Source organism: Sedimentisphaera cyanobacteriorum, assembly GCF_001997385.1.
GTDB classification, from domain to species: Bacteria; Planctomycetota; Phycisphaerae; order Sedimentisphaerales; family Sedimentisphaeraceae; genus Sedimentisphaera; species Sedimentisphaera cyanobacteriorum.
In genome coordinates this window covers 1,787,816-1,903,158 of the sequence record NZ_CP019633.1, presented here as the reverse complement: position 1 = coordinate 1,903,158, position 115,343 = coordinate 1,787,816, and the positions used below count along the sequence as shown (strand labels likewise).

The window sequence follows — 115,343 nt, the reverse complement described above, 5'->3', positions numbered from 1 at the left end:
CAATCTTTTCTGCAAACGCACCAGAGCATGAGGAAAAAAGAATTAAAAATAGTATCCATACTCTGCATTTACCTGTTCTCATCTGAAAATACCTCAATTTTTTAATAATAAATATGTTTTTTTACTGAAACCGCTTCTGCTAAATCATTTCTGTGCTGCAATCTTAGCGGCAGGAATTGATTTTTATTTGCTTTACATATTATTCTATACCTGCAAGGCGGGATATTACGAAAAAAAATGAAAAGTTTTAAAAAACACAAAAAAAACATTGACAGATAGGAGTTTCTCCTATATAGTTCTTACTAAGATTAAGGTCAGCAGAAAAACTTATGAAATCTACTGAAGAAAAAGTCCAAAAATTTATAGATTTGTGCAGGAAAAACGGGCTTAGGGTAACCCCGCAGCGTGTTGCAGTTTACAAGGTGCTTGCTGAAACAAATTCCCACCCTTCAGCTGAAATGGTGCACAGGGAAGTAAGAAAAGAGCACCCGGGGATTTCACTGGATACGGTAAACAGAACTCTGCTCACTTTCAAAGAGATTGGAGCGGCGTTCATAGTTGAAGGCAGCGGCGATGTTCGCAGGTTTGATGCTGGGCTCGATAAGCACCAGCACATGAAATGCGTTATATGCAAAAAGATATTCGATTATCATTATGAGCCGTTTGATGATATAGAGACGCCTGAAAATATGCCGGAAGGCTTTAAAATACTGAAAAAATCGGTATATATTGAAGGCTGCTGCAAAGAATGTTTAAAAAAAATTGAAAAAGAATAAAATGGGTAATCAGACTATTTTAGCATAACTAAACTTACATAGGAGAATTATATGGAACTTAAGGGAAGTAAAACCGAAGCTAATCTTCTAAAGGCGTTTGCAGGTGAATCACAGGCAAGAAACCGCTACACATATTTTGCCGAGAAGGCAAGAGAAGAAGGCTATGAACAGATTGCAGATATTTTCGAGCAAACAGCAAACCATGAAAAAGAGCATGCCAAGAGGCTGTTCAGATTTATGGAAGGAAGAGAAGTAGAGATTACCGCCGCTTACCCGGCAGGCAAAGTTGGCACTACTGTAGAGAATCTTCAGGAAGGCTTCGAGGGGGAGAACTACGAAGTAACAACGATGTATCCGAATTTTGCAGATGAAGCCGACAAAGAAGGCTTTAAGGATATTGCAAGGCTTTTCAGGAACATCGCAAAGGCTGAGATGCACCACCGCCAGAGATACACCAACCTCAAGAAAAACCTTGAAGAAGGTAAAGTTTTTTCGAGAGAAGGCAGCTGCATCTGGATGTGCATTAACTGCGGATACCTTCACGAGGGCAAAGAAGCACCCAGCATCTGCCCCACTTGCAGGTATCCAAAGGCATACTTCCAGCTAAAGCCTGAAAATTACTAAAATCTGCACAGTATTAAGCGCCGAAGACTTTGCACTTCGGCGCTTCTAATAAACTTTGAATTATGCCGCCAAGACTGTAAAATCAGTTATTAACAGCGAAGTATTAAAACACAGGGATTGGAGAGTATATGACGGAAATAAAAAACAACATATATTACGTGGGAGCAAAAGACTGGGACAGGAAATTCTTTGATGAACTTGTTCCTCTCACCGAAGGGACTACTTACAACTCCTACTTCATCAAAGGCAGCGAAAAGAATGCACTTATAGACAGCGTTGACCCGGAAAAATTTGATACGCTTTTATCCAATCTGGAGCGGCTGGGCGTTGAAAAGATCGATTACCTTGTAAGCCTGCATTGCGAGCAGGACCATTCCGGCTGCATTCCTGTGATACTTCAGGAATTTCCCGAATGCAGGGTGGTTACGAATGAAAAGAACTTTAAGCTGCTTCAGGAACACCTCCACATCAGCCCCGAACAGATAAAAGTTGTAGAGGAATGGGACACTCTGAGCCTTGGGGACAAGACGCTTCAGTTTTTCTTTATCCCGTGGGTGCACTGGCCTGAGACTATGGCTGCATACCTGCAGGAAGACAAAGTTCTCTTCCCGTGCGATATGTTCGGGTCTCATTATGCCACGAGCGAGATGTTTGCCAAATCAGATGCCTATCAGCTTGAGCTTATCAAAAGCTACTACGCTGAGATTATGATGCCCTACAAGAAGGTGATCGTTAAGAATCTCGAAAAGATCGACCAGCTCGATATCGATATGATAGCCGCAAGCCACGGACCGATATACGACGACCCCCAGTTTCCGATAAACGCATATAAGGACTGGGTGAGCGATAAGGTTACAAATCACGTGGTGATTCCGTATATATCAATGCACCACAGCACTCGGATTATGGTGGAGCATCTGCTTGATGAGCTTACCGAAAGAAATATCCTCGCAACGCCTTACAATCTGGTCGGCTGTGATATAAGCCAGCTTGCCTCATCTCTTGTTGACAGCGCAACAGTAGTGCTTGCAGGGCCTCAGATTCTCGCTGGCCCGCATCCTGCCCTTGCCAACGCTGCCTTTCTTTCAAATATGCTCAAGCCTAAAACGAAATACGTTTCAATTATGGGCAGCTACGGGTGGGGCGGCAAGATGGTTGAAAAGCTTCAGGCAATGATTCCGAACATAAAGGCTGAACTAATCGAACCATTGATGATAAAAGGTATGCCGCGAGAAGATGATTTGCGGCTTATAAACGAATTTGCAGACAAAATACTTGAAAAACACAGATCAGAAGGGCTGGTTTAAGTTAAGCCGGCTCTAATCAGAGCTGTAACTTTATTTTAGGAGTAACAAAAATGGCTAAGAGACAACAGATTTATTTTTGCCCTGTATGCAGCAATGTAGTAGAGGTTTACTGCGGAGCCGACGGCGAGCTTTACTGCTGCGGCGCTCCTATGAGACTTCTTGAAGGAAACACAACCGATGCTGCAACAGAAAAGCATGTTCCAGTAATTGAAAAGACCACAGACGGCTACAAGGTATCCGTGGGCAGCGTACTTCATCCAATGGCGCAGGAGCATTATATAATGTGGATTGAGCTTGTTGCAGACGGCTTCAGCTACGTAAAATTCCTCAACCCGGGCGATGAACCGATTGCAGAATTCAAAGTTGACGCTGAAAAGATAACAGCACGCGAATACTGCAACAAACACGGACTTTGGAAGGCAGAGCAATGATAAAAGACAAGGTAAACAAGGCGATTAACTCTCAGATTAACGCCGAGCTCTATTCTTCCTACCTGTATCTGGCTATGAGCGCTTGGTTTGCTGATAACGGTATGCCCGGCGCCGCCAACTGGACAAAGATTCAGGCGCAGGAAGAGCTTACCCACGCGGACAAGTTCTTTGAATACGTGCTTGAGAGGGGCGGAAAGATTGAGCTTGATCAAATTGACAAGCCCGAAGGAAGCTGGGACAGCCCTATAGAGGTTTTCGAGGCAGTACTTGCCCATGAGCAGAAGGTAACGTCTTTGATCAATGATCTGATGGATGTTGCTATAAGCGAAAACGACCATGCCTCTAAGATATTCCTCAACTGGTTTGTTGAAGAGCAGGTTGAAGAAGAGGCGAGCGTTCAGGATATCATAGACAAAGCCAAAATGGCCTGCGAAACAAAGGGCGGGCTTTTTATGATAGACAAAGAGCTTGGCCAGAGGGTGTTTAATCCAGCACCTTCAGAATAATAACCTTTCGGGAGAAAAGCCTATGAACGCTTTAGAAGTATTGGAAGTAGCCAAGACGATGGAAACAGACGGGATTGAGTTTTACTCAAGAGCCGCTGAATCCGCCGACAGCAAGACTGCTGCTAAGCTGCTTGAGGAACTTGCCGGCTGGGAAAAGAACCATTTCGAGCATTTCGAAAAGCTCCAGGAAGCAGTTAAGCAGGCAGACACCTTCAATCCCGACAACGAGGCAATGAAGTATCTTGACTATTTCGTAAAGTATGCGGTATTCTCCCCTGATAAGGATCTCGCACGAAAGGCACGTTCCCTTGATACGAGCGGGGTTTTGAGCTATGCTATAGGGATGGAGAAGGATTCAGTCTGCTACTATCTCGGCGTGAAGGCATCGCTGAAAACAGAGCAGGCAAAGGAAACTGTAGAAGAGATTATCAACGAAGAGATGAGTCATATAACGATTCTCAGCGAAGAATTGAGCAAGGTTTAGGAGAAATGCTATGCAAAAGTATGAATGCGATGTATGCGGCTACATTTACGACCCAGCTGTAGGCGACCCCGACAGCGGTATTGAGCCGGGAACATCATTCGACAATCTCCCCGACGACTGGGTTTGCCCGGAATGCGGGGTGGGCAAAGATGAATTCAGCCCTGTAGAATAACATTCACGCCGGCAGGCAGAAGCTTGCCGGCTTTTTTTTGGGTTTTTCAGTATAAAAACTGTTTATGCGTTTCATCCTGCCCGAATCATAAACTTTTAATCTTGCCGCTTCATAAAATGAGCTTAGAATATTTTCGGTGAGTCTTAAAGCTGAAAGTTTTTTACGTTTAAAGGAGCGGATGAGATGTCTGAAAACGGTTTGCTGTATTTCTATATTATGGACGGGAAGGGCTCGGCCCGGCAAGGCAGCCGGCAGGACATGGATAATTGGCTCCCCGAACAAGGTCCCTGCTGGATACATCTTGACTATACAGAAGCTGATTCTGCAAGGTGGCTCGCTGAAAAGAGCGGCCTTGATGAAACAACAGTATCAGCGTTATTGTCTGAAGAGAGCCGGCCGAGGGTTTCGATGATAGATAACGCAGCACTGATTGCCCTGAGAGGCGTTAATTTGAGCCCAAACTCTGAGCCCGAAGATATGGTAGCGATCAGGCTTTGGGCAGATGAGAATCGAATTATCAGCACGCGAAAAAGAAAACTGCTCTCTGAGAATGATATCATACAATCTTTCAATGATAAAAACGGCCCGAAAACTACAGGAGAATTCATAAGCGATCTGGCAGAGCGGCTGATTGAAAGAATTGAAGACACTGTGCAAAACATAGAAGACCGCCTGGATGAGCTTGAAGAGCTGCTTATTTCCGAGGGAAGTTATGACTTGCGAACTCAGCTTTCAGAAATAAGAAGAGAGGCGATATTGCTAAAAAGATATCTGCCCCCCCCCAAAGAGAGGCAATGTTTAAGCTTCAGACAGACCGCTTCAGCTGGCTGAGCGATGAGGACAGTAGGCAGCTTAGAGAAACTAACGACAAACTTATCAGATATAATGAAGACCTCGATTCCATCAGAGACCGTGCAGCAGTAGCCCAGGAACAGCTCTCGGGCAAACTCTCAGAACAGCTGAATTCCAGAATGTATGTTCTTTCACTTGCTGCAGCTATTTTTCTGCCGTTAAGTTTTCTTACGGGGCTGTTAGGTATAAACGTAGGCGGTATCCCAGGCGCTGAAGATGAATCCGCTTTTTGGTTTTTTTTATTGATATTGGCCGCCGCTGTGATTATACAAATAATAATCTTCAAGAATAAAAAGTGGTTATAGGTTTGGGAGCTTCGCTAAAAACTTACGACGGTTTAGAAAAATAACATCAGCATTCGTAAGCGATGCGAGCCGGCGGGGAGTATATTCTGCCCTTCGTGGATGTTACGTGTTTCATTCACCGCAAATCACACGAAGGGTTTGAAAGACTATTTGGCAGTTAGCGGAAATCGGGGCGAAGCTATGCGTTAGTCGCTGGCTTTTTATTCTCTGCTATCTTCCGGTATCTGATTTTCGTATGAATGTTCCTTTTCGAACATCCTTGCGATTCTCAGCATCTTAGCCTCTTGGAAAGTATCTGTGATAATCTGCATGCCGAGAGGCATATTGTTTTCGTCGAATCCGCACGGAATGCTCACTCCCGGCACGCCAGCAAGATTAGCCGAGATTGTATAGATATCCTCGAGGTACATCTGGATGGGGTCGTCTGATTTTTCGCCGAATTTGAACGCCCCCGACGGCGAGGTGGGCGTGAGCAGGCAGTCGCAGTCTTTGAATATGTATTTGAAGTCCTGCCGGATGAGATTTCGCACCTTTAGAGCTTTGAGGTAGTATGCGTCGTAGTAGCCGCTGGAGAGGGCGTATGTTCCGAGCATAATCCGCCTTTTAACCTCCGCCCCGAAGCCCTCATCTCTGGATTTCGTGTACACATCCATATAGTTTTCGGGCTTTTCGCTGCGGTATCCGTAGCGAACGCCGTCGAAGCGGGCGAGGTTTGCCGAGGCCTCAGCCGTAGCAACGATGTAATACGTGGCAACGGCATAATCCGAATGCGGCATCTTCACTTCCCGAATTTCTGCGCCTTTAGAGCGGTAAAATTCCACAGCCTTCCCAATCGCCTCTTTCACTGCCTCTCCGGCCTTTTCGATAAACTCCGGCACAACAGCAATCTTGAGCCCTTCAAGCGGCTTGTCTATATCCTTCGTGAAATCGGTTTTCGGTGCGAGTTCTTCGCTGAGGCTTGTACTGTCTTTGGGGTCGTGGCCTGTGATTACGTTCATAAGCAGGGCGGCGTCTTGAGTGTTTCTTGCAAGAGGGCCGATCTGATCGAGGCTTGAGCCGAACGCTACAAGTCCATAACGAGAAACCCGGCCGTAGGTTGGCTTGAGGCCTACCACCCCGCAGAAGCTTGCCGGCTGGCGGATTGAACCGCCGGTATCCGAGCCCAGAGCCCCGTAGCACAGCCCCGCTGAAACGGCCGCTGCGCTGCCTCCGCTGCTTCCGCCCGGAACGCGGCTGCTGTCCCACGGGTTGGCGGTTTTACCGAGGCCTGCATTTTCCGTGCTTGAGCCCATTGCGAATTCATCGAGATTGAGCTTGCCTATTATAACTGCATCCTCTGCGAGGAGCTTTTCAACCACTGTGGCGTTGTACGGCGCTTCGAAATTTTCGAGTATCTTGGAAGAGCAGGTGGTTTTGCCCCAGACCGTGGTCATATTGTCTTTGATTGCTATCGGAACGCCTGCCAATGCTCCGCATTTCTCGCCGGCCTTTATTCGCTTGTCTATTTTTTCCGCTTTTGCAAGGCAATGCTCTGCGAACAGCTCTAAATACGCCCCTAACTTATCGTTCTTGGCTTCTATTTCGGCAAGCAAAGCTTTGGTAACCTCAAGGCTGGTTAGCTCTTGAGCCGCTATTTTATCACGAATCTCAGTTAGTGTTTTTTTTGTTAAGTCCATAAATTTTCCTTATTGTGCCGGCCGCAAGTGGCAAGCAGCAAGTGGCAAGCGGCAAGCAGCAAGTGGCGAGCAGTAAGTGGCCATTGCTAACGGTTGTCGTTTAGTATTTTCTTTATTAAACTGCTTATCATTTTACCTATTGCATTAGATTCCGAAATAAAACTTTCAAAAGTATTATTATTTATGTAACCCAGCTCGTTGGCTATTTCAGCTTGAGCAGCGGCCGCCACTTGCCACTCGCCACTTGCCACTCGCCACTCGCCACTCGCCACTCGCCACTTGCCACTCGCCACTCGCCACTCGCCACTTGCCACTCGCCACTCGCCACTTGCTACTCTAAAACCTTCGGTACGCAGAAATGCTCCCCGTCGCTGTCGGGGGCGTTTTTCAGGGCTTGGTCTCTATCCAGCGTCTGGCCGGGCTCATCTGCCCTGAAAACATTTTTCACAGGAAGGCTGTGCGCGAGCGGTTCAACCGCTTCAGTATCAAGCTCTCCCAGCTTTTCTATATATGCAAGGATATCACTCAGCTGCGTTGCAAACCGGCTTACTTCCTCATCTGTGAGTTCGAGCCTTGCAAGCGCCGCAACCTCTCGTACCTGTTTCTCATTAATCATATCAGGCATATTATGCTCCATTTTAATGTAATAGACTAGTCCTGAGCGGATTTTGTCCGAAAATAAATAAGCACTTATTTTGCAGGCAATAAATTTTCTTTCAAGCAAAAATGCAAACAAAATCCCTGTTCGGGTGTTTATTCGGTTTTAATCCCCCCTTATTGCAGGCCTAACTTTTTTTGAATTTATCGCTAATAGTTTGCAAACATTATGATTCTACACTCACCAATAGTCTTTAGCCCAGCGCTGCGTTGGTGCTGGATAAAAGGCGAAAGTTGTTAAGCGTATTAAAACTTTTTTACTTTACTCAATTTTTTTTTGAAAGGGTTCCTATGAATCTTAAAAAAATCTCATTAGCACTTGCAGTTGCGGTTTTTGCTGCGGCAGGAACTGCAAATGCTGCTGAGGTGTTGGTAAGTTCCAATATCTCAACCTCTACTACATGGACGTCGGATAACGTCTATAATCTTCAGGATCAGGTTTTCGTTGAGCCGGGTGCAACTCTCACAATCGAACCGGGCACGCTCGTACAGAGCACATCAGGTTTGGGCGGAAGCCTTGCTGTATCACGCGGAGCTAAAATCTATGTAAACGGTACAGAAGATGCTCCAGTTATTATGACCTCTACTGATGACGACCTCAAGACCTACCGCGAAGGCTGTAATGAATGGGGCAACCTTACTCTGATGGGTAATGCTCTTATCTCTGCTTCGCACTACGGCGGAAATCCCGTAGGCGACAATACCAAGACCCCAACCGGCGACAACGAGAAGCTGATGGAAGGTCTTACAGACAACACCTACGGTATGTACGGCGGCAACGACGACAACGACAACTCAGGTTCAATAAGCTATCTCTCACTGCGTTACGGCGGTAAAGTGATCGGTCTTGCAAATGAGCTTAACGGTCTTTCACTCGGCGGTATCGGACGTGAAACAGACATCAGCCACGTTGAAGTTATCAACAACGTTGATGACGGTATCGAAATTTGGGGCGGAACTGTTTGCCTCAAGTACGTAAACATCTGGAACATCGGCGACGACAGCTTCGATATCGACCAGGGCTGGAGAGGCAAGGCTCAGTTCGGTCTTATCGTTCAGGGACACTCAATCGATGCAAGCCAGGGCTCAGGCGTTGGCGACAACTGCTTCGAGACAGACGGTGCTGAAGACTCAGATGCTCAGCCTGTAACAACTGCTTCAATCTACAATTTTACAGTAGTGGGCAACCCGGGCGACGGCGACGGCGGTACCACCTGGCGTGATAACGCCCGTATGCAGTATCGCAACTGCATCTTCATGGATCTCGGCGAAAAGCTCGTAAGATTCGATGACGACGACGGCGACGGTGCTAACGGCTACGGCTACAACGGCACGCTCTCCTGGGCAGACACATGGACAACAGACTACGACTACTCAACTTCAACTGCTATGCCTAACGCAGGCAGCTGGTCAGCAGGCGGATTCAACGATCCTTCCGTAATGTACACCGCACAGGTTGACGGCAAGCTCGCTGAGATCTCAGATTCAGTGTTCTTCCGCAATATGCACTCTGATGCTTACACAGAAGCAGATGCACGCGGCGTACGCGACGGCTCAAACAACAACGTAACTGCTGCTTACGTACCTTCTAACCCGGATCAGAATATGCCGATCCAGAAGCTCGTTCGCGGCGGCAAAGTTGTTAAAGGCGGCAAAGACGTTTATCCTGTAGAGTTTATCAACCCATGTGCAGCTAACGATGCCGCAGCAAGCGCTGGTACAGCTCCGGCAGACGGCTTCTTTGTTCCTGCTCAGTTCCGCGGCGGATTCAGCGAAGACAACAACTGGCTTGCCAACTGGTCTGCAATCGATCAGTACGGTATGACAGATACTTCAATGAATCAGCCAAGCGGCGATATCAACAATGACGGTATCGTTGACGTTGAAGACCTCTCTGCTGTTGGTGCAGGATGGCTTCAGGTTAAGTAATTAACCTTTCAATGACTGACAACAAATAATCAATATCTGGTGGCAGGGCTTTAATGCCCTGTCATCAGATTCTTTTACGGAAAAGGTATGACAGTAAGAAAAGCGAATAAAAAACTTTCAATGCTCGCAGCGGCCGGCGTTATGGCTTTAGCTGTTTTTTTTGCAGGCTGCGATAAACAAACGGCTGATAATCAGGCAGAAAATCAAGCGGCTGAAAGAAGCTCTGCTGAGATTACGAGAAAAGCTGAAACGAAAGCTGCTCTTGAAAATTCTCAAATTGAGGATTATCAGAACCAGCTTATGGAAATTGCCTTCCAAACGGCATCTATGATTCCTGTAAAGCCGCATATTAAAGACCGAAGCAAATCACAGCAGAAGGTTGTAAAAGCTTATATTGAGCTCGGTCAGATAAAAACTGCAGCAGAGCAGACCAAAAAAATTCTAAACTGGCGCAAGGGCGTATGCTTCGGGGAGCTGGCTTACTATTTTGCAGAAAATAACCAGAAAGGCAGAGCAAACGAGTTTATTGCCTTGGCTGAAGAAGTAATAGAAGAACCGAATCTTGAAGACTGGCGAAGAGACAGGGTTAAAGTGCGAATTGCTCAGGCGGAAACCCTTCTCGGGAATGATAGTCATAGCGAGCAGTTTGAAGAGAATCTCGTTGAGGCCGAAACAGGCAAAGTTGCTGCGACAAAGGCGGAGATTTGCAGTGAGCAAGAGTTTGATTCTCAGCTTGCCTCTATCGACGAAATGATAAAAACAGGCGTTTATGATATTGTGAAAAATGCCCTTTATGCATGCTTTGAACTGTACGAAAGGTTTTACGAGAACAGTTCAAGAAGGCAGATGCTGGAAGATAAGATTACCTCCTCTTGGAAGACCATACCGTACTTTATCAGGATTGATCTGCTTGTGAAGATGGCTGAGGCAAATATTGACGGAGGAAACACCGCAAAGGCAGTTGAGCTGATAGACAAGGCAAGGCAGATGATAACTTCAGGCAAGTGGCGTCTTGAGAATAGAATGCCTCTTACAGCGAAAGTGGCAGCTGCGCGATTCAAAGCCGGACAGAAAGAAAAGGCCGTTAAGGAAGCCGACGAAGAAATTGAGCTTTTCAAAGAGCAGAAAGAGAAAATAGTAGATATTTACCGCTCCGAAGCGCTTACGTCCATTGCAGAGGCCTGCGTTTCTATGGATCGCCGGGAAAAAGCGGCTGAAATTTATGCCATGGCTGTGAAGGAAGGGGCGGAAAATCCCAATTCCCGTCCTACTGCTATAGATCTCTGCGATGTGTGCTGCTCTATGGCAAAACATAAGGTTAATCCAAGCGAGAAACTGCTTGCTGAAATTAAGGAAGTTAAAGGGAGCCTGAGCGTTCCATGGTAATAAACAAATTTGCAGTTTTGCTGGTCATATTGGGCGTATCCTGCTGCATCTGCTCGGCGGAGCAGGCAGGCGGCATTAGAGGTTACGTTGAGGACAAAGATTTTGACGCGCCCGTAGCTGAGGCGCAGGTTCTGATTGCAGAAACCGGGGAGAAAACCAAAACCGCGGAAGAAGGCAACTATGTTTTCAGCGAGCTCAAGCCGGGAACATACACACTTATATTCTCGAAGCAGGGATATACACGTCAGGTAAAAACTGATGTTGCTGTTTCGCCGGGAAGAATGAGCGAGGTTAATGTTTCCCTTAGCGGCGATTTTACCGAGATGGAAGAATTCGTCGTTCAGGATTTAAGCTTCGGTGCAGGTACAGAGCTTGCCCTGCTTGATCTGCGTATGGAAGCACCTGCTCTTATGGATTCGGTCAGCTCTGAGCTGATGAGCCAGGCAGGAGCTAGCGATGCAGCAAGCGCGCTGAAGCTTGTTTCAGGTACAACTGTTCAGGACGGCAAGTATGCCGTTGTTCGCGGCCTGCCGGACAGATACGTAAATTCCCAGATGAACGGCGTGCGTCTTCCCACGGCTGATGCCGATAAGCGTGCAGTTCAGTTAGACCAGTTCCCCTCGGCTGTGATTGAGAGCATACAGGTAAGCAAAACATTCACCCCCGACCAGCAGGGAGATGCCTCTGGAGGGGCGGTTAATGTGGTGCTCAAAGGCATCCCTGAAGAAACATCTTTCAAGTTTGGCATAGGCTACGACTACAACTCAAACGTATTTAACGAAGATGATTTCCTCAGCTACGACGGCGGCGGACTGGACAGCTTGGGCAATCGAAGCATTTCTGTGCCTTCCATCGATTCGATGGATGATACTGTGGGAACTGCCACTGAGGATGCCCCGCAGGAATACAGCTTTTCACTCTCCGGCGGGGGCAAGCACGCCTTCGCTGAGGATGTGAAGATTGGCGGCTTCTTGAGCGCAAACTACAAACGAAGCGCAAGCTACAAACATGATATGATTGATGACAAGTACTGGGTAGAAGAGCCCGGGGAAGGTGTAACTCCCAGATACAACGACAAACGAGGCGGAGGCGGAGGCGGCCCGGGCACGGGACGCTTTGAAACTTCCCTTTTCGATGTTAAGCAAGCCTCCCAGCAGGTTCAGTGGAGCACGCTGGCAACATTAGGCCTCGAGATCGGAACCCATAAATTCAATGCACTTTATATGTACACTAAAACTGCTGAGGACTCAGCCACTGTCTCAGAAGATACCCGCGGCCGAGCCGGACTGCATCAGTTTTGGCCGGATGCTTACGGCCCCGAATTTGATAATTACGATCCATACGACGAGCACCATCCAGCAAATGATAAGGAATATCAGGACCACGCTGCTTACCAAAGACACCAGACCCTCGAATATACCGAGAGAACTACTGAGACTATTCAGTTTTCAGGCGATCATAAATTCGAAGATCTCAGCTGGGAGCTTACCGACTGGTTCAGTTTCAAGCCGGTAGAGCTCGATTGGGTTCTTTCAAGAAATACCGCTGCTATGCATCAGCCGGACAAGAGGATGTTTTCAGCAAGGTGGACAGCTCCATATTACGTTCCCTATCAGCCCCCTACGTTTTGGCCGAGTCCCTCGCCTGAAGTGCCTGCACACACCGAACCGGGCAGGTACGAACAGCTCAATCCTGCTGCAAATATGAATATGGGAAACTTCCAGAGAACATGGAAAGATATCATCGAAGAAAGCGATCAGTATTCTGCAAACATTAAGCTGCCCTTTGAGCAGTGGACTGAAGACGAGGGATATTTCAAGTTTGGAATATTCAATGATGATGTTACAAGGGACTACCAGCAGAATTCTTTCACCAACGACAGCACCTTCGTTGACAGCGACCCGGGTCTCAGCTGGGATGACTACTGGAGCGATTATTTTGATGAGCCGCTGAAGGTTTCCGGCGTTGATATAGATTTCATTGCAGACCAGCAGATATCGGCCTTCTACTATATGGCGGATGTGCCTTTGAATTCGCAGTTTAAGCTCAGAGGCGGGGCAAGGTTTGAAAGCACCGAGCTCTCCAGCCACATAACTGATGCCGGCCCTTCTGCACAGGTTTATATACCTCAAACAGGAGATATAAGCCAGTCTACAGACGGCGCAGAATTTTACTCACTCGCAAGGGCGGAATTCGAGCAGGATGATACGCTTCCTTCTTTCGGATTTGAGTATGCACCGTTTGAGAAGATAAAGGTGAGAGGTTCATATTCAGAAACTGTTGCAAGACAGACCTTCAAGGAGCTTGTCCCGATTACAAATCAGGACTATCTTGGCGGCGATATATTCATCGGTAATAAAGACCTTCAGATGAGTGCGCTTGAGAACTATGACCTTCGCTTCGATTACACGCCTTATGAAGGCGGATTAGTTTCTGCTACATATTTCCATAAGGATATCACCGACCCTATCGAGTATGTTCAGGGCTATGCCAATTTTACATATACTTATCCGGTGAATTATCCGGAAGGCGAAATTGATGGATTTGAATTTGAGATCAGGCATGAACTTGCGGAATTTTTTGAGGATATGGAAGGCGTATCTGTGGGGGCTAATGCAACTTTCATAAATTCCGAGGTAACCCTGCCTGACGATGAAGCTGCAAAGCTTGATACCCCAAATATTCAGGCACCTATGAAAACCCGCGATATGACCAATGCACCGGAATATTTGTACAACCTGTTCTTAACTTGGGACTTCAATGAATCTAAAACGCAGTTTGGACTGTTTTACACGGTAAGAGGCGATACTCTCGTTGCAGGTGCATCTCAGGCGGTGGGTAATTATCTGCCAAACGTTTATGAAAAAGAATACGGTACGCTGAATATGAGCCTCAAGCACAAACTCAACGATACTTGGAGTATGAACTTAAAGGCGAAAAATCTTCTCGACCCTGAGATTGAGAGTGTTTACAGATCGGATTACATCGACGGCGATGTTACAAAAACCTCTTACACAAAGGGGATTGATCTTTCAGTAAGTTTGAGCGCCCGTTTTTAAATAATCAGCTAACAAATTACTAATTTGCCGCTAATTATCCGCTGTTAAACTTCTCATACTATTGTGATGAAGCGGCTATAGAGGCGTTTGCGGGCAATCTGTCGAATAATAAACTAAAATCATTACGGCAAAGGTTTATAAAAAATGAAGTGTTCGAATAATAATTTTTCTGTGAGGCTCTCAAGAGCAGCGGTCTTTCTGGTTCTGCTCGGAGGTGCTGTTTTGCTTCTCTCAGCAGCCTCAGGCGAAGAAAATGCAAGCTCTGAAAAAATCGAGAACGCAAAAACCAAGATAGAGAAATGGGTTGAAACTAAGCGTTTAATATCACAGGAAAAGCGTGATTTCAAACTCAGCAGAGAAATGCTGAATGAAAGAATTGAGCTTTTAAAAAGCGAAATAGAAAGCCTCAAGCAGAAGGAAAAAGATGCTGAGCAAAGCATTGCCGAGGCTGATGAAAAACGCAATGAGATGATGCAGGAAAACGAAAAACTCAAAGAAGCCTCCTCATCTCTCTCTGATATGATAATAAAGCTTGAAAACAGATCTAAACGTTTGATAAAGCGTTTGCCGGCGCCGCTGAAGAGCAAGATCAAGCCCCTCAGCCAGAGATTGCCTGAAAACCCGGAAGAAACAGAAACTGCTATGTCTCAGCGTTTTCAGAACGTGGTTGGAATACTAAACGAAGTAGATAAATTCAACCGTGAGATTTCAGCCCACAGCGAGGTAAGAGAGCTCAAAGACGGCTCTTCCTTCGAAGTTGTAACGCTTTATGTGGGAATAAGCCATGCCTACTACGCAAGCTCCGACGGCACAGTCGCCGGCGTTGGTTATCCGGCAGAGGGAGAATGGGACTGGAGAGAGAAGAACGAAGCCGCTCAGGATATCCTTAATGCCGCTGCAATTCTCAGAAATGAGAAGGTTGCCTCGTTTGTCAAACTGCCAATTGAAATTCAGTAGTATTGGAATGAACGGAAATGAAATTAATAAATAAAATTATAGTTTTAGCTGTATTCGCAGCCTGCAGTGCCGGGTTTGCTCAGCAAACTGAGAAATCATTCTCTAAGGCTGCAGTGGCTGTTGATAAGAAGCTTGAAGAGAGCCTCAAAGAGCTAAATCAGCTTAGGGAAGAAGTAGCTGAGAAGAAAGTGCCTTTGAGCAAAAAGGTCAGCGAGCTGGAATCCGAGCTTATGCAGGCCAGAAGGGACTATCAGCAGACAACCAGAATGCTCGACAGCCGTACGCTGGACTTGAACAATCTCCGCTCTGAGATCAAATCCCGCAAAGAGGAAGCGGCATATCTTTCCAATCTTCTCAGCGAGTATGCGAGAAATTTCGAATCAAGGCTTCACATAGCCGAGATGCAGAAATACAAAGATACCTTGGAATCTGCCAAGCTCGCACCGGAAAACAGCAATCTTACCAAGAAAGAGGTTTACAAAGCTCAGGCTTCACTGATCGAAACTTCTCTTGAGAGAATTGAAGAGCTGATGGGCGGTTCTCACTTCAACGGCAAGGCTGTTGGCCAGAGCGGGCTGGTAAAGCCCGGAACATTTGTGATGACAGGCCCGGCAGCTATTTTCCGCTCCGGCGACGGCGAAGTCGTTGGCACGGTAACCCAGCAGCTCGGCTCGCTCGAGCCTTCTGTGAAATCTTTCGGCAATCCTGCAGACGCTCAGGCCGCTTCGCAGGTTATAACAACAAAGCAGGGTTATCTGCCTCTGGATACAACTCTCGGGAATGCCCACGTAATCGAAGAGACAAAGCAGACAGTCTGGGAGCATATCCAGAAGGGCGGGCCGGTTATGGTTCCGATTCTCGGTATGGCCGGGCTGGCTCTTCTTGTTGCGATATGGAAATGGGTATTTCTCAGCCTCGTACGCAAGCCGAGCAGGAAGAAATTCGATGAGCTGCTCGATGCGGTTTACAAGCAGGACAAAGAGCTTGCCCGAGTGAAGGCCGCACAGTTCAAAGGGCCTTTCGGCAGGATGTTTAATGAAGCCGTTGAGCACCTAAAGGAACCTGCAGAGCTAATTGAAGAGGTGATGTATGAAACAGTTCTCTCAAGCAGGCTCAAACTGCAAAGATTCCTGCCATTTATCTCGATATGTGCCGCCTCTGCTCCGCTCCTCGGTCTGCTCGGTACGGTAACCGGCATCATCAACACCTTCAAGCTGATTACAGTTTTCGGCTCGGGCGATGTTAAAACCCTCTCAGGCGGTATCTCAGAGGCGCTGATTACAACTGAATTCGGTTTGATTGTGGCTATCCCCTCGCTTCTGCTTCACGCTCTGCTATCGAGGAAGGCCAAGGGAATTATAGATGATATGGAGAAAAACGCAGTAGCTCTGGTGAATCAGGTGAGCAGGTCAAGATATGCCGGCGTTTCTGAAAAGCAGGCTCTGCAGGCAGCGGGGAATGAGCAATAATGCCTGAAGTTCTCAGAGAACATATAACTGCCTTGTCCGAACAAGCCGTCTCTATTTGGCTCAGCGGCGGCTGGAGCATGGTGGCTATTGCGTTCATTGCAATCGTTATGTTTTCGCTTTCTGTAAACGTGCAGCTTAAGCTTTCGGCCAAGGGCTTCAAAAAGGTTAAAGAAAAGGCCTGGCGGCATTGGATCAATCACCCCAAAAAACGGCAGGGACATATCGGCGAGATACTTGATTTTGTTGAATCGGCCAGTACGGTTGAAGAAATGAGAAGCTATTTTGAAGAGCTCCATTCCAGAGAAACGAAACCTTTCGTTCGAGATTTGAGGGTGATAAAGATCTGCGTAAGCGCCGCTCCGCTTCTCGGCCTTCTGGGAACTGTAACCGGTATGCTCTCCACTTTCGATGCACTTGCCAAGGGCTCAGGTGGAGATAAAACAATGGGTATGGTGGCTGAAGGAATTTCCGAGGCGCTTGTAACCACAGAGACAGGCCTGATTATCGCATTATCAGGGCTCTTGTTTTCATATATCATTACGCGCAAATTCGAGAGCTATAAGGCTTTCCTTGCACATATGGAAACTGTTTGCACCCAGAAGCTTCATAAGAAGAACCTAAAGAACTGATTAGATTCAGCTTTTATATATTAGTTTTAGAAAAGACAGTATAGCGAGGATAAAATGGGACGTTTTCGTCAAGTAAATTCAGATGAAGGCAGTGAACAGGGGATTGATATTTCTCCTCTTATGGACTGCGTATTCATCCTGCTGATTTTCTTCATCGTTACCACTACATTCGTTGAGGAAACCGGCGTGGAGGTTGATAAGCCTCAGGCCGCCTCATCAGTGAAGCTTGAGAAAAACAGCATACTTATTGCCCTCACCGATAAAGGCGAGGTGGTTTACGGCGGACGTGAGATAGGCATCAGCGGAGTTCAGCCTCTTGTTAAGCGGATGCTGCAGAAGGAAGATATCCCTGTGATCATACAAAGCGATGCAAATTCTCAGTCCGGTATGCTGGTTCGCATTATAGATGAGGCAAAGCTTGCCGGAGCGGAGAAGGTGAGCGTGGCAACAAGGAAAAGCCAGGGGTAAGAAGGCCAGCTTATGACCAAGAAGAAAAAAAATTCTCCTCTAAAAGCCTTCTTCAGGTTTGTCTTTGTGCTGCTTAGCGCATCGGCCATTACGCTGTTTTTCTTCCTGCTTCTGCCGATACTGCAAACGATAAGCAAGCCGCCGAAAACAGATATGGTGATTCAGGATGTGGGCGTGGCGAACGTGCCTCCTCCGCCTCCTCCACCCGAGGAAGAACCGCCCGAAGAGCCCGAAAAAGATGAACAGCCCCCAGAGCTGAACGAACAGAGCCAGCCTTTAGCTCTCGACCAGCTCGAGCTTGCATTGAATCCCGGCTTCAGCGGCGGGATTATGGCAGGGGATTTCTCAGTGAAGCTGAATACAGCCTCCGCAGGCGGGGAAGATGTTGATGCTCTTTTCTCTATATCAGACCTCGACCAGAAACCGAGACCTATATACAGGCCGAGCCCGAGAATGAACAGGGAGCTGAGAAAAAGAGCTCCGGGCAAGGTGTACATAATATTCATAGTTGATAAAAACGGCAGGGTTCAGAAGCCGAAGGTGCAGAAATCTACCGATCCGATATTTGAAAAGCCTGCCATGGAAGCTGTAAAGAAGTGGAAATTTGAACCGGGCAAAAGAAACGGCAGCCCGGTACGTTTCCGTATGCGTGTACCAATAACATTTCCGAAAGGATGATTGAAAAATATGAAGATTGAAATGCTGATAAACTCAAAATATTCAGAGCCGAAAGGCCTTATCCGCAAAGCATTCGCCCCGGCTCTGCTCCTGGCGTTCGTATGCTTGTTAATAACTCCCTCCCAAGGCAGTGAAAGTAATAAGATTAAGCTCAAACCTGAAAAGTCTGCCATGACAGAGCTGGATCTGAAAATCTGGAACGACCCGGAGTTCAAAGAGAGGTTTGCTGAGAGCTATATGGCCGAATCTGAGGTTGAACCAAGGGTTACAAAGTCTGAACGTGAGGTGATCATGGAGATTATGGATCTAATCTCCGATGACAAAATGAATAAGGCCGCAGAAATGCTCAAAGATGAAATCACCGAGGCATCGAGCGCCGTTTTTGATTTTACGCTTGCAAATATTCATTTCCAGAATGAAGAGCTCGAAAAGGCCATTAAGCCGTATAAAAACGCCGTCGAAAAATTCCCGCGTTTCCGCAGGGCCTGGAAGAATCTTGCTCTCATTCACTTCAGGATGAAAAATCACAAAAAGGCCGCTGAGGCATTCACAAAATATCTGGAGCTGGGCGGGAAAGATTCGATCTCATTCGGACTGCTCGGTTTCTGCTATTCATCGATGGGAAAAAGCGTTTCCGCTGAATCGGCATACAGAATGGCAATACTCCTGGACCCCGAAACCCTCGACTGGAAAATGGGGCTGGCAAGGAGCTTCTTCAGGCAGGAACGATTCGGAGCTGCTGCTGCTCTTTGCGGAAAACTTATAGAGAATAATCCCGGCCGCCCAGACCTCTGGCTGCTTCAGGCAAATGCCTATATCGGCCAGAACAAGCCTCTGGAGGCGGCAGAGGTGTTCGAATTTGTTGATCATCTCGGCGAATCCACTGCCGATACGCTCAATATGCTTGGCGATATATATGTAAATGAAAAGCTCTATGATATGGCCGCAAAAAGCTATGCGAGGGCTATGAAGAAGAATCCCGACGAAAATCTCGAAAGGGCAATCTACTCTGCTAAAGTGCTTTCGGCAAGGGCTGCAATGGACGAAACTAAGCAGCTCATTAAAGAGATCCAAAAGCTGTATGCAGATAAAATGAAAGATAAAACGAAAAAAGAACTCCTGAAGATTCAGGCCAGGATAGCAGTTGCTGAAGGCGAAGGCAAACAGGAGGTAGAGGTGCTTAAGAAGATTGTCGAGCTGGACCCGCTCGATGGAGAAGCCCTTATCCTGCTCGGCCAAAATTCAGCAAGAAATGGCAATGATGAGCAGGCAATATTCTACTTCGAACGTGCAGCAAAAATTGAAGGCTTTGAAGCCGACGCCAAACTCCGCCATGGTCAGCTGCTGGTGCGAAACGGGCAGTATAAAAAAGCACTGCCTCTGCTGAAAAGAGCTCAAACGCTTCAGCCGCAGGAAAATGTGCAGAAATACCTCGAGCAGGTGGAAAGAATCGCCAAGCAGAGATAACGCCAAGTGCTCCCGGAATAATTCTTATCCAATTATTGCAATGATTTAAAGCTCTGTTTCACAATGAAACCCGAGCCTCTCTTGCAGGCGCGGCACTGCGAAACAGAGGCCTGTCGATTTTACCGGTTATATTAAATCCAAAAATTGTCGCACACGTTTTTTCGAAAATTTTTCTTTAAACTATTTTTTATTTCAAAATGAATAAAAAATTTTTCAAGTAAACAATAGTCTTAATACTGTTAAATCTTACCTATTCCGAATCTGCTTGATTAAAGCCTTAAAGACTGTAATATATTTCAGGCTGAATACTTTTATATAGGAGAAAGCGTTTTGGAAATATCTCTACTTGCAATAACTCCAAACTCCCAGGAAATTATCGAAGAGGCGGGCAGAACCTGCTATCTGAGTTTTGATAAGATGGGCGCGAGCTCATCGGAAGATTTTATAAGAAAAATTGTAAGAGCAGGGCATGAGAGCGTTTTGGAACACGCCTCGGCCACCTTCCGCATAAGGGGCTGTTCAAGAGCGATGACCCATCAGCTCGTGAGGCACAGGATTATGTCATTCTCGCAGCAGTCTCAGAGGTATGTTGATGAAAACGCCTTTGATTATGTTGTCCCTGCGAGCCTCCCGGAAGAATACATCGAAGAATTTCGCAGCGATATGGAAGCCATAAACGCCATGTACGCAAAATGGCGGGAGCGGGGGCTGAAAAAAGAGGACGCAAGGTTTGTTCTGCCCAATGCGTGCTGTTCGGAGATTGTGGTAACGGGGAATTTCAGGCAGTGGAGACACGTTATCCAGCTTCGAATAAGCCCCAAGGCCCAGTGGGAGATAAGACAAGCCGCTGCATACATACTCAAAACGCTTTGTGAACAAGCTCCGGCCTGCTTTTCCGATTTGCAGGCGAACGACTGAAATAACATTCAAATTCGCAGTTAAAAAATCAAAACAAAATCACTTTACAAAAGAGAAGATTTCCTTCCGGCAAGCAGGCAGGATATAGAGGCCAGAGGCTGGGATGAGCCGGATATAATCATCGTTACCGGCGATGCATACGTAGATCATCCCGCGTTCGGAGCTGCTGTTATCGGCAGATGGCTTGAAAGCTTCGGCTTTAAGGTTGCTGTTTTATCTCAGCCCGGCTGGAAAAGCGCAGAAGACTTCAAAGCAATCGGCAGTCCCCGCCTGTTCTGGGCAGTTACTTCCGGCTCTATAGACAGCCGGCTCAACAGCTACACCTCTTTCGGACATAAACGCAAGAACGATGTTTATTCTCCCGCAGGGAAAATCGGCCGGCGGCCTGAAAAGCCGGTTCTCACATACTGCGCAAGAGCCAGAGAGGCCTGCAAGGATGCTGCCATCGTGATTGGCGGGCTCGAGGCCTCGCTTCGGCGGCTAACGCATTATGATTACGTTGAAGACAAAATAAAAAAGAGCATTCTAACAGATTCCAAGGCGGATATCCTTGTGCACGGTATGGGCGAACTGGCCGTTTGCGAAATCGCAGAAAAGCTAAGCGCCGGCTGCACAATAGACCAGCTTGCAGGCATTCCAGGCACAGCTTACAATCTGAGGAAAAACAGCCCTGCTCCGGAAAAGTTTTTTGAGCTTCCTTCCTGCCGGCAGATTTTGTCGGACAATAAGCTCTTTATGCAGGCTCATCTTGAATACCAGAAGCGGTGCTTCCCCGAAGGTGAAGCGGTTGTGCAGGATCAGGGCGCTGGAAGGATTGCGGTGATGCCGCCTTCAAGGCCGCTCAGCGAGGCCGAAATGGACAGGCTTTATTCGCTGCCATTCACCAGAGAGACTCACCCTGATTGCAGAAAGGAAGGTGAAGTGCCTGCATTGGAGTCCGTGAAGTTTTCCATAACCACCCACAGAGGCTGCTTTGGCGGCTGTTCATTCTGCTCGATATATTTCCATCAGGGCAAAGAGATTTCGTCGAGATCTGAAGGCAATATCATCAAAGAGCTTGAAAAGCTCTCAAAACGCAAAGACTTCAAAGGTACAATACAGGATATAGGCGGCCCTACAGCGAATATGTATGCAATGAAATGCCGAAAGCAGAAGATTTGCAGCAGACAGAGCTGCATCTATCCGAATATCTGCAAACATCTGGATTGCAGCTGCGAAAAACTGATCTCGCTGATGAAGTCTGTTTTGCGGTGGAAAAAGGCAGGAAGAGGCAGGAATGCCTTTGTTGCCTCAGGCGTTCGGTACGATCTGGCTGTTAAATCGGATGAGTATATGCGTATTCTCTGCAAGGAATTTGTAGGGGGGCATTTGAAGGTTGCTCCCGAGCATTTTTCAAATAACACACTCAAATATATGGGCAAACCCAGATTCGGCTTATTTGAGAAATTTGAGAATAAATTCAACGAAGAGAGCAGAAAGGCAGGCAAGGAGCAGTATTTAGTACCTTATTTCATCAGCTCCCATCCGGGCTGCACTAATGAGGATGCAGAAAAGCTTACTGAACACCTCGTTTCGAAGAATATTATGCCAAGGCAGGTGCAGGATTTTACTCCATCTCCTCTCTCGCTTTCAACTGCAATGTTTGTATCAGGTATCGATAAAAACTGTAATAAAATATTCACAGCGAAAGGCAGCTCTGCTAAAAAGCTTCAGTTTGCTCTTCTCAGATACTATGAGCCCAAACATTTCGGCATCATTTCAAAACACCTTTCCAGGAAGCGGAAATTCAGGCTTTTGGAGCAAATCAGGAAAAAAGCAGATTATCAAAAGAAAAGGAAAAGATAATGAACTGGTTAGAGATAGTTAAAGAGCTTAAAACGATATCTCAGGCGGGCAAGAAATTTGCTAAAGATAATTACGAGCTCCAGAGGCATAAGGATATAGAGAGAATAGCTGCTCAGATAGGCTCTGAATTTACTTCGAATACCCCAGAGCAGATCCTTGAGCTGTTTCAGAGCGATACAGGCTACCCAACTCCCAAGGTTGACAGCAGGGGGGTTATAATTGAAGACGGCAAGGTGCTGCTGGTTAAGGAAATCGAAGACGGCGGCTGGACTCTCCCCGGCGGGTGGTGTGAAAACGGAATGAAGCCCTCGGAGAATGTTGTTCGCGAGGTTTGGGAGGAATCAGGCTACCAAACTCAAACCGACCAGCTCCTCGCAGTGTTTGACAGAGACAGCCAGGGTCATTTCCCGCCTTATCCGTTCAATATTTACAAATTGTTTTTCCGGTGCAGGATAGTTGGCGGAAAGCCGAAGGCCAGCGAAGAAACTTCAGACGTGGCTTGGTTCAGCAAAGACCGGATCCCGCCTCTTTCTTCCCAGAGAACTACTGAAAAGCAGTTAAAGCTTTTCTTTGATATGGCTGAAAATAAAGACTGCAAGACCTATTTCGACTGATTCATAATCAATATATCAGCTATGCCCTTCACAAGAAACGCTCCGCCGGGGGCGGGGAAAACGTAAAATGTCTCGCCAAGCGGTATTGTGCCGTTCTGAATTACGTAAAGCGTATAGTATATCAGAGCGCAGATGAGCGTTATGCTCCCGCCTAAAATAGGCTTTGTCCAGCCAAGTACCATTCCGATTACAATTCCGATTGGAAAAAAGGCAAACATTAAAAGAGCCATTGCTGACATGCCTTCAAATCGAAGCCCTCTGTCAGCAGTGAGGGCTGTAATCAGTATAATAACTGCAACACTTGAAAGTCTTGCGGCTATTTCAAGAAAATCACGAAATTTTTCAGCTTTCGTTGCCATAAGCACCCGGTTTCAAATAACACTGTCAATCCCAAAAATCAAGTTTCCCGTTCTTGAAGTAAAATTTCCTCTCATTGAACAAGCCTTCTGTCCAAACCTCGAACATTTCACCTTCGTTGTTTTTAAATTCGGTGATATCTGTAGGTTTGCCTCGGCTCGCCCTGAACTGTTCCTTTGTCATTCCCTTTTTATAACCGCCCTGAAGGATCAGTTCTTTCATTTCTTTGCTGAGAAAATGAGATTTTACATAATCCATTCTTCTCTTATTCTGCTTTTTAAGGTATTCTGAAGAAGCATTCAGCTCGCGTTTTTCAAGCTGCTCTGTTTTGTGGTTGTAATGCTTCTGAATATATGCTTCTATCCTTTTTTTGTCCTCTTCTTCTACCGCCTTGCTGTGCAGATTCCACAGCTCCTGTTCGGTTTCTGCGTTATCCAGAGCTTTGCTGAGAGGGAGATCTTTGCTCCCTTGCTCAGTTACTACTGTGTACTGATTTTCGCAGCCAAAGATAAATAGGACTGCTGTGATTGCTATTAATGACCTTGTCATAATTAATACCTTCGCTAATCAGGACGTTATTATAAGTTTGAATATTTATATTTCAAGTTACTTATATTAAACATAAATTAGTTTTAATTTATTTGTGGAAAAAGCATCGCCTCTGAGAATTCCATCTGGAAATCTGTGTCAAGTGAGAGTTCTACGTGTTCAATCTCCCGGCAGTCTATTTCGAGCTTTTCTTTTGCCGTGCTGTCCAGCAGAATCCGTTTAACGCCTGCAAGAGCCGCATTCCCGATGCTGCTGATCCTTGAAGCGCAGCCCGTGGACTCGCAAGGCAGCAGTCCGGCTCTGCACGCATTTTCAACATTGAGAAACGCTCCGAATCCGCCTGCCAGCAAAACCTCATCCAGCTGAGAAAATTTAAGCCCGCACCGTTTCAGAAGTATGTTTATGCCCGCTCTTATCGCCCCTGCGGCAAGCTGGAATTCGCGTATATCCTTTTGAGTTATCGCAACGCGTTTTGAGCCGATTTCGCTCAGCACAAATTCCATCTGACCGTTATTATTTATCAGTCTTGATTTGATGCCTTCAGGAAGGGTTTCCGGCTTATCGGTGAAATGTCCCATCATATTGATAACCCCTGCTCTAAGCATACAGGCAATCGCGTCTATAAGCCCGCTGCCGCATATACCTTCAGGCTCTTCGCTGCCGATGCTGCTGAACTTTATATCTTCGCCCTCAAGAGTGCATTCATCAATTGCCCCTGTGTCTGCACGCATCCCGCACGATATCTTCGCCCCCTCAAGCGCAGGCCCTGCCGCAGTGGATGCCGCGGTGATATGCCCGTAATTGTTAAGCACAATCTCCCCGTTGGTACCTATATCAACAAGAAGCTGGAGCTTTTGCTTTTCGTTGTTTATATTCGCCGCTGCTATGCAGGCGGTGGTATCCCCGCCGAGAAAACCTCCAATTACTGGCATAAGGTAAACATCACCTTCAGAAAATAAGTTATTCAGGCCGATCTCTTTTGCCTTCACCAGAGTTCCTCTTCCGAGCACGTTTACAAACGGAATTTTTCCCAAATTTGAGCAGTTTATGCCCGCAAAGAGCTGGAGCATTGTGGTATTCCCAGCAGCAAACAGAGAGTATATCGTTTCAGGCCTTATCTCAGCTCTCCGGCAGAGCTGCAGGATCAGTTCGTCTATCTGCCTAACGATTACACCTGAAATTTCTCTAAGATTTTCGCTGCTTTGTGAGCTGTGGTTGATTCTGGAAAGCACATCTGCACCGTATCCGCCCTGAGCATTGCCCGCTGATACAGAATCAACCGATTCGCCCGTGCTCAGATTCACGAGCTCACCTGCAATCGTGGTAGTCCCGATATCAAAGCATACCGAATACAAATCCTGCGAACTGCTTTCTCTGTTTAGAGAAAGAATCTGCTTGTCCATCATTACTGCGCTGAATGAATCATCTTCGCTTGCTGTTATTTCTGCTAATTGTTTCAGGATTGTTAAATCATAGCCTGCCCCGGGGATCATCTCTTCCAGGAGCTCGGCATAGCTCTTATCGGAGCCGAGTTCGAGTTTCGAAAGCTTTACTTTTTTCACGAATAAAGCTGGCTGGATGTTTACATCCCCGTTGAGAATCCCCGCAGATAATATCTTTGAACCGCTCTTCTCCTGTTCTGTTTCAACTTCCAAATTACTTTCTGCAGCAGCCTTGCAGGCAAGCCTGAAGCCTTCCTCAAGTTCTTCGGAGCTGAGAAATTTCCTCTCTTCTTCAGTAATCTCAGTCTTGCCGGAGCGGACAAGAACTTTGCATTTTCCGCAAAGCCCCATACCCCCGCAGGGTGAATTGATGTAAACGCCCGCTTTCTTAGCTGCATCAAGGATTGTTTCGCCGCGGTTTATATGAACTCGGTGCCCGCGGTTTAAAAATTTGACATGAACCAGAGAATTGTTCATTTTAGTCTAACCTCATTTCTATGCTTAAATTGTGATAAAAGACATTAAGTATATTAACCAATTTAACTTGACAGTCAACCACAATTAAGAAGCTTCAAGGTCTAATCCATTTTTATTTTATGCACGAACACTAAAGCCTTATTCTCTGTTAATTTTGATAATGAAAACAGTAAAACATAAAATTCCCAAATATTCAAATCTATTCCCCAATTCTGAGAAGTTTTTCAGCAAGCGAATCAAGTGTAAACACTTGATTTTACTGCTTTTTTCCGCCTGAAGAATTTTTGCTGCATGATTCTTGTGAAATTATGATAAATTAGTCCTTACAGTGTTGTAGTGTAAGATATAGGGCTCTGTTAAAAACAGAATTTGCTGACGCTTGCGGTTGGCCTTAGCGCCTGCCAGCAAGCGCGGCTGGCCTTTTCATTTATATTTGGCTTATAGAGGACTTTTGCTTAAGGAGAGGATTGCCCCCAATATTCGCCATTAGGCTTGATATCTTCAAGCGTTTCTGGTTTTTTACTGCGGTTATAGCTTAATATGCCTTCGCTGTATTTCAGCTCCATACATTGCAGAAACATTATTCTCTGTTCGGGCGGGTTTGCTGAGTATTTTATGCTGTAATCTCGGTAGGGCTCTGTATGGTAAAAAGCCAGGCATCTGCCCCCGCTTACTATAAAGCTCGCATGTCTGCCTTTTGTATCATCGAATACTTTTCTGCTTGCTGCGTGCATAAAGCTGCCTGCATACTCCCAATCCCTGCAATTATCGCTGCTCCAGAGGTATGGGTCTGTACTTAGCCAGTATCGGTCCTGCCAGTAGAAGGGGTAGGGGGCTTCCTGATAGCCTATTCTTTTATGAACCGCCTGAGGACTGCCGCTGCTTACAGGCAGAAGGCTGTCTTTGTGCATTGAGAATTTCTTTTGGCGGTTGTTTATATCTCCGCCTGCAAGCCCTTTTTTCTCCCAGTGCAGAAGGTCGCTCGATTCTGCACGGAATATGCCGGAACGTTTTTTACCGTTTGCCGGCTTGTACATATTACGATAGTACATAATCCATTTCTCGCCCTTCTTCAGAAGGCCTGCATCTATCGCTCCATCATCCTGCAGAACCCAGTCCACAGAGGCGGATTTCCAGCCGTTCAGCAGATCCTCAGAAGGTGCGATGTAATGCTTTATACCGGACTTCCCGCTGCCCCAGAATCCATCAGTGCCTTCCTTAAAGGTAACGAACATATGGTATTCATCGCCGTCTTTTATTATCGCTGGAGCCCAGCAGGTGTAAGGGGCATTTTTGGTCCCGCCTTTGCCTTCGAGCTTGCAGTAGCCGAGAAACTCCCAGCTAACCAAATCTTCCGAAACTGCTACTCCCAGAGGGGTTCCTCCGTTCACGTCTTCCTTCAACACGCGCCGGCTGTTGTAAAAAATCCACCACTGCTGCGTGTATTCGTTCCAAACGATTTCCGGGTCTGCACTGCCGAAATTTCTTGTATCAACGTAAAGAGGAGCCGGGATTTGAACTGCTGATAATGTGCCGGCAAGCAGTAAAAAGGCGAATATCATTTTCTTGGATTCCATAAAATTTCCTACTTGAAAAAATAACTTTTCCCAAGTAGATATTTCAGAATCAGCCTTTTTACAATTTTTCTGATATTTTATATGTCAACGCCTCTGTCTTTGAGCTCCTTGGATTTCTTTATTGAGCATTCCTCGCAGCGGAATTCCGGAGCAGATTCAGATTTGTTGTAATTTTTCGCCTTTACCAGCCTGTAGCCGCGTGAGACCTTTCCGCAGTCTGCGCATTTGATATTCTCCTCCACCTGCCAAGATGCAGCAAGTTTGCGGGACTGGAAGATAAATTTATCAACCCAGAAAAATATAAGCCCGCCGATTAAATTCGATATTATCGTTGCAACGACAGTCCCTGTAGAAGCGAGAAAATAAAGGCAGCCGGCAAGAAGAGGCGAAGAGAGCTGCCAGCGCAGCAGATACAGGAAATAACGTTTAAAATTAACTTCAACTTTCATTAGTAGCTCCTTTCCTTTTCGAGCAGGCAAAAAATCCTGCTGTCTTTATAGAAAAATTGGGGTTTTGGTTAGAATCAGAACGAGCGATTGTAAGGGAATAACAGCTCATTGCAAGCTCATCTGAATAAGCATTTCTGTTTTAGGTTTAGCAATAATCCTCTGATTTCGGGGATTATTAGTAAGGGCTGCTTCCGGTAATCGAAAAGTAAACCTGCTCCTTTACTCTGTTGTTGTGATCTTTCACGATTATCTGCGATCTGAAAAGCTGATGCAGCTCGAAAATTAGTATCCCCCAAACCATATGAGCCCCAATCAGCTCGCCATGAAAAAGCATTATTATTCCCGCTGCAAATATCGCAATATTAAGCAGTCCAAGCACCCATTTTCCGAGGTAGAAGTGGTGCAGGCCGATGATTATTAGATAATTCAAAACAGCGTAAGTGTCGGGATCTTTTATCTTTCTGTTTGCCCTTTTGTAGAACTCATAACGATTATCGCTGCTGAGCTCGCCTATCCTTTTCCGCAGCATCTCTTCTTTCCGCAGCACTTCTTCTTTCTTGAGAATCCCCATAATTTTCAGCCCGCTCTTACCTGCCAAGCGTGATTATTATCGCCTCTCTTGTCCAGAAGAGCAGAAAACGCTTCTGTTCAACAATCTGAAACACTACCTGCCAGCCTTCTGCCGCCTCCATATTAAGACTCGATTCCATCTTGTCTGTAGGGATCCCTGATGCGCCGAGAAAAATTGTACCAAAACCGCTCTCAACAACCGTAATAACCTTATACTCTTTGTAATTCATTGTCTGTCCTTAAATAATTTATTATCACCAATGCAAAAATTTCTTAAGTGTTCATTATAATAGCTGTAGAAAAATTTTTGAATCTTTTTTTAGGCCGCAGGCAATACGATAGTGTAAAATCTTTTCGTATAATAGGCTTAAGGTTATTATCTGGGTTGGATCGGGGGAGAGCCAGCGTCCGAGGCCGGGCGAGTATGCACGGTTTGGCGTGAGGCAGATGTCTGCGGCGGGCTCGCTCTTCATCCCCGCAAAGCCAAACGGCATATCGGGCGTATCGTCGCCGGCATTGCCGTATGCATCATAGCGTACAGGGCTGATGTATGCTGGCGAGCCGGCCAAGCATACCACACTGCCCAGCGCGTCGGTGAGGGCATATTCCACCCCGCCCGAAGCATCGCAAACCGCAATCAGCTCAGCGAACCCATTGCCGTAAACGTATTCATCCCCGCCGGCGAGCGTTTCGCCAGAATCGGTCGTGGTAAACTCCTTCACGCAGCGGCCGAGCGTATCGTACAGGCAGTACGTTTCCACGCCGCCCTAGCTTGCCGCAACCCTGCGCCCCAACGCATCGTATTTGTATTCGATCATTTGTCCTCCCGAATCAACTGAGGCCAACGCACCTCCGGCGGAATATTCATACTTATTCCCGCAGTCGTAAATCATATTGCCTGCATTATCATACTGGATTTCGGAATCGCTTTCAAGAGAATTCAACTCGGCGATTTCTGAAACGAGAGGGTTTTAGCTGATTAGATTTTCAGCCACTGAGAAACGCTAAGAAGCACTAAGGGGATATTTTTAGACAGAATCTTTTTAGTTCAAGGCAATGATAAGGGGAAAGATTTTCTCCTGCAGCTGCCGCTAAATCTCCGCCTGCGGCGGACAGGCTCAATGTTTAACATCCCCCGTACTACAGCGGAGCGACGCAAGTCGCCCGCTAGGCATTCTTTTAGAAAAGATTTTTCGTTTACCGCCGGCTCTCCACGTTTCGCTATCCTAGCGGAGAGCTTGCGCTCCTCCGCTGTAAGACGCTGCATTATTAAGCAGCGAACCGCTGGTTCAGTCTGTAAATGCTTTGCGGTAAAAAAAACATAAAATCTGTGGATAATAAATTTCGCTGCGACATAAATCCGCGAGATCGTTTACCTGCCAAGCTTCTTTGATTAAATCAAAACCATATCCCCTTCGTGTGTTTCGCGGGCTTCGCGGTAAAACAAAAAAAATCTGCGTTATCTTAGTGTACCTGTGGATAGAAAACTTCGAACGGGTTAAATCTGAGAAGTCCGAACGGCATATAAAGTTTGGGATTTTGATAATAATGCCCGCAAACTTGTTTTCAGGTCAGAATTTATTATTCAACTGCTCCTGATATTTGTTATAATTGGGCTTTTATTTAGAAATTCAGTGTTCTTAAAGGGTTTAGAGAAATGGCAAAATCAAAAAAGGTAGTGCTCGCATACAGCGGCGGGCTTGATACAAGCGTAATTCTTCCTTGGCTCAAGGAAACATACGGCTATGAGGTGGTATGTTATGCCGCAGAGCTCGGGCAAGGCGATGAGCTGAAAAACATAAAGCAGAAGGCGATGAAAACAGGCGCAGCAGACTGCGTTGTTGATGATCTTCGCAAGACGTTTGTTGAAGATTACGTTTGGCCGATGCTCAAAAGCGGAGCGGTTTACGAGAAGGGCTATCTTCTCGGAACAAGCATTGCAAGGCCGCTGATTGCAAAGAGGCAGGTTGAGGTTGCCCATCAGTACGGAGCGGGCGCTGTTGCTCACGGGGCTACGGGCAAGGGAAATGATCAGGTGCGCTTCGAACTTACCTTTATGTCTCTTGATCCCTCGCTGGATATCGTTGCTCCTTGGAAAGACCCGAATTTCACGCTAACAAGCCGCGAAGCGGCAGTCGATTATGCCAAAAAGCGTGATATCCCGATAGACCAGACAAAACGCAAGATCTACTCCCGAGACAGAAACCTCTGGCACATAAGCCATGAAGGCGCAGATCTTGAGGATCCGTGGAACGAGCCGCAAAACAGTCTGTTTGTGATGTCGCGTCCGATATCAAAGACACCCGCCAAACCGGATTATGTAGAGATAGGCTTTGAAAACGGAATTCCGGTTAAGCTTGACGGGAAGGCTTTAAGCGGAGTAACGATGATCGAAAGGCTCAACGAGATCGGCGGGACGCACGGCGTTGGTCAGGTTGACCTCGTTGAAAACAGGCTCGTTGGGATGAAATCCAGAGGCGTTTATGAAACCCCGGGCGGGACTATCCTTATGAACGCCCATGAAGCCCTTGAAACGCTCACAATGGAACGTGAGACATACCACTACAAGAAGCAGGTTGCCTTGAAATATGCAGATATAGTTTACAACGGCCAGTGGTTCTGCCCGATACGTGAAGCACTCGATGCGTTTTTCGAGAGCACGCAAAAGGTAGTAAACGGTACTGTGCGCGTTAAGCTGTTCAAAGGACACGCAATCCCCGTGGGCATAAAGAGCCCGAACAGCCTCTACAGCGACGAGCTTGCAAGCTTTGAGATGGGAGCAGAATACAACTCAACAGATGCAACAGGATTCATCAGGCTCTTCGGCCTGCCGATGAAGGTAAACGGGGTTGTAAACCGCAAAGCAGCCAAGAGCTCAAAAAAGAAGACAGCCAAAAAAAGCTCAGCCAAGAAGAAATAGAAAAACTCACTCCCGCTGAGATTACGCAGCAGCTTTGATTGCGTGTTTCAGCGGGATTTTTCTTTATTGCAAAATCGCTGCCGAACAGCGTTTGCGGGGATTATGAAGCGGAAGATATTTATAAGTGCTATGGAGCCAAGTGCAGAGAAACACTGCGCCGAGCTTATTCAATCGGCGAAAGAGAAAGACAGCTCAATTGAGTTTGCGGGCTTCGGAGGCAGGAAGATGGCCTCAGCAGGCTGCGATATCCTTGAAGACACTGTCTCCCGGGCCGCGATGATATACAACGTACTAAGCCAGCTCGGATGCTACAAAAAGCTGATTAGCGAGGCCAAGCGGTATCTCCGGAGAAACAGAATCGGCCTTGTGGTTGTTTGCGATTCACCCGCCTTCAATTTTCACATAGCCAAGGCGGCCAAGAAGCTCGGGATTCCAGTGATGTTTTATGTTGCCCCGCAGCTCTGGGCATGGGCGCCTTGGAGGATAAGAAAGCTGAGAAAGTGCTGCGATAAGCTCTGCTGCATACTCCCGTTCGAAGAGAAATGGTTCAAGGCCAGAGGGGTGGATGCGGAATTCGTGGGCAATCCGCTATTCGATGAGCTGGATATACACCCGAGAGAAAACACCAAAAACTACGAAAATTTCACTCCGGAATCTGCCAGGATATGCCTTCTTCCAGGCTCGCGAAAAGCAGAAATAGAGAGCCTCTGGGAACCTATGCAGGAGATCGGCTTAAAGCTCAAACAGAAATTTCCAGAGGCAGAGTTTACCGCTGTGGGGAATAATCAGTCCCGAATCGATATGCTCAAAGCGAAGCAAATCAACGGCTTTGAGTGCAGATATGAGACTGATTCGGTAATAAGCACCTGCCTTAAAAGCGATCTCTGCATCTGCGCAAGCGGAAGCGCATCTCTCCAAGCCGCAGCTGCAGGCTGTCCGATGATAATTATGTATCAGTCCAGTCCGATGGTATGGAATCTTGCCGGCCGCTTTATAATTCGGCTCAAACACCTGTCTCTTCCAAATATTCTTGCGGGAAGGGGGCTTGTGCCCGAATTTATGCCTTATTTCAAATCCACCGAGCCAATTGCAGAGGCTGCCGAAAACTTGCTCGAAAACCCTGATAAATTAAAGGAAATAAGCACCGAGCTTACCAGCCTTACAAACCAGATGACAGAGATAGAATCCCGAAAGAAAACAGCGGAAATTATGCTCTCTATGCTGAATTAGCAATTATCAACGCTGTTTAGCTGAATACTGGTCTCCAAAAATTATTTAAAATTTCAAAGAAATGTGGAAATTAGACTTCCTTTATGCTATAGTATAAGAGAAAGGTTTTATAATTTAGGAGAATTACGAGATGAAAAAGAAAGCTTTTACTTTAATTGAACTGCTTGTAGTTATATCAATCATCGCTCTTTTGATGGCAGTTCTCATGCCTGCGCTTAGCAAAGCAAGAGAGCAGGCAAAAACGGTTCTGTGTCAATCACATCTAAGACAGTGGGGAACGATTTTCGGCCTCTACCTCGCAGACAACAACAATTCCTTTATGCCCGGAGATACAGGTTTATGGGTAGAACCGCTCCGCCCGTACTACGAGGACGGAGGGGAATCTATGCGTCTTTGCCCTACGGCAACGAAAACCGTGGATGAGGGCGGAAGAGGCTGCTTTGCAGCTTGGAGCGAAGATGTATCAGGCGAACCGGACGGCACATTCAAATCCAGCTTCGGAATCAACAACTGGCTCTACAATCTCAAACAGGTTGAGGGATACGATGGAGACGGTGATTTATGGGGCTTTGATGAAGAACACTGGGGCAAGGTTACAAGAGTAAGCCAGCCTCATAAAGTTCCAATGTTCGGAGACTGCTGGAGATGGGGAGGCCATCCAAAAGAGAATTACGGCCCTTGGCCAACCGCTCCTCGTGCTGTAGAAGGCGATCAGCGCAATAAGCTCGGAGGCGGGGATACAAGCATGGCGAGGTTCTGCATAGACCGCCATCAGGGCTCTATGAATATGGCTATGGTGGACGGACACGTTGAAAAACTCGGCCTTAAGAGCCTCTGGAACTTCGAATGGCATATGGGTTGGGACAAATCACGAATCTGGCCGAAACACAACGACTGGCCTGAGTGGATGAAAGATACCTCAGGCGAGGCGGATGTGCGTTAAATTCAAAAATAAAATAGATCACTTTTTGAAAGCTTAGAGCGATGAAAAAGAAAATTTCAGGATGCAGTAACTGCATTAATCGCCGTGATTTTATAGGCGGAAGCACTATGCTTCTGGGAGGGCTCTCATTGAATTCAAGCATCTTTCCGGCTTCTGCGTTTGCTCAGTCTCCAAATGCAATGACGGATTTTAATCCGCTCTTCAAAAAGAAGCTGCGGGTTCGCTTCGTAATATGCGGGCTGATTCACGATACCGCTCACGAAGGTCCGTGCCGGATAGGGAGCATGGAAAATCTCACCCGTGAAGCGGACATCAAAAAGCATCAGCAAAACCTGATACAAAGAAAAGAGTTGATCAGCTCGAGAAACTTCCCCGAAGAGGTAGAGCTTCTCCCCACGGTGGATTTCAAAATGCTGGTTAAAGAAAGAGACTGCCATTTTCGCTTCCCGGACAGCGAGATCAGCAAGGTTGCAGAGGACATAGAAAACACCGACCTGCTTGTTACCCTCGACGGGTTCAACGGACAGGTGGGGATATTCCTCGCCGAAAAATTCAACAAGCCCGTTGCCACAGTTACCTACTCCAACCCCGAACGGCTCAAAAACTGGGGCAGGGATATAGGCGGATGGCTCGTGGATATGAAAGCAGGCCTCCAGCACAAGGGGCTTGAAGGGTATCTCGCATACGACTGGGAAGACTTAGACCAGATCCTGAAGATGCTCTGGGTGAAAAAGGCTTTTTCGCAGAGCTCAGCGCTGGTTATCTCAGACCGCTACGGCAAAACGCCTCACGGGCTGGGAAGCGTTTTCTACCACTTCGACGACCTCAAAGAGATGTACGGGATGGGATGCGTACCGCTTTCTAATCAGGATGCTGTAGATCGAATGAAAGCTATCAAGAAAAACCCGGCCGAATCAAGGAAAGCAGATAAGCTTACAGAAGCTCTGATCTCAAAGGCAAATGCCCTGCACACAGATAAAAAGTTTGTCCGCAGCTCGGTAATTTACTATATGGCAATCAAATCGCTTATGGACGAAAACGACTGCAACTGCTTCGGCGTTGGCTGCAGGGAAGTGTGTCCGCTTGAAATAGCTGAAGACCATAAAATTACTCCCTGCCTTACGCATACACTGCTGAAAGATTCAGGCTATCCATCGGCATGCCAGCTCGATTTCAACGCAATGACAGCTATGATGGCTATGAGCTACCTCTCGAAAAAATCGGCATATATGGGCAACCCCGAATACTACAAAGAATATCAAGGTATGAAAAATATTCTTTCAGTATGGCACAGCGTGCCCGGGATGAAGATGAAGGGCTTTGAAAACGAGTCTCTCCCGTTTGAACTGCGCAATTTCACGGCTCAGGGCTTCGGGCCTACAATGAAATACAACTTCGGTAGAGACAAGGGCGAAACCGTAACCCTCGGCAGGTTCAATCCTTCATTCAACAGCCTGCTTGTTACAAAAGGGACTATCCAAAGCGGATACGGAATGCATCGAAGGGGATGCAGCCTTGGCGTGAATATTCAAGTGAAAGATATTGATGATGTATTCGAGAAAACCCAGGACTACGGCTCGCATCTTGTGATGGTTTACGGGGATTATACCCAGCAGCTCAAGAGGCTCGGGAAAATAATGAATTTCGGAGTAGTTCAGGCAGGCTGCTGAAAGCCTTATCATATGAACACACCACCGCTCGATAGGAACTGAAGCAATTTTCGCTCCTATTGGGCGGTTTTTTTGTCGTGCCGGTGGTGGTTGATCAGCCAGAGCAATGAATCTGTGCCCACCATCAGCAGGTTCAGGCAGTATGCGTAGAATGCGATGCTGTATGTGTCTGTAATTACTTTTCTGGAAACGCCGAGTATGTAGCCGGCGAATATCACGAGCAAAAACACAAAGCTTTTGCCTTTGGAGGTCCTGGAGGTGATGGATTTGTGTATTGATATCGGCCAAGCCACCCCGAAACAAATCACCATTCCCGCCTCAAGAAGCTCTATGAAGAACTGATTTTCCATTACTGCCTCGGTTGAATTTAATATTTTCTGATGAAAATTTTATCCTCTGGCAAATTCGAGACTGCTAATATATAGAAGTGAAAAGAATTTGCAAATGTAAGGCTTTGCATCTTTCAGAAAGCGATATGCTAAATCAATCCAACCCGCGGGTGATGTATTTTTGCCGATAGGCAAGCGGCGAGATACCCGTATAGCTTTTGAAGTACCTGCCAATATGCTCTATGCTGGAGAAGTTGAAGCAAAGGGCAATCTGATAAACAGGCAGGTCTGTGCTGAGAAGCATTTGCGAGATTTCAGTAATCCGAACGCGCTTTATCTCCTCGTAAACGCTCCTTCCGAGAAACTTATGAAACTTGCTGTAAAGGGCTCTCGGGGAAAGGGCTGCCTCCCTTGCCACATCGCTTACCTGAATCGGCTCTCTTGCGTTTTTGTGTATAAACTGCACCGCCGCAGCCACCTGCTCATCTTCAAGGGCAAATATATCTGAAGAACGCCTTCTTTCTATGTGCGTAGGACGCACTGTTACCGCCTGATTTTCAACTTCCTGCCCATCCATCATTCTGTCGAGAAGGGCAGCAGCCTTGAATCCCGCTTTCTTCGCATCAAGTGCGATGCTTGAGAGGTGCGGGTTCGAGAGGGTGCAGAGCAGGGTATCATTATCCACGCCCAAAACCGCAACCTCTTCAGGGATATTAATCCCTGTGATATTGCAGGATGTAATCACCTGATTTGCGCGGTCGTCGTTGCATGCCATAACAGCAGCAGGCTTTGGCAGAGAGCTCACCCACTTTGCTAAGCTTGAAAGCTCGCAAGCGGCGTAGTTTTGTTCCGGTATTTTGGGGCTTGAATAGATATTAACATCGAAACCCGCCTTCTCAATGGTCTCTTTGAAGAAAGCCTGCCTCTGTACAGACCAGTACATATCATCAAAGCCGCAGAAGCCGAAATTTTTGAATCCTCGGGACAGCATATCCTCTGCCGCCATTTTGCCCACAGCCTCATAATCGCTCACAATATTCGGCACATCCGGCATAAGATTATTATCATCGCATGCAACCGCCGGCAGACCAAGGCTCATAGCCGCCCGCGCTATCTTCGGGCTGGAAGGCCGCACAATCACCCCGTGGGCATTGAGAGATCTAATATGCTCAGGCAGCGCCTCGCCCTGCCCTGCTCTGTAGAAAGGCACTAATGATTCCCTGTAAAATGCCCAAGGGCCGTTCAACCTTGAATACTCAGACAGCCCGTCCAGAAGCTGCCGGGCATAAGTGCTCAGACCTTCTGTTAGGAGTATTACTTTTTTCATATTGCTTTTCTTCAGAGTTTCAATCAATGCTGATAAGTTTAAGCGAAGCTTGAGGCAAGTAAATCTTATTTTCCGAAAATGGTTATTTTTTTGAAGTTAATTGGCATTCATAGCGAACCGAAGATTCTATATAATCCGGTTTAAGCGTAAATATGTTCACAGAAAAGCATTTGTCGAATCAAAAGCAATTTTGTGGTGATTAAAGCTGTCAGAATTAACTGAAAGGAAAAACAAGATGAGCAAAACCGTCGATATTTACCTGCCTTTGGATGCCCGCCCTGTCTGCAATGAAACCATTTGGCCCGTGGCTGAGAAGCAGATAAATCAAATTTGCGAGGTGATAAAGAAAGCGGGCTGGGAGCCGAACATACTAAATCCAAAAGGCTTTGCTTCAAGCGTTTACGAAGGAATGCAAACCATTCAGAAATCCAGCGCAGAAAGGCTGATCGTTTTCTTTGCAGGCTGGACATACCCGGACTTTGTGGTATCCCCCCTCTGGCAGACATCTGAAAACTGCAGGAAGCTTCTGCTGGGAAGCCTGATACCCGATTTCCCCGGCGCTGTAGGGCTTATGGCCGCTGCTGCAGGCTGCTCGCAGGTGGGGATTGAGACAAGCAGATTCTTCGTGGAAAATTTCGAAGACCACGATTCATACTTTGAGGCAGTGAAAACATTCCTAGAAACGGGCAAATACGAATACCCCGAGCAAAAGAGCATCAATATACCTGTTGCTCAGGAGAACAGGGAGAATGCCGAAAAGGTTAGAGAGCAGCTCTCAGGAATGATTTACGGGGCAGTAGGCCCGCGTTCGATGGAGATGTGGAACAAGATCTCTGATGCGGATTTCCTTCAGTATTTCGGTATTGCCCGATTGGGCTTCGACGGGCTCAGGCTCGCAAAGATGGCAGAAAAAATCGATGAGAGCAAAGCCGAAAAGGCAATGCAGTTTCTCATAGACAACGGCATGGAATTCAAGCTGGGCAGCGATCCGGAGAAGGTTCTCACTAAGGATATGGTTATATTCCAGATGAAAGTTTATTATGCGCTTCTGGAGCTGAAGAAGGAATTCGGGCTTAATTTCATCGGCGTTCAAGACCAGCTCGACTGGATCCAGCATTACCCCGCCACCGACCTAACCCTCGGGATCCTCAACAACAAACTGCGTCCTGAAGGCGACGGGAACACTTTCGTTTCAGCCACCGAAGCAGATGACGGGGCTGCTGTAACAATGCAGGTTCTCAAACTGCTCTCAGGCGGGCAGCCGGTGGGCTTCAACGACCTTCGCTACTGGGACAGCAGGGAAGGGCTGTACTGGTTTGTTAATTCCGGCGCATTAGCTCCGCATTTCGCATACGGCAGCAATGAGTCTCTGGAAGGAGCTTGGAGCGAGAGGCAGACGCCGATGTATTTCAAGGCCGGCGGAGGAACATGCTCGGCAGCTGTGAAAAAGCCGGGCGTGGCAACTTGGGCTAGATTCAGCTACAGGAAAAACAAACTGTATCTCTGCGCGGGAAGAGGCGTTACCGATGTCCCAACGCATGACCAGTGGCTCAAACGCACGGAAAGATGCAACAGGGACTGGCCTCACTGGTATCTAAGGCTGTGCGCGAAAATCGAGCAGAACCTGAACAGCAATCATCCAATGGCGATATTTGGGGATTATCTGGCTGACCTGAAGGCATTGGCTGAACAGATGAATATCCCGTTTGAGTGCTGGGATTACTGCACTCCTTCCGAGATTGAATCATAAAAAGCGTAAAACTCCATAAAATAAAGGCATTCTGAACGGTTATTTAAATACTTCAGAATGCCTTTTTAATTTGAGCAAACTTATTTTTCAGGTTGCCTTGCGGACTACAATTCCCTGTTTGGATAGTTTTCAGTGCTCTTACGGGCTTTATTAATCAAAGCTCTGATTTTTTGAACAATCTCAGGGTGCTGTTTTGCTATATTAATTTTTTCACCCTTATCTTTTTTGAGATTATACAATTCCGGCGGCCTGCCGGTTTGAAAAACCCCTTTCCATTTTCCAGTTCTCAAGGCGGCTTTGTAGGTTTTCCGTACGTGGCCGTAATCCCAAAATAGATAGTCGTGTTCTTTTTGGGGCTTGCCCTTCAAAACAGGGAGAAAAGAAATTCCATCTATATTCCCAGGCGGTTTTAGTCCTGCAGTTTCGGCTAAAGTAGGGAGGATGTCCCAAAATGCTATTATGTGTTCGCTCTTTGTACCCGGCTTTATTACGCCCGGCCATTTTGCGATAAAAGGTACTCGAATACCACCCTCATAGAGATCTCTTTTTTTACCTCGGAAAGGGCCTTGGCTGTTAAAAAAGTCTATTGGTGCGCCGCCGTAAGGGCCGTTGTCGCTGGTAAATATTGCTAACGTGTTTGACTCAAGACCGTATTTTCTAAGCCGCTCAATTATTTTACCAACGTCTTTATCCATTCGTGTAATCATTGCTGCATAATTTTTCTGGATTTGAGTCCAGCCTTTTTCGCTGTACGGCTTATCATCGGGCACGATGAAATGTTCGGGTGTACCCGCTGGATAATCCGAAAAATGCGGGATAGTATAAGGCAGATAAAGGAAGAGCGGACTCTTATGTTTCCTGTCAATAAACTGAAGAGCTTTTTTGGTGAAAAGGTCGTGAGTGTAGAATCTATTCTCTCCGCCTCTGTTGCCCACCATTTTCCCTACTTCATTAACAATTTCCATTTCCTGAAGCAGCTTAACCTTGTCATTCTCCCAAAGATAGTCTGGGTAGTAAAAGTGCGCCTGGTCCTGATTCTTATGTCCGTAAAAATAATCAAATCCCTGATGCTCAGGCACGCCCCATGAACCGGGATTGCCGACTCCCCATTTGCCGACGCATCCGGTATAATATCCAGCCTGCTGCAATACTTCTGCTACGGTAACATCATCCGGACGCAGAAACACTCCATGCGGGAGATTGTCCCTGATGCGGTTATGACCGTTATGGAATCCCGTTAAAAGGCTGGAGCGTGAAGGTGCACATACGCTTGAACCGGCATAGGCCTGAGTGAAACGCATCCCTTCAGATGCGAGTTTGTCAATGTTAGGCGTTTTAATCTTTTCCTGACCATAACAGCCAAGTTCGCCGTACCCTAAGTCATCGGCCATAATAAAAACTATATTAGGCAGACTGCCCTCAGTGTTTCCAAAATAACTATTCGAAGCTGCTTGAGCATAACTGGAAAGCCCCTTTATTCCTGCACCTGCAAAAGCTGCTCCAGCAGCAGACTTGAGAAAAGTACGCCGATTTAATCCAGATCTGTTTTTGAATGATTTTTTGTGGTTCATTTTTAATCCTCTCAAATCAAAAATATTTTAATGCTGACCGTTTTCTCCAGCCGATTACTTTTTCAGGCGGTTATCGAGCCTTTCTTTCTCGCCCGGGACATCGCCGCCTATGGGCGAACCGAGCATAAGCTCCTGCCTTGTTTCCCAGCCGGCAAGTCTTGACATAAGCCGCAGCTTTATTTCCAAATGCTCAGGACTGTCCCAGAGGTTGTTCAGTTCGTGGGGGTCTTTGTGCATATCAAAGATCTGTCCATCAAACGGCTCCTCGCTGCCGCGGGGGTTGAGGTATGCAATGAGCTTGTATCTGGTTTCCCTTATCATCGTTACGTGTATTGGCGGGTCTGGATACTGCCCGTCAACCATAATCCCGGTATTGCGGAAAGTTGAGACGGCAAAATCACGCCACCTCTCCGCCTTCCCGTTGGCCAGAGCTGTGAGGTTGCCGGATTCGGGCATAGTGCTCTGGAGCTTATCGTTCATTATCCCTGCGGCGCTTAGCGAGGTGCAGGCGAGGTCCTGGAGCTGGGTAAGATCTCCTACCCGCTTGCCGGAGGGCATCTTCTTCGGCCAGCGCATTATCAGCGGAACTCGGATGCTCTGTTCGTAGAGGAAGGCGCCCTTGGCAAGGAGCCTGTGGTCTCCGAGCATATCGCCTCCGTCGGAGGTTACCACAACCATAGTGTTCTCGGCTATGCCCTTATCATCGATCGCATCCAAAACCCTGCCAACCTGCTCATCAAAGAATGCTATGGTAGCAAGGTAGTTCTTTTTCATTTCCCGAAGCTCTTCAAGGCTGAAATTATCAATACTGCCAAGCTGTGATTTATTTCTTTCATAGGCTATTGGGTCTGGCTCGTCTGAGCTCTTTTTCAGCATCGGGTCTTCGATTTTATCCTCATCAATAAGCTTTGCCATTTCCGGCGGATATCCCTCGTAGGGGTTGTGCGGATCGAAAACGCTCATTATGCCGAAAAACGGCTGCCCCTCTTTGTAATCGTTTATAAGGTCTATCGTATTGTCCGCTGCCCATTTTGTCATATGAAGCTCTCGCGGGATTCTGCTTATATCCCTGCCCTGTTTCCTGAGCTTCTCGGCAAAGGCGGGGTCTTTCTTTCTCAGCCATTTGGTGTATCCATTCAGTGGGCTGTCCTGATGGATATAAGGCTCGATGCACCATTTATAAATCTCGAAGCCGTCGTGCGGGTGCCTTTCTTTAGATTCCTTGAGCCGGCCGGAGGTGTGCATCTTGCCGAACATTGCGGTTTTGTAGCCGGCGCGGCGGAGGTATTCAGGGAACATAACCTCATCCTCCGGCAGGTTGTCGTAAAGGCGGTAGAGCCCGTGGCCGGGGACTGTTTTGCCCGTTAGCATACTAGCCCTGCTTGGCGTGCATATCGGATTGCTCACATAGCAGCGTTCAAACAGCGTGCCCTCCTTGGCAAGCCGGTCTATATTTGGCGTATGAACGGCCTTATTTCCCATGCACCCCAGAGCATCGAAACGCTGCTGGTCTGTCATCATAATGATTATGTTGGGCTTTTCGTCTGGGCTGAGGGTGCTCTGGATATTTATGCCTGAGAAATCAGAGCTCGCCTTGGATTTCAGAGACCCGAAAACAGCCGTCCCTGCTGCGGCATACAAAAAGCTTCTGCGGTCAAAATTAACGTCTGATTTTTTGTTTGACTGTTTCATTTTTAGTACTTTTAATTTAGATAAATAATTATTTTCAAGAGTCTTATAATCTTAATCTCAGTCAGGAAAAGTGCTATTCAATGCTACTGTACATCCATTCCGCAAAAAATAACATTAAATCATTTCCATCAACGACGCCGTTTTTATTAAGATCGGACTGCAAAGGCTCCCATTGGTAAAATTCCTGAAGCTCCGATACACTAAGAGGACGATTGTATATGCGAACATCGTCTATCATTCCACTCAAAAATCGCTCCCGCTGCAATACTTCTGCACCAATCCGTGTAGGACCGCTGAAGGCGTTAAGGCCATGAGATTGCGAGTTGACCCATGAACGAACCTCACCGTCTTCAAACAAATAAAAGCTCGCCTTATTCGGCTCAACAACCCATGCCAAATAAACCCATTTATTCAGCGGCAAAGTAATATCGCTGCCATAATTGCCCCTGTCCCACATATATCTCAAATGTCGATTGGAACCTGCCATCCAAAATCCCGTTCCGGTTCCGCGGTTAATGAAAAGGCCTGTAGGATCCTGCTGATGACCATCAAGGTACAGCCACATCGCAACAGTGGATGTATTGGTATATATGTCTGCGTGAGAGCCAATGTCCTGCAATTCTATTCGAGGGCCATTGTCGCCCGTCTGATCGATTGGACTAAACTTTACAGCTTTGCCTATAACACCGCTCTCGCGGGAATAATCATTATTTGGGGCAACAATCGTACCATCAGGACCACCCTCAATAGCATTTTTCACCGTGGTTCCGCTTTCCTCATCAAGCTTCCAGTAGCCGAATAAACCGCCAGTGGTAAACTTCCATACATCACCGGTTTGGATAAGATCTCCTTGCTCATCAAGGGCATCTACTCGCCAAAAATAAGAGTTTTTTGCTTTCAGAGGACTGGCAACCTGATATTCTAAATCTGCTGTAGTTTGTAAATGCTGCATTGTTTCCGTACTATCCCCCAAATAAACCCTGTACGAATTGGCGTTATTGATTTTATTCCACTTGAGTAACGGACTAATAGAGTTATTTTCTGAACTGTTGTTTGGTACTGGAGGCGGATCTGCGGGAGTTTCAAGCCATTCAAGATTATATTGATAATGCAAACCGCTGCTGATTAGATGAATTGTATCATCAGGGGTTTGGGTAGCTGCCAAGTAGCCTTTGGGTTCAGCCTGAGTAGCAGTTGCATTAAATGTTCCTGTATGGGCTTTTCCGTCATAGGTTCCTTTACCCGGCGTAATTAATTTTTGGGTTGGCCATGTACTTCCTTCGTCATACGATAAGGCAGCAAACATCCCGTAACCGGTAAATGAATCTCCGTTTGAGTCCAAAAACTCCATCCCGTCAGTTGGGTCGGTGAAGGAAACCAGCATAATCGGTCCTTTGTTCAACCGCATTAAAACAAGTCTTCGCCCGTAGCTAATATCAGGGAAGCAGCTTTCTTGATAAGTCCATGTTTCTCCTTCATCGTTTGAATAACTCTTAGTGATGTGGCCATTGATATCAAATCTGCCCTGCCCGCGTGCCATTGCCAATAATCGGCCATCAGTTAATCTTACCGTGTTAATATGAAAGCCTGCAACGAGCCCATCCGTACTTCCATGAGCTACTTTTGGCCTCGATTTGTTACTAATCTTGTCTAACCATGATTTACCTCTGTCTTGGCTTATAAAAACGCCGGAACCTGCTTCGTTTGCACTATGTCCAATCGGGGCATAATCAACCGAAAGAACAATCCTTTGGCCGCCGTTTTCTACAAAAGCACTGTCCATTGGTGTGTATTTATGCCTATTCTTTAAATCGCTGATGATTTTAGGGCTTGACCATGTCTTACCGCTGTCTTCACTGAAACTCATCATCATACTCTGGTCTCTGTGATGTCCAGAATCACCGATAGCATTAAAGAAATAAATTCGACCTAAACCGTCATTCAAAAGAGAGCTGCCAGTAGTATTGCGATCGGCGGGAGCGAAAAACAAGCGGGCTGTATCCCATTTATCTGCCCACTCTCCATTATTATAACGGAGCCGACTTGAAACAATAACCATTTCACGACCAATTTCACTGATTGTATTAAACCAAGCCGCAATCAAATCTCCATTGGGAGCCCATGTGATTGTTGGGCAATGATGATGCGGCAATTCAGACATTAAAGGGTGTTCGCTGTCCGGTTGAACAAAGGGGATAGGACCTGAAAAAAATGGTAATTCAGTAGATTCAGACCACTGAGCATTCTGTTGATCTGCCGAGGGATCGCTCATTTCAGGCAATACTGACTGTGCTGGATCAGTATCCGGCATTGGTGCCTGGACTACTCTAAAGCCAATTAACCAATGTTTGTCTTCGGGTAATGTCGCAGACCGATTTGCAGATCGCAAATATTTTAATGCTGTGTTGTGGCTCCCGCCTCGGGTAACCTTAAACATGCCGTCAGCTGGTCCAACTGGATCTAAGCAGCTATGGTTTGAATACTGACCATACCAGTCCGAAACCCATTCTTCAACATTACCATGCATCTCATGCAGGCCCCATGGATTAGGCGGCATAGTTCCAACTTGCAGAGAGACCTCCACTTTACCTTTGAGCTTTCTCAAATCACTGTCCTTATGGTTGCCCTGTCTTTCGACCCACTGGTTTCGATGATGAGCTTCAGGCAATTCGCTGCCTGTCCAATAGGCAGTTGAGGTTCCCGCTCTGCAGGCATATTCCCATTCAGCCTCTGTAGGCAAACGATAATTCTTTCCTTCTTTTTGACTGAGCCATTCACAAAAAGCTTCGGCCTCGTTCCAACTGACATACACAACCGCATCATTGTCTTCTGAAGAAACGCCGCGTAATCCGCGAAAAGTGGAATGTTCAGGGTCAAACTGTTCATACTGAGCATTTGTAACTTCAGTTGAAGCCATGTAGAAAGGTTGAGTGACAGTTACCTGATGAACCGGCTTTTCGTCCCATTGATCAGAAGGGATCAATGTTTCTCCCTCCGACCCACCCATTTCGAATTTACCAGCTTCAATCCGGAACATCTCCATTCCGAGTGAATTTGTAAAATCTGATGAATGAGCTTTCGAAGGCAAAGCTGCCCAGCAAAACATATTAATCAAAAACCAGTATAAAAGGTGTTTATACATGCTATTCCTTTTAATTATTATTGTAAGTGTTGACGTTTTTTTTTGTTAAAATCATTTTGATTTCAGTTTATGATAAATCTAAGCATTTGAGCTTCTTTATCAAATCTGTTTTGTCTAATATTAAAACAAGCCGCAACGGATATAACACTCATTGCGGCTTGTTGTTTAGTTAAGTAAGTTCATGCTCTCATGTAACAAATGAAATTAGTTTTTCATTTACGGGCAAGCTTCAACAGGGACAAGGTTGCACTGCAGCCACTGTAAAGCCATCACAGAAAAGTCATCCATGGTTACTATACAGTCGCCGTTCAAGTCCGCTGCGAGAGGAGGATCGCAAACCGGCGTAATAGTAGTGAAATTCCAAAGTTCGCCGGAATAGAGATTTGCTCCATCGTACTCATCGACAGCCCAGTAGTACTTTGTATTCCATTCTAAATCAGCGGGGTCAAAAGTGGCAGAGCTAAATTCTCCCTGATAGGCTGCCGCTTGCCGTTCATTTACTTCAGTTAAATCTGTGCTTAAGTAAACCTGATGTTCATAAGGACCACCCGGGGCAGGAGTCCAAGATAGATCCTGATCCGGAGCTACATCAACTGCGTCATTACTTGGCGTTGGATCGTATGCCTTTGGAGGAATTGTCTCAAAACTCCATACATTTCCTTGAATCGAGTTTGCATCGGTAACCGTATCAACTCTCCAGTAGTACTCCATATCCAAATCCAAATCAGATATAGGCCAACTTTCGGAGACAACACCAGTTGCAACAGGACTCTCTCCTGTGAAATCTGGATCAGTGCTTAAGTATACATCCTGTGAGACCATTCCAGTCCCTTGCATCCATTCCAAAGTCAAGTCGGTTGGAACATTTATTTCACCATTTAAGGGATTAGGGTATTTTGCAATGGAGCTTTGTTCGTAAACGTCCTGAACTTCAGATAGATTCAGTGGTCTGTTATATACACGAACTTCATCTATCAATCCCTTAAAAAATCGATCTCTGGGCAACACTTCTGCACCAATCCGTGTAGGACCGCTGAAGGCGTTAAGGCCATGAGATTGCGAGTTGACCCATGAACGAACCTCACCGTCTTCAAACAAATAAAAGCTCGCCTTATTCGGCTCAACAACCCATGCCAAATAAACCCATTTATTCAGCGGCAAAGTAATATCGCTGCCATAATTGCCCCCGTCCCACATATATCTCAAATGTCGATTGGAACCTGCCATCCAAAATCCCGTTCCGGTTCCGCGGTTAATGAAAAGGCCTGTAGGATCCTGCTGAGGTCCATCCAGATATAACCACATTCCAATAGTGGCTTTGTCTGTATTGATACCTGCATTGGAGCCAATGTCTTGCAGTTCTATTCGAGGACCATTGTCATTCGTCTGGTCGATTGGACTTAATCTCAAAGCTTTACCTAAAACGCCGGCTTCGCGAGAGTAATCATTATTCGGGGCAACAATCGTGCCGTCAACTCCTGTTGTAATAGCATTTTCCACGTTGGTTCCGCTATCCTTATCCAGTTTCCAGTAAGCGAATAAACTGCCAGTTGTAAACTGCCATACATCGCCTGTTTCAAGCAAGTTACCCTCACTGTCAAGCGTATCAATACGCCAGAAATATACACTGTCCTCATTGAGCGCATCAGTAATTTGATAGCTCTCCTCTGTTACATTGGATACGAAATTAAGATTTTGCGCCGAATCTCCAAAATAAATGTCATATGAGTCTGATAATGGATTACCACTCCACGTAAGCTGCGGATTTACTGAGTTGTTTTCTGAATTGTTTTCGGGTTTTGGATTTTCGGCCTTACCGGCTGTAGTAAATGTCCATACTTCACTGGTAACAACAGTAGCACCGCTAACTGTATCAACGCGCCAGAAATATTGAGTACCTACAGAGAGCGAACTGAGAGGCCAAGAGGTCTCGCTGATTGAAGTAGCAACCTGTGAAAGTGAGTTTGGGTCAGTTCCAAAATAAACATCATAAGTTGCTGAACTATTTGCAGACTGCCAATTTAATTCAGGGTCAGTAGCTACAGCTGTTGCTCCGTTAGCAGGATACGGGTCATAAGCAAATTCAGGGGAACCATAGGCTACGTCATACCAATAATCTCCAATACGCAATTCATCAACTTCTAAATTGACCTCAGCATTGGACCTGAATAAAACTGTGTCGTAAGTACCACCCAAATTAGCAGAATTCGACACGTCATATTCACTTTCAAGGGGTTCATTGATATCGACTGCTTCTGTATTTTCGTATATTTTCATGTAAATCTTATCATCTTCGGCAACTCTGGCCTCAATTTTGCAGACAATAAGATATGTTGAACCGGCAACTGCATCGAATTCAGCTTCCACGCAGCCTTCATCTTCAACGCATACTCTAAAATCGTTGCCGTGCCCGATTCCCATTTCGATAAAGGGCACACCAACACCATTCAGCTGAAAGCCGACATATCTATTACCATCTTTTCGAAGCAGGTAGCTGATATAATAATCCTTATCAACTCCTAAATCAATCTCGGCAGCGGAAGCCATTTGCCTGGAGCCTGTAATTTGCACAGACGAATATGCAACGACTCTATTTCCGAGTGTCGAAAATCCAGCATTCAGTGGATAATCCAAACTGCCACTGCCCAATCCGAAGCCGCTCGCAGACCAGCTTTCCAAGAGGCCTATGTCATTCCCGGATGACTGGCCGTCAATTGTGTCTCCGGCGTAGTCGTACCCGCAATACAAGTTAAGAGCCCCCATTACATTAGCTCCAACAGCTAACAACATAATAGTACATAATGTTACAAAACTTTTCATGATAACACCTTTCGCATAAAAACGACTTTTCATAAAAGCAAGTTGCTCAATTCGATGATGCAATATTAATATAGCCATACGCTGACTTATATCATTTATCATATTAAACTAAAACGTTTTTTTTTAATTTTCGGTACACCTTTCCGCCAATAACTGTATAATACAGAATGACTAATGAGAATTTTTACTGCGGCAGAAGGTGCGTTTTTTTCAAGCAAAACTATATATAACCTTAAAGATTAATCATGGAAAAAAATAAACAGGTAACAATAAGGCAGCTCTCGAAGAAGCTCGGGGTTTCAATTTCTACAATTTCCTCTGTGCTGAACAACAGGCAAGAGGAACGCAGGATATCTCCGGAAACAGTAAAGAGGGTTCAGCAGGCAGCCCGAGAGATCGGCTACCTTCCGAATATTTCAGCGAGAATGCTGCGGTCTTACAGCTCCAGCAGCTATCCAATCACCATAGCTGTTCTAACGTCTTTTCAGGCGCCTCTGCCGCTTATAAGCTCAGTTATTACTACTCTCCAGAGGGTGGGAAATGAAGCCGAATATAAGGATATAAACTTCAATGTAACTGTAGATATGTTCGAGGCAGGGCGGGTAAAGGAGCTTCCGGGCCTTCTGGACGGAACAAGATTCAATGCAGCCCTGATAGCTAATACAATACCCACAGACGATGAATTCCTTGCAGAAAACGTAATAAGCTCCCCTGTTGTGTTTATAGGCAGGGACATCCCTCACTACTCCTCAGTGAAAACAGTGGCTCATATGACAGGCCGTCAGGCGGCGGATATTCTTTATTCTTCAGGCAGCAGGAATCCAGTAATCCTGTACTCTAAAATCCTCACCCAAACCACCATAGCACGTATTGAAGGTTTCAGGGAGGATGCCGAGAAATTGAGCGGAAACAAGCCTGTTGAAATAGTAGCAGATGGTTTCACCGAAAAAAACGGGTACGAAGCAATGAAAAACTTCCTCGATTCAGGCGAAAAAATCGACGGGCTCTACACGATAACCGATTCGCTTGCTGTAGGTTCTTATCACGCTGTGAAGAAAAAAGGGCTTAAAATCCCTGACGATATAGCAGTAATAGGAACTGGTGATTCCTCTGTTTCCCCGTACATCGACCCTCCATTAAGCACATTCACCAGATCACAGTACAACCTTCACGAAGAAGCCGTAAGACTGCTTTTCAAGCAGCTCAATGGTAAAATTTCTATGCCCACTCAAGTAGTGGTTCCGGTTATGCCCGTGCTGAGAGAATCAACTAGAAGAGGCAGTATTGCCAACTTCGAAATAGATATATAAACCCGAAACTTGAATTGACCCGTAACTTTTTTTCTATAATTAGCAGAAAAAACCTTTTTCCTATTGACCTTTTGCTAAACATTGATTACAATTTAGCTTAATAAAAACGTTTTAGCAGACTAATGATAATTCAAGGAAAATTATGGAATTTACAAAAAACAAGCAGTTTAAGGGAATAATCCCGCCGTTGGTTACACCCATGGAAACTGAGGAGAAGCTCAATACTGAAAAGCTCAGTGCGATTATAGAGCATATAATTGCAGGCGGTGTGAACGGGATTTTTGTACTCGGTACTACAGGCGAGGCAGCGAGCCTTGGCATTAGTGTCAAAAAAGAGATTATCAGGCGCAGCTGCAGGTTTATAAATCAGCGGGTTCTGGTGCTTGCAGGCATAACAACCACCTGCCTGCCAGAAACGCTCGAGCTTGCCCGAGAGGCTGAACAGAACGGTGCGGATGCTGTTGTGGTTTGCTCGCCGTACTATTTCCCTATCACTCAAAACGAGCTTTACGAATATATTAAAAAGCTTCATTCGCAAATAAGCCTCCCGATTTTCCTCTATAATATGCCCAGCTGCACTAAGACAGTTTTTGAGGTGGAAACGCTGAGAAAGCTTGCAGAACTGCCTGGTATAACAGGCGTTAAAGACAGCTCGGCAGATATGGATTATTTCCGGCGGGTTACAGAGCTGAAGCAAATTCGCCCGGACTGGTCTGTGATGATAGGGCCTGAATTGCTGCTTGATGAGGCTGTCTCATTAGGAGCAGACGGCGGAATCACAGGCGGGGCTAACCTTTTCCCCGGGCTTTTCGCAAGGTTGTACCAGTCTTTAGTACTCAAAGACGAAGCGACATCTGAATACTGCAAAAGCCTTATAGGCCAAATGGCTGAAAACATTTATGAGCCCAGCTATATCTCTGGGCTAAAGTATGCCCTTTACGAAAAAGATCTGTGTCCGGATTTTGTAGCCAGCCCCCTTCAGCCGGCCGATGCATCACACCGGCAGCGGATAAAGAAGTTCATCTCTGAAAACAATGAAGAGCTAAGCAGTATCAGCTGCGATTATTCCGCACTTCACCAAAACAAATAGTTGCCTGTAATGGGCTGTAATGATTATAATGGCCTCAAAAATTAGTTTAACAGGAGACCAATAGGCTATGAAAGTTGAAACGTATTTCACCGCCGCAGACTGGGTGATTCTCGCTCTCTATTTTGTTCTCACTATGGGAATCGGCTTCTACTTCTACCGCAAAAGCCGATCAGTCGAAGGTTTTACCGCAGCGAGCAGGGCGCTTCCCGGCTGGGCATGCGGGCTGTCAATCTTCGCCACATACCTCAGCAGCATCAGCTTTCTCGGCCTGCCGGGCAAATCGTTCGGCGGAAACTGGAATCCGTTTGTATTTAGCCTATCTATTCCTGTGGCAACGTGGATAGCTGTGAAGTTTTTCCTGCCATACTACCGCAAGACGGGGGAAGTTTCAGCCTATGCCCACCTTGAGCACCGATTCGGCACTTGGGCAAGGATGTATGCGAGCTTCTTCTACGTCCTCACCCAGCTTGCGAGAATGGGTGTTGTGATGTATCTGATGGCTCTGCCTCTGAGCGTACTTCTCGGTAAAGATATAAGGCTTATCATACTTTTCACGGGGCTCTCTGTTACGGTTTATTCATTCGTTGGCGGAATCGCAGCGATTATCTGGGCAGATGCGCTTCAGGCTATTGTTCTGATGGTTGGTGCGATTGCCTGCTCGGTTATGATGCTTATGAATATGCCGGAAGGGCCAGGGCAGGTATTTGAGATAGCTGCGGCGAATGATAAATTCAGCCTCGGAAGCTTCGGCCCCTCGCTCACCAACGCAACTTTCTGGGTTGTACTGGTTTACGGCGTGGTGATAAACCTGCAGAATTTCGGAATCGACCAGAGCTATATCCAGCGCTACATCGCCTCTAAAAACACAAAAGAAGCGCGCAAGAGCATCTGGCTCGGAGGACTGCTTTACCTTCCCGTTTCGGCTGTATTCTTCTTTATCGGTACTCAGCTCTACGCCTACTACCAGACCCACCCTGAGTATATGCAGGAAGTTAGATATACTGTAGCAGAGCAGCAGCTTTTAAGAGAAAACGTTTCTGAAAACGACGCAGATTTTAAAGAGAGGCTTGAAGAACGAGCTGAAACTGTTACTGTTTCTGAAATGGGAGACAAGGTGTTTCCGCACTTCATCGGCAAGCAGCTCCCTGTTGGCGTAACGGGGCTTTTGATTGCCGCTATTTTTGCAGCAGCGATGAGTACTGTTTCAACGAGTCTGAACTCATCGGCAACCCTTATAACAACAGACTGGTATCAGCGATTTATAAATAAAAAACACACCGAAAGGCAGTCCATGCTTGCAATATACACCGCTACTATCCTCTGGGGACTCTTGGGGACTGGTACGGCGCTTCTGCTGGTGAACATAACCAGTGCGCTTGATGCGTGGTGGACGCTTGCAGGAATTTTCGGCGGCGGTATGCTCGGGCTCTTCCTGCTCGGGCTGATAAGCAGAAGGGCAAGCAGTCCAATCGCAGCTGCCTCAGTGATAATGGGGCTGATTGTTATAGCATATATGACATTATCTCCGAAGATTGGCGCTCTTCCAGACCACCTGAAAAGCCATCTTCATTCGTTTCTGATTCCTGTATTCGGAACAATGGTAATACTTGTAGCAGGGCTGCTGATAACGAAAATAGTGAAAAGAAGGACATAGATATGCAGCAGCTTATAAGCTATATAGCTCCCGGAGCACCGGCCACAAGACGCCCTGCGAAAGGAAATCTGCCTTGGCTGAGGCCGGAAATCGGCTTCACCCCGAAATGGTACCGTCAGTCGCTGGATATAGATTTCGGCGAGAAATGGCATACAGACCCGGACTACCGCGAGCAGACAGTAAATATGATGAAAGCGGAGATTGAGAAACGCTTCCCGAACTCCTCAATCGCAGCTATAGACCAGCCTGAAATGCAGCCGGATTTCCTGACTGGAACTTTCGGCGCATGCATTATCTCAGCCATGTTCGGAATACCTATTGTGTACTCCAGAGACAACTGGCCATGCACAAGCAAAGACTACCTCTCAGCAGACCAGATAGACAATCTCGAAGTTCCAAACTTGCAAAGCAGCGAGATCTTCCAGAACCTGCTCGGCCAGCTTGAAAAAATTAAATCCAAACACGGAATAATCAAGGGCTTCATAAACTGGCAGGGAGTGCTGAACAATGCCCAGAGGCTGCGAGGCGAAGAGCTCTTCCTCGACCTTTTCGATAAACCCGAAAGATGCAGACATCTGTTTGATGTGATACGCAAAACAATGCTCGAGGCAAGCACTGTCGTTCAGAAAATACAAAGCGAGAGCGGCTTTGAAAACAGCTTTTCCAATATAAGTAACTGCCTTGTAAATATGATCTCTCCTGAGCAGTACAGAGAATACCTGCTCGCTCAGGACATCAAAATTGCCGAAAGAGACAGCTGCTTCGGCCTGCACAACTGCGCTTGGAACGCAACGCCTTACCTCGAAGAATACGCAAAAATCCCGTACGTTGCATATATCGATATGGGCATCAACTCTGATTTACAGCTCGCTAAAAAGCTCTTTCCAAATGCAAGAAGATCTCTGATGTACACCCCAATGGACGTGAAAAACAAAGACATAAAGCAGATTCGTGAAGACCTTTTGAAAGCTGCCTCAGAGTACGGGCCCTGCGATATTGTCGCTGCGGATATTGAATCTGATACCGAGGATGAGAAAGTTGCTGAATTTATCAGGCTCTGCGATGAGATCTCCCGAAAATATGAGCAAACTGTTTCTGCGGGGTAAAAAATGAAAGCGTCTCTCTGCACAATTTTACTTGTAATTACAGCGTCCGCCTTTCCTATGGGCGATGTTAGCGTAAACAAAAATAGCGATATATCCGGAGCTGGCAAATCAATACAGCTCACAAATCAGCCGGAAAATCATTACATAAGTCCCTACGGCAGCTTTTCGCCGGACGGGGAGTGGATCGTTTACGATACACGGGCAGACGGGCCGCTTATGGGCTCAAATCCGTATATCGAAAAGGTAAACACGCAAACAGGAAAGATACAGAGGGTTTATGAAGTGCCCGGGCAGAATGAATACGGCCCGGGCTGCGGTACGCCTACTTATCACCCCTCTAAAGATCAGATTATATTCATCAGAGGAATAAAAAACGCCTCGAAATCACGCCCCTACGACTTCCACCGAAGGACGTGCGTTATGGCGGATGAAAGCAAAAGCTCGGGGAAGGGCGTCTATATGGACGCAAGGGATGTTTACCCGCCGTTTACGCCTGGAGCCCTTCGGGGAGGAACGCACGCCCATCAGTTCAGCGGCGACGGCGAATGGATCGGTTTTACATACAACGATGCCCTTATGGCCGAGCTCGAGGAGGAAACCGGCAGAAAGCTGAATCTTCGCTCGGTGGGCGTTATGAAAAGAGGCCTGCCTGTAGAGGTTTCAGGGCATACCCAGACAGAAAACCATTCCGGCAGATGCTTTTCCGTCCTCGCTGCTAAGGTTGTTCCCGACCCCGAGCCGGGCTCAAACCAGATCAGCAGGGCATTCAGCAATGCTTGGGTAGGCAGTAAGGGATACTTGAAAGCCAACGGTACATACCAGCGGGCACAGGCATATTTAGGAACACTAAAAACAGAAGCAGGCGAGGATTTGGTTGAGCTGTTCATCTCGGATATCCCTGAAAACATCCAAACATCAGGAAGACACGGGGCGATTGAAGGGACAAAGACAAAAATGCCGATGCCGCCTGAAGGAGCAGGGCAAAAACGGCTCACATATACGCAGAACCGGAAATACCCCGGCATTGTGCGGGACCCGCGACACTGGGTTCTATCCAGCTCAGACGGCAAATATATCGCATATCTGGCAAAAGATGATGATGCAGCAGTGCAGCTTTTTGCTGTTTCGCCGACAGAAGGCGAACCCATACAGCTGACAAAACACGATACCAGCGTGCAGGATACATTCTTCTGGAAACCCGGCAGCCATACGATAAGCTATGTATGCGATAACAGCGTATTTTCCGTGGCGATTGAAAACGGCTCTCCGTCTAGTCCGAAAAAACTTACAAAAAGATTCAGCACCCACCCGGTCAATCCCTGCTGGAGCAGGGACGGCAGCAAAATAGCCTTCAATCTGGATGTTTCTGAAGCCGGCGAAAAATACCGCCAAATCTTTCTTCTCAGCCTCAGCGAACAAGCAAGCGAATAAAAACTAAATCCTCTGCAAGAAAGCTTATAGAGATTGACTCGGTTATTTATTTTAGTATAATAAAATATACTAAATGGAAATGATTATGGATCAAGACAGAAAAACAGCAGAGATAAGCAAGGTTCTCGGCGTTGATACGCGGATAAAGATAATTCGCCTTCTCGGCCGGAGATGCCTTTGCGTAGGCGAGCTCGCTGAGGAGCTTGGTATCACGGCAGGAGCGGTTTCTCAGCACCTTCGAATATTGAGAGCGGCAGGCGCAGTGCACTCTGAGAAGCGCGGCTACTTCGTTGATTACTGCCTGAATGAAGATGTTCTTCGAAGCTGGAAGAGCCAAATTGATTCGCTATTCGAACCGGAGGCAGCATCAAAATGAAGCATAATATGGATTTTATGAAAGATATAGACCTCGAGACTGAGGCCAGAAAAGCCGCTCGAGAGATACTTGGCGTAAAGGAGGACTCCAGCAGCGAGCAGCTCAAAAAGGCATACCGCCAAGCTGCCTGCAAACACCACCCTGACCATAACCAGAGCAGCTCTGATTCGGACAAACAATTCCGCCTGATTAAATGCGCATACGACCTTCTGGCCTTCAATAAACAATGCTCTGAAATCTTTGAACAGATAGATCGTCCAAAAAGCGACGATAAAAACTGCAAATACAACCTCGATAACAGCTGGGGCAGATTTTTGTGGTGGCGTGATAAATTCTACGGCTCACCGGAACAGCACAAACACGAAGAAAAAGGCAAGAAGAAAAAAAGCGACCGGCCAAACTCGTGCATTTGAACTGCGATGAAGAATACAGGCCGCCCAGCCGGAGAGTAAAAGCATTAAAATATTGAAGAAAAAAATTGGAACAGCCCTTCGACAGTCTATTCAAGAGATACGATCAATGGTATGAAAGCCCCAAAGGCAAACGCATTTTCAAGGCCGAGCTGAAATGCCTGCAAAAACTTGCAGGCAGCCCTGAGGGCAGGTGGCTTGAAGTTGGAACAGGTACAGGGCGGTTTGCCGCTCGAATGGGGATAAATGAAGGGCTCGACCCGTCCAAGAAAATGCTTGAGCTCGCCTCTTCGAGAGGGATTAAAGCTTATCAGGGCTTCGCGGAAAACGCCCCCTTGCCCAGCGGGCAGTTCAGCGGGGTTATGCTCGCTTTCACGCTTTGCTTCATAGATTCCCCAAAAGATGCCCTCTCTGAATGCTGGAGACTGCTCGTCCCGGGCGGTAAGCTTCTAATCGGAATAATCTGCTCAGACAATCCCTGGGGAAGGGCATATCAGATAAAGAAAAGCGAAGGCCACCCAATCTATAAATATGCCCGCTTCCTGCCGCTTTCAGATACCATCGAAATAACAAAACAGGAGGGCTTTGAGCTGGAAAAATCCGCTTCCACGCTTTTCTGGAATCCCGAAGAGCTCCCTCAGGGCGAAATCGAAATAAGAAGCGGCCTTTACAAAGACGCAGGCTTCTCAGCAATGCTCTTTACCAAAACAGACCGTGGAGGTTAATACAGACTGCTTTTCAAATACGTTTTATTACCCGCGCAGGATTGCCGGCTGCAACCGTCGAGGGCGCTACGTCTTTAGTAACCACAGCCCCCGCACCAACTACACTGCACTTGCCTACTTTTACCCCCGGGCAGATAATCGCCCCGCCGCCGATCCAGGCATCATCGCCAATAGTGATTGGCTTGCCGAATTCCTGTTCATCCCTCCTCAGAGAAAAATCGAGGGGATGGGAGGCAGTGTACACCTGAACATTCGGAGCGAAAAGCACGTTCGAGCCAACTCGAATCTTCGCAACATCCAAAAAAACGCAGCCGTAATTGAAAAACACATTGTCCCCGAGCTCGATATTCTCCCCGTAATCGCAGTAGAAGGGGGGCTGGAGGAACAAATTCTCCCCCATACGCCCGAAAAGCTTCTCAGCAAGCTCGTAACGCTGGCCGGGCTTAATCTCGCTCACTGATTTATTCATCTCATCAAGCAGACTTCGCGCATAACTGCGAATTTTTCTCAGCTCCGGGTCCCCTGCATAATACAGCTCACCGGCCATCATTTTTTCGTATTCAGTCATAATTCCCCGCAAAAACAAACCTTTTGATGCTGATTTTAATCTTTTTCCTGCATAATTGCAATTACTGTGTTTGGGCCGGCTTTCGAAGGTGTACGAAAATTTTTTTTTGGCAAAATGCAAATCATCATTCTGCAATGCTTTGCAGAATTTATTACTGTCTATATTACCCTGAAACTCGCTAAAGATTTTTTGTCTGCGGGTTTTGTTGGCGAGTAGTGGCGAACCTGCGCGATCGCTCATCTCTCCAAAGCGAAAAAAATCTACATATTATAGCGGACTGGGCTGGGCAGCGCCTTCTAAGCTCGTAATTGCTGCTGCCATTCTGTGATGGGCGCCTGCTGTCCGCTTATTTCTCCGCCTGCGGCGGACGAAACAAGCGGATAGATTCGGCTTTAAAAAGCTTTTCCGGAAAATATTGTCGCATGCTTTCGAAGTATGGAGCAATACTATTTCACCTAATAGACAGGATAATTTACTATCCAGCTGGATCACTGGTTCTAAAACTCAAAGCCCCGAAGGCCACGAAGTACTTTATAGACCATTTCATTAAAATGGTTTAGATTTAACACAAATCTGTAAAATCAGCGAGAATCTGTAAATAAAATCTTCGCGGCCTACCAGAGCTCAGCGTCAAAATCAAACCCTAATACCAAGCCTCTTCAGCGAGCCACTGCTGTGAAAACATCATCAGATCTTCGGTGTTTACTATTCCGTCGTTATTGAAATCACAGCTGAGCGTGTGTTCGGGCTGATACATAAACGAGAGGTAGTCTTTGCCCCAGCTCCTCACTGGAGCACCGCTTACCGCCGTTGTTCGCAAATAGTAGGTTGTGTCGGCTTCAAGCAGAGCATCCGGAAAATCAAAATCGTACCCGCTGCAGTCGCCGGTGTTCCCGAAGTTGGCAGTAACCTCCGCGTATGTAATAACGTCATTGCCCTTTGAATCTGAGGTTATAGACACCTTAAAAGTTTCAGTGCCGCTGTCGTTGGTATTGTCGTCCAGGCAGGGCATATAGTAATGCGTTGCGATAGACTGCTGGTCTAGGGTAAATGGCATAAACTCAGAATAGCCGTTGTTCCAGTAAACTGTTCCGTTAGGCACGTCCACTAAAACCGAATCGTTTCTCACGGTTTTACCGGTGTAATAGAGCCGGTCAACCCCCCCACGAACGCACGGGTGCTCCGGATACAGTTTTTGTTCGCAGATAATATGTGCCAAAGTCCAGATCGATATCAGGAAAATCGAACGTGTAGGAATCGCAGTCCCCCGTATTGCCGAAATTTTCTGTTATCTGAGCCGAAGTGAGCATGTTTGACCCGCCGGAGTCTGAAGTTATCGCCACCTCATAGGTTTCAGTGCCGCTGTCGTTGGTGTTGTCGTCGAGGCATTTCATCACCACATACTCTGCGACTATGAAACTATCAACATCAAATGCGACCACATCGTAATCGCCGCTGCTCCAGTGTATTTGGCCGTTTGGAACATCAACTATGAGATTAGACTCATAATCCGCCCGAAGAAAACCTGCAGAACAAAAGAGCAGAATCAGCACTAATTTGAAATTTTTCATTTTCAACGCCTTTCCAATAAAAACTAATTGAATAACTCTTTAAGTTTCAAAGAAGCCCAAAGCAATCAATGAAACTCTAAACTTTTCTGATTTAAGGGGTTCTCAGCAAAAGATTAAGATAATACAGGCGGCTGAAAATCAAGCAGAAAAAACTTACAGTCTGCATTGTCAAACTCAAGAGTGTACCATAGACCATTTTAAACGCCGATTCAAGAAGTTTTAAAATATTTTGAAGCTTTTTTTTGTTTTCAATAAAGCTGAGTTGTTCTCTGTTTTGGTTCACCGATCTGGTTTTAGAATGCAGCCCCTTTAATCTGCTCTCTCAATTATGGAAGATTCTATATTGTGTTTCGCCAGTGCATAATACTGCTGGATTGAAGGTTTACCGGCTTTCAACAGCGGCATCTCTTGCAGGTGATTGTGTTTGCGCTGGGGACTGAGAAATTAAGTGTCTCCCGCCCCAGCTTATGGCGATGCTCCCAAGAGGAGCTGTTATCACGATGCTCATCGCAGCGGCAGCGAGGATAATCTCGCCCGGGGCGGTATTCATCCCGCCTGCCTTCATAGCAGCGAGCGGGGCAGCGCCTATTGCGGCCTGAACTGTAGCCTTGGGAAGATATGCGAGCGTTATAAAGAGCCTCTCGCGGGCGTTGAATCTGCTCTTAATCATACACAGCTGTACGGCAATGCTCCTTCCGAGAAGCCCGATAAATATCACCGCGACCCCCGATAATCCGGTCTTCAGGGCAACAGGCACATTAACCTCTGTGCCCACAAAGATGAAAAGAAGAAGCTGAGCAAATACCCACACCTTCCCGAGTTTGCTGGAGAGCTCGTGGGCGATATGCTCTCTTTTCTCGAGGATGATAAAGCCGGCGGCCATTATCGCAAGCAGAGAGGCAAACGGGAAGATTTCTTCAATCCATTTTTCGAGATTCAGGATAATTATCGAAAGCCCCAGCAGGATAAGCACGCGTTTTGTGGCTCTGGGATTGAATTTTTCAAAAAAACGGCATAGAAAAAAACCTATCCCCAGCCCCGCTGCTATCCCTGATACAATCGACACCGGCACGCCTGCAAGCTCTGATGCAATGCTCACATCGCTTCCGGCATACATACTTATAAACGCTCCGGCAAGAACAATCGCAACAGCATCATCGCATGATGCTCCGGCAAGAATAAGCGTTGGAGCGCCTTTGTCTTCTCCCTTGCGTTCTTCGATGAAGCTTATCATCAGCGGTACTACAACCGCTGGAGAAACAGCAGCAAGCACAGAGCCGAGCATTGCAGATTCCAGTAAAGTAAGCCCCAAAAGGTGCGGGGCAGCCAGAGTTACTGCGGACACCTCAAACAGGCACGGGATAAATGCCATCAGTCCTGCGCGAAGCCCAACCTGCGCAAGGGCCTGCCGGCTCATCTCAAGCCCTGCACGAAGCAGAATAACCACAAGCGCAATCATCCGCCAATCCGCTGAAACGGCGGCAGCAGCGGGGTTTACAGCATCGAGAAAATGCGGACCCATCACCACACCAAGAAGCAGCAGACCCACAAGACCCGGGATACGCGCAAAACGCATCAGCCAGTCAACGAGCAGCCCGAGGAGTATCAGCTCTGCAATACCTAAAGCCATAAGCCTTGATCCCTTTCAAGAGATAAAAAACAGCGAGAAAATATAAACCAAACAGGAAAATTATCAACGCCGATTTTAAAGCGTCTTTGCTTTCAAAAAGTCCGCTGATTTTTTCTTATTCATAAATATCTGCTGAAAAGGATTTACAGCTTGTCAAAATTGATATTTTCTCGGGGTGTTCACGGGCATACATGCAGGTTCATCTGTTTTTGCGTTCCGCATATTTTGCGGGTGCCTGTAAAGTTTTTCGTGCCGTATCTGCGGACGTTAATGAATGCGTTTTTTATATCGATATCGAGCCTGCCTTTGCTCTGTAGCTCGAAAACGCTTGCCTTTGGATTAAACACTTGCAGCCCGTCTATGAATACCTTCTTATGGTCTTCCCCGCTTTTCCACTGAAAAACAGGTTTCGCCCTGCCTCTGCCCCGGCTGCCAATAATCGTTACGTCTTTGATCCTGCTCACAGAATCCTGATATGTATTCCAGCCGAACTGAAACGGGACGCAGTTTTGAATCATCTTTATCGTTACGCCTGAAACCTCAATATCGAAATAGCATTTGATGGCATCATCGCCGGTTTCAAAATAGCAGTCTTTGATTGTCGAGCCGTGCCCGCCGGAGAAGCCGTCTGAGTGGTTTCCCCAGCCGCCGCGGTTGTCTATGAAGCTGCATTTCTCAGCGTGGCACTGATTCTTCCAGCCCCTGATGAAAAATGCGAACGGATTTACTGCCGTGAGATTGCGGACGCGCAGAACCCCTCCTCGATTCTGAAACTGTGAATACTCGTATGCCTTCAGGCCTCTGCTGTCTGCCCATTTCTGCTGGTCGGTGCCGTAAACGATGGATGTGTTTCTGTCTTCGCCTTCTATAGTGCAGTCGCTGCAGGTGTGGAATGCGCCGGTTACAATGCAGTTTTTCCCGATAACAATCCTTGAAACCTCTTTCGGGACATCCCAGAAATGGCTGCGGAGGTTCTCGCGATTGAGGTTTATCGTTCCGGAGGTAATAAATTTGAGCTCTGAGCTGTCTTCATTCCAAGCGGCCCCGCCTGAATAGGAAGAGATAAGCTCCTCCGGGGGCTGAGAGGCAAAAGCCAGAGTCGTGAGCAGGACAAACGGTAAACATCTTTTCAAACTCATAAATAACCCTCTTCAAATTAAACATTAGGCTTCTGCGAGTTGTATTCAAATATCCGCTGCATTCAGTTTTTTACATTTTTTTCAGAACGATGCTTGATATCCGCTGACTGGGCAGATTTAAGCCGCATCGAAGTTTTACCCACAAACTGCACTGATTCCGCAAATTTTAAGTGTGCTTAAATCTGTGTCATTAAATAATTTACAAAAACCATCGTTTCCTCCGATTCTTAGCGTTTTAAACCAATCTTATGCTCCAAAGTCCTGCAAAACCTATCTAAAACCTTTGTTTTTTTATAAAAATGCAGCGGACATTTAATCCGAGAGGCACGTGCAGTCCGAAACGGACGCCGCTTTTGTACGCAGGCTTTTTCGCAATCGCTGAAGGTAAAAAATTGTTGGCTTAAAAAGGGATGAAACATATAATAACCGCCGCGTCGATCGACTGTGGCAAGGTATTCAGTATTGAGCGAGCTGAAGTAATTCTTTTTAAATTCTGGACTTTATGACCACCTACGTTATTAGAAGAATCCTGCTTATGATTCCGACACTCATCGGAATTACTATTCTGGTATTTGCGATAAGCCGGCTTGCCCCGGGTGATCCGATTGCTATGCAGATGGGTCTGGATCAGGGTATTCAAAGCGGGCAAAATCAGGAGGCAAGGGAGGCTCAGCTCGAGCTTTACGGCCTCGATAAGCCCGAACCAGTTCAATACTTCATCTGGCTCAAGAATATCGTTCAGCTCAATTTCGGGCAGTCTTTCAAGCACCACCGCCCTGTTATAGACCTCATAGCGGAGCGATTGCCCATCACACTCACGCTCAACCTAACCGCCTTTACGATAATCTATCTGGTAGCCCTGCCTCTTGGAACGCTCTCAGCACTTCGCCACAACAGATTCACCGACAGGGCAATATCTGTCGTGCTGTTTATTCTGTGGTCTCTTCCGATAATGTGGGTTGGGCAGATGCTGATAGGCTATTTCTCCAATCCCGACTTCTTCAACTGGTTCCCCTCCTCGGGAATAAGCAGCAACAACTCCGATAAGATGTCCTTCCTCGTATGGCTCAAAGACCGCATCTGGCATCTGGTTCTGCCGGTGCTTTGCATCACCTTCAACGGCTTTACCTACCTTACCAAAATCGTCCGGGCGAGTATGCTCGATAATCTCAGGATGGACTACGTTCGAACTGCAAGGGCAAAGGGGCTTGCTGAGAAAACAGTAATCTTCCGCCATGCGTTCAGGAACAGCATAATACCGGTAATAACGGTTCTGGCAACTCTTCTGCCCGCTATGATAGCGGGGTCTGTAATTATAGAAAAGCTCTTTTCAATACCGGGGATGGGGCTTCTGGCGTTCGAAGCGATAACCACAAGGGACTATAATGTGGTGATGGCAGTGGCCACGATTTCGGGAGTGCTTAATCTCGCGGGGCTTCTTCTGGCCGATATATGTTATGCAATAGCTGACCCGAGGATATCTTACGACTGATGGCAAACGAAAGTATCAATCAAAAAAGGAACTGGGGAAAAACATTCGGACAGCTCACTTGGGAGCAGTTCCGGAAAAACAGGCTTAATATAGTTTGCCTCGGCTTTATTATTCTGCTGTTTGTGATAGCGGTTTTTGCTCCTTTTATAGCCAACAGCAAGCCTTACATTGCAATTATAGACGGGGAGATGAGCTTTCCGCTTTTCGCTGCCTTAGACAGCTCGGACTACAGCGTATTATTTGCGGCAGCCTGCTGCATAGGGCTTATTTTCAAGATCAAATCCAATACAAAAAAATACACGCCTTCTGTACGCGGCGAGATATTCTTAAGGCAGCTTATAATCACTGCCGGTATAATACTGGCTGGCGTAATATTTTTCAAAGCTGTTATTCCAGCGTACAACAGCACCGTAAATTACAAGCAGATTGTCAAGGAATCTGAAGAGAACTGGGCAGTATTCCCGCCAGTCCCATACAGCTATGCTGAGACAAGGCTGGAAGATAAGTATCAGCCGCCTTCGAAGAGGCACCTTCTCGGCACGGACGATGTGGGCTCGGATGTGCTTGCAAGGCTTATCCACGGCTCGAGGATCTCGCTGTCTGTGGGGTTTGTGGCTGTGGGGATATCCACAACCATAGGCGTTCTTATAGGTTCTGTTATCGGCTTTTTCGGCGGTATTGTGGATTTTATAGGGATGAGGTTTATAGAGATTATGATGGCGATCCCCGCCTTCTTTCTGATTCTCACGATTATAGCCTTCTTCGGTAAGAGCCTGTTCAATATAATGATAATTATCGGTATCACAAGCTGGACAGGCAACGCCAGATTTATCCGGGCAGAATTCCTCAAGCTCAGGAAGCAGGACTTCGTGGATGCGGCAAGGGCTCTGGGCCTTCCTACAAGCAGTATTATCTTCAAGCATATCCTGCCCAACGGTGTAGCTCCGGTTCTTGTGAACGCAACTTTCGGGATAGCTGGAGCAATTTTCATTGAGGCTGCTCTAAGCTTCCTTGGCTTCGGGATCGTCCCGCCAAAGCCGAGCTGGGGTCAGATGCTCAGCCTCGGCGTTAATTCTTCCGGCGAGTTTATATGGTGGATGACTCTCTTCCCCGGACTGGCCATAATATTCACCGTTATGGCATACAACCTCGTAGGCGAGGGTCTGCGTGATGCGATAGACCCGAAACTCAGGAAAGCCGCATAACCAAATCTGATTAACGTTAGCTTTTCAGCAATTCATTTTGATTGAATCATGGGCCGAAGATGATGATATCTGCCAGCGAGCCGGCGGTGATGAGGAAAACCTCGCAGTACACAAGCCTTATTGCTGCGGAGGGTTTGCGCCCTGTAGAGGCGATTGCAAGGAGAATTGCCCCCGCGGCAGAGGCGAGGTAAACCTCTCTGCACATACCTGCAAAATACGGGATAAGCGTTATCAATGATGCTGCGGGGATAATAAATCTCGCTGCACGTGTATATTTTTTCTCCCTGTACTGTAAATCTGCGCTGCTGAAGGTGCTGTCTCCTTTTACATCTCGGGCATCCTTGAGCAGCTCATAGCCCAGCGAGCTGAAGAAAAGCCAGACTGGGTGGATGTATAAAACGGCAAGGCGGGGAGTATGCACGGGTTCAGCGAGGGTAAATGCAAGCGGATAGAGCGATGTGGTGAGCCCGGCAGCAAGCAGAACCTTAAACACGCCTGCTGATTTGGATTTTGTGTCGTAGAGTATCAGCAGACCCGACAGCCCCGCGGCGGCGATTGAGAAAGCCGCTCCGCAGAAAAACGCAAACGCAAGACCTGCTGCAAATAAGCCTGCGCAGAAGATTATAGCCGTCTTTACATTCAAACTCCCGCTTGGGAGAACTCGGGAGGGCTTGTTTACAGCATCAATCCTTCTGTCACAAATGTCGTTGAGGCAGTATGCCGCAGAGATTATGCAGAAAAGCGAGGCGAAGGCGAGCAGCGTTTTCTCCAGTACACCTTCGAGCGACCCGCCCCTTAGATAGAGCATTATAACGATAAATCCGCCAGCAAGCGGAAGCGAATAATACAGCCGGATAAGCCTGAGAATACGGGAAGTCATTTTACTGCGATCCCCGAAAGGTATCGGTGGACAATCGGAATTTCGTCTTTGTATTTCTCTTCGATAAGCTCTGCGAATCTGCTGTAGATTTGATCTTTGTCTTCCGGTCTGCACGCGTATTCGAAGCCTGCTGCTGCGCCCGTGACGGTGAGCCTGTCGATGGCCTCTTTCCCCGAACGGGCATAGTATGTTTTGCTGCCCTGACTGCTGTAGATTTTTGTAAGGCCGGAAATTCTATAGAAAAGCCCAAGCATTCCCGGGCCGGTTAGAAACTTAAACCGCATTAGGTTTTCGAGCTTCTCGGGGCTCTCAGCGAAGGTGAGAAACGAGCAGGACATAATCTCCCGCAGGGAGAAGATGGAATTATCGATTACTGCGGCCTTCCCGCCCGGCTTGAGAACTCTGGCAATCTCCCTAATCACGGCGATCGGCTTGGAGTATCCAAGTCCCCAGCAGCAGGTGATAATATCGCAGCTTCCCTTCTCCTGCTGTTTGAGGAAGTCGAGCACGTCTGAATTAACGAACCTGCACAAATCCCCGCAGTTTTCTTCTGCCTTCTCGAGCATACCGCTGGAGGCATCCACCCCTGTTACCTCCCCGCTGCTGCATCTTGCAAGCAGCTCTGAGGCATAGCCTGTCCCGCAGGTTAGGTCTATACATTTGCTTCCGGTGGGCGGCGCAAGGCGGTTTATCAGCGATTCGGTGAGCCCGCGCATGTGGTTTGTCCAGCTTTGGTCGTAAGATGAGCTGATGCGGTCGTAGCTTTGGGTTACAAGGGTTTGACAGTCTGCGGGACGGGCGAAATAGAGCTTCAATATCCGCCCCAGCATATCAAAGTAATGTCTTTGTTTTTTATCACTCATAAAAATTGTTTCGGACGGCCAAATATGCATAACCCGACAGCTTATGCAGCAGTAAGTGATTATTTTATTACAACTTCTCTGCTGCCCTCGCGGATATTGCCGATTTTCCAAGCCTTTTCGCCGTTCTCGCTAAGAATTTCAACAGCCCTGTCAGCTTTCTGCGGGCTTAAAACCATAACAAAGCCGATACCCATATTGAACACACGGTACATCTCGCTTTCCTCCACAGGCCCGGTTTTCTGAAGGAACGGGAAGATATCGGGCTTATCCCAGCTGTTTCTCTCGATTACCGCCTTTGAGTTTTCCGGCAGAACTCTGGGTATATTGCCCGCAAGCCCGCCGCCGGTGATGTGCGCCATTGCCTTCACCTCGCTGACTGCAGCAAGCTCTTCCAGCACTGCAAGAACAGGCTTGACATATAGCTTTGTGGGCTCGAGAAGAACATCGCCGAGCTTCTTTGCCCCAAGCGAATCAATCCGGGAATCCAGCGTGAGCCTTGCCTTATTGAAGCAGATATTGCGCACAAGAGAATAGCCGTTGGAATGCACGCCTGAAGAGGATAGGCCGATTATAACATCGCCGGGCTCGGCGCTTTGGCCTTTCACAATTCGGTCTTTCTCCACAACCCCCACTGCAAACCCTGCCATATCGAAATCATCTTTGGCATATATCCCTGGCATTTCTGCTGTTTCCCCGCCAATGAGCGAGCATCCCGCCTCCCGGCAGGCAGAGGCTATCCCCTCCACCAGCACAGCCACCTTCTCAGGTTTGAGCTTGTCTGCTGCGAGGTAATCGAGGAAGAACAGCGGCTCAGCACCCAGAACAATCATATCATTAACGCTCATCGCCACAAGATCCTGCCCCACAGTATCGAACCTGCCCATATCTTTTGCCAGCAGAACCTTAGTGCCAACGCCGTCGGTACATGAAACGAGGACGGGATTTTTGTAGTTTTTGGCAAATTTCTCGCTGTCTTCAAGGCTGAAAAGCCCGGCAAAGCCTCCGTGCAAATCCATCACTCTCGGCCCGAACGTAGAGCCTACAGAGCCCTTAATCCGCTCTACCATCTCATCGTTGGCTTCAATATTCACGCCGGAAGATTCGTAGGTGAGATAGCCACTCATCGGACATCCTCAATCTGAAAAAGCATCTTATGGCTGCTGCCCATAGCATCTTTGCTTCTGGCGCGGTGAGTTGGAGCCTTGTAATTGCCTGTCCAGCAGGCTGTGCAGTAATTTTCAGGAGGCAGGTTTACGCAGCTGAGCAATCCATCAACGGAAAGATACCCGATGCTGTCTGCTTCGAGGTATCGGCAGAGCGCATCCATATCCATCCTGTTTGCCACGAGCTCCTCCTTTGAGGCAAAGTCAACTCCGTAGAAGCAGGGGAATTTCAGCGGCGGACAGCTAACGCGTATATGCACTTCCTTCGCCCCCGCAGCGCGCAGGTCTCTAACCTTTCCCCTTGTGGTAGTCCCTCGGACGATTGAATCATCCACCACTATCACCCGCTTGCCTTCTACCGCCTCTTTAATAACCGCAAGCTTCAGCCTCACTGCCAGATCGCGCATCTCCTGGGTTGGTGCGATAAAAGACCGCCCAATATAATGGCTTCTCACAAACCCCATATCAAACGGTATCCCGCTCTGATTGGCGTATCCAATCGCTGAGGCTGTCCCGGAATCTGGAATAGGAATCACAACATCCGCATCTGCGGGGTGCTCTATTGCGAGCTGGGCTCCGAAATTTTTCCTTGCAATATGCACATTCTCCCCGAAAACCCTGCTGTTCTGACGTGAGAAATACACGTGTTCGAAGATGCAGTGAGATGGCTTTACTGAGCCGGGTTCTATGAAAAATCTGCTTGAAAGCCCGTCATCACTTAGCGTAACGATCTCCCCGGGCTCCACATCCCGAACAAGCTTTCCGCCTATCGCATCAAACGCGCAGCTCTCGCTGGCCACGCACCAAGCCCCGTCCTGAGATTTGCCTATGCTCAAAGGCCTTATCCCGCGAGGGTCTCTGGCGGCTTCAATGCGGTCGGGGAAGAGGTATAAAACGCAAAAAGCCCCGTCGAGATGTCTCATAACGTGGGCTATTGTGTCTGTCTTGTTAATATGGGCGGGTTTGGCGAGCATATGAATGAGGATCTCAGTGTCCGAGGTGGTTTTGAATATGCTGCCTGTGGATTCGTATTCCTCGCGAAGGATGTCGGCGTTGGTTATGTTGCCGTTGTGAGCCACGGCCACCTCGCCTTGTGAATACGCCGCAACCATTGGCTGGGCATTATCACGCATGCTCGCTCCGGCTGTGGAATAGCGAACATGGCCTATCCCGCCGAAGGTCTCTTCGCTGAGCTTGGGGATAATATTCATAGACGACTTGCGAAAAACCTTAGATACAGTTCCCATGCCTGCGAAATGTTTGAGTGAACTGCGGTCTGTTGTAGTCATTCCGGCGGATTCCTGCCCCCTGTGCTGGAGGCTGTGAAGGCCGAAATATATTTTTTCTGCGGGGTTTCCAGTGTTCCAGATTCCGAAAACACCGCATTCTTCTCTCTTGTAGCTCATAAATATGTCTCAAAAGTATAATGAACTGAACCGTAACCCTGAGCTAACAGTTTACGAAAAATATGCTTTAAGTCAATCTGAACCCTCTGCGGGTGAGAGGTTAATTTGGCTTTTCGAAAGAAAAAATTTGGCGGGGCAAACAGCAATGTACAAGCAGGCGAAAACAAAAAAATTAAGCTAAGGTTCAAAAAATGTTAAAAATTTTTTAATTTTGGCTTGAAACCCTGATTTTAATATGCTATATTAATATCCAATGAGATTTGGAAGATTCATTATTTAGAGGCTATCCAAGTTGAGAAAAGTAAAAAAACCAGTAGAAGAAACCCGGTGAGCCAGGACGAAAGTTCCGGCGAGTCGGGTTTTTTCTTTGGTAAAACGGGACACGTATGAACGAAAAAGAAAAGTTAAATACAAACCGCTTCGGAGAATAAGGAGTATTATTCTTGAAGCGGTTTTTTTTGTGTTAATTAAAAAACATTATTCATTCACGGAGGTGAACTATGGATGCACTGGAACAGAAAGTAACCAAGACTCTTGAGAAGTCCGGATGGCGTACAGAAGTTAGAGACGGCGTAGATATGGTCGGCTATCGACCTCGGACTAAAAAGATGTTCTACGGCAACATGTTCCACCTCTGCCACGACCATGAGATTGATATGGTGCTGAAGCACGATTATTCTCACTAAGATAAGTCGTTGCAGTACTTTCCTTTTGTTTATCATATAAGGGCTGCATTATAGTTTGCAGCCCTTTTTCTTGAGATTTCAGGACTAATTTGCTTATGAGCCAATCATACTCATTTGCAGATTTTGGTCGGTATTTCATAATATATATTCGTTCGCCCTGCCTGATAATTACGCAAACGCCCCCCTATATTGGGCATAATTCAGCCCGCTCCGCTGTTTGCAATACCTGCCAGAGCAATTACCGCTTCAGGCATATCAGCAGGCTTGCCATTATTTCGCATTAACGGGTCTTACATCGATAAATTTACTTTGGAAGTGATCTGTTTTAAGTTGTAAGAAATCCCGCCAAGGTTTGCATGCCCCTTTGAGCGGTGAATAACTCATTGCTTTTTTTATAAACCGCGAAGCCCTCGAAACACACGAAGGGGATATGGTTTGATTTAATTTTTTATCCACAGATGGCACGGATGACACAGATTTTATTTGGATTATACCACGAAAAAACGATATTTTATTGGAATTAGTGAAGATTAGTGGCAAGTGGCGAGTGGCGAGTGGCAAAATCATAAGCGAAAAATCTTTTCTAAAAGAATGCCTAGCGGGTCCGCCACGGCGAACTCCGCTGTAGTACGGGGAATGTTAAACAGCGCAGATATTTTTATGAATGTAAAGCATTTCTGTAAAACAACTTACAAAAAATCCTTCGCGCCCCTTCGCTCCCTTCGTGGTTTAAGAAAATTACCCGCCGAAAAATCCTGTCAATCCTGTAAATCCCGTCAAAAAATTCTCCCCTCCGCTTCCTCCGATACCTCTGTGTAAAAACTTCAGCTCCCGCATTAGTGGAGAATATCAAATTGCGGGGCAGCTCTCTGGCCGGTGATGAGCAAAACAGCCTCAATTAAGAATAATTTAACCACCGATTTAAAAGGAATGTTAAACATTGAGCCTGTCCGCCGCAGGCGGAGAGGTATCGGAGTAATGCAGATAAATGTTCGTATCGTGAGTCCGTTGCGAAGTTTATTATCCACAGATGGCACTGATGGCACAGATTTTATTTGGATTATACCACGAAAAAACGATATTTTATTGGAATTAGTGAAGATTAGCGGCGAGCGGCAAGTGGCAAAATCATAAGCGAATAATCTTTTCTAAAAGAATGCATAGCGGGTCCGCCACGGCGAACTCCGCTGTAGTACGGGGGATGTTAAACATCTGAGTTAGCGGCAGCTGCAGGAGAAAAACTTTCCCCTTATCATTGCCTTGAACTTTAAAAATTCTGTCTAAAAATATCCCTTAATGCTTCTTGCCGCCGCTCAGTGGCTGAAATATCTCAGCGCTGCTCGTGGTTTAAACAAAGCATAAAAACATTATCTTATCGTCCCGCTTTCTGGAATCTGCCCGATTCGCTTATCCTTCTCCAGCCTACCGCTCCGGCAAATACTGCCGTGCTGAGAAGCACTATACATGCCCCTGAGGGCAGGTCGAACCAGTACGACACCAAAAAACCCAGAACCGTTGAGAGCATACCAAAGCAGCTTGCAGCAATGATTACGGTTTTGTGTCTGCTGCAGACCTGATATGCCGCCGCTGCTGGGTTGGTGATGAGGCTGAAAACCATAAGCCCGCCCACAATCTGCAGATTCACGGAAATTGTAACTCCGCAGATTGCGAGAAATATGCAGTAAACGAGGCGTTCGTGTATGCCTGTGGCCGCTGCGATTGACCGGCTGAAGAGCAGAACCTTCATTTCCTTGCCGAAAAGAAACGCAAATATCACAATCAGCACTGCCGCTGCGCATATCGCTGCAACAGAATCCTTCTGTACGAATAAAAGGCTTCCCCAGAGAAGCCCGAGCATCTCCGAGCGGCTGTTTTCCATAAGCCCCACGCCGAGGAAAGTGAGCCCGAGCAGGAATGAGAAGAGTATCGCAAGGCCTACGTTGGTATCAAGCCTTGATTTCTCCGGCGGTATCGCTGCCATGGATGTGGAAGCGAGCAGGGAAAATGCCATCGCTCCCAGTGCAGGGCTGATCTGAAAAATAAGGGCGAAGATTGTTCCCGCCATGGCGGCGTGCGAGATGCACGTTCCGATAAAAGGCATACGCATACCAACGATGTAAACGCCCAGAAAGCCCGTGCTCGCTCCTGCCACCGCTCCTGCAAATATCACCAAATAGAAGAATGAATCCAAGATTAGTCCTCCGCCTTGAAGCCCGGAAACTCGAAGAATCCATCCGCTTGCGAATCTGAAAGCCTCAGCCTGCGTCCGTAGGCCTTTTCGAACTCTTCTGAGGCGAGAACTTTCTCGGAAGAGCCCTGTCCGGCAAGCGCTCCTTCTCTGAGCAGAATGGTTTTATCGCTGTCTTGAGGGATTGCTGAGATCTCGTGAGATACCATAACCACCGTGATCCCAAGTGCCTTCTGCAAATCTTTTACGAGCCTTGATATTTCTTTTTTCCAGTAGAAATCCAGATTAGCCGAAGGCTCGTCGAGGATTAAAAGAGAGGGGTTTTGAGTGAGAGCCCTTGCTATCAGCACCTTCTGTTTCTCCCCGCCTGAAAGACTGCTGAACGGCTGGTTTTTGAGCTCTTTGATATGCAGTTTGCCGAGCCATTCATCCACGCAGGCCTGATCCTCGCTTTTGAGCCTTTCAAAGAGCCGCCTCGCGCTAACTCTGCCCATCGCGGCAACTTCGCCGGCAGTGAAGGGCAACTCAGAATTGTACTCCGCAGACTGCGGTATATAGCCGATCCTCTTCTGGAGGTTTGTTTTCTTCCACCATCCGAGACCGTATATATCCTGCCCGTCGAATGAAATCTTACCAGAGGCTGGCCTTTTGAGCCCCGCTGCAGCCTTGAGCAGGGTAGTTTTGCCGGCTCCGTTTGCTCCAATAATATTCACATACTCACCCGGGCAGATGCTGAGATTTATATCTTTGAGTATCTCCCTGCCTGAAGCCCTGATTGAGAGATTTGATATTTTCAGCTCAGCACCCAAAGCTATTGTCCGTCATTCATAAGAGAGCTGATATTTCGCTCGACAAGCTCGAAGTAAGTCTGGCAGGATTTTTCACCTTCTCCCGGACCGGGGAAGTTGCTGAAAACTTTCGGCCTTGCCTGAATTCTCTTTGCTATCGCCTCTGCGAGCTTTGTTCCTTCCTGCCTGTTTGCAATCACAAAATCAATCTGCTTTCCTTCTGCAGCTTTGAGGCATTCGTTTATCTGAGTGGGGGTTACTGTATCGCGGCCTGAGAATGAAGCTATTACCTCCAGCCCGAGCCACTCGCAGAAGGCCTTCTGGTGCTCTGAGCATATTACCTTTCTGCCTGCAAGACCGGCCTCTCTGAAGTTTTTAAGTGTATTCTCTGAGAACTGTTTGATTTTCTCTGTGATCTGTTTTTCCCTCAGCTCATACATATCTGCCGTTTCGGGACTGTCTTCCGCGAGGTGTCTGCAAAGCTGGGATATTATGTTTTCGTATGTTTTGGGCAGGCACATCCCGCCCGGGGCTTTGAGTTTTTTGAGCTTTAGCCCCCTTTGAGAAATCCTCTGCACCGAATCTTCTATATTACCCTGAAAATCGAACAGGAAAAGCAGCCTGCAGTTGAAAAGCTCCTTTACCTGCGAAGGTGAGATATCGAAATGCCCCGGGCACATCCCGGGCGGAACGAGATTAACTGTTGCTTCAGGATTCCCTGTGATATGCGAGAGAGCCGAAAAGATGTATGAATTAGCAGCGGCAAACTTCGCATCGCTCTTTTCCTTTTCTTTGTCTCCGCAGCCGGAGAGCAGGGCGGGAATAAACGCCGCAGCAATGATTGAAACAGCCGTTACTCTAATCCTTGAATGTGCCGATATGGTCATAGGGTTTGCCTCTTAGTTTCATTCGCACTATCATACCTTTTCTTTCTTTGCTGTCGTACCACACGCGCCTTGGCACGGGGCCGTTTTTTTCTTTTATCATCTCCCATTCATCAAATTCCGGCCCTTGGCTGTAAAGCACCCACGTAACAGGGGATGCGTTGGGGTTTGTGTATTTGATGTCGTTTTCCGGCCTGCTGCCCGGATTTTTTGCGGGGAATCCCTTAGGCACATAAAGGTATGATTTCTTCAAATCGCCCATATACCTGTCGTTCTGATAGAGCTCTCCTACAGCCTTGTATTTGTACGTATCCCCTTTGGTGTAGGGGTCTTCAATGCTGGCAGACATCCCGCTTTTTTCCTCGGGCGAAGGCAGATACCCTCCTTCAACCAGCTCTGGCGGGAGCTGATTGTCGTGCCAGCGGAGCGAGCAGTCTTCTCTGGTTGGAGGGTGTTTTCCCCCGTTGTCTTCTGTGTACATCTCAATGCAGATTCCAATCTGCCTGAGCTCAGCATTCACCCTCGCAACAGAAGCCTTCTCGCGAACAAGCGAGAGAGCTGGAAGCAATATCGATATCAGCAGTGCGATAATCGATATCACTACCAGAAGCTCTATCATTGTAAATCCCTTTGAGAGCCTTAATTTAGGCATCCCTTGCTCTTTCTTGTCTAAATAAGCCCGTTGTTGAGAGCCTTATACAATCCGGAAGCTGTTTTGAGCCAGTTCAAACTCAGCTCTGCGAAATCTTCCAAGTCCACTTTGAAATCGCCGTTGATATCCGAAGGCATATTGCCTCTGCCGGTATCCAGAGTGCCCAAAACTTCGCTGCTGCCGTGGTAATCTAATACGATAATCCTGTAGCCCTTTGTAGGGTCTGGAGGGAAGCCCGGAGCTTCCTGGTCGAACACGCCCACGATATCAATCTCTCCTTCAGGGCAGGGGTGGTTCTCGAAGCCTTTCCCGAGGCCGAGCTTTATTGGGATTGTAAGGCCGCTGCCGTTGGTGGCGGTCAGCTCTGCGCCGGGTGCCCAGTTCTCAGGGTCAGAGATCTGTACGTCTTCGAGCTTTACCAGTCTGGACTGATAATATTCCCCGCCTGTATTGCGTGTTTCGTCGAAAAGATCTGTGTTGTCAGGATTCTTTACGTCGCTGAGCTGAATCTTCTCTGGCTGCGGCAGTCCAACAGCCGGCTCTAAAAGCTCTACCGTAAAATCGAAAGCCTCGCCTATCTCGTGATTTTCATTGATGTTAAGTTTTCCAGCATAGAAAAGATACGTGCCTGTTACCCGAACCCTGTCTCCCGGGCGGAAGATATGGCCTGTCTGCGGGTCCCTGTTCAGCCGAGACAGCTCATCGAGCCACTGCTGATTTGTGTAGTTTTCATCGCCGGGGCCGTTGCCGTAGTTCTGTCCCATCCAGCAGGCCGTTCCAGCATGGTCGGAGCCTTCTCCCTGAATGTATATCTGCCATTGGCCGCCCATAAACCACTCCTGCACGGTGGAATTAGGATCGGGGTTCAGATATTCTTCAGGACTGTTCAATAGGATCCCCTCCACCGAAACCATCAGCGAGCCTGAATCATCAAAGAAGCTTGTCCCGTCTGGATGAACTGCCTGAAGCTGTTCGTGGCTTACAGGCTGGGGCGATGTACTTGCTGCGAAAAGAGCCGAACACGTGAGAACTGAAATGCAGATTAGCGATGACTTAACCATAAGATTCTCCCAAAAATAATATTTCCTTTTGACAAAGCGCATAAAAAAATCAAAATCGTAGCAACAGATACTCTAAACTATAAATTTTCATATTCAAGAAAAAACTAAAGGAAAAAATAATGGCCTCTGAACCTAAAGTAACTGATCTCCAGAAAGACGGAAAGTATCAGCCGATTCTCGAAGGCGCTCCACAAACCTGCGGCATGCGCTCGGGCAGGGTTCGGCTGGAAAAAGGAGAAACCTGCGGAGAGCACTCTACTAAATCGCACGAGGAAACGCTGGTTTTCCTTGCAGGCAGCGGGCAGGCCCTCCTCGGCGAAGATAGAAAACCTTATGAAGTGGGTGAGGGGAAAGTGTGCTATATCCCGCCTCATACGCTTCACGACATAAAAAACACAGGTAAGACGCCGCTGGTTTATATTTTCTGCGTTGCACCAGTTCAGGAAGAATTAGAGGATAAACAGTGAATATCGAGAGAATAGGCGTGTCTATAGAAGACCCGCTGCTGGAAAGATTTGACAAGTTTATAAAGAAATCAGGCGTAAAAAACAGGTCTGAAGCGGTTCGGGATCTTATAAGGCAGAAGCTCGCTGAAGAAAAGCTCTCCCGCGGGGATGAAGATGCTGTGGGCTGTATAACACTCATCTACGACCACCATAAATCAAGCCTCGCTCAGAAACTCACCGACCTCCAGCACCAGCATATAATGGAGGTAATCGCTTCAACCCACGTGCACCTTAGCCATTTAAGCTGTATGGAGGTTATTATAACCAAGGGAAAAGCAGAAAATATAAAGCTCCTGTCTGAACAGCTCGCTGCACTGAAGGGGGTGAAGCTGAGCAAATTTGTTATGATGCCCGAGGAAGACGCAGTTTAAGAGCAATTTAACGGTAGATTTCGACTAAAGCCTAACCCATTTAAGTTTTTAATTCTTGTAGAGATAAACCTACGCTATATTATTGAGCTTCATTATATTATACTAAATTCATTGAATATTTTCAGTAAAAAAGTAAAGTTAAAGCTGTTAGCTAATAAATATAGTTTTGAGAATTCGGAGAAAAACTTGTTCTATGAAAAGCAGATATAAAATAAGAGGCTTTTCATTAATTGAGCTGTTGGTTGTGATAGCAATATTGGCTCTATTAATTTCAGTATTAATCCCAGTTTTAGGTCGTGCAAGGGAATTGGCAAAACGAACTGTCTGTAAAAATTATCTTCACAATTTTGTTGTAATATGTTCTACATACGCAAACAATAATGATTCTTATTTGCCTTGTTTTTCAGCTCCTAACGGCCCAATCCTGCATGACTGGTCAGAAGATATGGTGTATTACCTGGAAGACAATTATTGTTTGGAGCATGAAGAGTTGTATTGCCCTTCTACAACACAGCGCAGAGTTTATAAATCTATGAATCGAGAAAGGGGCGAAGGCGAAGCTATTGTTGTAGGGTAGTATTACTGGGTGCCGAGACATATAGAAGTTTACAATAGCGATTTGCCGCCTCGTGAAAGTGAGTCGGTTTTTACTGTGGTTGATGAAAATGATTGCAGAGGTCCTTGTAAAACTTATGATAAGAGGGGCAAAACTAATCCTGTAATAACTGATCAAATCAGCTGCCGAATGAAATATTCCCCTTATGGAAATATCGGAAAGGATAAAAGTTACAATTTTTCTACATTTAACTCTCATTTATGGGGAGGCGTTCCAGAGCTGAGTAATCAGGCATTTATTGATGGACATGTTAAAGCCGTTGATGCTGAAAAATTAAAGGCAAGGCTGGAATATGGTTCAAGTCCTAACGGATGGTGGAAGTGGAGATAAAATAAAGAAAGGCAGAAAGAATAATGTCCAAATTGTATTACCTCATACCTAAACCCTTAAGGAAGCCGGCAGATAGGCTCAAAAAAAAGGTTTTGAATTTCGGTTTTAGTTGTTACTGTCCGATATGCAGATCTCATTTGAAAAGATTTATGCCATATTCTTCTTCAGAGAAAAAAATAGAGAGGGGGTTATTTGCCCGGTATGCAGCTCTTTTGAAAGGCATCGTTTTTTCTGGTTTCTTATGAAAGAAAAAACCGATTTGCTGAATTCTCAAAAGCAGAAAAAAATGCTTCATATTGCTCCAGAAAAATGTTTTACTGAAATTTTTTCTAATTTATCCCATATTGATTACCTTAGTGCAGATTTAAACAGTCCTGAGGCTATGGAGAAGATAGATATAACTGATATAAACTATCCTGACGAAAGTTTTGATGTTATTTACTCAAGCCACGTTTTAGAACACGTTCCGGATGATAAAAAAGCCCTTACTGAATTCTATAGAGTATTAAAACCGGGTGGCTGGATGCTGCTGTCAATACCAATCAATGAGAATTTAGAAGTAACAGATGCAGATTTAGAGCTTGATGACCCGCAGGAAAGAATTCGAAGATTTGGAAATGTGGATCACATGAGAGTTTATGGTATCGATTTTGAAGACAAACTTGAAATTTCTGGCTTTAATTTCGAAAAATACTATCCTGCAGATTTTGTGTCTCAAAAACTTATAAAAAAGTGTAATCTTCCAAGCCAGCCAGTATATATTTGCAAAAAGTAGTATAAAGCCATAAAGTCTAAAAATCTTGTTTTACTATATTTAAATGCCTTTTAAAGCAATAAGTACCCCCTGATTTTGTCTGTGATTCTTGACTTTTGATATTACGAGATTATCATTGTAAATCGTTAAATTTTGTTCTGATAGAACTGCATTGGAAATAACAGATGATTAACATAAAACTGCCTGACGGGAAGCTTATAGAGGCTGAATCAGGCTCCACGATATACGAGATAGTGGAAAAGATAGGCTCAGGGTTGGCCAAAGCGGCTGTTGCAGCAGAGGTGGACGGCGAGAAGCTCGACCTGAGCTCGCAAATAAACAAAGATGCTGAGCTGAAGATTATTACCAGCCGGGATGAAGAGGGGCTTGAGATAATGCGGCACAGCTGCGCGCATGTGATGGCCGAGGCAATCCTTTCTCTTTGGCCTGAGGCGAAGCTAGTTTACGGGCCGGTCGTTAAAGACGGCTTCTACTACGATATAGACCTTGACAAACCGATAAGCACAGAAGACTTTGAGGCTATCGAGAATAAGATGGCCGAGATTGTTAAGGCGGACAAACCCTTCAAGCGCATTGAAATGACAAAAGAAGAAGGGCTCAGGGAAGTTTCCGCAGACCGCTACAAAACAGACAATATCGAGCGTGCGGGAAGCGATGTAATCAGCTTCTACTATCAGGGAGAGGGCTTCAGAGACCTCTGCCGAGGTCCGCATGTACCCAGCACATCTAAAATCGGGGCGTTCAAGGTGATGAGCGTAGCCGGTGCATACTACCGCGGCGACGCCTCGGAAAAGATGCTCCAGAGGGTGTACGGCACCTGCTGGCGGGACAAAAAGGAGCTCAAGAAATACCTCCACAGGATCGAAGAAGCCAAAAAACGAGACCACAGAGTTCTCGGTAAGCAGCTTGGTCTTTTCAGCTTCCATGAAGAAGGCCCGGGCTTTGCGTTTCTGCACCCGAAGGGGATGCGAATCTGGAACAGCATCGTGAGCTTCTGGAGAGAGGTGCACGATAAATACGGCTACGAAGAAATCAAAACCCCGATAATGCTCAACGAACAGCTCTGGCACAGATCAGGCCACTGGGACAATTATCAGGAGAATATGTACTTCACATCAGTGGAGGAAACGAATTATGCAATTAAGCCGATGAACTGTCCGGGCGGATGCCTCGTGTACAATTCGGCCAAACACTCATACAAAGAATTCCCGCTCAGATATGCCGAGCTCGGCCTCGTGCACAGATACGAACCGAGCGGCTCGCTTCACGGGCTCGTCCGTGTACGCCAGTTTACTCAGGATGATGCGCACATATACTGCACTCCGGAGCAGATTCAGAGCGAGGTGGTGGGGGTTATTGATCTTGTCTTCGAGATGTACTCCACCTTCGGCTTCTCAGATTTCCATATTGAGCTCTCAACCAAGCCGGAGAAACACATCGGCTCCGATGAGATCTGGGATAAGGCAACAAGTGCCCTGAGAGGCGCTCTGGAAAGCAAGGATATAGATTTTGTAATAAACGAAGGCGACGGCGCTTTCTACGGGCCTAAGATTGATTTCCATGTGGAAGATGCAATCGGACGCAGCTGGCAGCTCGGTACAATACAGCTGGATTTCTCAATGCCCGAGCGGTTTAACCTTGTTTATACCGCACCGGACAATACGGAGAAACCGCCGGTAATGCTGCACAGGGCTGTTCTGGGCTCTTTCGAACGATTTATGGGCATACTTATCGAGCATTATGCAGGTTCAATGCCTCTCTGGCTCTCTCCCGAGCAGGTGCGCGTGCTGTCTATAAGCGAGAAAACAAACGACTATGCTCAGTCTGTAGCAAAGAAGCTCAAGCATGCCGGCATCAGGGCAGGTACAGACCTTTCCGATGATAAAATCGGAGCAAAAATCGCAAAAGCACACACCGATAAGCTCCCGTATATGATGATTGCAGGCCCGAAGGAACAGGAGCAGAAAGCTGTGAACCTGAGGACAAGGTCTGTAAAAGAAACGCTCGAAGCAGACTGTGATAAAGTTATTGCGGAAATGGCAGAGAAGGCAAAATCGCGAGAAGCAGAGCTTGAAATAAGCCTGTAATCAGAATCGATGCAGGAATAAACAGTAATTTTTCAATGTTAAATTAACGAGGTATATACTATCAGCAAGACTAACAGTACCCGGGTTAATGAGAGGATCAAAAAAGGAACTCCTGAAGTTCGCCTCATTGACCACGAGAACAATCAGGTAGGTGTTGTAAAAACAGAGCAGGCCCTTGATATGGCGTTTGAAGTCGGGCTTGATCTGGTTGAAGTGGCTTCTAATTCTGAGCCGCCCGTGTGCAGGATTATGGATCACGGCAAATGGCTCTACGAGCAGAAGCGAAAGCAGAAGCAGTCTCGCAAGAAGCAGCATGTGGTTAGCCTGAAGGAAATCAGGCTCAGGCCCGAGATCGGCGATAACGACAGGGATGTTAAGGTTAATCACGCACGAAAGTTCCTCGATAAGGGCGATAAAGTGCAGTTTACTCTGCGTTTCCGAGGCAGAGAGATGGCGCATACCGATCAGGGCAAAGAGCTGATGGATTCGATTGCCGAGATGCTCAAAGATGTGGCTAAGGTGGACAGAGCCCCGAATATGCAGGGCAGAAGAATGATAATGATTGTCTCTCCTACCTGAGTTTTACTGAAAAACATAAAAGCTGCCTGCCGTTTTTACTGAAGCTCCTTCAGTACATCCGGGGCAGTTTTTTCTTTATTTTAAATTATGTCAATAATAGTAGCCAAAGATCTGGACGCCGGCTACGGCGGGCCACTGCTTGTTAATAAGGCCGGTTTTGCAGTTGAGAAGGGCGAAAGGCTCGCTCTCATGGGCAGAAACGGCTGCGGGAAAACTACGTTTCTCAATGTTCTCAGAGGCAGGCTTGAACCCCTCGGCGGGGAATTAAACTTCCAGAAGGGCTTGAAAATCTCCTCGCTTGAGCAGGAAGTTCCAGCAAGCCTCGAGGGGAGCATATTTGATGTAATACTGAAAGGCGCAGGCCCCGCAGGGGAGAAGCTTTCTGAATTCCTCCGCCTTTCCGCTTCTCACGAGCATACTGAAGAGGAAACTCAAACCCTCCACAGCCTTACTGAAGAGATTGATTCAGCAGGCGGGTGGAAAATTCAAACTCAGGCTGAGGCGGCTGCCTCAAAGCTTGAGCTGCCTTTGCAGAGCAGTTTTTACAGCCTTTCGGCAGGTATGAAGCGAAAAGTACTTCTCGCAAGGGTTCTGGCCGGAAGCCCAGATCTGATCCTGCTTGATGAGCCCACCAACCACCTTGACATAGATTCAATCAGAAAAGTTGAAGAGCTTCTGCTAAGTTCTCAGGCAACGCTGCTTTTCATCACGCACGACCGCGCATTTCTCCGAAAGCTCGCAACGAGAATCTTCGAACTGGACAGAGGCTTCCTGCGAAGCTTTGAATGCAGCTACGATGAATACCTCGCACGGAAAAGACAGCTCCTTGATGCCGAGCAGGCGCATCAAAAGCAGTTTGATAAGAAGCTCGCTGAAGAAGAGGTTTGGATACGCAGAGGCATACAGGGACGGCGTACACGCAATGAAGGCCGCGTGCGAGAGCTTCAGAAGATGCGTGAGATGAGGCGGGAGCGAACCAGCCCGGAAGGCAGCGCAAAGCTCAATCTCCAGCAGGCCGAGGCAAGCGGTATGCTCGTTTCGGATTTGAAAAACGTTTCATTCAGTTACGACGGGAAAACAAACATCGTTACAGACTTTACCGCCAAATTTTTCCGAGGCGACCGAATAGGAATCGCCGGCGAGAACGGCGTTGGCAAATCAACGCTGCTCAAGCTCATTCTCGGCGAGCTTGAACCTTCCAGCGGGAGAGTGCGAAGAGGCACGAATCAGAAAGTTGCATATTTCGACCAGCTCCATAACAAACTCGACTACGACAAAACGCTCGTTGAGAACGTGGCAGACGGCTTTATGAACATAAATTTCGGCGGGACATCCCGAAACGCCGTGGGCTATCTCAAGGATTTTCTCTTTCCTTCGTACAGGGCAAAGAGCCTCGTCTCCGCCCTTTCCGGCGGCGAGAGAACGCGGCTTCTTCTTGCGAAGCTCTTTGCAAAGCCCTCCAACATCCTCGTGCTTGATGAGCCAACGAATAATCTTGATATCGAAACAATCGAACTGCTCGAAGAACAGCTCGCTCAATATCAGGGCACAATCTTTATCGTAAGCCACGACAGGGCATTCCTGAATAACGTGGTTACAAGCACGCTCGTATTCGAAGGCGGCGGGAAGGTACGCGAGTATGTAGGCGGATATGACGATTATATCCGAGAAAAGCTTAATGCAGCCAAGGCAGTACGGCCCGAAAAAAAGCCTGCAAAACAGCAGAAAAAGTCCTCAGAAAAGCCCAGAAGGCTCTCATACCACGAAAAAAAGGAGCTGGAGAAACTGCCCGAGCAAATCGAAACACTTGAGGAAAAACTCAGCGGGCTTCATTCTGACCTTGCAGACCCGGACTTCTATAAAAGCACTCCTGAGCAGATCGCAAAATCTAATACGAGGCTCAAAGATCTTGAAAAACAGCTTGAAGAAAAATACGACCGCTGGCAAACCCTCGAACAGATTAAAGAAGGCAAGGTATAGTGGCGGGGTGATCAAAATAATTTTTAAACATAAACTGTCTGCGTTTAAGCGTTTTCTATACGCCTGATTTCCTCTTTGATTTCTTCTACAACCTCATGGTTTCTTATCATCTTTTTGCCGTTTACTTTTGAAGAAAATACATAGAAAACCTTGCCGCCAAAAACTTCTCTGAACTGGCAGTGAGAATGAGCCTGCAGGCCCCTTTCTTTGAAGATTTGCGAAAGCTGAATCCCTTCGCTGACAGGTTTGATTTGGATCCCCAGATAGTTATCTTTTACCTTGATGTAAAAGTCAACGTTGTAAAGTCTGTCCCATTTGTCCGGGGCAGGTTCAATCTTGCAGCCAATTTTCTGCTCAAGCTGCCCATAAACTGTATTTATTTCTGTTACATAGCCGTCATAAGTTCGGTCAATAACCATTTTGAATATATATTCAATGCAGTCCTGCTCTGTGATTTCTTCAACTTCGGCTTGTATAACTTCTGTAATTTTAATGTAGAGCTTTCTGCCTAACTCTTCTATGTGTTCTTTGGAGCGGACGTTTCAGAAATAATAATTCTGCCATTCCTGAAGAGTTTTTGGATCGCATTTCCTGATGTTCTCAGATGTTGCTCCCACATTCCTTTTGAAATTCAGTTGAAACCGGTTCATCGCGCTGTTCAAAATCCGCTCTTTTGCCATTTCCTTCTTCCAATTTTATGAACTTACTTTTCTCTTTATACTCACCGTTTTTCTCAGCTTCAGCTAAGCCCTTTTTGATTAAATGGGCGTTTACAAAAGTTTTATTCTTGAGATACAGATAAACCATCAGATTGCTGTCTTGGTCGTATTTTTCTTGATCATATTTGAAGAATACTTTCTGCCCCTTAGTTTTCAGGCGAAGAAATTCCATTGCTTCCCCATTTGCTCCCTGTTTTTCTTTTATCCCCAGCAGGCGGACTGTCAGCCCGTTCTTCAGCTGAACCAGATTGGGGGATATTATTTCCTTCACAGAATAAAATCCTTCTTCAAGCTTTTTATCTTTCCTGCTGCTATCAAGCTTAGAGCCAAACTGAAGCTTTTTGGGATCTACCTTTTTATCAAAGCGGTGGCTGTCTTCAAATTTGTAAGGAAGTTTTTCAATCTCGTTTGTGCAGCAGGGCTGCTCGATTTGCTGCACTTTGAATTCAACTTCTGAATTTTCAAACTGTTTCCCTTTATCAATTTCCAATTTCTTTTTGATAAGCGGAATGAATTCAGGATTAATTTCATACCCGGCAGATTTACGATTGAGTTTTTGGGCAGCAAGCGTTGTTGTTCCGCTCCCGAGAAATGGGTCTAATACTGTTTCATCGACAAAAGAAAACATCTTAATAAGTCTTTTAGGCAATTCTTCAGGAAACATTGCTATGTGACCGTCCTGCTTTGCCCCGCCGAAATACCAGTGGCCGGTAAAATAACTGCGCCATTCCTCCTTGGTCATTTTTGACTTTTCTTTTTGTTCTTTTGTTGGCTTTGCCGGCTTGCCGAGCTTCTTGAAAAGCAAAATAAACTCATAATCTATTGAGAGAATCCCGTTTTTAGGGTATGGGTAGCTCCCCATAAGTGATGCACCGCCTGTTGTGTTAGTAGTAGTTTTTTTCTGCCATATAACAGCCCCCATATAATCGAAACCTATAGTTTCGCAGAACTTGATAATTTCGGTTCTGATTGGTATAACCTTGTATCTGCCGTAGTAAACAGCTCTTGCGAACTGGTCTCCAATATTTATACACAAGCGGCTGCCTTTTTTTAGAACCCTGTAACATTCCTTCCACACAAGGTTAAGATTGTTTATGTAATCCTCGTAGCTGTCATTAAAACCTATTTGATTGCTAGAGCCGTAATCTTTCAGCTGCCAGTATGGGGGGGGATGTTACAGCCAAACCGACTGATTCATCAGCCAGTTCAGCCATATTTCGGCTGTCTCCGTTTATTATTAAGTGGCTGGTTTTCATAATTCGATTATCTCCAAAAATGAGAGTTGGTGTTCAAAAATTCAAATCGATTATAACTTGAGCTTATGCACTGTCAAAATTTTGCAAGTGCGTTCAAATTTGATTGCTGGTGAGAAATCTATTGATATTTAATCGGGTCTTTCAGGCCGGCTTCTCTGAAGCCTTTCAATCGAAGCTTGCAGCTGTCGCACTTGCCGCAGGCTAGTCCGTTTTCATCGGGGTCGTAGCAGCTGTGCGTGAGAGAGTAGTCGAAGCCCAGCCGCTTGCCTTCAAGGATTATCTCGGCCTTGGTTTTTTGCATAAGCGGGGCATTGATTTTGAACCTGCCCCCTCCTTCAGCGGATGCAGCAGAGGCGAGGTTGGCGGTTTTCTCGAATGATTCTATGAATTCCGGCCGGCAGTCCGGGTAGCCGGAATAATCAAGGCTGTTCACGCCGATAAAAATATCGAACGCCCCGAGAACTTCCGCCCAAGCAAGTGCATAGCTGAGAAACACGAGGTTTCTTACAGGAACGTATGTACTCGGCACCCCCGAGGCCATCTCGCCCTCGCTCCTGTCTTTGGGTACATCAATTGAGCTGTCGGTAAGTGCAGACCCGCCCAGCCTGCCTAGGTCTATATCGATAATCCGATGCTCCCGAGCTTTGCAGAAATCCGCAATCTTGCTGGCTGCCTCCAGTTCCACAGTATGCCTCTGTCCGTAAGAGAAGCTCATTGCATAGATTTCCAATTCCCCGCTTGAGGCGATTTGAGCGGTTGTGCCCGAATCAAGCCCGCCTGATAGCAGTACAACAGCTTTGTTTTTATCGTGCATATCTTTAAGCTTTAATGTTTCAATATTGCTTGTTTTCTGTAGAATTACAGCTTTGCGGCAAGCGGAATAATCACAGCCCGCCTGCCGGTTAGTATATGTGAGTATAACCGTTATAAATTTTAGAGCAAATATTATGGCCAGCGAAACAAAAATAGATTTATTCGATAATCCCCGCCCGGGCAGGGATTATGTAATAAGCACAGAGGTGCCCGAGTTTACCAGCGTCTGCCCGGTTACAGGGCAGCCGGACTTCGGGACTATAAGCATAGACTACTGCCCCGATAAATACTGCATCGAGCTCAAGAGCCTCAAGTTTTATATGCAGAGCTTCAGAAACCGCGGTATCTACTACGAATCTGCAGCCAACGAGATACTCGATTACCTCGTGGAATGCTGCAAGCCAAAATGGATGAAGATTACCGCTTCATTTACCCCTAGAGGCGGAATTTCCACTGAGGTTGTCTGCGAATATGTAAGCAAAACCTGCAATGAGCAGTCTTAGATTAAACTTTGAACATAAAAGCTGAATGGGCTAAGAATGGACAGTGAAAATACAAAAAACACAGAAAGACTTGACTTCATCAGAACTATCGTAAAAAACGATCTCGACTCGGGCAAGTGCAGCAAAGTTGTAACGCGTTTCCCCCCTGAGCCGAACGGCTATCTCCACATTGGCCACGCAAAGAGCATCTGCCTGAACTTCGGGATAGCCGAAGAATTCGCCGGCCAGTGCAACCTGAGATTTGACGATACAAACCCATGCAAAGAAGAAGATGAGTATGTAGAATCGATAAAAAAAGACGTCTCTTGGCTCGGGTTCGACTGGAACGAAGGCCTCTATTTCGCCTCCGACTATTTCGAGAAGATGTACGAGCTCGCAGTGGAGCTGATAAAGCAGGGCAAGGCTTATGTATGCGATCTTTCGAGCGAGCAGATTCGCGAATACCGCGGCACGCTCACCGAGCCCGGCAAAGAAAGCCCCAGCAGAGACAGGAGCGTTGAGGAGAACCTCGAGCTTTTCCAGAGGATGCGCAGCGGCGAATTCGGCGACGGCGAAAAGGTTCTCAGAGCCAAAATCGATATGAAGAGCCCGAACATAAATATGCGTGATCCTGTTATGTACCGAATCCTTCACGCAAGCCACCACCGCACAGGCGATAAATGGTGCATATACCCGATGTACGACTGGGCGCACGGCCTCGAGGATTCAATCGAAGGCATCACTCACTCAATCTGCACCCTCGAATTCGAACATCACCGCCCGCTCTACGACTGGTTTCTCGATAATCTGCCCGTCCACAGGCCGCATCAGTATGAGTTTGCCCGCCTGAATCTTACATACACCGTTATGAGCAAACGCAAACTCCTCAGACTCGTTCAGGAAGGCTATGTTGACGGCTGGGACGACCCGAGAATGCCCACGATATCAGGTATGAGAAGGCGAGGCTTCAGCCCCGCGGCAATAAGAAATTTCTGCAAGGTGATTGGCGTAAACAAATTCAACAGCACCGTTGATTATGCCCTCCTCGAACACTGCCTCCGGCAGGACTTAAACGCAAATTCGCCAAGGGTGATGGCTGTGTTCGATCCGCTGAAGGTTGTAATCACAAACTACCCTGAAAACGGAAGCGAAGAGTTTGATGTAGCGGTGAATCCGGAAGATGAATCTGCCGGCATGAGGAAAGTTCCGTTCTCAAAGGAAATCTACGTTGAGAAAAAAGACTTTATGATAGACCCTCCCCGCAAGTTCTTCCGCCTCGCACCGGGCAGGGAAGTTCGGCTCAGAGGGGCATACTTCATCAAATGCCATGACTACAAGCTCGATGAAAACGGAGAGGTAGCGGAGGTTCACTGCACATACGACCCAGAAAGCAGAGGCGGAAGCTCGCCGGACGGGAGAAAGGTGCGGGGAACTCTGCACTGGGTTTCCGCTGAACATGCACTGAGGGTGAAGGTGAATATTTACGAGCACCTTTTTAACACCGAAAATCCCGAACAGACAGAACAGGGGCAGGACTTTACCGCTAACATAAACGAAAATTCGCTTCAGACCATCGACAGCTGCCTTATAGAACCAAGCGTGAAAAATGCAAAGCCTTTAGATAGGTATCAGTTTGAGAGGATCGGCTATTTCTGCGTGGATAAATACTCAGGCCCGGAGAATATAGTTTTCAACAGAACAGTAACGCTGAAAGATACGTGGGCCAAAATGCAGAAAAAAAAGCAGCAGGAAAAAAAATAATCGTTTCCCCTTCCTCCTTCAGCAGGCGAGTCCGCCTTTCACTCAAATCTGCTCGCTTTTGCTTGAGAAATTGAATTGATTCAGTACAATTCAGGGCTTTACCCGCAAAATATGCTAATTTAATTTGGTGATGAAATGAAGATTTCTCTGGAATGGTTAAGGGATTATATTGACTTGAACATAAGCCCCGAGGAGATTGGGGATATCCTCAGCGATCTGGGTTTTCCGCTTGAGGAGATGATCAGCTTCGGCGATGATACGGTTCTCGATATCGAGGTAACGAGCAACCGCGGCGACTGCCTGAGCTATATCGGCGTTGCACGTGAGCTTTCCGTTGCCACGGGCAGCCCTCTGAAGCTGCCTGAAGTGAGCCTCAAAGAGCTGGACTCGGAGGTTGGCCGTCATCTGGCGGTAAACATAAACGAAACCGACCTTTGCAAACGTTATACAGCGAGCTATATCGAGGGCATTGAGGTTGGCCCGAGCCCTGAATGGATGGTTCGAAGGCTTGAGGCGAGCGGGCTTCGCAGCGTGAATAACGTTGTAGATGCCACAAACTACGCGATGCTTGAATGCGGCCAGCCCCCGCACGCATTCGATTATGATAAGCTCTCCGGCGATACGATAAACGTGCGCAAGGCAATTTCAGGCGAGAAGCTTACCTCCATAGACCACACCGTATGCGAGCTCAAACCTGATATGCTCGTGATAGCTGATGAGGAAAATCCCGTAGCGATTGCAGGGGTTATGGGCGGCTTTGAAACGGAAGTAAGCCAGACAACCACAAAAATTCTTCTCGAAGAGGCGTTTTTCGATCCTGTAAGCGTTCGCACTACAGCAAGGCGGCTCGGGCTCGGTTCCGAGGCGAGTTTCCGTTTTGAGAGAAATATAGACATCCGCAGTATCGAGTGGGCATCTCGCCGGTGCGCTCAGCTTATTATTATGGCTGCAGGCGGGGCGGCAGCAAAGGGCATTGCAGACAGCTGCTCAGAGCTTGAAGAGATCCCTGAGATTACCCTCAGGCCTGAAAGGCTTACTCAGATTCTCGGCTTTGATGTGCCGGAGAAAAAGGTATTCAGCATCCTTGAGGACTTAGGCTTCAATCCTCAGTCAGACAAAAAAAGCGGGGCGGTGAAGTGCAAATCGCCAACGTGGAGAAACGATATTACAAGAGAGATTGATCTCATCGAAGAGATCGCCCGTGTTTACGGCTATGATAAGATTCCTGTGGAGGATAAGATTACCATCCGCGCCGCCAAGGCAGACCCGCGTCAGACGTGTATGCAGCAGGTGGGGGCATACCTCAACGGCTGCGGCTATTACGAAACTCTCGGAATAACCTTTACAGACCCGCAGACTGCAAAGCTGTTCACCGGCAGGTCTAAGAAGGAATATATGGCCGTTAAGGATGTTTCACGGAAAAACTCTAATCTGCTCAGACAAACTCTTTCCGGCAGCCTTGCGGAGGTAATGAAAAACAACAAGAACTTCGGCAATGCAGGATGCAAGTTTTATGAAATAGCAGATACATACGAACTCGAAGGCTCCCGGCTCAACGAGAAAACAAAGCTTGCTATGACAGCCGAGGCGGATATCAGAGAGCTCCGCGGTATTGTGGAAGGGCTTGTCCGCCGCTACAGCAAAACTGCTTCGGTTCAGGTGCGCCCTTCTTCTGTATGCTGGGCAGACCCCGCCGGCGAGGTTTTAATCGATTCAGAGAGCGTTGGAATCTGCGGAAGGCTTTCAAAGAGCGTATGCGACAAGATCGGCCTGAAAGATTCGCGCCCTGCGATGCTTGAGATAGATTTCGACAAAATCTATTCACTCATGGGCGAGCAGTTCAAGGTGGCAAGGCTGCAAAAATTCCCTTCTGTAGAACGGGATATTTCGCTTATAGTTTCCGAAGAGCTCAGATGGCTCGATATAGAAAGGGTTGTCGAAGCGAATGCCCCTGAACAGCTCGAGAAATTTGACTACATAGACACATATCGCGGCAAACCAATCCCTTCAGGCAAGAAAAGCCTGACAATGCAGTTTGTCTTCAGGGATGACGACGGCACACTCACTCACGAGCAGGTAGATAAGTTTGAAAAGCCTCTCATAGACGCTCTGACAAATAATTTTGATGCAGAGCTCAGAACAAGCTGATTTTGCTTGAATTGCCCTTTTGGCAATGATATAATTAAATCAGAGTTGAGCTTCTGCGGTGTTTGTTACGGTCAGCTTAATTGGAGAACCGATGAAGTTTATATAGGGAAGCTCGTTAGCCTTGCGGTGAGATAATGCCTGAAAAAACGGGACTTTCAAACTGCTTGGCCGGCTGCCCACGTTGATTGCAAGGGTTCTTGCAATCGCTTTCCGAACGGCACACGCGGAAGTTAGATATCAGCAGGGCTCGCTTTTAGCGGGCCCTGTTTTTTATGCGCAAAGTTTGAAATATATTGCAGAAAGGATCTAAATGGAAGTGTTTAGACAGGGCCTGTCGGAATTATGGTAATGTGGGAGGATTTACCATTCCGGCAGGCCCTCTTAACTATAAGAAAGGAGCTCAGAAAACCTGACAATGCAGGCTCTCTGATATGAGAAGTTCTTTAAATTACAAATTTATTGTGAATTAGCAACAATTTTTCCTTCAAAATTTGGCTTAAAACCTAAGTTTTTCCTGATTGAAGATGAGCTTGTATCTGCCGGCCTGAACCCTTCCATTAAGTGAATCAAAAAATCGAATTCAGGAAATCTTCTGCTGTTTTTATATGCTTCCTGAACTTTTCTTCGCTTTGTGAATCAAGCAGTTTTGCCATTATCTTCATCCTCGGATTGTTCTCGAATACCGCTTTGTTTCTGCTTACAAACCGCCAGTACAGCCCGTCCCAAATCTCGCACCACTGCCCGCGCGGGTAGTCTCTCATTTTTCGGATATAGTTCGATGAGCTGATGTAAGGCTTTGTTGTTATCAGCCCGCCGTCTGAATACTGGCTCATCCCGAACACATTCGGAACCATCACCCATTCGTAGGCATCGATAAACATCTCCATAAACCACCTGTAAACCTCCAGCGGAACTGTTCCGCAAAGGAGCATAAAGTTCCCGAGTACCATAAGCCTCTCGATATGATGGCAGTAGGCGTTTTTCTGTACCTTCCGCACGCTGTCGTCAAAAGGCGGGATGCCGGTGGTGCCGCTGTAGAAGCAGGGCGGCAGTTCCTGCTTAAGCCCCCAGAAGTTGGATTTTTTCTGCCTGCTGCCTTCGATGAGGTATATGCCTCGCATAAATTCCCGCCAGCCGATTATCTGCCGGATAAACCCTTCAAGGCTGCTTATAGGCATGCCCTGCTGATTGGGGCTGTATTCAGGCAGAAGGCTTAGAATTTTCTCGGGTGTGATTAGTCCTGCGTTCAAAAGAGGTGAGATAAGCGAGTGATAAATAATGAGCTCGTTTTTGGAAATAGCGTCTTCGTAAGGGCCGAAAAGGTGCAGCCTGTTTTCAATAAAATCCGAAAGCCAGTTTCGGGTTTGCTCAAAAGTAACAGGGTAGAAAAAGTTTTCGGTTTCGCCTGGATTGTCCGGAAAATTTTCGTTTACGTATTCTTCCGCTTCTTGGACAAATCGGTTCTTTTTCGGGAAGCTGATTTCAGGCAGTTTGCAGCCTTTGGGAAGCTTTTTTCTGTTTTCTGGATCCCAGCTCCATTTCCCGCCTTCTGCTTTGCCTTCTGAGTCCAGAAGTATGCCTGTTTGTTTCCTTCGCCGGATATAGAAGCTTGTCATGGAGTATTTTCTTCCGCCGGCTAATTCCTCCTGCACCTGCTGCTTTGTCTGGATGAAAGACGGATTAGAAACGAAAGAAAGCGCTATATCTTTATCGGTCAGGTCAGATTCAATCCTGCTCTGAAGTTCAAAGCTGTTTACCTCGCAGGCCTCGACATGGCTTGTCCCTCTTGAGGCAAGAATTTTACCCAGCGAATCTGAATCCGCCGATTCAAGGTAAAGCGTTCTGAAGCCTTTGGATTTGAGGTAATCCTCATAGAACTTCATTGAAGCCCTGTGGAAGATGAGCTTCTTTTTATGAAACCGGAATTTCCTGAAAAACTCGAAGTCTTCAACCAGCACATACAGGTCTGTGCCTCTCTCGATCGCTTCGAAAAGCTGATTGGGAAATATTATCCTTGCATTCGCCAAAATTCCCTGCTTCCGATAATCAGCAAACTAATTGCTGAGATGCTTAAATCCTGCATGTTTGGATTTGTGTAACGATTATTCCCTTCGCCCCCAGCTCTGCGAGCTGATCGATCGACGGGTTGATCTTCTTGCGGGGAAGCATCGCTTTAACAGCCATCCAGCCCTGCCTGCTTAGCGGGGATACCGTAGGCGATTCAATCCCGGGAGTGATCTCGCAAGCCTTTTCGAGCTTGTCTTCAGGGACGTCATACTCAATTATCGCATATTCTCTTGCAACGATAATCCCGCGGAGCCTGTCGATAAATGTCCTAACATGGCTGTTTTCGAGAATCTTCTCATCCTTTGCAACAACTGCCGCCTCTGATTCCATTATCGACTCGCCGATTGTTTTGAGACCTGCTGCCGTTAGCGTTCTGCCGGATTCCACAACATCCGCTATCGCATCGGCAACGCCAAGGCGGATTGAAATTTCAATTGCCCCGTCCAGCTCCACAACCTCAGCACTGATCCCGCGTTTTGCCAAGTCGTGCAGAACAACATTTGGATAAGAGGTTGCGATCCTTTTCCCTTGAAGGTCTTCGGGGGTTATATCCAGCTCCTTAGGTGCGGCATAGAAAAACCTGCTCCTGCCTATCCCGAGCCCGAGAAGCTCGCAGACATCAGATTTGCTGTCTATCGCAAGATCCCGTCCTGTTATTCCGAGTTCAAGGATTCCCTTGCTTACGTATATTGCAATATCCCGAGGCCGCAGATATATAAATTCGATCTCGTTTTTCTTGTCAACTACTGAAAGCTCTTTCCCGCTGCGTTTGCAGCTGTAGCCAGCTTTTTTTATTAGATCCAGCGAAACTTCAGAGAGCGATCCCTTATTCGGCACTGCTATTTTAAGCATATCTTTTCCTCTTATTGTATTTTTGGAAGCCGGCATTTCGGCTGTTTGAATTTCTAAAGGTATCGGTAAACGTCTTCAAGCTCAAGCCCCGAGGCTATCATCATAACCTGCGCATGATACAGCAGCTGAGAGATCTCCTCAGCAGTTTTCTCTTTGCCTTCGTATTCAGCCGCCATCCAGACCTCGCCGGCCTCTTCGATTACCTTCTTTCCGATGAAGTGTTTGCCCTTGTTGTATTCTTTTACAGTTCCGGAATTTTCATCCTGAGAGGCAATCTTGCCCTTGAGCTCTTCAAATAATTCTTCAAATCTTTTCATTATTAACCGTTTGATATCCAATGTTTGTTTCAGTGAACGTCCGAGGCAAAAGTATATCGCAAGGACAAAAAAAATAAAGTTTGGATTTTAAGATAATCTAACACAGCTCTGTTTTTCTCGTCGAGCCCGACTGTCCATCAAGAATTCTGCTTAATATTTTTAATCGCTTATCGACAATAATCTCATACTAATCCATTAAAACAATCTTCTTAGCGGGTATCAAGTGTTTCGAGGTGAAAACCATTAAATCCGAGTAATCTGCCGATAAAAAATATGAAGCAGAAAAACGCACACATTGTTTCGTTCGTCTGCCTTATTGCTAACAAAATGCTTGCATTAAAACGCACTTTTTATAAAATTCGTGTTTCTATAATTCAAAGGGCGATTAGCTCAGCTGGCAGAGCAGCTGACTCTTAATCAGCGGGTCACAGGTTCGAATCCTGTATCGCCCATTGGATTTTGTGCCGGTGTCAGTCGATGACATCGGCTTTTCTTTTTGTCCTAAAGTTGTCAATTGTAAAGAGTTATCAATTGTGCTTTGTGAAGTAAATTCACTATCGGTTTGCCTATCATCATTGACATTTACAGACAATGAATCCATATCAAAGTCAGCATTTTTTGTAAGTTTTTTGTAAGCTGGTTTGTAAGTGCTATCAACAAGTGTATCATCTGTTCCGGTTGCTTTTTGATTTTGCTTACTTGCCAAAGCCAAGTCCGGTAATTGTTCAACAGCTTTGTTTTGCTGGCCTCTTAGTGTATGAGTGTATAGCGACATTGTAAGGTTTATATCGCTATGCCTCATTATATCCTGTGCAACTTTGGGGTGAACACCGCCTTCGGCAAGATAAGTACCTGTAGTATGCCTTAAGCTGTGAAAATCGGCGTATCGGCCTGAATCGTCAACATAAGGTATGTCTGCACCTTTTAAGTCTGCTCTGAGCATTTTGGCGGTCTTTTGTGGCACGTTAAAAACTCTTAAATTCGGCATTTTCCCCGCTAAAAAAGTTTCAAGCTCTTTTGCAGTATCAGATTTTAATGGCAAAACATCAGTTCTTCTGTGCTTACTATAAGCCGCTTCAACTGTAACGATATGATTTTTCAGGTCAAACGATGAAACAGTTAAACTGCGAAGCTCACTTGCCCTTAATCCAGTCTCTGTTGCCAAACGATACAGCATAGTCCGCTCTATACCTGTCATACCGAACCGCTTTTCACTGGCTTTTGTGGTCTCTAACAATTGGCGCAGTTCGTCTATCTCTAAAGCCCTGCGTTTTCGCTTCAAGCCGGTCTTTGTATTCAGGCCGGATAAATGTTCAAGTGGTGATTCTGCTGCCCTTTGGTCTTTTACCATCCAATTACAGAACTGCTTAACTGCTTTGAGATAGAAATTGAAAGTCCTTGCACTTATCCCTTTTTCTCCTTTTCGCAAATCCGCAAGATATTGCTGAACCTTACTTGCAACAATATCAGGCCAAAAAATGATTTTACAGTTATCGAAAACCTTGCTGATTGCAGTAGCGGTCTGCTTGCTATGTCTTTCAGTATTGCCTTTTGCCAAGAGTGCTTTTTCAAAGTCTTCAAGATGTTCTTTGAGCGGTCTTTTACGATGTTCTTTGAAGCGGTCGATAACTCCAGCCTGTGCAAGCTCTGCTTCTTTTTCAAGTTTTGCCGCTAATTGAGCAGTGGCGGTTTTGTCCTTAAAACCTTTAACTCGTTTACGCATTCCACCAGCGGCTTTATAGTCAATGTACCAATAGGCAGATTTCTTTTTGATTTTCTTGCCGTTCTGGTCTCTTGTCGTATATTGCTGTTTGAATATGCTTGCCATAATATCACCTTGCCTTTATTTCTAAATCAAGAGCTTTCATTAGCGCCGATACTACTTCTGTTCGAGCATCTGTTTTGCCGGACAAAAAATCATATATCGTTTGACGTGGTATTTCGTCCTTGAGCATTACTGATAACCGGTTAGGGTTCAGGTTTAACTCGTTCATTCGTTTAATAATTGCTTTTCTAATCATTGTCATAAATTGGAATATACGGTATATCGTATAGATAGTCAAGCGGTTTTTTGTTTTTTCTGAAATTTTTTTCTGCAATCCGCCATAAAGAATAATACCGCTTTCTCTTTTCGCAGTTAAATGGCGGATGTTAGTTAAGTCTTTTCTGGCGATATAGTTAGCTCCGCCATAGTGCTTTGGCGGATAGTGGCGGATACCGCTAAATAGAAATAAGCACCACGTCCGCCATAGCCCGCCATTCGCAAGTGGCGGATATAACCCTTTTACTGATAAACAGTTAATATACATTCGCCAAAAATCTCCAAAAACTATTCTGATATAATCGCAATTCTCTCGGCAATATCTTCCGGCAAAGGCAAAGACAAATCCGCCACATCAGCTAATTCAGGATGTTCGACCTTACAGCGGTATGGCTTATTTTCTTTATTGACCGTTATAATTCCTGCCGACTCCAACGGCCAAAGCCTTCGTCTTACGGTGGTATTGCTTATTCCGCACCACTGCTCACAATCTTTATGGTTAAACTCTTGCTCAATGCCTATTTTTTCCATTACAACATTGAGTAAATCACGGGATTGCTGGTTCAGAGGCGAATATTTCCTTGAAAGAACCTTAACCATAAGTCTGTAAGCAATGGAGTAATCGACTTCATCGGCTTCGATATATTCCAGCCTGTTTAGTTGTTCTGTTTTAACAGTCTTTTGATATTGCCTTAAAAATGCAATGGAGTTAATAGCGTATATGAATTGCTGATATGTTCGTCTGGTGGCAATGTTGGTATCCGGCAATGATATACTGTTAATATAAGGGATTCTAACCTCTATAGGCTTCAATAACCGCTGTAAAGTATTGTGCCGCTGGATTACACCTTGCTTCATATCCTCGCTTGTTATATGTCCCTTAGCTGCTTTCCTCTGAGCCTCTATTACTTTTTGGGTCTGGCCTGTGGATTCATCGGTAGCAAGGGGCAATAACCTTGTAGCATCTTCATCGTGAATATTGGCTGCTGTTGTGCTTTCGAGATAAGCAACCGGCCCAGCCTGATAAATTATCACCGTCTTAGGCTTACCGTCATTGCCTTTAACTGTAACGGCCTTTTTCAATTCACCGCTTGCAACCATTTCCCGAAACGCCTTTGTATTATCTTCGGCATAGCCGTCTTTGCTACGGTGTTCGTTTACTCTTTCGCCGGATATAATAATTTTGTGAACCAATGAGCCGCTTGGCAGATAGTAAAGAGCTTGGTCTGAAAAATCGTGCGCCTGTACAACCGCTTCCGGCGGCATAAGTTTTGAAACCGTCTCAATAATATAGGATTTTCCGCTGGCTGAAGCCCCCTGAACAATAGCCGAAAGCGGCTTATCGAGCAGTCTCGATGTCATAATAATATAAACCGTCAAAGAAAGCTCTTGTTCGCCCGCTATGCCTATCGCTTCAATATCACTGCTGATTTGCTCAAACAGCTTTTCACTTTTTAGCATATCAAGGGCGGCCTGTTTGACTTCCGGCGGTGTATCCTTCAAATAATCTTTTTCCGATTTGTTATCAGCGGTATCTTTTGCTTTTTGTCTGTCTCTGGCTATATCAGCAACTTTTTGCAATATCACCTTTTCTAACGGCTCTGATTCTATTCCCTGATATTTTTCTGATACCTCTTTGACACAATCGTTCCGTTTTTTACTATTCGCAATATCAAGAGTATTTGAAAACAGCGGATTACCATCGCTTTCATAAATGATAAGCGTTCCCTTTGTACCGAACGGCTTATCGGGTTGAAAATCTATTCTAATTTCATTCATATTTTCCTATTCCTTTGCTTTTATCTGAACCGTAGTGGTTTTAGTCTTTTCGATAATCTGTTTTAGGATAGTTTGCGTAAGTCCTTTGCCGAGCCATTGGCGCAGGTCTTTTATCCCTTCCGGCGGATAGATAACTTTTACCTTCTGACAGCGGACAGCCAAGTAATCAGCTAATTTTTCAGCGCCGGTTTTACCTGCTGTGTCGTTATCCGCCACGATGACAATTTCCTCATAGTCCTTAACCGCTGAAGCCGTCATTTTGATTAGAGAATTACAATTCGGCCTGCCTATAGCATTAAAGCCCAAATCAAGAGCCGCTGCCGTATCTGTTGTTCCCTCACAAACCAGACAAAGACCGCCACACAATAAGTCATCGGGAATAAATAAGCCCGTTTTACTGCCATTTAGGGACGCTTTAGAACCGTTCGGAAACCTTCGCCTGATACCGATTATCCTGCCTTTAGCGTTCGACATAGGAAACGTATAGGCTTTGCCATCCCAGCCGATGTTAAGTTTTGTTAAGCTCTCTGTTGAAATCTTTAACTGCTTTGTTAGCTGTTGCAGTTTTTCTTTGGTGAGCTGTTGTTTATACAGTCCTGCAAGACTGCTGAAGTCTTTTTCTTTGCCGAAATCAATAGAGATTCTACTACTGTATTTATTCGGCCTTTTATAGTTTGAGCCTCTTTCAATCAGTATATGCAGCCAGCCTGCATCCCCGCATCGCTTAACCGAGCCTTCCTGAACCCTTTGGCATATCACCGCTGTTTTATCCGGCGCAATTAAGCACCAGTCCGGTTTACCGCATATAGGGCAGGGGGTTTTTCTGCTTACACGTTGCATTTTCTCTCTATCCGGCATAATTATCCCCCTTGTCGGAGTTTTTCGATTCTGCGCCGAAACTAACGCCCTTAGCGGCCTGTTTAGAGATTCTGTAAGGTCTGTAAGGATACAAAGGACAGGCTAAAGACGTGCAGAGCCGGACTTCCTCTTTCTGCCAGCATACACACTCAAGACAGAACGACTTAATCGCTGATTTAAGGCTTCTGCCCTGCATAGCCCTGTCGTAGGTCTTGCGGTGGATTTTGGGAATATCGGCTCTGTGTTTGCGGATACTCTCTGTGCGATGATTTTCTGTTGACTGGTTTTGACCTTGTGAGTATGATTCGTTTTGTCGTATGATTTTTTTCGGGGCGGCTGTATCAGCAGTCGCCTTCTTTCTTTCCGCTTTCATTTTTCACCCCCTGTCTGCTGCATTGCTTCAAACGTCTGCCGGTCGGGACAGCCCATATCTATCCAGCTTTGGATTGTCGAGTTTGCCCAGCGAACCGAACCGCCGATACGTATCGGCGCTGGCATTTTTCCGCAGCAGTTGAGGCGAAAGATTTGTCTTTTTGACAAGGACAGCATTTCGCTAACTGCTTTGGCCGTGAGTAATTTTTGTCCTATTTCTTGCGTCTTCATTTGTTTGTCTCCAAAAAGTTAATAAAAACGAAATTCAATAACTATGGAGACTAAATTAAGACACAGAGTAAAAATTGTCAGTCCAAACTATGTCCGGACTTTCTTGGGACGGCATAACTTTTTATAGAAAAATAAGATATGTCAAGCTAACTGGGCGGATTATTTTTGTAATGTTGATAAGCAGCGGTAAATTCTTGGCCGTCGTGTTTAATAATACCCCAATCTTTCAATTCTTTATATGCACTATTTACATTACCTGAACCGACCGAATAACTTGTTTTTCGTACCACGGCATCACGGGTTATTTCAGAAATATTTTCGGCATTCAGGATTTCGGAAAAGGCTTTTATCAAACTTTTATGTACGGTTTTTAAACCAACCTGCTCTTTTTTTATTTTATTTTCTGCGTTTACCGGTTGATTATTTTGTTCTTGCTCGGTTGTTAGTTGATTCTGTTCAAGATTGTCCAAAGAGCCATTTTGAAGAGCTGCAATCAACTTGTCCAGCTTATTCACATAGCCCCATTCCAAATTACAGGGCTGCCATTTTAGATTCCCATTTCTCAACAATCTTTCTGATTCGTTTGCAAGTCTTTCAGATTCTTTGTTATGTTTTAGTTTTTCTATAGCCCACTGGGCAATGTGTGATTCTTCTTCCAGCAATATTGCTCTTTTAATATCAATTCTCCAATATGCCTTTTTGTCAATTTCTGGATGATTGTAATATTGCCCTGATTCACTTAACCACGTTTCAAAAAGTTTTTTCTCATAAAGAAATTTCTTCCTGCTATACACTTCAATGCTTGTACTTAAATCTATAGGATTAACCACCCATGATATTCTTTCAGCCTGTTTATGTTCAGGAACAAATTCGCCCTCTACACCATTAGCAATTGAAAAAAATCTAACAGACAGGAAGCCCAAAGAATTTTCTGTATCGTTTTCTATTCCAACTGCCCAATCTTTGCCTTTAGACAGTATATAAGGCCCAGTTGCCCACGCAAAATATACAATAATATTACGAATATTTTTCAATCTGTAGAGAATTACGTTTCGCCATAAATTAGGATGTTTTTCAGAAACATAATCATCTAAATATCTTTCTAATAAACGAGCCATTTTTGCTATTTTAAAACGTGTTGTTCGGGCAAATTCTTCTAATTTATTTTTGTCAATATTGTGTTCCCAAGATTTATTTTTAAGACATATTGTTATCGTATCCATAATCTGTTCAGCATCAGAGAAATCTTTTTTTAATATACTGGCCCAGAAATTTGAAGCTTCGTAATTTATTGCTGGCCTTTCTGATTTATGTATCTCGTATAGCTTAGACACCATATTATCATCTAAGCTAAAGTGTTCCCGTATTCGATAACCCAAGTTATCTGTATATGGAGCAGAAATCTTCTTTTCTCTATGCAGGTCATAAACCAGACATAGTAAATATACAGAAGATTCGGATATAGACCGCAAATCAATAATTCCAGTTTTACGATTAAGACTTTGCGTAAGTATCAAGTGAAGATACATTTCTATTTTAATAATTTCGTCGAATGCTCTACCTAACAAAGATACTTCTTCGGTCAGATTGCCAAACAGCCGTCTTAGCGTTTCCATCATCTTACAAACATTGCCGCTTATTGCGGACGAATAGGCAAAAGGCCCTGTCTGCTTTAGACAATCTAACTTGTCATTGTAATTGAAATAATCCCCGCCGGATAAACAATCATCTTTCTGGAGCTTTCTTGCTGGATTTTCGTAAGGATTCTCGTTGAAAAATCCTTCTGCCCTGTCTTCAAGAATTTCGAGTAAATTAAGTATGTTGGAGAATTGTTGATTCAGGGTTTCGGAAGATGTTCTATGATTATTATATTCTAAGGCAAAAATACAATCTTCAAACAAATCGGCTGAATCCTTGAGAGTGTGATTTATGCTGTAAATTTCTTCTTGAAGGTGTGCTGCTTTTTCCGCTCGTCCTTCCTCGTCTTCTAACGCCTCAAGCCAGCAGTGCATATCTTGCTCAAAAGAGTCAAACAAGCTAAGCCATTTATCAAGTACCTTATATAATTGTTCAAACTTCCCTGTTTCCTGCATACAAATCCTGTTTTTGACCAATATCGCCGAGCAGCTCTTTGCCGCTGAAATACTCTTTGAGCATATGATTAGGTGTTTGCCTTAAAAATGTTTTCGGTGAATAATTCCGGCTCATAATCAGCCCTCTTTGAAAGTAATTTATGTTTTAACCGCTAAAGTCTCTTCAAGTTTTGCTCTAAATGTTTGTTTTTGTTTGGTTTTCATAATACTCCATCTCTGTATGTTTTGGTTTCTTGTGCTATTTGTTCAAATCCTCAATTTGGCACACAGATTATTCCGCCGGTATTTTTTTAGTCCGTGCCGAGATTACAATGTATTGTTCGCGACCGTCAGTTATTTTGATTTGTGAACCAATAATCGGAATATCAACGTTCGGATACAATTTGTCTTTCTGCTCTATCAGCTTTCTGAGGTCTTCTTCGAAGCCTCGGCAATCGGATTCATCGGCCTGGTTGATCGTTTGGAATTGCTTTAGATACTGCCGGATGGCAGGCTCCCTCTTTGGGCGCGGCAGACAGGCAATGTTCCACGCCGAACAGGCAGAGCGAAGATAGTTTTCCCTTTGCTCTTTTGTCTTTCCCAGATCGATATATCCGGCAGCAACTTTTAACAGCATCGCCGAGACCTTCTGTTTGCCGGATGATTTACGTGCTTTTCTTTTCATCGTTTTCCTTGCATGGTTCTGCTCTGCTTTATTCTCGTAGACTATCGCCTTATTATTTTATCGGCCAACCACCGTGGGCGTCGATTACCTCATCAATCTGTTTCATGATTTTTATGGTTTCACCTAATGCTACAACGATTCTATGATAATGCTCTATATCTTCAGCAGATAATTTTCTGCCTGCTTTTTTGCGGTCGTATAGCCATTTGTAGCATACCTGATAGCCTCCGATGTGGAAGTTCCAGACTGCCTCCGGCAATCCATCAAAATATTGTGTTGTATTGATGAACAGTTTGCCTTTACCGTCCTTGACATCTTTGAGCTTCTTTTTAGTTTCGCCGACTTTGGATACAGCGTTATTACCGGAAACGGGGAATGTGGTTATATGGTTATTGAGTTTGTCTGATTCCATAAGATGCAAGGCTGTCAGTTCTCCGCCAAGCCCGACAAGCTGCCTGAACATATCAGTATCTGCGGTAATCGGTACACGTGGGAAATCAATTTTGAGAAATTCGGCATATCTGCTGCGATAAGTGGGGCTGTGGAAAATCGCGTAAATATAACTGAAAATGTCTTCCGGGCCGAAAGTCTTTTTAATATCACCTTTGCCGTCAGAGACAAATCCAAGACCAAGGTTCTCGGCAAACTCATCGACAAACTTTTTATCTAAATTTGGCGTCCTACCCTCTTTGCCTGCCGGCCAATCACCTTTGGAGAAATTCAACTCACCCTCAACAGGATAAAGATAAAGAGGGAGTAGAAAACCAATACCTTTATTACTTATGGTGATTCTACTTTCAATAATATTGCGGGACACAAAAGCATGGTTAAATATCCCCTCCGCGACTTGCCTTACAGTTATCAATCCCAGATTTTCCCCAGCAAGCATATGGTGCATAACTTCAGGACGAGGCCAATCGACCATCCAGTCAACATAATATATTTCTCGCATATCAAAAGGTCGATAAAGTATTCTTTTTACTCTTCTGTTCCAGTCATTGTCGGCGGTCACTTTTTTTCGAACATCAGCAATTTTCCAGCTTCGCGTATCTCCCGCCAAATATTTTGATGAACCTTTACTTGTAAAGTATTTCTTGCGTATTTCATCGTCACTGAGTTCTTTACTGCGAAATTCGTCAATTCTCTTTAATAATATCTTGCTGTCAAAATCGATTACAAACTCATCTCTTGCGGTAACAATTCCGGTAACATTAACTGCCATAATATCGTTAATCTTATAGCAATTTTCATATTCATCACGATTGTCTTCATCTCTGGGAACAAAGAAATAGTATGGAGAATTAGGTGATAGCCTATCACAATCTACGGTATAAGTTGTATTCTTCAGAGAAAGGGTGTATTTGTTTTCACGGCTTCCCCAAAAGCTTGCATAAGAAACGTGTGATTGATCTGTTTTTTGAGTATTTCTTAGTAGGCAAACACCTACACCCTGTTGAATATCAAAGACATTTTCATTAGCTAAACCTTCTGGAGGCACTTCTGTTTTCTTGGCGTTACCGTGTAAATCTACGAAATTCAGAATGTCAAAACTTTCCAGCAATGCCTGTCTCATACCTCTAAATGTTGGATTATCAAGATAGGCGTGGTTGGTAATCAGGCCCATAACTCCAATGCCAGTATTATCTAAACGAAATTGGCTATAACGAATGAATTTAACATAATCATCCTGAAGCCAAAGTTTTCTTTCGCCCAAAGGCTGACCATCAACTTCATAATAACTGCGAACTTTGGGACCGTTAGGGATTTGACCCTTTAGTAAACCGTCTATCCACGAATTCATATTAAACGATAAACCGGAGTATGGGGGGTTTCCAATAACTACCGTGATTGAGTCTTTCTTTTTAACTTCATTTGCCTGACGGGTTTCTTCAGCCATAGCAGGGTCAAGGGTGGCAAGATATTCGGTGGTATCGACAGGTTCTTCGAGCGTATTGGTAAGATAAACACGGACGCGTTGGTTATCCTGCTGAAAATTCTGATAGCCGGTTTCAAAGAGTTTGATTCCGATTTTCATATGGGCAATGGCATACGGAGCCATCATAAGTTCAAAACCGTAAAGACGCGGCAGCAGGCAATCCGGTACATATTGATTCCATAGCTGTTTGATTTCTTCTTCATTTTTACCCTTGTCTTGCCAGGTTTCGATCATTGTCTTGTGAATTAAATCTATTGTCTCGACAAGGAAAGTACCGGTCCCTAAAGCAGGGTCGAGAATCTGCACGAAGAAATCATCCTCACTTACCCCGTCAGGAATCTTAATATCAGGATTATTTTTGTGCATCTGTCCCCAGGTTGTAGTATCGGCAAGGCCGAGCGGCAGTTTAAAATCACGTTTTAAGACTTGGTCAACACTTCTGACAATAAAAGATACAACCGGCTGAGGGGTATAATAGACACCTCTGGATTTTCGCTTAAGGGCATCGTATTCTTTGAGAAAAAGCTCATAGAAGTGAATAACGGGGTCTTCGTTTGGGTTTTTGTTGCCGAAGTCCCGCAGGATAGCATCGAAATCTGTTCTCTCGTCCTTTAAGGTGCTGATGATTTCATTGATACCCAGTTCATCAAACTCAATGCCGGTTATCATCTCCTTTTCAGAATCCCATTTACGAGCACCGATATTGAAAAAGCCCTCCATCACTTCTTTTAGAAATGGATTAGTTGGCAGGACAAGCTGCTGGACGCGTTCAGTGGAAACCGCGTTCGCTTCGCCGGAGACGTGACTGCGGATAGCGGTATAAAGCAGGCCGTAAGCGATGGTCTGAGCGTACATATCGGCAAAATCTTCTTCGGTCAGATCGTGAATCAGGGCGGTTTTGAATTTTGCCATTGCTTTTTTGAATCGCCCGCCCTCGGTTTCATATTTGAGGATGTGTTCTGCGTTCACTCGCACTATTTTCGCCAATTCGGCAAGTTCCTGTGCCAACTTCTTAGAAGTGCTGATAGTATGTCTGTGTGTAGTTGTGAACGCCGTCGACCAGTTTGTTCGCCATGTTTCGGCATCGGTGTCAGGATCAAATCTTAGGTGGCCCAATTCATTTTGGCAGCGGTCAAGATGAAGCGGAGTATCCTGTCCATCCCAGCCAATAACTTTCAATGTCGGAAGTTGATTATCATCTTCCTGCCTGAAATGAGCAAAAGTGATTTCCCTTTGGTCCTGCTGGCCAAAAGAATTGATGAAAAGCAAGTCATTCATCTGCCAACCGGGCATGTTTGATTTCTGTGAGGTTGAACGCTTTTTGATTACCAGTTTTTGAAGTACTCTGCGAAGCACCACCACAGGCAGCTTTTTCGGTTCAAAGTCGATATAAAAAATGCCCCACGGCTGATTATCTGCCAATGGCCGAAGCTGTTTTATATAGTTTATCTTGACGGCGACTTCATCTGATATGCCGAGTTCTTCGGGTTCATAATCAAATGAAAGGTCTTCAATATCTTCTGCTTGCAGCGGCCATTCAAGCTCATCTCGTAAAAACACAACAAGCGATTCAAAATCATCAACCTGTCTTATTCTATCTATATCCAGCGGGGTCATATCAGCTTATCTCCATCCATGAGATTAAAGTCGGCTTTGCTCCTATCGGGGCCTGTATGTCTTTCAGGTAGGTATTTTTAATGTGTTTTTCTATATCTTTTCGGGCAGGGGCAAGTTTGGTTACTCCCTGCTCAACAGTGCGGGCGGTATCTTTAGCACATCTGACAGCCGTCCAGGTTTCTTCCAGTACCTCGCTGATTTTACCGGTTTCGTCGTCCCGGAAATACCATTTCACCTCGCCCTGCGGGTGTTTTTCGGGGTCGTATTTTTCTTGGGTGACTTCTTCGAGATACTCAGCCGCTTTTCCAATAATAGGCGGCATACGGTAGCAGGCAAATAAACCGGGCTTGGTATTCGGTTCAAGGCGGTCGATTTCCTCACCTCTGCGATTGACAATAGCACCAAAACCGGCACCAGCTTTCTTGCCGCTGAACAGGCGTTTGGGGAGTTTTTCGAGCGATTGCCAGATTTGTGGGTTTTCTGCTTCGATTCGCTGTTTTTCCAGCCGCATCAGCTCTTCTATAGTTTCTTTGCCTTCATAACGCTCGTTGAAAAGTTTCATTGCCATATCGGGGTCATCCGGTGTAAGCAGCGCACCTTCGATACCGAGCGTTTTATTTATTCGCAATATCTTGCCATCCAGTTTTTTCTTTAGGTGCAGTAAGTCTTCAAGCTCCTTTGGCGGCAGAAAATTCCAGAAATACACTTTATGTTTTAGCTCCGGGGGCCTATCAAGCATTTCTTCTATATCCGGATTAAGCCGCCTGTCAACACGGCCTATACGCTGCATCAGCCGAACCGGATTCCAATGCAGGTCATAATTGATAATTAGACTGGCATCCTGGAGGTTCAAGCCTTCAGAGAGAACATCTGTTGAAATGAGAATGTCGATTGGATCATCCAGGCATTTTGAAAGCTCGGTCTGGCCAAGCAAATCAGGAGAATCAGCTAAGCCGCAGTTATAGTAAGGAGCGAAGCGTTTGATTACCATTTCGCGATTTGTTACATTTCTGCCGCTGTCAACCTGCTCGACATTTTCAAGGCCGGCTTTTGTAAGCTGGTCTTTCAGGTATCGGGCAGTATTTCTAAATTCAGTGAATATGATGGCCTTTTGATTATTCAGCAGCGGCTCATCGGAGAACAGTGCAAGCAGGTTTTGAAGCTTGCTGTCTTTCTCCGGGTCTTCGGCTTCGCCTTCTTTACCTTTTATATAAAAACGTCTGTAGATTTTACTGAGGAAGTTGGTTAGCAGTTCCATATCCTCTTCAACATCAGCCATCAGCTTATCCATATCGTGCTGGTCAGGATCGAAGTCCTGAGCAAATTCAGGAATGTCGTCTTCTTCTTCGTTTTCTGTGTCTTTTTCATTAAGTTCAAGCCTTTCGACTATATGGCTCTGGGCAAGTTTCCACCACCGCGTATTTTTAGTTTCCCATGCCTGGAATAGCCCGGGCGAAAAGTATTTTAAGAATTGTGCCATTTTGGCCAGTAAATCTTCAACGCTGGCCTCGAAAGCTTTGAATGAGCTTTCAAGCCGTTTAAGCAATAATGTTCGAATGAGGCCAACTACCAGCTTTTGGTACTCAGCTGTCTGTTTGTCGGGGTCTTTGTGATAGGCTGAGGTGTTATATATTGCCAAAGACAGGAATGGATTTTTCTTGTCGAACGCCTCTTTGATTTCGCCATATAAACTTTCATAAACGCTTTTCAGCGAATAATGAACAACCCTTGGTTTTTGTCTTTGAGGAAATAATGGCCCATCACCATCAATACCTTCTGATTTTTTAACGTATTTACGGCTTCGCTGAATTAAGACGTTACGCAGTAAGTCATCAGTACGGAGAAAATCTTCATCCTCAGCTATTTCAGCAACTTCTGTTTCGGGATGTTTTTTCTCCATCCGCTTCTCAGCGTCAAGAAAATGGCCTCTAAGGTTTTGAATACGAATGCTGGAGAAGTGGTCTTTTTTGCCCTGCGCGAAATAATTAATCAAGTGGTATAAATCATCGAGAGAATTATTGATCGGTGTTGCCGTGAGCATATAGAGCTTCTTATCAGCAGCTAAATCCATAAATAGCTGCCCGCGGTTAGTTCGAGGATTGCGGAAATGGTGGGCTTCATCCATGATGATTACATCTGAACGTTTGCGGTAATAGTTAAGCCAGTCCTCATTAATCAGTCCTTCACGACCAAAACTTGTATGTCTTTCTATTCTGAGTCGCTCATTTAATTCTATCGCATAATGTGGTTTTAAATACCGCTGTATGTTAGCTCGCCAAACACTTTCTTCTGCGGATTTTGGAACAATCAAGAGTATTCTTTGATCTTCGTGAAGACATCGCTCCAATATCATCAAACCTATAAATGTTTTTCCGAGACCAACACCGTCACAAACAAGTGAACCTCCCCATCTGTCCGCTATCTGAAGCGCCTGATGATAGCCGTCCTTTTGGTATTGGGAAAGCCTGGAATACAATACCGACTCGGTAAGTTCCCATTCATCTTGACTTTTTTCACGGCCAGCGAAAAATTCATAGAGAGCTTTAGCATAAGCCGTGAATGGAGCGTATTCTTTCAGGTGTGGGGCAATTACGTTAATAATCTCAGGACTGACATCCTCACCTTCTTTCCAAACTTGATCATACCAGCTCCTCAGACCCTCAATATGGGCTTGGTCAGTACTAAAGAGGTTAAGCTCAAGGTTTTCCGTTAACCCCGGTCGAGTAAAATTTGAGCTGCCGACAATAGCAAAATCGACAGGGCTGACCTCTTTGGATTCCATTAAGTATGATTTGGCGTGAAATTTGGCTTTGGAATAGGTTTTCAGGACAATTTGTTTATTTGAAATAGCTTCCCGGACAGCTGCAAGTCCTGTTAGAGCATCATCACGTTGCTTTTCCTGCTCAATACTCTCATCAGAGGTTTTCAAAAGACCTTCGATAATTACTTTTTTAGTGGTTTTCGTAGTCTCATTTCCCATCATAATGCGGATTTTATCTAACTCTTGCCATAGGCCCTCCAAATGCAAAAGTGAGCCTACCTCAAAAACACCAGTAGCAATATCCATTTTCTGAAGATTAGGCAGAAGTTTTTGAAGTGCCTGTAATACGGTGTTGCCGCTGCGATTGTCTATTATGACCGGTAATTTCTTTGCCATTTCGTCCTCAATTAAACTGCTTTACCTGACTCGATCCATTTGTCAACTTCCTTCTTGCGGAACTTCCACAAGCGTCAAGCCTCATTAGCAGGCATATTCTTGTGTCTTCAATCCTTCAAGTATTTTCTAGCATTTATCATCCCTGACGTATCTTTTTGAAGTGATATTATACGCACTTTAGGACATTTGGCAACAATTTTCATTGAACCTCACCACTATTCAATTAAACCGAAAAATCTTATCTCTCGGCAGACGGCCTATGTACCGGTAGTATCGCAAACACCGGCGGGGGGCGTGGCTAAGATTCTGACTGAAAAAGGAGTCTCTTTTCTACAAATTTCTACGCGCGTGCGCGATAGAGCCGCTGCCGCTTCGCCTTACCTCAAAGCCCTATCCCCCCTCTGAATTTTGACAAAAAAAAGAGAACACTGCACACACGGTCTATATTGTTTCAGGCTGTAGCTTTTTATCCCCCCTTACCCCCAATTAAAGCATCCGGCTATTAAATACTATTTTCTTAAAAAATTTTTATCAATCTGTGTTTTTTGGCTTTTATCGCAGATTTTTTCGGGTGCATATAGCTAGCAAAAAAACATGCGAGTGGAGACAAAACGGTGTCAAGGATTTCGTTGTTTGTTTGCACCAAAAAAGTTATGAAGCGTTTTCAATTCCTGACTCATATCCATCTCAAATTTTTAAATTCGGTCCTCGCTTCGCTCGGATGCAAAGGGTTCACCCTGTTAGAGTTTTTCCAACGTATCCCGTAATCTGTTTCTCAAATAACGTTTGCCCATACCTGTTTTCAGGTACTTCTCTCTTCTGAAAGCATCCCGTTTGTCGAGACAAGCTTCATAGTAAACCAGATGAAGAGGTCCTCTCTTCTCTGTCGAAGTCACTTTGCCTTCATTGTGTTCTTTTACACGCTTTTTCAAGTCTCCTGTAGCTCCCGTATAGAACTGCCCATCAACTTCACTGACTAATACGTAAACATAATACATTCTGTAACTCTAACAGGGTAAAAGAACAAAGTACAAAGTTTTACAAAAAAATCCAGGGGACACAATACTCAACGACACACCCGGAACCCGAGGCCGTAGCTCGAGTGGTACGGGCTGGTGGGGCTCCGGCGCGAGACCGAGCAGTAGTGGTCGGGGCCGGACCAGCAGCCGCCGCGGATAAGTCGATAGCTGCCACTGTAGATAGAGTTTGTCCACTCCCAGACATTGCCCGCCATATCACACATCCCGTAACCATACGTCCCAAACGCACCAACCGCCGTCGTGCCGTGCGGATGGGTGGAGTATCGATAATTAGCAATACTGGTATTGATCGTTGTCCCGCAGCCGTAAGTAAAAGTACCGTTGTAATCAGCCACCGCCTGCCACTCCCACTCCGTCGGCAACCGCCAGCCGTAGAAACTGGCAAACGCCATCGAACCATACCAGCTTACTTCTAATACAGGGTGATTAGCCATACTGTAGCCATCGCGGGTTTTGACATAAAAAGAACTTCCATTGTAAGAAATCTGGGCAATGCTACTATCTAAATCATAGTAAATCTGTCCGTCGTAAGGGGCGCCGCTGCCGTAAACATCACCGCCGCTTATAACAATATCACCGGAAGCAAGGGCTTCGTTTAAAAAGTGGCAGTACTGGGCGTTAGTCGTCTCATACTTGCTCATTTCGCCATTGAAACCCTCATGGCCCGATACACCGGGGTCATTAATCTGCACCCACACCATGCCCGAAGGACCCTGGCCGTCATCCGCCGTTACCTTCACACGGTAATTGGGCCCGAACACTCCCGGCAGGTCCACCTTGCTGTTCCAGGCGATACTCCGATTGCCGGGATAGACATTCGTTAAGGCACCTGACAAAGCCGATGATGACGGCGTAATCGTCCACGTACTGCCGCCGTCATTGCTGGCCACCACCGAGATGCTGCACCGATCATTATCCGCATCGGTCAGCTTAAAGGAAATATCCAACACCCCGCTGCCATCATCCCGCTGATAAGCTGAAACATTACTTACCACCGGTGCTGAATTGGCAAAAACCTGGGTAGATAAAAGTACAGTTAAAGCCGCCGTGACAATAAGGATTGTACGTTTCATAGCAAAATCTCCTATAAGATAATTGTTGATCACAAACAAGAAATAGCGGGAGGGAGTATAGACCACCTTCCGCATCCATTAAAACGGTCTCGATTATACCATCAAACCTGACTTAATGCAACCGAAATACCCCCCCCCCCCTGAATTTTTTAACTTGTTTAATAACAGGTACTTATGTTCGGGCAAGACGAATTGTTACCCAAAAAAGCAGAGAATGGACGGAATTTCCGTATGAAAAGGAATTTAAAGAACCCATATGCTAAGGTGATTTTACAGCCATTTCTGAATTGGCAGCTTTTCAACAGATTGGCGAAGCACAGGATCAATATTTGTATAAACCTTGTTTGTTAGATTCGGTGAAGAGTGTTCAAGCAGTCTCTGTGTCACAGCAGTCGAAACTCCATTTTGAGCAAGCACTGAAGCAAATATTTTGCGAAGATCGTGAAACTTAAGATCATTCAAACCGGCGGCTATGCAAATTTTTCTCCACTGCCGGGGATTGAATTTTTTGGTGAACAGTTTTTCCTGATCGGGACTTAATTTATTTATGTAAACCTTAAGTATGTTCATGATGGATTCCGGCACCGGACGATTGCCCATACTCTTTTTAGTCTTTTTACTGGTTGTGGTAATACTGTTATTCTCAAAATCAATATCGGTGATCTTCAGCGATTCTATATCACCCCGTCGAAGCCCTGTTCCCAGCGCCAGCACGATTCTCATTTTGATAGCTGGATATAGTTCAGCCGCTTTCAATAATTGTCTTACCTAGGTATGATTGAGCGATTTCACCGGGCGTTCCTCTAATTTCAATTCCTTGAGCTTAAGGTTGCCATTTAAATATCGTTGTTCCCTACACCAGTAAACAAAAGTTTTGATATTCCTGATATCTTTATTCAACGTGACTTTTTTGACTTCTTTTCCTCGTTCAAGTATAAACTTGTCAATGATGCATTGAGTGATTTGCTTTGAATTACATTTTCCGACAATACGTTCAAAATTTCTTAATGTCAATGCATGTTCATAAAGCGTGCCATCTGTAACACCCTGTACTTTTTTTGCTTCTCTGTATTCATTACACATCTGGGACCAATCGGCTAATACTTGGCCCGTAAAAACATCGGAATTGAGTTGGGAGTATTTTATCTGTTTGAAGTGCTCGGCTTGTTCTTTTGTGGGCAGTACTTTGGCTTTACGTATGCCGCTTTCGTACCAGCCCACCCAAAAGCCTTTAATGTTTTTTCGCTTGTAAATCCATACTTTTCTCATATATTGATTCATTGCTGTCCAAGATAATCTGTGATTTCAGACTATCTCCGTACATTCTTTACCGAAACGTCTGTTTCGGACAACTTGTTCCAATTTTCAAGTTCAGGTTACCCTATTTTATTTCATCGTTCACTTCTTGCTGTCCAAATCCTATTCAAACAATAATAACTGGCCCTCCGGCGGTCCGATGGCCGGAGTTTGGTAAGGCTTATTCAGCCATACCCACAAGTCCCTGTACGTCAGCAGGTTAAACCGCAACATAGCCGCCAGATTCGACAGGCTCCAGCCAAACGTCGAACGCATCTGCAAGATCTTCAGGATCAGCATACACAATAATGCTGTCCAAATCTGAATCTGCACGGCATTTTCACTGGTGCCGACAAAGGTTTTAATCTTCAGAGTCTGCTTGATTGCCTTAAAAAACAACTCAATCTGCCAGCGATCCTTATAAATTCGGCCAATGGTACTGGCCGCAAAGTTCATATGATTGGTCAGCAGCACAATCTCACGCTGGTTTTCGTCATCCCAAACCACAATCCGACGCAGCCGGTGCGGATACTTATGGGAAGCATCGTAGCCGGTAAACTCGATTTCTTCATCACGCAGGATATTGCCATAGTCGGGAATATCGCGTGTCTTGACCACCCGATAAGCCATATTCTTTTTGGCACGGGTCACGAACCAAACGCCTTCACCGGTCCAATAGTCAAACAGATCGTAATCAATATAGCCACGATCCACCGCAACAATCGTTCCCGGCTCAAATTCAAGGGTTTTGGCCATTTTCACGTCATGGACCTTCCCATCGGTCAGCCAGGCCCACTGCGGCAGGCAGCCCTGATGATTCAGCATCAAATGCAGTTTAACCGCTCCCTTTTTACGCCGGAACCTGGCCCAGTCGTACAGCGACAGGCACAGTTCAATCGTCGAAGCATCGATGCTGACCAACGGATTCTTGAACCGAAACCGCCGCTTCTGTCCGGCGGCCAGTGTTTGAGCTTGATCGGACAGGTAATAGAACATCGTTTCAAAGAGCTGATACGGCCGATGCTCGTTGGCATAACTGAGCGTCGAGCGGGCCGGAGCCTGCTTCAGTCCCAGATGCCGCAGCTTGCCCAGGGCCGTCGATAAGCCGCCTTCAATCTCCCGCAGCGAGTCCGCCCCGGCCAGTTGGCCAAAAACCATTGCCACAAACTGGTCCCAGCAGCGAAAGCCTTTGGCCCCTTTCTCAGCGTCCCATTGCTTGACCGCACGCGAAAAATCATGGCGATTTACCAAAGAAAGCACTTGCGAAAATAAACTGCCAACCTTTATCATATTTTTATCTCCGGTGTTAAGGTGTCTGTTATTCGGCAAAAATAATATACACCATACCGGAGATGCTTTTTATTCACTTTTCAATAATTTATCTTGGACAAGAGTGATATTGATTATATCGTAAATATATGGGGGCGAATCAAGCCGGAAAAGAAAGCCAAATCAGTGACAAAATGGAGACATGAGACAGCACCAGCGTTTTTTCAGTAATATAAGATCGTGTTGCATAAGCAGTTATATGACACGACAGACGAATGCAAAAGGCTATTAAAGCTGTTGGTTAATCCAGAAGAAATCTTTCACTCAAAGAAATTGCCCGATTCATTTTTTGTTCAAGAGCTTGCAGTTTCCGTACCTTCCTTGTCGGCCTGCCTGCCCAAGTCCACCTCTTAATTTGTTTGTAAAGCTCTTCGATTTGCCTATCAGCCTTCAAAACATATCCCATCTGGCCGAACCGCCCTAAACGACATTCGTTCCGGCTCTCATAAGACAGGTTATAACAGTGCCGACAGCCGAAATAATTTCCCCCAGAAGCAAGATAAAGCGTACCCGTCCTGCGTCCGCAATATAAGCCGTTCACACTTAACGGACAGATAAACCAGTAGCGCTTGCCCCCGAAATTACAGGGCGTTGTTGTAAGGCTGATTTTGTAGTCATAATCCGTTTTTTCGTCTGTGTTTCGGTCGGTGATAGTGTAATTGACTTTTGCGTATAGATTTTCAGTATCGACTACTATGCCGATAGAGCTTTTATGGTCGGATAATTTGCGTGTCCAAGTCAAGGTCGTAGCGGCATAACCACACAACAAACCAAACTCTTTAAGCTTAAATATGCTTAATTGCGTTGCTTCTTCAACAGTGGTTTTCTTATCCCAGTAAAAGTATCTTGGCATAGTTTCAACTCCATACTAAATTTTCATTACCGAAATCATTAAGGATTCCGCACACGTATTGACTACATAACCGCTACTTTGAATTTGCCTTGAACGTCTCTATCATCGCTTTGATTGCCGCCTTAATATGTTCGGGCAGTGTTGGCCAAACCGCTACAATTTCCGCTAAATCATCCGGCAGGTTTTTGGCTTGATTTTCGCTTGTTTTTGTGTTTTCTTTGTAAGCTGGTTTGTAAGCGCCGGTTTCGCCTTGCTGTAAGTCTTTATCTTGTATGTTTTTAGCGTTTTCGGTCTGCTGACTCTTAATCAGCGGGTCGCGGGTTCGAATCCCTCATCGCCCAATCTGCCGCCTTCTGCAAGCTTTAGCAGAGGGCGGTTTTTTTTATGCAATTTAGTTTTTCATTCAGATGTTGTGTTTTGATTATTTTCGCTGCCTGAGTTTTGCTTTGTTTCCTCTTCGCTGCAGTTTTTGTTTCTCCCCGGGCAGTCTGCCGGGCAGCTTTTCCCGCAGGGCGTTTCTCCCTTAGAGGATTTGACAAACGAATACACAAGGAAGACTGCCGCCAAAACTACCACAGCCCCTACGATAATCTTTTCAATCATAATATCTCCTTTCCCTTTCCTAAGTAAGCAGCATGCCAATCTGATACACCGCAGCGGTAATCACAAATGCAAGCACCGTAAGCCCCATAAACTGCCCCATAGCAAATGCCCAAGACTGCGTCTCTTTTCGGCATATCGCAACAGTTGCGATGCACGGCGTAGAAATAAGGCAGAACAGCATAACGCAGAAACCCTGCAGCGGGGTGTATTGGTCTTTGAGCTTTTCTCTGAGCGGTTTTGATTCAGCTCCCGCCTCTCCGAGCGAATTAACGATTCCCATCTGAGCCACGAACACCTCTTTGGCGGCGAATGCTCCGATAAGGGCAGTGCCAATCTTGTAATCAAAGCCCATAAGCTCGGTTGCCGGCTCGATAGTTGTTGCTATTCTGCCCGCTGCTGTGTGCTTGAGCTCTGCAGCCTGCGCTTGTTTCGGCTCCATTCCTGCGGTTTGTTCCTCGGGGAGTTTGGGGTAGCTTGTCATAGCCCAGAGGATTATTGAGATCGCAAGTATCAGTGTACCGGCCTTCTTGAGATAGAGCCAGCTCTTCTGCCACATATGCGTAAACACGCTCCTCAGCGTTGGCACGCGGTATGGAGGCAGCTCCATCAGCATCACTGTATTTCTCCCCTTAAACAGCGTTTTGCGCAGGACTTTTGCCAGAATAATCGCAATCAGTATGCCTATTACATACATGCTCCACATCATAAACCCGTGCAGATGTTTCGGGAAGAAAGCAGGTATTATCAGGGCGTATATCGGGAGCCTGGCCCCGCAGCTTATCAGCGGAAGAATCATTATTGTAGTAAGCCGGCTTTTACGTTCGTTCAAGATTCTCGTGCCCATTATAGCAGGTACGGTGCAGCCGAAGCCTATAAGCATAGGAATAAAGCTCTGCCCGTGCAGACCGATTTTTTTCATAATCCTGTCCATAAGAAAAGCGGCTCTTGCCATATAGCCGGAATCTTCAAGCACCGCAATCGCAAGAAACAGAAATATAATATTAGGCAGAAACACCACTACTCCGCCTACCCCGCCTATGATTCCGTCAACAATCAGAGACTGAAGCGGTCCCTCGCCGCCGGCAGGCCAAGAGCTCAAAACAAACCCTTTGAGTATATCGAAGCCGTGTTCTATTACCGTCATAACAGGATCGCCGAGCCAGAATGTGAGCTTGAAAACCAGATACATCATCCCGAAGAATATCGGCAGCCCGAGAACCCTGTTCAGCAGGATTTTGTCTATAGCATCGCTGGCATCGTGTCTTATCTCAACTGTCTTTCGGACAGTCTGCTCGAAAAGACCGGAGATAAATCCGTATCTCTTCTCTGCCATAAGTATGTGCGGGTTGTCTCCGTACATGCGGTTGAGCTCGGATATTGCCTCCTGGGCAACTTCAGCGGCATCCTTGCCGAATTCGTTTATATCGCAGTCCATCTGAAGAAGCTGAAGGGCGTGGTAGCGGGCTTTCTTCTCATCTCCGCCGGTAATCTCTTTGGATATAAGGCAGGTGAGCCTTTCGAGCCTTTCTTCTATATCGCTGCCGTAGTTGATTCTGTTGTCGAATTCTCTCTGGCAGTTGTATTCGTAAACCACAGCATCCAGAAGCTCTTTTATCCCCTCGCCCTTGTTGCCCACAGTTGATACCGCAGTTCCGTTCAGAAAGGTGCCGATTTTTTCTTTATCGTATTCAAGGCCGTTCTTTGTTGCCACATCATACATATTCAGCGCTGCAACCAATGGCTTGTTCAGTTCGAAAAGCTGGGTGGTAAGAAAGAGATTTCTCTCGAAGTTGTTCGAATCTATTACGTTTACAATGACATCGCACTCTTCGCTGAGCACAAAATCTCTCGCCACCTTTTCATCCATTGAATGAGCCGAGATGCTGTATGTACCGGGCAAATCAACAATTCGTATTTTGAAGCCCTTATGCTCGCACCAACCCTCTACCTTTTCAACGGTAACGCCCGGGTAGTTGCCTACATGCTGTTTTGCCCCTGTTAGGCTGTTGAAAACGCAGCTTTTCCCGCAGTTGGGATTGCCGGTAAGTCCTACTGTTATTTGTTCCATTTTATTATTCCGATGATTGGTTTTTAGTTTGATTTGTCTGCAAGATCCACTTCAATGCGACCTGCGTTCTCACACCTAATTGAGAGGAAGGCATTGCCTATCTTAACCTCTATTGGATCCCCGAGAGGTGCAAAACGAAGAACCTTAACGCAGGCCCCGGTTCTCAGCCCCATCTCTGCAAATCGCTTCAGATATCTGTCTTGCGCGGATATGCTTTTTATCTTGCAAAATTTACCTTTGGGCACTTCAGTAAGCTTCATAAATCTTTCCCTAATTGCTTTTGAAAAAAAGTTAGTCTTTCCTAATTTAGTCGTTCCTGAAAAATCAATGATTTTGGGGAAACTAAAAAAATATATCAGGCTAATCGAGTCT

104 protein-coding genes, 1 tRNA gene, 1 other RNA gene and 5 pseudogenes (2 of these 111 running past the window's edge) are annotated in these 115,343 nt (G+C 46.1%); 52 read left to right on the top strand and 59 right to left on the bottom strand.

Features of this window, described 5'->3' with window-relative positions; translation table 11 throughout:
• Positions 1-82, bottom strand: partial view of a Sip1-related alpha-galactosidase gene (locus L21SP3_RS07700; protein WP_123785167.1) — the 5' portion only. 2,030 nt of this gene lie to the left of the window's left edge; 82 of the gene's 2,112 nt are visible here — the first part of the coding sequence; the start codon lies at positions 80-82; the stop codon falls past the left edge of the window.
• A gap of 247 nt (positions 83-329) precedes the next feature.
• Here L21SP3_RS07700 and L21SP3_RS07695 point away from each other — a divergent pair, with 247 nt between their 5' ends.
• The 9 genes from L21SP3_RS07695 to L21SP3_RS12235 all read left to right on the top strand — a co-directional run bounded on the left by L21SP3_RS07695 (position 330) and on the right by L21SP3_RS12235 (position 5,457).
• Positions 330-776, top strand: coding sequence for a Fur family transcriptional regulator (locus tag L21SP3_RS07695; protein WP_077540298.1), 447 nt, complete (start codon positions 330-332; stop codon positions 774-776).
• A gap of 51 nt (positions 777-827) precedes the next feature.
• Complete coding sequence (gene rbr / locus L21SP3_RS07690; protein WP_077540297.1) at positions 828-1,400, top strand: rubrerythrin; 573 nt, start codon at positions 828-830, stop codon at positions 1,398-1,400.
• 128 nt (positions 1,401-1,528) lie between these two features.
• Entirely contained in the window at positions 1,529-2,707 is a 1,179-nt protein-coding gene (locus tag L21SP3_RS07685; protein ID WP_077540296.1) for an FprA family A-type flavoprotein, read from the top strand.
• A 50-nt stretch (positions 2,708-2,757) separates the two neighbouring features.
• The gene (locus tag L21SP3_RS07680) at positions 2,758-3,138 is read left to right on the top strand and encodes a desulfoferrodoxin (RefSeq protein WP_077540295.1); all 381 of its coding nucleotides are present in this window, start codon (positions 2,758-2,760) and stop codon (positions 3,136-3,138) included.
• Positions 3,135-3,644, top strand: coding sequence for a ferritin (locus L21SP3_RS07675; protein ID WP_077540294.1), 510 nt, complete (start codon positions 3,135-3,137; stop codon positions 3,642-3,644). Before L21SP3_RS07680 ends, L21SP3_RS07675 begins: the two co-directional genes overlap by 4 nt.
• 22 nt (positions 3,645-3,666) lie before the next feature.
• Positions 3,667-4,128 carry a ferritin family protein gene (locus tag L21SP3_RS07670; protein ID WP_077540293.1) on the top strand — a complete coding sequence of 154 codons (462 nt, stop codon included), beginning with the start codon at positions 3,667-3,669 and terminating at the stop codon, positions 4,126-4,128.
• Between the two features lie 10 nt (positions 4,129-4,138).
• Positions 4,139-4,300 (top strand): rubredoxin, encoded by a 162-nt coding sequence (gene rd, locus L21SP3_RS07665; protein ID WP_077540292.1) that lies wholly within the window; start codon positions 4,139-4,141, stop codon positions 4,298-4,300.
• Positions 4,301-4,483: 183 nt separating this feature from the next.
• Positions 4,484-5,131: a CorA family divalent cation transporter gene (locus L21SP3_RS12240; RefSeq protein WP_261340796.1), complete on the top strand. Its 648-nt coding sequence runs from the start codon at positions 4,484-4,486 to the stop codon at positions 5,129-5,131.
• The gene (locus L21SP3_RS12235; RefSeq protein ID WP_261340795.1) at positions 5,095-5,457 is read left to right on the top strand and encodes a CorA family divalent cation transporter; all 363 of its coding nucleotides are present in this window, start codon (positions 5,095-5,097) and stop codon (positions 5,455-5,457) included. The genes L21SP3_RS12240 and L21SP3_RS12235 overlap by 37 nt, the downstream gene beginning before the upstream one ends.
• 200 nt (positions 5,458-5,657) lie before the next feature.
• Here the strand turns inward: L21SP3_RS12235 and gatA are convergent, their stop codons facing one another.
• Together gatA and gatC are read right to left on the bottom strand one after the other, a co-directional pair.
• Positions 5,658-7,133 carry an Asp-tRNA(Asn)/Glu-tRNA(Gln) amidotransferase subunit GatA gene (gatA, locus tag L21SP3_RS07655; RefSeq protein ID WP_077540291.1) on the bottom strand — a complete coding sequence of 492 codons (1,476 nt, stop codon included), beginning with the start codon at positions 7,131-7,133 and terminating at the stop codon, positions 5,658-5,660.
• Between the two features lie 331 nt (positions 7,134-7,464).
• A complete protein-coding gene (gatC, locus tag L21SP3_RS07645) occupies positions 7,465-7,758 on the bottom strand; it encodes an Asp-tRNA(Asn)/Glu-tRNA(Gln) amidotransferase subunit GatC (protein ID WP_077541892.1) in 294 nt (97 codons plus the stop codon).
• Between the two features lie 323 nt (positions 7,759-8,081).
• On the opposite strand from gatC, the gene L21SP3_RS07640 reads away from it, so the two are divergent.
• The 12 genes from L21SP3_RS07640 (at position 8,082) to L21SP3_RS07585 (ending at position 23,209) form a co-directional block, all read left to right on the top strand.
• A complete protein-coding gene (locus L21SP3_RS07640) occupies positions 8,082-9,719 on the top strand; it encodes a hypothetical protein (RefSeq protein WP_123785166.1) in 1,638 nt (545 codons plus the stop codon).
• 87 nt (positions 9,720-9,806) lie between these two features.
• Positions 9,807-11,105: a hypothetical protein gene (locus L21SP3_RS07635; RefSeq protein ID WP_077540288.1), complete on the top strand. Its 1,299-nt coding sequence runs from the start codon at positions 9,807-9,809 to the stop codon at positions 11,103-11,105.
• A complete protein-coding gene (locus L21SP3_RS07630) occupies positions 11,099-14,164 on the top strand; it encodes a TonB-dependent receptor (protein ID WP_077540287.1) in 3,066 nt (1,021 codons plus the stop codon). Before L21SP3_RS07635 ends, L21SP3_RS07630 begins: the two co-directional genes overlap by 7 nt.
• 144 nt (positions 14,165-14,308) lie before the next feature.
• The gene (locus tag L21SP3_RS07625) at positions 14,309-15,121 is read left to right on the top strand and encodes a DUF3450 family protein (RefSeq protein ID WP_077540286.1); all 813 of its coding nucleotides are present in this window, start codon (positions 14,309-14,311) and stop codon (positions 15,119-15,121) included.
• A gap of 17 nt (positions 15,122-15,138) precedes the next feature.
• The gene (locus L21SP3_RS07620; RefSeq protein ID WP_077540285.1) at positions 15,139-16,590 is read left to right on the top strand and encodes a MotA/TolQ/ExbB proton channel family protein; all 1,452 of its coding nucleotides are present in this window, start codon (positions 15,139-15,141) and stop codon (positions 16,588-16,590) included.
• Positions 16,590-17,219: a MotA/TolQ/ExbB proton channel family protein gene (locus L21SP3_RS07615; protein WP_077540284.1), complete on the top strand. Its 630-nt coding sequence runs from the start codon at positions 16,590-16,592 to the stop codon at positions 17,217-17,219. The genes L21SP3_RS07620 and L21SP3_RS07615 overlap by 1 nt, the downstream gene beginning before the upstream one ends.
• A 54-nt stretch (positions 17,220-17,273) precedes the next feature.
• Complete coding sequence (locus L21SP3_RS07610; RefSeq protein WP_077540283.1) at positions 17,274-17,687, top strand: ExbD/TolR family protein; 414 nt, start codon at positions 17,274-17,276, stop codon at positions 17,685-17,687.
• Between the two features lie 12 nt (positions 17,688-17,699).
• Complete coding sequence (locus L21SP3_RS07605) at positions 17,700-18,365, top strand: energy transducer TonB (protein ID WP_077540282.1); 666 nt, start codon at positions 17,700-17,702, stop codon at positions 18,363-18,365.
• Between the two features lie 9 nt (positions 18,366-18,374).
• Complete coding sequence (locus L21SP3_RS07600) at positions 18,375-19,832, top strand: tetratricopeptide repeat protein (protein ID WP_123785165.1); 1,458 nt, start codon at positions 18,375-18,377, stop codon at positions 19,830-19,832.
• Positions 19,833-20,162: 330 nt separating this feature from the next.
• Positions 20,163-20,750: an FAD-dependent thymidylate synthase gene (gene thyX / locus L21SP3_RS07595; RefSeq protein WP_161488145.1), complete on the top strand. Its 588-nt coding sequence runs from the start codon at positions 20,163-20,165 to the stop codon at positions 20,748-20,750.
• A gap of 27 nt (positions 20,751-20,777) precedes the next feature.
• The gene (locus L21SP3_RS07590; RefSeq protein ID WP_077540279.1) at positions 20,778-22,595 is read left to right on the top strand and encodes a YgiQ family radical SAM protein; all 1,818 of its coding nucleotides are present in this window, start codon (positions 20,778-20,780) and stop codon (positions 22,593-22,595) included.
• Positions 22,595-23,209: an NUDIX hydrolase gene (locus tag L21SP3_RS07585; protein WP_077540278.1), complete on the top strand. Its 615-nt coding sequence runs from the start codon at positions 22,595-22,597 to the stop codon at positions 23,207-23,209. The genes L21SP3_RS07590 and L21SP3_RS07585 overlap by 1 nt, the downstream gene beginning before the upstream one ends.
• Here the strand turns inward: L21SP3_RS07585 and L21SP3_RS07580 are convergent.
• From L21SP3_RS07580 to L21SP3_RS11830, 9 genes are all read right to left on the bottom strand, one after another.
• Positions 23,197-23,568 carry a DUF7670 domain-containing protein gene (locus L21SP3_RS07580; protein WP_077540277.1) on the bottom strand — a complete coding sequence of 124 codons (372 nt, stop codon included), beginning with the start codon at positions 23,566-23,568 and terminating at the stop codon, positions 23,197-23,199. The two genes, L21SP3_RS07585 and L21SP3_RS07580, sit on opposite strands and share 13 nt — an antisense overlap.
• Positions 23,569-23,593: 25 nt before the next feature.
• On the bottom strand, positions 23,594-24,115 hold the full coding sequence (locus L21SP3_RS07575) for a hypothetical protein (protein WP_077540276.1): 522 nt from the start codon (positions 24,113-24,115) through the stop codon (positions 23,594-23,596).
• 83 nt (positions 24,116-24,198) lie between these two features.
• Positions 24,199-26,034 (bottom strand): ASKHA domain-containing protein, encoded by a 1,836-nt coding sequence (locus tag L21SP3_RS07570; protein ID WP_077540275.1) that lies wholly within the window; start codon positions 26,032-26,034, stop codon positions 24,199-24,201.
• Between the two features lie 455 nt (positions 26,035-26,489).
• Positions 26,490-27,611, bottom strand: coding sequence for a glycoside hydrolase family protein (locus L21SP3_RS07565; protein ID WP_077540274.1), 1,122 nt, complete (start codon positions 27,609-27,611; stop codon positions 26,490-26,492).
• A gap of 77 nt (positions 27,612-27,688) precedes the next feature.
• The gene (locus tag L21SP3_RS07560; RefSeq protein WP_077540273.1) at positions 27,689-28,060 is read right to left on the bottom strand and encodes a hypothetical protein; all 372 of its coding nucleotides are present in this window, start codon (positions 28,058-28,060) and stop codon (positions 27,689-27,691) included.
• 175 nt (positions 28,061-28,235) lie between these two features.
• Complete coding sequence (locus L21SP3_RS07555) at positions 28,236-28,658, bottom strand: TM2 domain-containing protein (protein WP_227806750.1); 423 nt, start codon at positions 28,656-28,658, stop codon at positions 28,236-28,238.
• On the bottom strand, positions 28,648-28,860 hold the full coding sequence (locus L21SP3_RS07550; RefSeq protein WP_077540272.1) for a DUF4177 domain-containing protein: 213 nt from the start codon (positions 28,858-28,860) through the stop codon (positions 28,648-28,650). The genes L21SP3_RS07555 and L21SP3_RS07550 overlap by 11 nt, the downstream gene beginning before the upstream one ends.
• Positions 28,861-28,914: 54 nt before the next feature.
• Complete coding sequence (locus L21SP3_RS07545; RefSeq protein ID WP_077540271.1) at positions 28,915-29,391, bottom strand: RHS repeat-associated core domain-containing protein; 477 nt, start codon at positions 29,389-29,391, stop codon at positions 28,915-28,917.
• A gap of 6 nt (positions 29,392-29,397) precedes the next feature.
• Positions 29,398-29,574: a hypothetical protein gene (locus L21SP3_RS11830; RefSeq protein WP_118084527.1), complete on the bottom strand. Its 177-nt coding sequence runs from the start codon at positions 29,572-29,574 to the stop codon at positions 29,398-29,400.
• 713 nt (positions 29,575-30,287) lie between these two features.
• On the opposite strand from L21SP3_RS11830, the gene L21SP3_RS07540 reads away from it, so the two are divergent.
• The 4 genes from L21SP3_RS07540 (at position 30,288) to L21SP3_RS07525 (ending at position 35,393) form a co-directional block, all read left to right on the top strand.
• Positions 30,288-31,550, top strand: a complete 1,263-nt coding sequence (locus L21SP3_RS07540; protein WP_077540270.1) for an argininosuccinate synthase — start codon at positions 30,288-30,290, stop codon at positions 31,548-31,550.
• A gap of 102 nt (positions 31,551-31,652) precedes the next feature.
• Positions 31,653-32,780: a lipid-A-disaccharide synthase gene (gene lpxB / locus L21SP3_RS07535; protein WP_077540269.1), complete on the top strand. Its 1,128-nt coding sequence runs from the start codon at positions 31,653-31,655 to the stop codon at positions 32,778-32,780.
• A 130-nt stretch (positions 32,781-32,910) separates the two neighbouring features.
• Positions 32,911-33,723, top strand: coding sequence for a prepilin-type N-terminal cleavage/methylation domain-containing protein (locus L21SP3_RS07530; RefSeq protein ID WP_077540268.1), 813 nt, complete (start codon positions 32,911-32,913; stop codon positions 33,721-33,723).
• Positions 33,724-33,764: 41 nt separating this feature from the next.
• Positions 33,765-35,393, top strand: coding sequence for a hypothetical protein (locus tag L21SP3_RS07525; RefSeq protein WP_077540267.1), 1,629 nt, complete (start codon positions 33,765-33,767; stop codon positions 35,391-35,393).
• A 56-nt stretch (positions 35,394-35,449) separates the two neighbouring features.
• Here the strand turns inward: L21SP3_RS07525 and L21SP3_RS07520 are convergent, their stop codons facing one another.
• Both L21SP3_RS07520 and L21SP3_RS07515 read right to left on the bottom strand, forming a co-directional pair.
• The gene (locus L21SP3_RS07520; RefSeq protein WP_077540266.1) at positions 35,450-35,743 is read right to left on the bottom strand and encodes a hypothetical protein; all 294 of its coding nucleotides are present in this window, start codon (positions 35,741-35,743) and stop codon (positions 35,450-35,452) included.
• Positions 35,744-35,876: 133 nt separating this feature from the next.
• Entirely contained in the window at positions 35,877-37,049 is a 1,173-nt protein-coding gene (locus L21SP3_RS07515; protein ID WP_123785164.1) for a XylR family transcriptional regulator, read from the bottom strand.
• A gap of 235 nt (positions 37,050-37,284) precedes the next feature.
• On the opposite strand from L21SP3_RS07515, the gene L21SP3_RS07510 reads away from it, so the two are divergent.
• The gene (locus tag L21SP3_RS07510) at positions 37,285-38,799 is read left to right on the top strand and encodes an L-fucose/L-arabinose isomerase family protein (protein WP_077540264.1); all 1,515 of its coding nucleotides are present in this window, start codon (positions 37,285-37,287) and stop codon (positions 38,797-38,799) included.
• Positions 38,800-38,903: 104 nt separating this feature from the next.
• Here the strand turns inward: L21SP3_RS07510 and L21SP3_RS07505 are convergent, their stop codons facing one another.
• The 4 genes from L21SP3_RS07505 to L21SP3_RS07490 form a co-directional block, all read right to left on the bottom strand.
• Entirely contained in the window at positions 38,904-40,370 is a 1,467-nt protein-coding gene (locus L21SP3_RS07505) for an arylsulfatase (protein ID WP_077540263.1), read from the bottom strand.
• A 54-nt stretch (positions 40,371-40,424) separates the two neighbouring features.
• Complete coding sequence (locus tag L21SP3_RS07500) at positions 40,425-42,062, bottom strand: sulfatase family protein (RefSeq protein WP_077540262.1); 1,638 nt, start codon at positions 42,060-42,062, stop codon at positions 40,425-40,427.
• 73 nt (positions 42,063-42,135) lie between these two features.
• Complete coding sequence (locus L21SP3_RS07495; RefSeq protein WP_077540261.1) at positions 42,136-45,204, bottom strand: SUMF1/EgtB/PvdO family nonheme iron enzyme; 3,069 nt, start codon at positions 45,202-45,204, stop codon at positions 42,136-42,138.
• A 216-nt stretch (positions 45,205-45,420) separates the two neighbouring features.
• Positions 45,421-48,102, bottom strand: coding sequence for a LamG-like jellyroll fold domain-containing protein (locus tag L21SP3_RS07490; protein WP_161488144.1), 2,682 nt, complete (start codon positions 48,100-48,102; stop codon positions 45,421-45,423).
• Between the two features lie 167 nt (positions 48,103-48,269).
• On the opposite strand from L21SP3_RS07490, the gene L21SP3_RS07485 reads away from it, so the two are divergent.
• The 8 genes from L21SP3_RS07485 (at position 48,270) to L21SP3_RS07450 (ending at position 56,126) form a co-directional block, all read left to right on the top strand.
• Positions 48,270-49,334: a LacI family DNA-binding transcriptional regulator gene (locus L21SP3_RS07485; protein WP_077540259.1), complete on the top strand. Its 1,065-nt coding sequence runs from the start codon at positions 48,270-48,272 to the stop codon at positions 49,332-49,334.
• A gap of 142 nt (positions 49,335-49,476) precedes the next feature.
• Positions 49,477-50,424: a dihydrodipicolinate synthase family protein gene (locus L21SP3_RS07480; protein WP_077540258.1), complete on the top strand. Its 948-nt coding sequence runs from the start codon at positions 49,477-49,479 to the stop codon at positions 50,422-50,424.
• Positions 50,425-50,491: 67 nt separating this feature from the next.
• The gene (locus tag L21SP3_RS07475; RefSeq protein ID WP_077540257.1) at positions 50,492-52,078 is read left to right on the top strand and encodes a sodium:solute symporter; all 1,587 of its coding nucleotides are present in this window, start codon (positions 50,492-50,494) and stop codon (positions 52,076-52,078) included.
• A gap of 2 nt (positions 52,079-52,080) precedes the next feature.
• Positions 52,081-53,184, top strand: a complete 1,104-nt coding sequence (locus L21SP3_RS07470) for a uroporphyrinogen decarboxylase/cobalamine-independent methonine synthase family protein (protein WP_077540256.1) — start codon at positions 52,081-52,083, stop codon at positions 53,182-53,184.
• Positions 53,185-53,187: 3 nt separating this feature from the next.
• A complete protein-coding gene (locus L21SP3_RS07465; protein WP_077540255.1) occupies positions 53,188-54,615 on the top strand; it encodes a DUF3748 domain-containing protein in 1,428 nt (475 codons plus the stop codon).
• Between the two features lie 85 nt (positions 54,616-54,700).
• The gene (locus L21SP3_RS07460) at positions 54,701-54,991 is read left to right on the top strand and encodes an ArsR/SmtB family transcription factor (RefSeq protein WP_077540254.1); all 291 of its coding nucleotides are present in this window, start codon (positions 54,701-54,703) and stop codon (positions 54,989-54,991) included.
• Positions 54,988-55,404 carry a J domain-containing protein gene (locus tag L21SP3_RS07455; protein ID WP_077540253.1) on the top strand — a complete coding sequence of 139 codons (417 nt, stop codon included), beginning with the start codon at positions 54,988-54,990 and terminating at the stop codon, positions 55,402-55,404. Before L21SP3_RS07460 ends, L21SP3_RS07455 begins: the two co-directional genes overlap by 4 nt.
• Before the next feature lie 65 nt (positions 55,405-55,469).
• Positions 55,470-56,126, top strand: a complete 657-nt coding sequence (locus tag L21SP3_RS07450) for a class I SAM-dependent methyltransferase (protein WP_077540252.1) — start codon at positions 55,470-55,472, stop codon at positions 56,124-56,126.
• Positions 56,127-56,139: 13 nt separating this feature from the next.
• On the opposite strand, the gene L21SP3_RS07445 is transcribed toward L21SP3_RS07450, so the two are convergent.
• From L21SP3_RS07445 to L21SP3_RS07425, 5 genes are all read right to left on the bottom strand, one after another.
• Complete coding sequence (locus L21SP3_RS07445) at positions 56,140-56,694, bottom strand: sugar O-acetyltransferase (RefSeq protein WP_227806749.1); 555 nt, start codon at positions 56,692-56,694, stop codon at positions 56,140-56,142.
• 643 nt (positions 56,695-57,337) lie between these two features.
• Positions 57,338-57,823, bottom strand: coding sequence for a hypothetical protein (locus tag L21SP3_RS07440; protein WP_077540251.1), 486 nt, complete (start codon positions 57,821-57,823; stop codon positions 57,338-57,340).
• 25 nt (positions 57,824-57,848) lie between these two features.
• A complete protein-coding gene (locus L21SP3_RS07435; RefSeq protein WP_077540250.1) occupies positions 57,849-58,265 on the bottom strand; it encodes a hypothetical protein in 417 nt (138 codons plus the stop codon).
• A 382-nt stretch (positions 58,266-58,647) separates the two neighbouring features.
• On the bottom strand, positions 58,648-59,895 hold the full coding sequence (locus L21SP3_RS07430; protein WP_077540249.1) for a cation:proton antiporter domain-containing protein: 1,248 nt from the start codon (positions 59,893-59,895) through the stop codon (positions 58,648-58,650).
• A 179-nt stretch (positions 59,896-60,074) separates the two neighbouring features.
• Entirely contained in the window at positions 60,075-61,034 is a 960-nt protein-coding gene (locus L21SP3_RS07425; protein WP_077540248.1) for a hypothetical protein, read from the bottom strand.
• A gap of 502 nt (positions 61,035-61,536) precedes the next feature.
• Between L21SP3_RS07425 and L21SP3_RS07420 the strand changes: the two genes are divergently transcribed.
• Entirely contained in the window at positions 61,537-62,526 is a 990-nt protein-coding gene (locus L21SP3_RS07420) for an ABC transporter permease (RefSeq protein ID WP_077540247.1), read from the top strand.
• Entirely contained in the window at positions 62,526-63,731 is a 1,206-nt protein-coding gene (locus tag L21SP3_RS07415; RefSeq protein WP_077540246.1) for an ABC transporter permease, read from the top strand. The genes L21SP3_RS07420 and L21SP3_RS07415 overlap by 1 nt, the downstream gene beginning before the upstream one ends.
• Before the next feature lie 46 nt (positions 63,732-63,777).
• On the opposite strand, the gene L21SP3_RS07410 is transcribed toward L21SP3_RS07415, so the two are convergent.
• From L21SP3_RS07410 to purF, 4 genes are read right to left on the bottom strand one after another with little or no spacing between them, the layout of a single operon-like run.
• Positions 63,778-64,611 carry a UbiA family prenyltransferase gene (locus L21SP3_RS07410; protein WP_077540245.1) on the bottom strand — a complete coding sequence of 278 codons (834 nt, stop codon included), beginning with the start codon at positions 64,609-64,611 and terminating at the stop codon, positions 63,778-63,780.
• Positions 64,608-65,474, bottom strand: coding sequence for a class I SAM-dependent methyltransferase (locus L21SP3_RS07405; RefSeq protein WP_161488143.1), 867 nt, complete (start codon positions 65,472-65,474; stop codon positions 64,608-64,610). Before L21SP3_RS07405 ends, L21SP3_RS07410 begins: the two co-directional genes overlap by 4 nt.
• 59 nt (positions 65,475-65,533) lie before the next feature.
• Positions 65,534-66,598: a phosphoribosylformylglycinamidine cyclo-ligase gene (purM, locus tag L21SP3_RS07400; protein WP_077540243.1), complete on the bottom strand. Its 1,065-nt coding sequence runs from the start codon at positions 66,596-66,598 to the stop codon at positions 65,534-65,536.
• Positions 66,595-68,043 (bottom strand): amidophosphoribosyltransferase, encoded by a 1,449-nt coding sequence (gene purF / locus L21SP3_RS07395; protein WP_077540242.1) that lies wholly within the window; start codon positions 68,041-68,043, stop codon positions 66,595-66,597. Before purF ends, purM begins: the two co-directional genes overlap by 4 nt.
• A 500-nt stretch (positions 68,044-68,543) precedes the next feature.
• On the opposite strand from purF, the gene L21SP3_RS07390 reads away from it, so the two are divergent.
• Positions 68,544-68,729 carry a hypothetical protein gene (locus tag L21SP3_RS07390; protein WP_077540241.1) on the top strand — a complete coding sequence of 62 codons (186 nt, stop codon included), beginning with the start codon at positions 68,544-68,546 and terminating at the stop codon, positions 68,727-68,729.
• Positions 68,730-70,101: 1,372 nt separating this feature from the next.
• Here L21SP3_RS07390 and L21SP3_RS07385 read toward each other — a convergent pair.
• From L21SP3_RS07385 to L21SP3_RS07365, 5 genes are read right to left on the bottom strand one after another with little or no spacing between them, the layout of a single operon-like run.
• Positions 70,102-70,920 carry a metal ABC transporter permease gene (locus L21SP3_RS07385; protein ID WP_161488142.1) on the bottom strand — a complete coding sequence of 273 codons (819 nt, stop codon included), beginning with the start codon at positions 70,918-70,920 and terminating at the stop codon, positions 70,102-70,104.
• Between the two features lie 2 nt (positions 70,921-70,922).
• Entirely contained in the window at positions 70,923-71,726 is an 804-nt protein-coding gene (locus tag L21SP3_RS07380) for a metal ABC transporter ATP-binding protein (protein WP_161488141.1), read from the bottom strand.
• Positions 71,727-71,728: 2 nt separating this feature from the next.
• Positions 71,729-72,592 (bottom strand): metal ABC transporter substrate-binding protein, encoded by an 864-nt coding sequence (locus L21SP3_RS07375; protein WP_077540238.1) that lies wholly within the window; start codon positions 72,590-72,592, stop codon positions 71,729-71,731.
• Positions 72,564-73,241, bottom strand: a complete 678-nt coding sequence (locus L21SP3_RS07370) for a type II secretion system protein (RefSeq protein ID WP_077540237.1) — start codon at positions 73,239-73,241, stop codon at positions 72,564-72,566. Before L21SP3_RS07370 ends, L21SP3_RS07375 begins: the two co-directional genes overlap by 29 nt.
• Before the next feature lie 17 nt (positions 73,242-73,258).
• Positions 73,259-74,302, bottom strand: coding sequence for a hypothetical protein (locus tag L21SP3_RS07365; RefSeq protein ID WP_077540236.1), 1,044 nt, complete (start codon positions 74,300-74,302; stop codon positions 73,259-73,261).
• 119 nt (positions 74,303-74,421) lie between these two features.
• Here L21SP3_RS07365 and L21SP3_RS07360 point away from each other — a divergent pair, with 119 nt between their 5' ends.
• The 10 genes and pseudogenes from L21SP3_RS07360 to L21SP3_RS12410 all read left to right on the top strand — a co-directional run bounded on the left by L21SP3_RS07360 (position 74,422) and on the right by L21SP3_RS12410 (position 81,546).
• A complete protein-coding gene (locus tag L21SP3_RS07360; protein ID WP_077540235.1) occupies positions 74,422-74,769 on the top strand; it encodes a cupin domain-containing protein in 348 nt (115 codons plus the stop codon).
• On the top strand, positions 74,766-75,179 hold the full coding sequence (gene nikR / locus L21SP3_RS07355) for a nickel-responsive transcriptional regulator NikR (RefSeq protein ID WP_077540234.1): 414 nt from the start codon (positions 74,766-74,768) through the stop codon (positions 75,177-75,179). Before L21SP3_RS07360 ends, nikR begins: the two co-directional genes overlap by 4 nt.
• Positions 75,180-75,372: 193 nt before the next feature.
• A complete protein-coding gene (locus tag L21SP3_RS07350) occupies positions 75,373-75,756 on the top strand; it encodes a type II secretion system protein (RefSeq protein WP_077540233.1) in 384 nt (127 codons plus the stop codon).
• Positions 75,757-75,831: 75 nt separating this feature from the next.
• Positions 75,832-76,125, top strand: coding sequence for a hypothetical protein (locus L21SP3_RS07345; RefSeq protein WP_123785163.1), 294 nt, complete (start codon positions 75,832-75,834; stop codon positions 76,123-76,125).
• Positions 76,126-76,366: 241 nt separating this feature from the next.
• A complete protein-coding gene (locus tag L21SP3_RS07340) occupies positions 76,367-76,900 on the top strand; it encodes a class I SAM-dependent methyltransferase (RefSeq protein ID WP_161488140.1) in 534 nt (177 codons plus the stop codon).
• A 164-nt stretch (positions 76,901-77,064) separates the two neighbouring features.
• The gene (gene thrS / locus L21SP3_RS07335; RefSeq protein WP_077540230.1) at positions 77,065-78,987 is read left to right on the top strand and encodes a threonine--tRNA ligase; all 1,923 of its coding nucleotides are present in this window, start codon (positions 77,065-77,067) and stop codon (positions 78,985-78,987) included.
• 42 nt (positions 78,988-79,029) lie between these two features.
• On the top strand, positions 79,030-79,566 hold the full coding sequence (gene infC, locus L21SP3_RS07330) for a translation initiation factor IF-3 (protein WP_315850249.1): 537 nt from the start codon (positions 79,030-79,032) through the stop codon (positions 79,564-79,566).
• Positions 79,567-79,653: 87 nt separating this feature from the next.
• Positions 79,654-80,529: pseudogene (locus tag L21SP3_RS12420) on the top strand (ATP-binding cassette domain-containing protein); the annotation flags it as partial.
• Between the two features lie 153 nt (positions 80,530-80,682).
• Positions 80,683-80,997 (top strand): annotated as a pseudogene (locus L21SP3_RS12415) (ATP-binding cassette domain-containing protein); the annotation flags it as partial.
• 39 nt (positions 80,998-81,036) lie between these two features.
• Positions 81,037-81,546 carry an ATP-binding cassette domain-containing protein gene (locus L21SP3_RS12410; protein ID WP_227806842.1) on the top strand — a complete coding sequence of 170 codons (510 nt, stop codon included), beginning with the start codon at positions 81,037-81,039 and terminating at the stop codon, positions 81,544-81,546.
• Between the two features lie 44 nt (positions 81,547-81,590).
• On the opposite strand, the pseudogene L21SP3_RS07320 reads toward L21SP3_RS12410, so the two are convergent.
• The 3 genes and pseudogenes from L21SP3_RS07320 to queC all read right to left on the bottom strand — a co-directional run bounded on the left by L21SP3_RS07320 (position 81,591) and on the right by queC (position 84,335).
• A pseudogene (locus L21SP3_RS07320) lies at positions 81,591-82,226 on the bottom strand (MjaI family restriction endonuclease).
• A pseudogene (locus L21SP3_RS12375) lies at positions 82,147-83,521 on the bottom strand (DNA methyltransferase). The pseudogenes L21SP3_RS07320 and L21SP3_RS12375 overlap by 80 nt, the downstream one beginning before the upstream one ends.
• 118 nt (positions 83,522-83,639) lie before the next feature.
• A complete protein-coding gene (queC, locus tag L21SP3_RS07310) occupies positions 83,640-84,335 on the bottom strand; it encodes a 7-cyano-7-deazaguanine synthase QueC (protein ID WP_077540227.1) in 696 nt (231 codons plus the stop codon).
• A 133-nt stretch (positions 84,336-84,468) separates the two neighbouring features.
• Here queC and queF point away from each other — a divergent pair, with 133 nt between their 5' ends.
• From queF to ssrS, 4 genes are all read left to right on the top strand, one after another.
• A complete protein-coding gene (queF, locus tag L21SP3_RS07305) occupies positions 84,469-84,837 on the top strand; it encodes a preQ(1) synthase (protein ID WP_077540226.1) in 369 nt (122 codons plus the stop codon).
• A gap of 36 nt (positions 84,838-84,873) precedes the next feature.
• Entirely contained in the window at positions 84,874-86,577 is a 1,704-nt protein-coding gene (locus L21SP3_RS07300) for a glutamine--tRNA ligase/YqeY domain fusion protein (protein WP_077540225.1), read from the top strand.
• A gap of 135 nt (positions 86,578-86,712) precedes the next feature.
• Entirely contained in the window at positions 86,713-88,725 is a 2,013-nt protein-coding gene (gene pheT / locus L21SP3_RS07295) for a phenylalanine--tRNA ligase subunit beta (RefSeq protein ID WP_077540224.1), read from the top strand.
• Between the two features lie 47 nt (positions 88,726-88,772).
• Positions 88,773-88,959, top strand: a non-coding RNA gene (ssrS, locus tag L21SP3_RS07290) — 6S RNA.
• Positions 88,960-89,291: 332 nt separating this feature from the next.
• On the opposite strand, the gene L21SP3_RS07285 is transcribed toward ssrS, so the two are convergent.
• From L21SP3_RS07285 to L21SP3_RS07275, 3 genes are read right to left on the bottom strand one after another with little or no spacing between them, the layout of a single operon-like run.
• Positions 89,292-90,752, bottom strand: coding sequence for a cryptochrome/photolyase family protein (locus tag L21SP3_RS07285; protein ID WP_077540223.1), 1,461 nt, complete (start codon positions 90,750-90,752; stop codon positions 89,292-89,294).
• A 43-nt stretch (positions 90,753-90,795) separates the two neighbouring features.
• Positions 90,796-91,644 (bottom strand): ATP phosphoribosyltransferase, encoded by an 849-nt coding sequence (hisG, locus tag L21SP3_RS07280; RefSeq protein ID WP_077541886.1) that lies wholly within the window; start codon positions 91,642-91,644, stop codon positions 90,796-90,798.
• A gap of 53 nt (positions 91,645-91,697) precedes the next feature.
• Complete coding sequence (locus L21SP3_RS07275; protein ID WP_077540222.1) at positions 91,698-91,961, bottom strand: phosphoribosyl-ATP diphosphatase; 264 nt, start codon at positions 91,959-91,961, stop codon at positions 91,698-91,700.
• A gap of 379 nt (positions 91,962-92,340) precedes the next feature.
• Between L21SP3_RS07275 and L21SP3_RS07270 the strand changes: the two genes are divergently transcribed.
• A tRNA-Lys gene (locus L21SP3_RS07270) sits at positions 92,341-92,413 on the top strand.
• Positions 92,414-92,727: 314 nt separating this feature from the next.
• On the opposite strand, the pseudogene L21SP3_RS12370 reads toward L21SP3_RS07270, so the two are convergent.
• From L21SP3_RS12370 to L21SP3_RS07170, 21 genes and pseudogenes are all read right to left on the bottom strand, one after another.
• A pseudogene (locus L21SP3_RS12370) lies at positions 92,728-93,312 on the bottom strand (tyrosine-type recombinase/integrase); the annotation flags it as partial.
• Positions 93,313-93,793: 481 nt separating this feature from the next.
• Positions 93,794-94,270, bottom strand: a complete 477-nt coding sequence (locus L21SP3_RS07260) for a hypothetical protein (protein WP_077540221.1) — start codon at positions 94,268-94,270, stop codon at positions 93,794-93,796.
• Positions 94,271-94,290: 20 nt separating this feature from the next.
• Positions 94,291-95,781, bottom strand: coding sequence for a hypothetical protein (locus L21SP3_RS07255; RefSeq protein ID WP_077540220.1), 1,491 nt, complete (start codon positions 95,779-95,781; stop codon positions 94,291-94,293).
• Positions 95,782-95,787: 6 nt separating this feature from the next.
• Positions 95,788-96,639 carry a toprim domain-containing protein gene (locus L21SP3_RS07250; RefSeq protein ID WP_077540219.1) on the bottom strand — a complete coding sequence of 284 codons (852 nt, stop codon included), beginning with the start codon at positions 96,637-96,639 and terminating at the stop codon, positions 95,788-95,790.
• Entirely contained in the window at positions 96,629-97,012 is a 384-nt protein-coding gene (locus L21SP3_RS07245) for a hypothetical protein (RefSeq protein WP_077540218.1), read from the bottom strand. Before L21SP3_RS07245 ends, L21SP3_RS07250 begins: the two co-directional genes overlap by 11 nt.
• Positions 97,009-97,242, bottom strand: coding sequence for a helix-turn-helix transcriptional regulator (locus L21SP3_RS07240; RefSeq protein ID WP_077540217.1), 234 nt, complete (start codon positions 97,240-97,242; stop codon positions 97,009-97,011). The genes L21SP3_RS07245 and L21SP3_RS07240 overlap by 4 nt, the downstream gene beginning before the upstream one ends.
• A 146-nt stretch (positions 97,243-97,388) precedes the next feature.
• The gene (locus L21SP3_RS07235; protein WP_077540216.1) at positions 97,389-99,335 is read right to left on the bottom strand and encodes a hypothetical protein; all 1,947 of its coding nucleotides are present in this window, start codon (positions 99,333-99,335) and stop codon (positions 97,389-97,391) included.
• Positions 99,313-99,450 (bottom strand): hypothetical protein, encoded by a 138-nt coding sequence (locus tag L21SP3_RS12000; RefSeq protein WP_161488139.1) that lies wholly within the window; start codon positions 99,448-99,450, stop codon positions 99,313-99,315. The genes L21SP3_RS07235 and L21SP3_RS12000 overlap by 23 nt, the downstream gene beginning before the upstream one ends.
• Before the next feature lie 156 nt (positions 99,451-99,606).
• A complete protein-coding gene (locus L21SP3_RS07230) occupies positions 99,607-99,999 on the bottom strand; it encodes a hypothetical protein (protein ID WP_077540215.1) in 393 nt (130 codons plus the stop codon).
• Positions 100,000-100,051: 52 nt separating this feature from the next.
• Positions 100,052-103,552 carry a type ISP restriction/modification enzyme gene (locus L21SP3_RS07225; RefSeq protein ID WP_077540214.1) on the bottom strand — a complete coding sequence of 1,167 codons (3,501 nt, stop codon included), beginning with the start codon at positions 103,550-103,552 and terminating at the stop codon, positions 100,052-100,054.
• Between the two features lies 1 nt (position 103,553).
• Positions 103,554-106,709 carry a helicase-related protein gene (locus L21SP3_RS07220; RefSeq protein ID WP_077540213.1) on the bottom strand — a complete coding sequence of 1,052 codons (3,156 nt, stop codon included), beginning with the start codon at positions 106,707-106,709 and terminating at the stop codon, positions 103,554-103,556.
• A gap of 740 nt (positions 106,710-107,449) precedes the next feature.
• Entirely contained in the window at positions 107,450-107,707 is a 258-nt protein-coding gene (locus L21SP3_RS07215; RefSeq protein ID WP_077540212.1) for a GIY-YIG nuclease family protein, read from the bottom strand.
• A gap of 68 nt (positions 107,708-107,775) precedes the next feature.
• Entirely contained in the window at positions 107,776-108,822 is a 1,047-nt protein-coding gene (locus tag L21SP3_RS07210) for a formylglycine-generating enzyme family protein (RefSeq protein ID WP_161488138.1), read from the bottom strand.
• 270 nt (positions 108,823-109,092) lie between these two features.
• Complete coding sequence (locus tag L21SP3_RS07205) at positions 109,093-109,545, bottom strand: tyrosine-type recombinase/integrase (protein WP_077540210.1); 453 nt, start codon at positions 109,543-109,545, stop codon at positions 109,093-109,095.
• Positions 109,546-109,590: 45 nt separating this feature from the next.
• Positions 109,591-110,091: a hypothetical protein gene (locus tag L21SP3_RS07200; protein ID WP_123785162.1), complete on the bottom strand. Its 501-nt coding sequence runs from the start codon at positions 110,089-110,091 to the stop codon at positions 109,591-109,593.
• A gap of 150 nt (positions 110,092-110,241) precedes the next feature.
• The gene (locus L21SP3_RS07195; RefSeq protein WP_077540208.1) at positions 110,242-111,408 is read right to left on the bottom strand and encodes an IS4 family transposase; all 1,167 of its coding nucleotides are present in this window, start codon (positions 111,406-111,408) and stop codon (positions 110,242-110,244) included.
• A gap of 280 nt (positions 111,409-111,688) precedes the next feature.
• Positions 111,689-112,300: a hypothetical protein gene (locus tag L21SP3_RS07190; protein WP_077540207.1), complete on the bottom strand. Its 612-nt coding sequence runs from the start codon at positions 112,298-112,300 to the stop codon at positions 111,689-111,691.
• A 399-nt stretch (positions 112,301-112,699) separates the two neighbouring features.
• Positions 112,700-112,903, bottom strand: a complete 204-nt coding sequence (locus L21SP3_RS07185; protein WP_077540206.1) for a FeoB-associated Cys-rich membrane protein — start codon at positions 112,901-112,903, stop codon at positions 112,700-112,702.
• 19 nt (positions 112,904-112,922) lie between these two features.
• Complete coding sequence (gene feoB, locus L21SP3_RS07180; RefSeq protein ID WP_077540205.1) at positions 112,923-114,971, bottom strand: ferrous iron transport protein B; 2,049 nt, start codon at positions 114,969-114,971, stop codon at positions 112,923-112,925.
• A gap of 23 nt (positions 114,972-114,994) precedes the next feature.
• Complete coding sequence (locus L21SP3_RS07175) at positions 114,995-115,231, bottom strand: FeoA family protein (RefSeq protein ID WP_077540204.1); 237 nt, start codon at positions 115,229-115,231, stop codon at positions 114,995-114,997.
• A gap of 95 nt (positions 115,232-115,326) precedes the next feature.
• Positions 115,327-115,343 carry the 3' portion of an IS5 family transposase gene (locus L21SP3_RS07170; RefSeq protein WP_227806747.1) on the bottom strand. The gene runs 1,327 nt beyond the window's last position, so only the last 17 of its 1,344 coding nucleotides appear in the window; its start codon lies off the right edge, out of view — the gene reads right to left on this strand; it ends in the stop codon at positions 115,327-115,329.

Bases quoted from the DNA above. Each gene is read 5' to 3' on its own strand.
- L21SP3_RS07695 (WP_077540298.1), top strand. From the start codon at position 330: ATGAAATCTACTGAAGAAAAAGTCCAAAAATTTATAGATTTGTGCAGG.
- rbr (WP_077540297.1), top strand. From the start codon at position 828: ATGGAACTTAAGGGAAGTAAAACCGAAGCTAATCTTCTAAAGGCGTTT.
- L21SP3_RS07685 (WP_077540296.1), top strand. From the start codon at position 1,529: ATGACGGAAATAAAAAACAACATATATTACGTGGGAGCAAAAGACTGG.
- L21SP3_RS07680 (WP_077540295.1), top strand. From the start codon at position 2,758: ATGGCTAAGAGACAACAGATTTATTTTTGCCCTGTATGCAGCAATGTA.
- L21SP3_RS07675 (WP_077540294.1), top strand. From the start codon at position 3,135: ATGATAAAAGACAAGGTAAACAAGGCGATTAACTCTCAGATTAACGCC.
- L21SP3_RS07670 (WP_077540293.1), top strand. From the start codon at position 3,667: ATGAACGCTTTAGAAGTATTGGAAGTAGCCAAGACGATGGAAACAGAC.
- rd (WP_077540292.1), top strand. From the start codon at position 4,139: ATGCAAAAGTATGAATGCGATGTATGCGGCTACATTTACGACCCAGCT.
- L21SP3_RS12240 (WP_261340796.1), top strand. From the start codon at position 4,484: ATGTCTGAAAACGGTTTGCTGTATTTCTATATTATGGACGGGAAGGGC.
- L21SP3_RS12235 (WP_261340795.1), top strand. From the start codon at position 5,095: ATGTTTAAGCTTCAGACAGACCGCTTCAGCTGGCTGAGCGATGAGGAC.
- gatA (WP_077540291.1), bottom strand. From the start codon at position 7,133: ATGGACTTAACAAAAAAAACACTAACTGAGATTCGTGATAAAATAGCG.
- gatC (WP_077541892.1), bottom strand. From the start codon at position 7,758: ATGCCTGATATGATTAATGAGAAACAGGTACGAGAGGTTGCGGCGCTT.
- L21SP3_RS07640 (WP_123785166.1), top strand. From the start codon at position 8,082: ATGAATCTTAAAAAAATCTCATTAGCACTTGCAGTTGCGGTTTTTGCT.
- L21SP3_RS07635 (WP_077540288.1), top strand. From the start codon at position 9,807: ATGACAGTAAGAAAAGCGAATAAAAAACTTTCAATGCTCGCAGCGGCC.
- L21SP3_RS07630 (WP_077540287.1), top strand. From the start codon at position 11,099: ATGGTAATAAACAAATTTGCAGTTTTGCTGGTCATATTGGGCGTATCC.
- L21SP3_RS07625 (WP_077540286.1), top strand. From the start codon at position 14,309: ATGAAGTGTTCGAATAATAATTTTTCTGTGAGGCTCTCAAGAGCAGCG.
- L21SP3_RS07620 (WP_077540285.1), top strand. From the start codon at position 15,139: ATGAAATTAATAAATAAAATTATAGTTTTAGCTGTATTCGCAGCCTGC.
- L21SP3_RS07615 (WP_077540284.1), top strand. From the start codon at position 16,590: ATGCCTGAAGTTCTCAGAGAACATATAACTGCCTTGTCCGAACAAGCC.
- L21SP3_RS07610 (WP_077540283.1), top strand. From the start codon at position 17,274: ATGGGACGTTTTCGTCAAGTAAATTCAGATGAAGGCAGTGAACAGGGG.
- L21SP3_RS07605 (WP_077540282.1), top strand. From the start codon at position 17,700: ATGACCAAGAAGAAAAAAAATTCTCCTCTAAAAGCCTTCTTCAGGTTT.
- L21SP3_RS07600 (WP_123785165.1), top strand. From the start codon at position 18,375: ATGAAGATTGAAATGCTGATAAACTCAAAATATTCAGAGCCGAAAGGC.
- L21SP3_RS07585 (WP_077540278.1), top strand. From the start codon at position 22,595: ATGAACTGGTTAGAGATAGTTAAAGAGCTTAAAACGATATCTCAGGCG.
- L21SP3_RS07580 (WP_077540277.1), bottom strand. From the start codon at position 23,568: ATGGCAACGAAAGCTGAAAAATTTCGTGATTTTCTTGAAATAGCCGCA.
- L21SP3_RS07575 (WP_077540276.1), bottom strand. From the start codon at position 24,115: ATGACAAGGTCATTAATAGCAATCACAGCAGTCCTATTTATCTTTGGC.
- L21SP3_RS07570 (WP_077540275.1), bottom strand. From the start codon at position 26,034: ATGAACAATTCTCTGGTTCATGTCAAATTTTTAAACCGCGGGCACCGA.
- L21SP3_RS07565 (WP_077540274.1), bottom strand. From the start codon at position 27,611: ATGGAATCCAAGAAAATGATATTCGCCTTTTTACTGCTTGCCGGCACA.
- L21SP3_RS07560 (WP_077540273.1), bottom strand. From the start codon at position 28,060: ATGAAAGTTGAAGTTAATTTTAAACGTTATTTCCTGTATCTGCTGCGC.
- L21SP3_RS07550 (WP_077540272.1), bottom strand. From the start codon at position 28,860: ATGAATTACAAAGAGTATAAGGTTATTACGGTTGTTGAGAGCGGTTTT.
- L21SP3_RS07540 (WP_077540270.1), top strand. From the start codon at position 30,288: ATGGCAAAATCAAAAAAGGTAGTGCTCGCATACAGCGGCGGGCTTGAT.
- lpxB (WP_077540269.1), top strand. From the start codon at position 31,653: ATGAAGCGGAAGATATTTATAAGTGCTATGGAGCCAAGTGCAGAGAAA.
- L21SP3_RS07530 (WP_077540268.1), top strand. From the start codon at position 32,911: ATGAAAAAGAAAGCTTTTACTTTAATTGAACTGCTTGTAGTTATATCA.
- L21SP3_RS07525 (WP_077540267.1), top strand. From the start codon at position 33,765: ATGAAAAAGAAAATTTCAGGATGCAGTAACTGCATTAATCGCCGTGAT.
- L21SP3_RS07520 (WP_077540266.1), bottom strand. From the start codon at position 35,743: ATGGAAAATCAGTTCTTCATAGAGCTTCTTGAGGCGGGAATGGTGATT.
- L21SP3_RS07515 (WP_123785164.1), bottom strand. From the start codon at position 37,049: ATGAAAAAAGTAATACTCCTAACAGAAGGTCTGAGCACTTATGCCCGG.
- L21SP3_RS07510 (WP_077540264.1), top strand. From the start codon at position 37,285: ATGAGCAAAACCGTCGATATTTACCTGCCTTTGGATGCCCGCCCTGTC.
- L21SP3_RS07505 (WP_077540263.1), bottom strand. From the start codon at position 40,370: ATGAACCACAAAAAATCATTCAAAAACAGATCTGGATTAAATCGGCGT.
- L21SP3_RS07500 (WP_077540262.1), bottom strand. From the start codon at position 42,062: ATGAAACAGTCAAACAAAAAATCAGACGTTAATTTTGACCGCAGAAGC.
- L21SP3_RS07495 (WP_077540261.1), bottom strand. From the start codon at position 45,204: ATGTATAAACACCTTTTATACTGGTTTTTGATTAATATGTTTTGCTGG.
- L21SP3_RS07490 (WP_161488144.1), bottom strand. From the start codon at position 48,102: ATGGCTATATTAATATTGCATCATCGAATTGAGCAACTTGCTTTTATG.
- L21SP3_RS07485 (WP_077540259.1), top strand. From the start codon at position 48,270: ATGGAAAAAAATAAACAGGTAACAATAAGGCAGCTCTCGAAGAAGCTC.
- L21SP3_RS07480 (WP_077540258.1), top strand. From the start codon at position 49,477: ATGGAATTTACAAAAAACAAGCAGTTTAAGGGAATAATCCCGCCGTTG.
- L21SP3_RS07475 (WP_077540257.1), top strand. From the start codon at position 50,492: ATGAAAGTTGAAACGTATTTCACCGCCGCAGACTGGGTGATTCTCGCT.
- L21SP3_RS07470 (WP_077540256.1), top strand. From the start codon at position 52,081: ATGCAGCAGCTTATAAGCTATATAGCTCCCGGAGCACCGGCCACAAGA.
- L21SP3_RS07465 (WP_077540255.1), top strand. From the start codon at position 53,188: ATGAAAGCGTCTCTCTGCACAATTTTACTTGTAATTACAGCGTCCGCC.
- L21SP3_RS07460 (WP_077540254.1), top strand. From the start codon at position 54,701: ATGGATCAAGACAGAAAAACAGCAGAGATAAGCAAGGTTCTCGGCGTT.
- L21SP3_RS07455 (WP_077540253.1), top strand. From the start codon at position 54,988: ATGAAGCATAATATGGATTTTATGAAAGATATAGACCTCGAGACTGAG.
- L21SP3_RS07445 (WP_227806749.1), bottom strand. From the start codon at position 56,694: ATGACTGAATACGAAAAAATGATGGCCGGTGAGCTGTATTATGCAGGG.
- L21SP3_RS07435 (WP_077540250.1), bottom strand. From the start codon at position 58,265: ATGAAAAATTTCAAATTAGTGCTGATTCTGCTCTTTTGTTCTGCAGGT.
- L21SP3_RS07430 (WP_077540249.1), bottom strand. From the start codon at position 59,895: ATGGCTTTAGGTATTGCAGAGCTGATACTCCTCGGGCTGCTCGTTGAC.
- L21SP3_RS07425 (WP_077540248.1), bottom strand. From the start codon at position 61,034: ATGAGTTTGAAAAGATGTTTACCGTTTGTCCTGCTCACGACTCTGGCT.
- L21SP3_RS07420 (WP_077540247.1), top strand. From the start codon at position 61,537: ATGACCACCTACGTTATTAGAAGAATCCTGCTTATGATTCCGACACTC.
- L21SP3_RS07415 (WP_077540246.1), top strand. From the start codon at position 62,526: ATGGCAAACGAAAGTATCAATCAAAAAAGGAACTGGGGAAAAACATTC.
- L21SP3_RS07410 (WP_077540245.1), bottom strand. From the start codon at position 64,611: ATGACTTCCCGTATTCTCAGGCTTATCCGGCTGTATTATTCGCTTCCG.
- L21SP3_RS07405 (WP_161488143.1), bottom strand. From the start codon at position 65,474: ATGAGTGATAAAAAACAAAGACATTACTTTGATATGCTGGGGCGGATA.
- purM (WP_077540243.1), bottom strand. From the start codon at position 66,598: ATGAGTGGCTATCTCACCTACGAATCTTCCGGCGTGAATATTGAAGCC.
- purF (WP_077540242.1), bottom strand. From the start codon at position 68,043: ATGAGCTACAAGAGAGAAGAATGCGGTGTTTTCGGAATCTGGAACACT.
- L21SP3_RS07390 (WP_077540241.1), top strand. From the start codon at position 68,544: ATGGATGCACTGGAACAGAAAGTAACCAAGACTCTTGAGAAGTCCGGA.
- L21SP3_RS07375 (WP_077540238.1), bottom strand. From the start codon at position 72,592: ATGACCATATCGGCACATTCAAGGATTAGAGTAACGGCTGTTTCAATC.
- L21SP3_RS07370 (WP_077540237.1), bottom strand. From the start codon at position 73,241: ATGCCTAAATTAAGGCTCTCAAAGGGATTTACAATGATAGAGCTTCTG.
- L21SP3_RS07365 (WP_077540236.1), bottom strand. From the start codon at position 74,302: ATGGTTAAGTCATCGCTAATCTGCATTTCAGTTCTCACGTGTTCGGCT.
- L21SP3_RS07360 (WP_077540235.1), top strand. From the start codon at position 74,422: ATGGCCTCTGAACCTAAAGTAACTGATCTCCAGAAAGACGGAAAGTAT.
- L21SP3_RS07350 (WP_077540233.1), top strand. From the start codon at position 75,373: ATGAAAAGCAGATATAAAATAAGAGGCTTTTCATTAATTGAGCTGTTG.
- L21SP3_RS07340 (WP_161488140.1), top strand. From the start codon at position 76,367: ATGAAAGAAAAAACCGATTTGCTGAATTCTCAAAAGCAGAAAAAAATG.
- thrS (WP_077540230.1), top strand. From the start codon at position 77,065: ATGATTAACATAAAACTGCCTGACGGGAAGCTTATAGAGGCTGAATCA.
- queC (WP_077540227.1), bottom strand. From the start codon at position 84,335: ATGCACGATAAAAACAAAGCTGTTGTACTGCTATCAGGCGGGCTTGAT.
- queF (WP_077540226.1), top strand. From the start codon at position 84,469: ATGGCCAGCGAAACAAAAATAGATTTATTCGATAATCCCCGCCCGGGC.
- L21SP3_RS07300 (WP_077540225.1), top strand. From the start codon at position 84,874: ATGGACAGTGAAAATACAAAAAACACAGAAAGACTTGACTTCATCAGA.
- pheT (WP_077540224.1), top strand. From the start codon at position 86,713: ATGAAGATTTCTCTGGAATGGTTAAGGGATTATATTGACTTGAACATA.
- hisG (WP_077541886.1), bottom strand. From the start codon at position 91,644: ATGCTTAAAATAGCAGTGCCGAATAAGGGATCGCTCTCTGAAGTTTCG.
- L21SP3_RS07275 (WP_077540222.1), bottom strand. From the start codon at position 91,961: ATGAAAAGATTTGAAGAATTATTTGAAGAGCTCAAGGGCAAGATTGCC.
- L21SP3_RS07260 (WP_077540221.1), bottom strand. From the start codon at position 94,270: ATGTATATTAACTGTTTATCAGTAAAAGGGTTATATCCGCCACTTGCG.
- L21SP3_RS07255 (WP_077540220.1), bottom strand. From the start codon at position 95,781: ATGAATGAAATTAGAATAGATTTTCAACCCGATAAGCCGTTCGGTACA.
- L21SP3_RS07250 (WP_077540219.1), bottom strand. From the start codon at position 96,639: ATGCCGGATAGAGAGAAAATGCAACGTGTAAGCAGAAAAACCCCCTGC.
- L21SP3_RS07245 (WP_077540218.1), bottom strand. From the start codon at position 97,012: ATGAAAGCGGAAAGAAAGAAGGCGACTGCTGATACAGCCGCCCCGAAA.
- L21SP3_RS07240 (WP_077540217.1), bottom strand. From the start codon at position 97,242: ATGAAGACGCAAGAAATAGGACAAAAATTACTCACGGCCAAAGCAGTT.
- L21SP3_RS07235 (WP_077540216.1), bottom strand. From the start codon at position 99,335: ATGCAGGAAACAGGGAAGTTTGAACAATTATATAAGGTACTTGATAAA.
- L21SP3_RS12000 (WP_161488139.1), bottom strand. From the start codon at position 99,450: ATGAGCCGGAATTATTCACCGAAAACATTTTTAAGGCAAACACCTAAT.
- L21SP3_RS07230 (WP_077540215.1), bottom strand. From the start codon at position 99,999: ATGAAAAGAAAAGCACGTAAATCATCCGGCAAACAGAAGGTCTCGGCG.
- L21SP3_RS07225 (WP_077540214.1), bottom strand. From the start codon at position 103,552: ATGACCCCGCTGGATATAGATAGAATAAGACAGGTTGATGATTTTGAA.
- L21SP3_RS07220 (WP_077540213.1), bottom strand. From the start codon at position 106,709: ATGGCAAAGAAATTACCGGTCATAATAGACAATCGCAGCGGCAACACC.
- L21SP3_RS07215 (WP_077540212.1), bottom strand. From the start codon at position 107,707: ATGTATTATGTTTACGTATTAGTCAGTGAAGTTGATGGGCAGTTCTAT.
- L21SP3_RS07210 (WP_161488138.1), bottom strand. From the start codon at position 108,822: ATGAAACGTACAATCCTTATTGTCACGGCGGCTTTAACTGTACTTTTA.
- L21SP3_RS07205 (WP_077540210.1), bottom strand. From the start codon at position 109,545: ATGAGAATCGTGCTGGCGCTGGGAACAGGGCTTCGACGGGGTGATATA.
- L21SP3_RS07200 (WP_123785162.1), bottom strand. From the start codon at position 110,091: ATGAGAAAAGTATGGATTTACAAGCGAAAAAACATTAAAGGCTTTTGG.
- L21SP3_RS07195 (WP_077540208.1), bottom strand. From the start codon at position 111,408: ATGATAAAGGTTGGCAGTTTATTTTCGCAAGTGCTTTCTTTGGTAAAT.
- L21SP3_RS07190 (WP_077540207.1), bottom strand. From the start codon at position 112,300: ATGCCAAGATACTTTTACTGGGATAAGAAAACCACTGTTGAAGAAGCA.
- L21SP3_RS07185 (WP_077540206.1), bottom strand. From the start codon at position 112,903: ATGATTGAAAAGATTATCGTAGGGGCTGTGGTAGTTTTGGCGGCAGTC.
- feoB (WP_077540205.1), bottom strand. From the start codon at position 114,971: ATGGAACAAATAACAGTAGGACTTACCGGCAATCCCAACTGCGGGAAA.
- L21SP3_RS07175 (WP_077540204.1), bottom strand. From the start codon at position 115,231: ATGAAGCTTACTGAAGTGCCCAAAGGTAAATTTTGCAAGATAAAAAGC.